The organism is Streptomyces sp. NBC_01515, from assembly GCF_045040345.1.
In the GTDB taxonomy this organism is placed as follows: domain Bacteria; phylum Actinomycetota; class Actinomycetes; order Streptomycetales; family Streptomycetaceae; genus Streptomyces.
Window position 1 is genome coordinate 5,820,875 of the sequence record NZ_CP109416.1, and the last position, 113,634, is coordinate 5,934,508.

A 113,634-nucleotide genomic window follows, 5' to 3' on the forward strand; every position below is an offset into this window, starting at 1 on the left:
GGTGGCGTCCCCGACGACCCCGACGTAGCCCTGACTGCTCGCCGCCTCGATCGCCTTGCCGCTGGGGTCGACCACGACGACCTGTTCCTTCTTCAGCCCGGTCGCGCACACGGTCTGGATCGCGGACCGCCCCTTCGTCCCGAAACCGATGACGACGGTGTGATCCCGCAAGGTGGACCTCCAGCGGTTTCCCGAAAGTACCCTAAGGGCATGGACAACGACCTTGTGCAGCGCGCCCGTTAGGGAGACTTAGAGGGACAGAACTGGGCCGGCCTGGTCCGTCTGTCCTTCGAGGTCGACGAGGGGCCCGCCACCGCTGAGAGCGACGTTACCGGCACCACGGACGCCAAGCCCGCGTTCCGGCCCATGACGGGGCGCGACATCAGGAGCCGCGACGAGCAGGAGAAGGGCGAGGGGTGGTGCCGTCGGGCAGTCGACGGTCCAGTTGTTGCGCCGCGAGAAAGGTGTAGTAGTCCGTCGGGCGCAATCGCAGGTGGACTTCCGGCTGCTCCTCAAGAGCAGTCCGGGAAACATCGAGCGTTTCGACCGCATATCGAGGTCCATTCCACAACGGTGTCCGGCCCTCTGCCCTCAACCGCTCGCTTTCTTCCTCGATCTCGGCCCACCAGCCAGCCATATCGGAAGGCAGCTCGATTCCCTGGTCCAGCACCTGGATGTAGACAGCTTGCGCGGGTATGGGCGACTCCCCGTCTCCTTCGACGATCAGTGCGGAGGTATGAAGAGGGCCCAGGGAGAAGGTTCTCCACGCTGGGCTGGACTCCTCCCGGCGTCGCAGGTTGCGTACCGCGCTCTTCGAGCGAGTGCGCAGTCTGTACCACCTGTTCTGAATCGGGTCCTGGAACAGAACCGCGACCAGCATCCCGAGTACAGCGCCGACGACCCCGTTGGCCAGATCGATCCCACCCATGTCAGGCAGAGTAGAGACCTTGATCGCACCATGCGTGATCTTGTCTCTTCTGTTACGACGCCCAGCAGAGCCGTCCCGCCAAGGAGGCCCCCGGCATTGACCACCGGGAGCCTCGACGGAGGCGTCAGTTCATGGACCGGGCTCAGTCCGCCAACGGCAGATACACCCGGTTCCCGCTCGCGGCGAACTCCTTCGACTTCAGCAGCATCCCCTCAGCGACCTCCTCAGCCGTCGCCCCCGCAGCCGCCGTACCGCCGAACTGCGCTGTGATGCTTTGGCTAATCTTCATCGAGCAGAACTTCGGCTCGCATACAGGGCAAGATGCCCCAGAGGACTGGGGGTCGCCCTCAGCGATCCATGCCGGGTTCAGCGGCATCAGGGATCATGATGCTGAGTACCTGGATCACCGGCGCTGGGGGCACGCGATGAGAAACGACGAGCGACCACCGCTCAAGAGCGGGAAGTTCTCCATCCTTCGGTCCCTCTGGTACCGCTCGCATGCCGAGGCCCGAGACGACGCCGAAGCAGGTCGCTCCATCACGATGCCGGCGCAGAGTGCCGTGCCTCCACTTCAACAAGTGCTGCGGCGCCTGGCTTTGGGTCTCCTGGTGCTCGCCGTAACCACGTTGATCGTCTACGTCGACCGCGACGGCTACAACGACAACTCCGACGGCTCGGTCGACCTCCTCGACTCGGCGTACTACGCCACCGTCACCCTTTCCACCACCGGCTACGGCGACATCACCCCGGTCAGCGACCCAGCCCGGCTCACCAACATCCTCGTCATCACACCGCTGCGAGTGGTCTTCCTGATCATCTTGGTCGGCACCACGCTCGAAGTACTCACCGAGCGCACCCGGCAGCACGTTCGTGTGCACCGTTGGCGCTCCCGTATCCGAGATCACGTCGTCGTTGTCGGCTACGGCACCAAGGGGCGCCACGCTGTTCAATCGCTCTTGGGCCAGGGAGTGCCCAAAGAGCGGATCATCGTCGTAGACCCGGTGCGGAAGGCCGTGGACGCCGCCAACAGTGACGGACTCGTGTCCGTGTGCGGAGACGCGACCCGTGCCGACACGTTGCGGAAAGCCGAGACGCAGAACGCGGCCCGAGTCATCATCGCTCCCCAGCGTGACGACACCGCCGCTCTGGTCACCCTCACAACCCGCCAACTCAACAGGCGTGCATCCATCGCTGTCGCAATCCGCGAGGACGAGAACGTACCGCTGCTGAAGCAGAGCGGCGCCGACACGGTGATCACCAGCTCCAGCGCCGCCGGCCGGCTGCTCGGTGTGGCTACGGCCAGCCCGCACTCAGCCAACACCCTGGAAGAACTCATGACCTACGGCTCCGGCCTTGATCTCATCGAGCGCCCCGCATCCAAAGATGAGGTAGGACGTTCTCCGCGCGAGAGCAAGGACTTGGTCGTGGCCGTCGTCCGCCGTAAAGAGGTTCTGGCCTACTCCGAGCCAGAGGCACAAATCCTCAAGGCCGGAGACCGCCTGATCACAGTCGAGCGGTCCGTACCGAGCATCTGATCAGGCAAAACTCGCTGGAGATTGGTGGCACATCCACCAAACCATTGAGCCTTTTCCAACCTGCGCCGGTGGCTGTGCAGGGCAGCACTCGCCGGGCTGCTCCCGGGCTCAACTTCCCTCGGGGTCCAGCCGCTCGGCGGCTTGGAGCACGTACGCGGGGAGCTTCGAAGTGGCGGCTAGGACCTCGATGCCGATGAGACGGCCCTGCTCGTCGAAGTCGAGGTTGATCATGCCGTCGACGTCGATCGGATCGCAGGGATAGGTATGTGCTGATCTCACGCTGACCTGCGGGTCGGTGAAATATATGTACGCCGCGTTCACGCTCTTGTCGTAGGTGACTTTGACGTCAGGCACGATGCTGGGGTCCCTTCTGTGTTGTTGATCCCGGTCTCGTCAGTGCGCTGCGAGTTGCAGGGCGAGGATGGCCTTGACGATGGTGGTGATGCAGGTCGTACTGCAACGGAGTTTGCGCAGGAGGCGCCAGGTCTTGAGGGTGGCCATGGCCTGCTCGCCGAGCGCGCGGATCTTCGCGTGGGAGACATTGACGGCTCGCTGACCTGTGGAGAGTTTGTCCCAGCGACCGCGGTAGGGGACGCGGACGGTGCCGCCTGCTCCTTGGTACGCCTTGTCCGCCCAGCAACGGACGCCGGCTTGGGCCAAAGCGGCGGGGATGCCGTGGGTGCGGGCGGCCTTGATGTCGTGGACCGCTCCCGGCAGCGCGGGTGATGCCCAGAGCAGGCGGCCGAAGGGGTCAGTGATGACCTGCACGTTCATGCCGTGCTTCCCGTGTTTGCCGGAGTAGAAGGGGCGGTCGGCGGCGATGCGGTCGATCGGCAGCGGGGTGCCGTCCAGGATCACGAACGCTTGTAGCGGTACACGGTGGCGATGCCAACCTTGAACGCGGCGGCGAGCTGGCCGTAAGTGTCGCTGCATCGCAGGTGCGCGAGGGCGAGGAGTGCCTGGCGTCCCGCTGGCAGGCGTCGCCACCGGCTGCCGATCTCACGGCGGCGCTGACGCAGGTGACGGGCGAGGAACCGCAGGGTCGAACTGGACAGGTCGATCCCGGACGGGTAGACAAGCACGGAAGCTCCTGGTGGACATTGGGTGATCTTGGTCGTGAACCCGTCTACCAGGAGCTTCACTTCGTTGTACAGACCTCCGCGACCAACCAGCCACGCTCAACACAGGTTGGAAAAGGCTCATTGACTCCAGCGGTTTAAGACACCCGTAAATCTACGACATGCCAGCGTGCAGTGCTTCTGACCTAACTCGATGTCAGCCAGAAGCACTGCACGCCTAAAACGGGAGCGAGGGATCGGCGCAGCCAACCGTAATGCTCACGGTGAACTGTTTAGTTGCCGGATGGTTGGGTGATGACGATCCGCCAGATCACCGAATTGGCCGCTGAGAACTTCCACGCCAGTTCGTGCATCTTGGCGTGCGGTATCTCGGCAGTGAACACGCCGCTCCCGTCACCGCACTGAGACCCGATGAGGGACTTTCCAGCTGCGATTACGTTGAACTTGGAGGGACCGGCGCATGTCCACATCACCGTGACGGATGAGGCTTTCCCCGCTGATGCCGGAAGCGTGACGCCGCCCGCACCATGCCCCGACCTCGTGTACAGCGTCTTCGACCCGACAGGGAGTGACGACTGGACCGGATTGGGAAGGCGGTCCGGGCTCGTCGGGGTCTGCGCCGGAGAGGGGGTCGCGTCGGACCCCGTCGTCGGTTTGGCCGGTGACGACGTCGACCCGTGGGTGGCGGTCGCCTGGGAGTGAGAGCCGCCGGAACAGGCCGACACCAGGGCCAGGGCCGACAGGGATGCGGCCAGCAGGGAGCGCTTCATCAGGTCGTCCTCAGCTCACGAGTGGGCGATGTAGGGCGAGAGCGCCGGGAGCTTGGCGGTCCCGTGGTTCGAGACGATCCACTTGCAGCCACCGTTGTAAGAACCGCGCTCCCAGTTGAAGGAGTAGCCCTTCGAACCAAGGGCAAGCCATCCATCCGCCTGGTTCGCCGGAACTTTCCACGCCCCACCGAGGGTGACGGTGGTGGTCTTGGCGTAGGAGATCGAGGCGCTGATGGTCTCCTCGGCGGACGCGAAGAGGACTCCCTCGCTGAACTTGGCCGCATACGTGACGGTGCCGGTCCACGTGTGGCCCTGAGCCACCGAGACCGAAAGAAGGATGCCGGACTGTCCATGGACGGTCTTGGTCTTGTCACCGACGAACGTGCTCTTGACTTTGGAGAAGGAGAAGCCCGGGTCGGCCGGGCAGCCGTCCGGGTGGACCGTACTGTCGACGTCGGCGTCGGCCGGCGCCTGAGGGATGGGGTTCCCGTCCTGGTCTGCATTGTCAGGATTGGCCGTCGTCGGGGTGTCCACCGCAAAGGCAGTGCCCGCCCCTCCCCCTCCTACAGCCAGAAAGGCGGTCAGTACAGCGGCTGTGCATGCGCGAGTCAGCGTGGCGTTCATTGGTTCCCTCCGTTTCGCCACCTCCGGGGGAGCGACATGAACAGAACAATCATCGAATGCCTAGGTGATCGTCAAGAAAAATCGAACATTCTGAGCGAGACTTGAGCTTGGCGATTGACTCGGGGCTACTTTTCACGGCACGCCCCCTTGCGGGTAAGTAAGAAAAATCTCCCACACCTTCGGCATAAATCGACCACGCACGCGTGGAGATATCGCCTTTTCTATTCCCTCTTTACCTGATCAAGGAAATCCAAGGATTGATTCTTGGTTATCTGATGATCGCTACACACTCGATCGTGGCCTAGGCCGCGTCCCCAAACTCTGGGAGATACCCGAGGTGGACGTGGCCCATGTGCGCGATCGGGCGGGGCTCGCTGCGGGGACGGTGCCACAGGCAGACTCCGAGCGGAGTGAGGAGCGCTACCGGACGGCCGTAGGTGAACGACGCTTGGAGCTGAGGTACGGGCCGGGCGAGGCCCGCGCGGTCGCGGAGGCGGCAATGCGGGCGGCGGCGCCGGTGAAGGCCCATACCGCTGACCTGGTGAACATGGCGCTGGACAACGTGCTGCTCTTCGGCGACTACGACACCGCCACCCTCCACATCCCGCCCGGCCCGTATGACAGCGAGCTTCGCCGAGGGGGGCCTTTCAGGCTGCGTGGGGGCGCAGGCGTGCGGAACTGCGTCCCAGTCGGATAGCTCCGGCCAGCGGGATCACCATGGCGATCAGGAATATGCCGATGAGTTCCTCGGCACCGAGGCCGCCGGCGAGAACGAACAGTGCGGCAGCCGCGGGGATCACTAGTAGAGGTGAGAAGGCGCAGAGGATGCCCAGGCGCTTGTCCCGCCTGGTCCATGCTGGAGAGCGCCAGATCCGCACGGAGGCAAGGACGGCCACTACGAGGCCGATGCCGAGGACCTCGAAGAACGGGGCAGCCAAAACCATCATGCCCAGGGTCAGAGTGGTGCGCGCGCTGCTCTGCGGCTGCAGCGGGGTGACGCCGGGTTCTTCGGCGATCGCGGCGGCGGCGATCTCCCGCGGGGTGCCGAGCTGGTCCAGAGCCTGCTGGACCGCCGCGTCATCGGCACCCTGCGGCAGCACAGACTCGATGTGCTCGCGCAGGTCCGCCAACAGGTCACGGCGCCGGTCGTCGGACAGCACTGCTGCCTGCGTGTCGACCGAGGCCAGGTAAGCGCGAACCAGCGGGTGGGTCAGGGCGTCGCTCATGATTCAGCTCCAGAAACGAGAAAACGGTCAACAGCATCACGGAAACCGGGCCAGTGCCCGGAGAACTCCGCCAGGGCTTGTCGGCCCTCGTCGGTCAGTTCGTAGTACCTGCGGGACGGGCCGCTGGCCGACTCCACCAGGTACGTGGCCGCCAGGCCACTTCTGCGCAGACGAGACAGCAGCGGATACAACGTCCCCTGGCTGGTCGCCATGACCGGCGTATCCGCAAGAGCCTCCAGCAGCTCCACCCCATAGCGTGGCTTGTCAGACAGCAACGCCAGGACGCAGTACTCCAGCACGCCCTTGCGCAGCTGGCTCACACCGCGGGCCTCCACGTGATTGCTTGCTTTGCCAGCTACCATGCAATGCATACTACGTGGGCGTGTCAACCCCGGTCCAGAACTGGCGACCTCGCGTAATCCGGCCTCGGTCAACTGGCGGACCTGGGGCGTTGGTGTCTTTGTGGCCGCCGAGCATGCCCGGCGGCCGAGGAACAGCCAGCGGGCGTCGGCGTTGGTGGCGGTCATGGTGTTCGGGTGCTGGCCGAGGTGGGCCAGCAGCAGCGAGGCAAGGGGCTCAGGGGCGGGTGAGGGCGGGTCACTGAGGCAGACGAGGGCCTCGCCGTCTTCCTGGAGGACATCGCCGGTGGTGAGCCGGGTGATCCGAGTGAGCGGCTACGCGGCCCATAGTTGCCCACGGTGACAGACCACGAGTATCTGATCCTCGTCGCCCTGCGAAACAGAACCGCCTACGTGACGCACGACCCTGGCCCTTCAACTTTGTTTCGGTCGAAACGAAGTTGGGCGACCTTGGTTCGGTCGAACCAAGGTCATAAGCCGGGCACTTCGCCACGATGCGCCCCCGGGCACGTCTTCCCGTCGGTCGCGGCGGGAAGGACTCTGGGCAGATGGCGGGCATGGAAGACGGCACACCGGTCCCGGTATTGCACACGGATCAGATCCACGGATGCCTGCGGGCCCTGGGGGCGCCCGAGCCGGAAGGGCTGCCCCGGGCAGTGGCGTTGGGGATGCTGCTGATGTTGGTGGAAGCCTTGGCAGCCATCGCCGACCGCTTCGACCAGGAGCAGGTGTACGAGGGCTACACCCAGAGCCTGCACAGTGCGCTCGGCCTGCCCGATGACTGCCCGGACATGGAGGCAGAGCCCTGCCCGGCCGCGATGCCGTGGCTGTGGCTGTGGCTGATGCGCTCTCGCATCACCCGCACGCTGCTCGACATGGACTCCGCCCCGCTATTCGAGGACGCTGCCGGACCCGTCCCCATCCCGTCAGCCCACCACCTGGTCGCCGCGGCGGAGGTAGCGCTAACGATCACGGTGGAGCCGCCCGACCCGTCCCAGCCGCTGGACCAGGCCGCCCGCACCGCACGCGACCGCCTGCGGAGCCTCGTCACCGACAGAACCTAGGAGTGCACTGCTTCCCGCACCATGGCGGCGAAGTCGTGGCAAGGCTCGGGGTCGTCACCGTCGCCGGGCCACCACTCATACGCGGTCCACTCGCCGTTTTCCCCGATGCTGTCGGCGTGCAGCAGCCAGTAGCAGCCGCTGCCGCCGTTGTCGTCGCCGATCAGCAGACAGCGCTTGAGTATGGCGAGATGGTCCACGAAGGAGTCGATGTCCGACCACGCTTCGATGAGGTCGGCGCACAGGTCGGCGAACCAACCGATGTCCCCGACCTGGAACAGGTCGACGAACCCGATATCCTCCCAGCCGTCGCTGACCCGGAGGAAGTTTCGGTACGAGGGAGGAAGCCTCACCCCGAGCCGCTCCTCGGCGGCCACGATCGCTTCCTCGCCAGCCGGTTCGGCACCGGCCCACCCGGCCTCCAGCCGCTCCTCACTGATGACCTGCCGATGCTCCTCGATGGCCTCACGGACCTCGTCCGAGTTGATGTGCCTGGCGTTGTAGTCGCTGAGGAACGCGCGCCATTCCGCGACCGTCACAGGCGAAGGGGTCGTCATACCTGAACTCCGGTGATTCATACGGTGGGTCTCGGACAGCCTCACACGCCCCACTGACAATCGAGGCGTGTGCTGACCCGGCGGCGACCTGGCCCTTGAAACCGCTGCTCGGGACCCGGCACGGCCTCGGCGGATCCTGCGGCGGGTACGGCTTGGCTTGCAGCGATCCCCCCGCACGGGCGCGGCCTTAGCGAACGCCGCAGCCTTGAGCAGCAGTCCCGCAGAATCTTCTATGCAGCGTGGTTCACCGCATCGGCCCGGACCATGCCCCTCCGGCCAGGCGCCTTGTGGTACATCCACCAAACCGTTGACTCCAGCGGTTCAAGCGCCATTCCTCCCGGGTGCGTTCGGTGAGGACTTCGAGGGTGGTGCCGACCAGGACGATCAGGAACAGCACGCGCAGCGGCGTGACGACGAGGATGTTGGTGAGCCGGGCGCCGTCGCTGACCGGGGTGATGTCGCCGTAGCCCGTGGTCGAGAGGGTGACCGTGGCGTAGTAGAAGGCGTCGAGCAGATCGACCGAGCCGTCCGAGTTGTCGTTGTAGCCCTCGTGATCGACATAGACGATCAACGCCGTCGCGACCAGCAGGAACAGCGCGATGGACAGCCGCTTGGCGACCTGTTGAAAGGGGTGCTCGACCACTTTCTTCGGGAGTTCCACCCGATGGGTCACGAGATGTTCGTCCGCCTGGCGGGCGATCGCATCATGGCCCGACTGTTTCACGTGAAACACACCCCGATCCCGGCGGCCGCCCAGGGCAGATCGATGAGTTCCACCGGCTGTCCCTGCCGCGCACCGTCCGGCGGTACGACCGCGAGCGCGTCGGCCGCCGCGATCCCGCGCAGCATGGCCGGGCCGTTGTAGTGCAGCGGCACGGCAGAGTCGCCGCGCAGCACGGCGGGGATGAGCCGGGTGTCGTACGGGTGCCCGTGCACCCCGTCCTGGAGGGGCAGCGCGTACGGCTCCGGGGCGGGGTGTGCGGACAGGGTCCGCAGCAGCGGTTCGGCGAGGGTGAGCAGGCCGGAGATCGCCGCGAGGGGGTTGCCGGGCAGGCCGACGAGGTGCTGGTCGTCCTTGATGCGGGCCAGCAGCATGGGGTGGCCGGGGCGTACCTTCACGCCGTCCACGAGGAGTTCGGCGCCGATGCGGTGCAGGGTGGGGTGGACGTGGTCGACCGGGCCGGAGGCGGTGCCGCCGGTGGTGACGATGAGGTCGGCGGTGCTGCCGGTGATGGCCTTGTGCAGCGCCTTCGCGTCGTCGCCGAGCCGGCGCACCGCGGTGACCTCGGCGCCGAGCGCGCGCAGCCAGGACGGCAGCATCGGCCCGAGCGCGTCCCGGATGAACCCGTCCCGGGGCAACCCCTCGGTGAGCAACTCGTCGCCCAGGATGAGGACTTCGACCCGGGGGCGGGGTACGACGGTGACCGTGTCGTACCCCGCGGCTGCGGCGAGGCCGAGCACCGCAGGGGTCACGAGCGTGCCGCCGGGCAGCAGATGGTCGCCGCTACGGCACTCCTGCCCGCGCGGACGGATGTCCTGGCCGTGTCCGACGTCCCGGGCCGCGTGGAGCCGGCCCTTGTCGTCGGTACGGCCGTGCTCGCTGCGGATGACGGCGGTGGCGTCGGCCGGGACCCGGGCACCGGTCGCGATCCGCACGGCCTCGCCGTCGCTCAGCGGCTCCGACTCCGCGTGCCCGGCGAGCACCCCGTCCTCGCGTACGGCCCAGGGGCCGGGGCCCGCGACCGCCCAGCCGTCCATCGCCGAGGTGTCGAACGAGGGCAGGTCGCTCAGCGCGACGAGCGGCGCGGCCAGGACGAGACCGAGCGCGGAGTCGAGGGCCACGGAGACAGGCGCCCGGCGGGAACCGGTGCGTGCGGCGCGCCCGGCGATCACGCGGGCCTCGGGCCAGGGGGTGGCCTTGTGCTGGTCGGTGCCGGGTTTGCGGGGGGTGCGGGGGGTGCCCTGCGGCGCGTGCGAGGGGGAGGCCGAGGGTGGGGGTACGGCGGGGTCACCGGAACCGGTGCTGCCTTCGTTCACCAGGGCGAGGACCTCCTCGACGTCGAGGAGATCCTCGGCGTCCTGGGCGTGCCCGCCGGCGTGAACATCGCGCGCGCTCATCCGGCGACGTCCGGAGCCGGGGCGGACGCGGGGGTGTCGTCGCGCTTGGCACCGGAGGTGGTGTCGCCCTTGGCGTGGGGCTTGGCGTCGGACGGGGCTTCCGGGGTGTCCTCGTCGGCCCAGCGCAGCGCGAGGGCGGCGGCCTTGCGGGCAGCCTCGGCGACAGCCTCCGGGCCGCCCCTGCCCTGCGCCGCCGCGTAACCGACCAGGAAGGTGGTCAGCGGTGCGGCGGGCCTGGCCACCCCGTGGGCTGCGTCGCGGGCGAGGTCGAGCAGGATGCCGGTGTCGACGTCCAGGTCGATGCCCAGTTCGTCCTTGACTGCGGAAATCCATTCATCCAACACGTGCCCATGCTCCCTGATGCGTGCCCTGGCGGTGGCGAGGTCGTCCCAGGTGTCGCAGTCGAAGGACGCGACGGGGTCGGGGACGCGGGTGAGTTCGAGCGCGCCGGTCAGCCGGCGCAGGGGCAGCCCGGTGAGACTGCCGTGCTCGTCGGTGAGTGCGGCCAGCTCCCGACGGAGCGCCGACGCGCGGTACGCGGCCACGAGCGGCTGATCCCGCCCGTCGGCATCGGTGAGCAGCACCCCTTCGGCACCACTGCTCCGCAGAGCGGTCAACAGCCGCCGTACGGTGGCCACTTCGAGAAACGGTAGGTCGGCGGACAGAACCACGACGGCCTCGGCGGTGGTGCAGCGCAGGCCGGCGTCAAGCGCGGCGACCGGGCCCGCGCCGGGCGGCTCTTCCCGCGCCCAGCGCACCGGCCGGACGGTGGGCCTCGGATCGGCTACGACGACCGTGGTGCCGGCGTCGGCGCAGGCAGTGAGTACCCGGTCGAGCAGGGCGCGTCCGCCCACTCGTAGGCCGGGTTTGTCGGCACCGCCGAGCCGCCGGGCGGCGCCACCGGCTAGGACGATGGCGTCGTGGGGGGTGTCGGGGGAGGTCCTGGGCGAGGTGTCGGGGTCGGCACCCGGCTGGGCGGCTGGCGCCGCGTCGGGCAGGACGGCGTGTGCTTCCCCGGAAGCGGCATCCGGCACCGTGCCGGGCATCTCACCGGGCATGGCCTCGGCGGCACCCGACGCGGACCCGGTGGCGCCCGGCGCGGAGCCGTTGGCAGCGCCGGGGGCGTCGGAGGGCTCGTGCGCGGTCACCCCCCGAGTATGCGTGCCGCCCTGATCACAGGGAACTTGTCCGCGCCGCCGTGATCACAGGGTGCGCACCAGCACCGCCGGCTGTTCCACACAGTCCGCCACATACCGCAGGAAACCGCCCGCCGTACCGCCGTCGCAGACCCGGTGGTCGAAGGTGAGCGAGAGCTGGACGACCTGCCGTACCGCCAACTCGCCCTCGTGCACCCAGGGTTTGGGGACGATACGGCCGACGCCGAGCATGGCCGCCTCGGGGTGATTGATGATCGGTGTGGAACCGTCGACGCCGAACACCCCGTAGTTGTTGAGCGTGAAGGTCCCGCCGGTGAGGTCCCCGGGCGTGAGTGTCCCGGTCCGGGCCGCCTCGGTGAGGCGGGCGAACTCCGCGCTCAGCGCCTCCGTGTTGCGCACGTGTGCGTCCCGTACGACGGGCACGACCAGTCCGCGTTCGGTCTGCGCGGCGAAGCCGAGGTGGATCCGGTCGAACCGGACGATCTCCCTCGCCTCCATGTCCACACTGGAGTTGAGCTCGGGGAACCGGGCCAGCGCGGCCGTGCAGATCCTGGCGAGGAGGGCGAGCACGGAGATCTTGGGGCCACCGGCGGCGTTCATCGCCGCGCGGGCGCGCATCAACTCCGTCGCGTCGGCGTCCACCCAGCAGGTCGCGTCGGGGATCTCCCGGCGGCTGCGGGACAGCTTGTCGGCGACGGCGCCCCGGATGCCGCGGAGGGGGGTGCGGGTGACTCCGTCGGTCGTGGGGGTCGTCACGGCCGCGGGAGTGGAGAGCGCGGCCGGGGGAAGCGTGGTCGAGGGCAGTGCGGCCGGGGGAAGGAGTGTCGCTTCCTGGGCTGTCGCCTCCTGGGTCGCCGCCGCGCGAAGCGCCTGCTCGACGTCCGCCCGCAGGATCAGCCCGTCACGTCCCGAACCCGTCAACTCCCGCAGTTCCAGGCCGTTCTCGCGCGCGAGCCGTCGCACGAGAGGTGAGATCACGGGTACGGGACCGTCGCCACGACCACCGGTCTCAGCCGTGGCGGGAGCCGGAGCGGAGGCAGGGGCAGGGGCAGGGGCGTCCGCCACCGACGTCACGACGTCCGCCGCCATCCGCCGTACTCTCCGCCGCCGCGCCGGAGGCGCCCCCGTGCCGTAGCCCACCAGCACGTTCCCAGAGCCCTCGGTCTCGGTCTCGGTCCCGGCATCGGACGCCGGTGCCCCCACCGCGACCGTCAGCAGCGGGGAGCCGACGGGCAGTTCCGTGCCCTCCTCGCCGAAGCGGGCCGTGACGACACCGCCGTAGGGACACGGCACCTCGACCATCGCCTTGGCCGTCTCGACCTCGACGACCGGCTGGTCGATGGCGACGACGTCGCCGACCTCGACCAGCCAGCGCACGATCTCCGCCTCGGTGAGGCCCTCGCCGAGGTCGGGGAGCTTGAACTCCAGTACCTGTGCCATCAGTTGTCCGCCTCCCACTGGAGCCGGCCCACGGCGTCCAGGATCCGGTCGACGCCGGGCAGATGGTGCCGCTCCAGCATCGGCGGCGGATACGGGATGTCGAACCCGGCGACGCGCAGCACCGGCGCCTCCAGATGGTGGAAGCAGCGCTCGGTGACGCGGGCCGCGATCTCGCCGCCGGGGCCGCCGTAGCCGCCCGACTCGTGCACGACGAGCGCGCGGCCGGTGCGCCGTACGGACGCGCAGACCGTCTCGTCGTCGAACGGGACGAGGGAGCGCAGGTCGACGACTTCGAGGTCCCAGCCCTCGGCCCGGGCCGCCTCGGCGGCTTCGAGGCAGACGGGCAGGGACGGGCCGTAGGTGATGAGCGTGGCGCTGCGGCCGGGGCGGCGTACGACCGCGCGGCCGATCGGGTCGACGGGGGTCGGCTCGTCGGGGTTCCAGGTGTCCTTCGACCAGTAGAGGCGCTTGGGCTCCAGGAAGACGACCGGGTCGTCGGAGGCGATGGAGGCGCGCAGCAGGCCGTAGGCGTCGGCGACCGTCGCGGGGGTGACGACGTGGAGGCCCGGGGTCGCCATGTAGTAGGCCTCGGAGGAGTCGCTGTGGTGCTCGACGCCGCCGATGCCTCCCCCGTAGGGGACGCGGATGGTGATCGGCAGGGGCATCGCGCCGCGGGTGCGGTTGCGCATGCGGGAGACGTGGCTGATCAGTTGCTCGAACGCCGGGTAGGCGAAGGCGTCGAACTGCATCTCCACGACCGGGCGCAGGCCGTACATCGCCATGCCGACGGCCGTGCCGAGGATGCCCGCCTCGGCGAGCGGGGTGTCGGTGCAGCGGTCCTCGCCGAACTCCTTGGCGAGGCCGTCGGTGACCCGGAAGACGCCGCCGAGGGTGCCGACGTCCTCGCCCATGACGTGCACCGCGGGGTCGGCGGCCATGGCATCGCGGAGCGCGCGCGTGAGGGCCTGCGCCATGGTGGCGGGCTTGAGGGCGACGGTGGTCATCAGTGCGTCCCCTCCCGCTCGGCCGCCAGCTCCGCCGCCAACTGTTCGCGCTGCTCACGCAGTTGGGGGGTGAGTTCGGCGTACACGTCGGCGAACAGGTCCATGGGGTCGAGCACCGGGTCCTGGTTCATGTGCGCGCGCAGCTCGGCCGCCATGGTCTCGGCGGCGTCGCGCGCGGCCTTGACGCCGTCCTCGTCGATGAGCCCGCGCTCGGTGAGTTCGTGCTCCAGGAGGGCGATCGGGTCGTGGGCCCGCCAGGCCTCGACCTCGGTGTCGCCGCGGTAGCGGGTCGCGTCGTCGGCGTTGGTGTGGGCCTCGATGCGGTACGTGATGGCCTCGACGAGCGTGGGACCGCCACCCTCGCGCGCGTGCCGTACGGCGTCGGCGAGGACCTCGTACACGGCAACCGCGTCGTTGCCGTCGACCAGGCGGCCGGGCATGCCGTAGCCGACGGCCTTGTGGGCCAGGGAGGGGGCCGCGGTCTGCTTGGCGAGGGGGACGGAGATCGCGAAGCCGTTGTTCTGGACAAGGAAGACGACCGGGGCCTGCCAGACGGCGGCGAAGTTCAGCGCCTCGTGGAAGTCGCCCTCGCTGGTGCCGCCGTCGCCGACCATGGCGAGCGCCACCACGTCGTCGCCCTTGAGGCGGGCCGCGTGGGCGAGGCCGACCGCGTGCGGGAGCTGGGTGGCGAGCGGGGTGCTCAGGGGGGCGATGCGGTGCTCGCGCGGGTCGTAGCCGGTGTGCCAGTCGCCACGCAGCAGGGTGAGGGCCTGCACGGGGTCGAGGCCACGGGCGACGGCGGCGAGCGTGTCGCGGTAGCTGGGGAAGAGCCAGTCCTGCTCCTGGAGGACCAGCGCGGCGGCGACCTCGCAGGCCTCCTGACCGGTGGTGGAGGGGTACACGGCGAGCCGGCCCTGCTTGGTGAGGGCGGTCGCCTGCGCGTTGTACCGGCGGCCGCGCACCAGCTCCGCGTAGAGCCGGCGCAGCAACCCGGGGTCGGCCTGCGCGGCCGCCTCGGTGCCGAGCACGCGGTACGGCGAGGCGTCGGGCAGCAGCGGCGCGGGGTCCGTGCGCGGCTGCCAGGCGGGCGGCGGTGTGGGCCGGTACGCGCCCCGCTGCTCCATGACCGTCATGACGGCACCTCCTCGGGGGAGTGGCTCGAAGAGGCGCGTCGGACGTGCCGCGCCTCCCTACCGATTGTTCGGTCGTCGGCACATTTTGGCTACAGGCACCTCCAGGCTGTGGACAAACGGTTCTCCACAACCTGAAATGAACGCAGTACGTCCATGGTAGGGAGGCGGGGGGACATGGCACCTGAACAAATGGCCGAAGGCCCGGAGGGGGGCAACGCCCTGCCGCCCCCGCGCCCGCTCGACGCCATTGATCAGGACATCCTGCAGATGCTCCAGGCGGACGGCCGCGCGTCGATAAGGTCGGTCGCCGAACGGGTGCACGTCTCCCGCGCCAACGCCTACGCGCGGATCAACCGGCTCATCGAGGACGGCGTCATCCGCGGCTTCGGCGCCCGGGTCAACCATGAACGCGCGGGTCAGGGCACGTCGGCGTACATCACCCTGAAGATCGTGCAGAACTCCTGGCGCACGGTCCGCGAGCAGCTGCGACTGCTCCCGGGGGCCTCGCACATCGCGCAGGTGGGCGGGGACTTCGACGTTCTGCTGCTGGTGCACACCCTGGACAACCGGTCGCTGCGCGAGCTGGTCCTCGACCGGCTCCAGGCGATCCCCGAGGTGCTCAGCACGCGCACCCTGCTGGTCTTCGAGGAGGAGGACCTGGAGCCCCAGGGCTGACCCGGCCCGAGAGCCCGCGGCGGCTCAGTCCTGACTCTGGGCGCGCAGGCCGGAGAACACCAACTGGGCCACCGCGTCGGTCACTTCGCGCTCGCCCATGCCCCGCCCGTCGGGCCGGTACCACTCCACGATGGAGTTGATCATCCCGAAGACGAGCCGGGTCGCGAGCCGTACCTCCACGTCACCGCGCAGATCGCCGTCGGCCGCCGCGGCCTTCAGCAGGTCGGCCACCCGGTGGTCGAAGTCGCGCCGCCGCTCCAGGGCCCACCGCTCGGTGTCGGTGTTGCCGCGCACCCGCAGCAGCAGCGTCACGTACGGCAGCTCGGAGGTCAGCACCTCGACCATCCGCCGCACGACGTACTCCAGCCGCTCGACGGCACGCCCCACGCGCGCGTGCTCCTCGTCGAGGATCCCGAAGAGGCCGTCCAGGGCGCGGCTGACCGCGCGACGGAGCAGCTCCTCCTTGCCGGTGACGTGGTGGTAGATCGACGACTTGGAGATACCGGCCGCCTTGGCGAGGTGCTCCATGGAGGTGCCGTCGTAGCCGCGCTCGATGAAGACCTGGACGGCGACGTTGAGCAGGGTCTCCGGGGTGTACGTGTCGCGCTTGGCGGTGGTCATGGGGTGCCCTCCCGCTTCTCGGTGGCGTACGCGTGGCGGTAGAGCGCCAGGGACGGCGCGTACCGTCCCGACGGATCACGCAGGTGCAGGTCGTCCAGGAGGTCGTAGGCCCAGCTGCGGCCCAGCCTGCGGCTCCATTCGAACGGACCCAGAGGGTAGTTGACACCCAGGCGCATCGCGGTGTCGATGTCCTCCTCGGTGGCGACGCCCTTGGCGACGGCGTCGTGCGCCAGGTCGACGATCCGGGCCACCGTGCGGGCGACGATCATCCCGGGGACGTCCCCTACGACGCTGACGTTCTTGCCGAGCGCCTGGAAGAGGCCGATCGCCTCGGAGAGGGTCCCCGACGCGGTGTCCTGGGAGGCGGACAGGGCGATGCGGCCGGCCCTGCGGTAGTCGAGGGCGAGGTCAAAGTAGACGACGTCCCGGAACTCCACGGAGGTCTGTCCGTCGGCGAGCGCCAGCTGACCGCCGCCGGGCAGCACCATGCGGGTGCCGTGGTCCTCGTCCTCCTCGCGGACGACGATGCCCGCCTCGCGGATCAGCGTGGCCAGCTCGGCCGCGGGGCCCAGGTCGCCCTCCACGACGACGTACGCGGGCGCCTGGGCCGGTTCCGCGGTGTGCGGCTCGGGCTGCTCGGCGTCGTCCCCGTGGTCGTACCAGCCGTGTCCGGTCTTGCGGCCGAGACGGCCGGACTCGACCAGCCGGCGCTGCGCGAGGGAGGGCGTGAAGCGCACGTCCTGGAAGAAGGACTGCCACACGGAGTGGGTGACGGACTCGTTGACGTCCTGCCCGATGAGGTCGGTCAGTTCGAACGCGCCCATCTTGAAGCCGCCGGACTCGCGCAGGACGGCGTCGATGGTGGCCGGGTCGGCGGCCTGTGCCTCGTAGGCCGCGAAGGCCTCGGCGTAGAAGGGCCGGGCGATGCGGTTGACGATGAACCCGGGGGTGTCCGCGCAGGCCACGGGGGTCTTTCCCCAGGCTCGGGACATCTCGTACGCGCGCGTGGCCGACGTGACGTCGGTGGCGAACCCGGAGACGACCTCGACGAGCGGCAGCAGCGGGGCCGGGTTGAAGAAGTGCAGGCCCACGAAGCGGCCGGGGTTGCGCAGGGCGGCGCCGATGGCCGTCACCGACAGGGACGAGGTGTTGGTGGCGAGCAGACAGTCCTCGCCGACGATGTCCTCCAGGTCGCGCATCAGCTGCTGCTTGACGTCCAGCCGCTCCAGGACGGCCTCGACGACCAGGGCGCAGTCCGCGAGGTCGGTGAGGGCCTCGGCGGGCAGCAGCCGGGCGCGCGCGGCGTCCCGGTCGGCGGCGCTGAGCCGGTCCTTCTCGACGAGCCGGTCGAGCCGGGCGCCGATCGCGGCGGTCGCTTCCCCGGCCCGTCCCGGGACGGCGTCGTACAGCCGTACGACGTGGCCCGCGGTCAGCGCGACCTGGGCGATGCCCTGGCCCATGGTGCCGGTGCCGACGACGGCCACGGGGCTGCTGAGGTCCAGTGCTGTCATGTGCGCGATCCTCCCGCACAGGGTTTTCCACAGATGCGGCGGACCCCCTTGTCCCGACCGATCGTTCGGTTACTCTAATTCTGACCGCCTGTTTCCGCCCCTGATCCTTTCCCTGTTCCTGCCCAGGTCATGAACTCGCAGACGAGTTCTTGAAACGAGGAGTTGGTCCCGCATGGCCGCCGAACTGACCGCACCCGAGCTGATCGCCCGGCACCGGCCGACACTCGACCAGGCGCTGGAAGCGATCCGCACGCGCGCGTACTGGTCCCCCCACCCCGAACACCCCAAGGCCTACGGCGAGCACGGCAGCCTGGACGCGGCGGCGGGCAAGGCCGCCTTCGACGCCCTCCTGGGCACCCGCCTCGACCTCGGCCAGCCCGGCACGGACGACTGGGTGGGCGGCGAAGTGTCGCCGTACGGGATCGAGTTGGGCGTGACGTACCCGCACGCGGACCTCGACGTGCTGCTGCCGGCCATGCGCGCCGGGCAGCGGGCGTGGCGGGACGCGGGCGCGGAGACGCGTGCCGTGGTCTCCATCGAGATCCTCAAGCGGATCAGCGACCGGACGCACGAGTTCGCGCACGCGGTCATGCACACCAGTGGCCAGGCCTTCATGATGGCGTTCCAGGCGGGCGGCCCGCACGCCCAGGACCGCGGCCTGGAGGCGGTGGCGTACGCGTACGCCGAACAGGTCCGCACCCCCTCCGCCGCGGAGTGGACCAAGCCCCAGGGCAAGCGCGACCCCCTGGTGATGAACAAGGAGTTCACGCCGGTGCCGCGCGGGACCGCCCTGGTCATCGGCTGCAACACCTTCCCGACGTGGAACGGCTATCCGGGCCTGTTCGCCTCCCTCGCCACCGGCAACGCGGTCCTGGTGAAGGCCCACCCGCGCGCGGTGCTGCCGCTCGCGCTGACCGTGCGGATCGCGCGCGAGGTGCTCACCGAGGCGGGCTTCGACCCGAACCTGGTGGCGCTGGCCGCCGAGCGTCCCGGCGAGGGCATCGCCAAGACCCTCGCCACCCGCCCCGAGATCCGGATCATCGACTACACGGGGTCGACGGGCTTCGGCGACTGGCTGGAGACCAACGCCCGCCAGGCGCAGGTCTACACGGAGAAGGCCGGCGTCAACACGGTCGTCGTGGAGTCGACCGACGACTACAAGGGGATGCTGTCCAACCTGGCGTTCTCCCTGTCGCTGTACAGCGGCCAGATGTGCACGACCCCGCAGAACCTGCTGATCCCCCGGGACGGCATCGGCACCGACCAGGGCCCCAAGTCCTACGACGAGGTCGTCGCCGACCTCGCGCGGTCCGTGGACGGTCTGCTCGGCGACGACGCGCGCGCGAACGGTCTGCTGGGCGCGCTGGTCAACCCGGACGTGAAGGCCCGCCTGGAGGCTGCCGCCGGCCTCGGTGAAGTCGCCCTCGCCTCACGGGAGATCGCCAACCCGGAGTTCCCGGACGCGGTCGTCCGCACGCCGGTGATCGTGAAGCTGGACGGGGCGAAGCCGGATGACGAGGCCGCGTACATGAGTGAGTGCTTCGGGCCCGTTTCCTTCGCCGTCGCGGTCGACTCGGCCTCCGACGCGGTGGAGTTGCTGCGGCGGACGGTGCGGGAGAAGGGGGCGATGACTGTCGGGGCGTACACCACCGACGAGGGGGTTGAGCGGGACGTTGAGGAGGTCTGTCTGGAGGAGGCTGCCCAGTTGTCGCTGAACCTGACGGGTGGGGTGTTCGTCAATCAGACTGCCGCGTTCTCCGACTTCCACGGGTCTGGTGGCAACCCGGCGGCCAATGCGGCTCTGTGTGATGGGGCGTTTGTCGCTAACCGGTTCCGGGTTGTTGAGGTGCGTCGGGACGCCTAGGAGCTCGGGGGGTGCGGTTGTTGTGCGGCTGACGGTTCGTTGTGGCTGGTCGCGCCGTTCCCCGCGCCCCTAAAGGGGCGCTGCAGTGGACGTGCTCCAGTGGTACAGGGTCATCGCCACGCTCGTCGCCAGGTTGTAGCTGGAGACCTGGGGGCGCATCGGGAGGGACACCAAGTGGTCGGTGCGGGCGCGTAGTTCGGCGGACAGGCCGCTGCGCTCGGAGCCGAAGGCCAGGACGGCGCCGTCCGGGAGCTTGAGGCCCCGGATGTCGTCGCCCTCCGGATCGAGTGCGAACACCGGCCCGGGGGGCAGCTCTTCCACGGTCAGCCGCTCCACGGCGGTCGCGTAGTGCAGGCCCGCCCCCGCGCGCACGACCGTCGGATGCCAGGGGTCGAGCGTCCCGGTGGTGACCACCCCGGTCGCTCCGAAACCGGCGGCGAGCCGGATCACGGCTCCGGCGTTGCCCAGGTTGCGCGGGTTGTCGAGGACGACGACGGGCGCGGTGCGGGGCGTGTGCGCGAGCTTCCGGAGATTGCCCTCGCGCGCGGGGCGTACGGCAAGGGCGGCCACGGCGGTGGGGTGGGGGCGCGGCACAAAGGACCGGTACGTGTCCTCCGGGACCTCCGTCAGCAACGCGTCCAGGGTGTCCCGTACATCGGGAGCCAGTTCGTCGGCCAGGGCGAGGGCCGCCTGCCGGTCCGTGGCGACCGCCACCGGCACCTCGGCCCCGAAGCGCAGCGCGTGCTTGAGGGCGTGGAAACCGTCGAGCAGCACGGAGGTCTCGGCAAGCCGGTGCCAGGTGGCTGCGGCGGGGGCGGTCATGGGGTGCAGCCTACGTGGGCGTGCCGCAGCCCTCTGGCCCTACGTAGGCGTGCTCGGGGTCGTCCGGGGCGCGGGGCCGGGGCTCTCCTGGGCGTTGGGGTCCTCCGACGCTACGGCCGACTCCTCGGGGCGCCGACGCGGTGGCGTGGGGACGCCTTCGTGGCCGCCTTCGGGACGCGTCGAGGAACCGGACGCGGAGGCCACCGTAGAACCGCTGTCGGCGAGCGGCGCGGGGGCCGATTCGGAGCGCGACGGCGTAGGACCGCCGGTCGGTGGCGGGGCGGCGGTGGCCCCTTCGGGGAGCAGCACGGGGCCGCGTGCGGAAAACAGCCGTCCACGCGCGCGTGCCGCCCAGCCGCCCAGCCTCCGCAGGAACGACGTCGGCAGGAAGACCGCGTCCGTCGCGATCATCGCCAGGGAGAAGAACGGCAGGCCCAGGAGTACGGCGATCGCGGCGTGTTCGGTCATCATCAGGGCCAGCAGGACGTTCTTGACGCGTCGGTTGAAGAGGGTGAACGGGAAGGCGACCTGGACGATGACGGTCCCGTAGGTGACGAGCATGACCATCGTGCCGTTGCCGGCCAGCACGTTCGCGAGAGCGGGCCAGGGGGAGAAGTAGTCCAGGTGGAGCGGGTAGTAGACGGCGGTGCCGTCCTGCCAGCGGGAACCCTGGATCTTGTACCAGCCGGCCGTCGCGTAGATCAGACAGGCCTCGCTCGCGATCACGAACAGCGCGCCGTTGTGGATCACGTTCGCGACGATGTCGAGCAGCACCCGGGGCTCGTACGACTTCGCGTACCGCCCGATGACCCACCACAGGGCCTGCGCCAGCCAGACGCCCCACAGGAGTGCGGGCACGAACCAGTCGCTGTCGAACCGGCCCCCCGAGGTCACCGCGACGAGCACCGCGCCGAGGACGACCCACAGGACGGGCCCGACCCGGTCGGAAATCCACTCCCCACGCGCGCGTGCCTCCCGCGTACGCGCCGCCCGGCGCGCGTCGAGGGACCAGACCTGGCCGCAGCGGGTGAACACCAGGTACAGGGACATCAGGTGCAGGACGTTGTCGCCGCCGTCGCCCATGAAGACGCTGCGGTTCTGCAGCGAGAGCACGCCGACCATGAAGAGCACGGACATCGTGCGGGTGCGCCAGCCCAGCAGGAGCAGGACGCTCGCCAGCACGGCCAGCGCGTACACCGCCTCGAACCAGAACTGCCCGTCCCACCACATCAGGGCGGTGAACGCGCCGTTGTCGGCGATCAGTTGGCGGGCCAGGTCCCAGCTCCACGGTCCGTCGGGGCCGTAGAGCTCCTGGCGGTGGGGCAGTTCGCGGAGCAGGAACAGCAGCCAGGTGCCGGCGAAGCCGATGCGGATCACGGCGCTCTGGTAGGGGCCCAGGGCCGACTCGGTGACGCGGGCGATGCCTCGGGAGACCGAGAGTGCGAAACCGTTCACCGGACGCCCCCTGCGGCCTCGTCCGCCGGGACCGCCCACCAGGGCAGCAGGCGGTACTGGGGGGTGGTCGACACCTGCTCGTCACTCCACTCGGGCGGGGGCACGTTGGTGGTGCGGGAGCGGACCTGGACGCGCTGGACGAGGCCGCCCTTTCCGGCCGCGTCGTCCCGGTCCAGGCGCAGGACGACGATGCGCCGCAGATACGTCTCCGCGAGCGTGCCGCGCAGGCCGATCGGGCGGTTGGCGTTGTCGTGCGTGGCGGTGAGGAAGTCCCAGGCCCGGCGCAGCTCGTTCTGCTCGGTGTGGCTCGGCAGCGGATTGCCGTCGATGGCCGCGCCGTCCTCGGCCGACAGGTCGTACCAGCCGGTCGTACGGGTCGTGCCGTCCGCGGTACGGACATCCGCGCGCACCTGGACCTCGATGTTCTGCTGGAGCGGGTTCGGCGCGAAGAGCTTCCAGTTCTGCTCGAACTCCGGGTAGATCCACTCGTCGATCGCCTTGCCGTGCTGCTTCGTCACCGTGTTCGACGGCGCGACGTGCAGGAACACCATCCCGAGATGGACGAGCGCGGCCACCGCGACGACCGCGACCGCCAGCGCGGCACCGACCTGATAGCGCAGGGACAGCGCGGCGACGCCGATCCGGGCGTCGGGGTACGCCGGGTCGGCGGTGGGGGCCGTGGAGGCGTCCACGGGGTCGTACGACGGCTGCGGCTGTGCCGGTGGCTGGGGCTCGGGCGGGGATGGGTGAGGGGGCTGCTGGGCGGGCACGTGCGGCCACGCGGAGGCGGCGGGCGGGTGCGGGTCCTCCGGGGCGGCCGGCGGGTGCGGCCCGTCGGAGGAGGCAGGCGTGCGGGGCCCCTCGGGGGAGGCAGGCGTGCGCTCGCCCTCCTCGGGGGCGTTCGAGCCTCCGTCGTTCGCGTCCATTCCGCCCCGTTTCCGAGTCCCGTCCGTCCATCGGCCACCGTCCACCGCGCCCGCCCGGCCGGCCGCGGGGCCGGGCGGCGCTCCACGCCTACCACTCCCCGGCGCCGCACGGAACGGTACTCAGGGGCACGCCCCGGGCACAGTCCCCTGCCTCACCGGCCGCACAGGTTGTCCACAGCGGCTGCCCGCAGGTTATCCACAGCCGTTGACACCTCTCCTCGACGGATCCCACCATGGAATCCCCGAACCGAACGATCGGTCGCCCGCCGACCCCACGGCCGGACACCGAACGACCCCTCGACCGCTACTACATACCCCGGAGGTGCGCCCGTTCCCTTCTTCTAGAACCTGTTCTATCTTGACGCTCCGTCAGATCTGGTCGGACGCCCGGCTGTTGGCCGGTGTGCGCGTGCGGGAGGGCAGGGACCGTGGACTTCACCTTCAGCGAGGAGCAGCAGGCGGCGGCCGAGGCGGCGGCGGGGGTGTTCGCCGATGTCGCGCCGGACGGTGTCCCCAGCCCGGCCGACACGACGGGCGCCGTGGCCGACGACTTCGACCGCGCGCTGTGGGCCAGGCTCGCCGAGGCGGACCTGCTCAGCCTGCTGCTCGACGAGGCGTACGGCGGCGCGGGCCTGGACGCGATCGCGCTGTGCCTGGTGCTCCGGGAGTCGGCGAAGGTGCTGGCCAGGGTGCCGCTCCTGGAGAGCAGCGCGGCCGCGGCGACCGTACAGGCCTACGGCGGCGAGGAGTTGAGGTCCGCCCTGCTCACCCGGGCCGGCCGCGGCGACCTCGTGCTGACCGTCGCCGCGCACGGCCGTACCGGTCACGACCCGGCCGAACTCGCCGTGACGGCACGGCGGGACGGCGACCGGTGGGTGCTGGACGGGGTGCAGACGGCAGTGCCGTGGGCGCACAACGCGGACCTGGTCGTCGTACCGGCGCACACGGATGCCCACCGGACCGTCCTCGCGCTGGTCGCCCCTGACCGCGAGGGCGTCGTCCTCGCCGAGCAGATCTCCACCACGGGCGAGCGGCTCGGCGAACTGCGCCTGGAATCCGTGCCGATCGCGCGGGTCGACGTCATCGACGCCGACGGCGCCTGGGAGTGGCTGCGCGATCTGCTGACCGCCGGCACCTGCGCGCTGGCCCTCGGGCTCGGCACCGCCGTGCTGCGCATGACCGGCGAATACACCAGCAGGCGCGAGCAGTTCGGGTTCCCCGTCGCGACCTTCCAGGCCGTCGCCGTGCAGGCCGCCGACCGCTACATCGACCTGCGCGCGATGGAGGCCACCCTGTGGCAGGCCGCGTGGCGGATCTCCTCGGGAGCATCGGGCACACTGCCCGCCGCCGCGGACCTGGCCGTGGCCAAGATCTGGGCGGCGGAGGGGGTACGACGGGTCGTGCAGACCGCGCAGCATCTGCACGGAGGGTTCGGCGCCGACACCGAATATCCCCTGCACCGGTACCACGCCTGGGCCAAGCACCTGGAGCTGTCGCTCGGCCCGGCGGCGGCACACGAGGAGGCGTTGGGGGATCTGCTGGCGGCCCATCCGCTGGGCTGAACCCCGCCCGCGCCGACCGCAGTTGCAGCTACAGCACGAAGCCCGGTTGGCCCTCGTCCGTGACGACGGGCCGGCCCGCGGCGGCCCACACCTGCATGCCGCCGTCGACGTTCACGGCGTCGATGCCCTGCTGGGCCAGATACATCGTGACCTGGGCCGAACGCCCGCCGGAGCGGCAGATCACATGGACCCTGCCGTCCTGCGGCGCGGCCTCGGTCAACTCGCCGTACCGGGCGACGAATTCACTGATGGGGATGTGCAGCGCCCCCGTGGCGTGACCCGCCTGCCACTCGTCGTCCTCGCGGACGTCCAGCAGGAAGTCGCCGTCCTTGAGGTCTCCGACCTCGACCGTGGGCACACCAGTTCCGAAACTCATGGCCCGACGCTACCCGACGGGCCTTCCGACGCGTGCGGCTGCGCTAGCAGGTTCGCCAGCTCGGCCTCCCGCTCGGAGACCTGGGCGAGCAACTGCTCGGCGATCTCGTCGAGAAGACGATCCGGGTCGTCCGGGGCGATCCGGAGCATGGAGCCGATGGCGCCCTCCTCCAGTTCGCGGGCGACGAGCGTGAGCAGTTCCTTGCGGTGGGCGAGCCATTCGAGGCGGGCGTAGAGCTCCTCGCTGGGGCTCGGGCCGCGCTCCACCGGTGCCGGACCCGCCGCCCATTCCTCGGCCAGTTCGCGCAGCAGCGGGGCGTCGCCGCGGCTGTAGGCGGCGTTGACCCGGGTGATGAACTCCTCACGCCGCTTGCGCTCGTCCTCGTCCTGCGCCAGGTCGGGGTGGGCCTTGCGGGCCAGCTCGCGGTAGAGCTTGCGGGCCTCCTCGCTGGGGCGCACCCGCTGCGGGGGCCGGACCGGCTGGTCCGTGAGCATCGCCGCGGCCTCCGGGAACAGGCCGTCGCCGTCCATCCAGCCGTGGAACAGCTCCTCGACCGCGGGCATCGGCATCACCCGGGCCCGCGCCTCGTCCGCCTTGCGGATGTCCTCGGGGTTGCCGGTGCGTTCGGCCAGGGCCTCGGCGATCCGGGCGTCCAACTCGTCGAGGCGGGTGTACATCGGGCCGAGCTTCTGGTGGTGCAGCCGGGAGAAGTTCTCGACCTCGATGCGGAAGGTGTCCACCGCGATCTCGTACTCGATCAACGCCTGCTCGGCGGCGCGCACGGCCCGCTCCAGCCGCTCCTCGGGCCGGGGGGCGGCACCGTCGGCCGGGGGGGCGGAATCGGCAGGGTGGGCGTCGGACGGGCCGGCGTCGGCGCCACCGACGTCGGCCGCACCGCCCTCGGTGCCCTCGCTCGCGGAACCGTCAGCCGCCACGGCTCCGGCGGAGGACGGCACCTCGGCACCCGTCTGCTCCGGCACCGGTTCACCAACGGGCGCGGACTGGGACTGCTCAGCTTCCGGGGTCGTCACCCGCCCAGCGTAGGCCACGGCTCGACGGGCTATGGGGCATCGGTTGGGCTGGGGCCTTGTGGACCACGGGTGACCTTGCCGAGGGTGGGGCATCGGCTGTGCCGGCAGTGCCATTTGAGCTGCGGGTCATGGCGCCGCCGGTGCGGGTCTCGCCCCGGGGGTAAGTGGTCCGAGGGCAGGTGGTCCGGGGGCAGGTGGTCTGAGGTGCCTCGCCGTGATCAGCTCCCCCCGCCCGCGATCACAGCGGGCATCGGCTCTGCACTCCCGGCTAGCCGCTTCCGTCCCCCGCTTCCTCGCTCCCCGCTTCCCCGCACCCAACCGCCTACACCCCCATCTCCGCCGCGATCCGCCCAGCCCGCACCGCCCCCACCAACTCCGCGTGATCCGCCTCGGTCCGGTCGGCGTAGGCCACGGCGAACGTGGCTATCGCCTCGTCCAGTTCGTCGTTCTTGCCGCAGTACCCGGCGACCAGGCGGGGGTCGGCGCTGTGGGCGTGGGCGCGGGCCAGGAGGGCGCCGGTCATGCGGCCGTAGTCGTCGATCTGGTCGGCGGCGAGGGCGGCGGGGTCGACGCTGCCCTTGCGGTTGCGGAACTGCCGTACCTGGAACGGGAGTCCGTCGACCGTCGTCCAGCCCAGCAGGATGTCGCTGACGACCTGCATCCGCTTCTGCCCGAGCACCACACGCCGGCCCTCGTGCGCGACGGGCGGTGCGGCGAACCCGGCGGTCAGCAGGTGCGGCACCAGCGCCGAGGGGCGGGCTTCCTTCACCTGGAGGACGAGCGGTTCGCCGCGGTGGTCCAGGAGCAGTACGACGTACGACCGCGTGCCGACGCTGCCCGTGCCGACGACGCGGAAGGCGACGTCGTGCACCGTGTGCCGGGCGAGCAGCGGGAGGCGGTCCTCGGAGAGCGTGTCCAGATACTCCTCCAGGGATGCCGCCACCGCCGCGGCCTCCGCGTCCGGGATCCTTCGCAGCACCGGCGAGGCGTCGACGAAGCGGCGCCCACCGTCCTCGGCGGCCTCGGTCGACTTGGCCGCGAACCGTCCGCTGGTGTTACCCCGCGCCTTCTCGGAGACCCGCTCCAGCGTGCCGAGCAGGTCACGGGCGTCGGCGTGGGAGACCAACTCCTCGTCCGCGATGGCGTTCCACGCGTCCAGCACCGGGAGCTTGGCCAGCAGCCGCATGGTGCGGCGGTAGGAACCCACCGCGCCGTGCGCCGCCGTACGGCAGGTGTCCTCGTCGGCGCCGGCCTCCCGGCCCGCGAGCACCAGCGAGGCGGCGAGGCGCTTGAGGTCCCACTCCCAGGGGCCGTGCACGGTCTCGTCGAAGTCGTTCAGGTCGATGACCAGGCCGCCGCGGGCGTCGCCGTACAGGCCGAAGTTGGCCGCGTGGGCGTCGCCGCAGATCTGGGCGCCGATCCCGGTCATGGGGGTGCGGGCGAGGTCGTAGGCCATGAGTCCCGCCGAACCGCGCAGGAACGCGAAGGGCGTGGCCGCCATCCTGCCCACCCGTATCGGCGTGAGCCCGGGGATGCGGCCGCGGCCGGACTCCTCGACCGCGGTCACCGCGTCGGGGCGGGAACCGTCCGGATCGAGAGCGGCGTGCGCGCTGCGTGGAACGCCCGCCCGCAGCGCCTTCCCCTCTTCCTTCGGCGACCCCTCCACGGGCCACGTGGCGAACCCCCGCACCCCGGGCAGCCTGCGCCCCACACCGATACCGGCCTCGGTCATACCGACCGCCTCCCCCGTACACACACCCACGCTCACACGTGCGCTCGTCCGAACATCAACTCGCGACGACCGTACAACCGGCGGCGAAAACACGTCAGACCTTGTGGACAACTCGGCGACTGTGGAAAACCGGTGCGGATCGAGGCCTGACCGGTGTCGAACGACGCCTCACCGGTGCGGATCGAGGCCTTATCGGTGCGGATCGACGCCTCATCGTCGAAGCCGCGGCGATGCCTCCGAAGCCTCAGCGATGCCGGAGAAGTCTCAGCGATCGGCGCCCCTGCCCAACCCGGCACCTGTCCCGCCCACCCCGCCCCGAACCGCCTACCTCGGCCTACTGCGCCCCACCCCGGCCTAGCACCCGCCCGACTGCCACCCCTCGCGCAGATGCACCTGCGCCCACGCGCCGAGTTCCCGAAGTGCCGGTCCCAGCGCCTTCCCCGACTCCGTCAGCCGGTACGAGACGCGCAGCGGCGGGCCCTCGTCGACCTCGCGGACGAGCAGCCCGGCGGCGCCGAGTTCGGTGAGCCGGTCGGAGAGCATGCGTTCGCTGATGCCCGGGATCGCCCGGCGCAGGTCGGCGAAGTGGACGGGCTGCGCCATCAGGACGGCCACGATCGGCCCGGTCCAGCGCTTTCCGAACAGCTGGAAGACACGGGTGATGCCGTCGTCGACCTTCTTGCACTGCTCCGTGCCGTGACTCTGCTCGACCGCCATGCCCTCAGGGTACTGCCCTCCCGTACGGGGATGAAAAAAAGTAAGTACCTGTGTTATTCATAGTCGAGTACGAAAATTCAGCTACTGAACAACGTGACGGGACTGCTGCGCCCAGCACGCGCCAGCACCCGCTCGACACCTCGTTCAGCACCTCGTTCAGCACCTCGTTCAGCACCTCACCCGGCACTTCGCTCGACACCTCTTGGAGACCCCCATGGCCACGCTCCTGCACATCGACTCGTCCGTGTTCCCCGCCGGCGCCAGCGCCTCCCGTGCCGTAGCCGACGCGTTCCGCACGTCCTGGGAGGAACAGCACCCGGAGGGCACGGTGATCTACCGCGACCTCGCCGCGAACCCCGTTCCGCACATCACCGTCGACGCCCACACCGCCGGCTTCGCCGACCCGGCCACGCACACGCCCGAGCAGGCGGCGGCCTTCGCCGAGCGCGTGAAGCTCATAGAGGAACTGGAGCAGGCGGACGCGGTGCTGATCGGTGCCCCGATGTACAACGCCACGATCCCCTCGACCCTGAAGGCGTGGCTGGACAACGTGATCCTCATGGGCCGCACCGCGGGCACCGAGGACTCGAAGGTGAAGGGCATCCCGACCGTCGTGATCGCCAGCCGCGGCGGCGCCTACGGGCCGGGCACCCCGCGCGAGGGCTACGACTACGTCCAGAACTACCTGAAGGCGATCCTCGTCGACGCCCTCGGCCTGGACGCCGAGTTCATCGTCCCGGAGCTGACCATGGCCCCCCAGAACCCGGCGATGGCCGGCCTGGTCCCGCTCTACGAGGCATCCCGCGAGCGCGCCCTCGGCGACGCGGCCACCAAGGCCAAGACCCTGGCGGAACGCCTCGCGGCCTGACCCGCCACCCGGCCTCGACCTCTTCCTCCGCCTCCACCTCGGCCTCCGTCTCCGTCTCAGGTGAGAACAGCGTGTGATTGTCCTCACCTGAGGCGGCGATCACCGGGGCATCAAGGAAGCCAGCGCAGGGATGGTTTCCCGCACTGCCGCGACACTGCGGCACGGGGATACGGAGATACGGAGATACGGAGATACGGGGACGGGGATACGGCGACACCGTGCCGACGCTCACTCGCTTCCCGTGCCCCTCTTCCCCATCCAGGACTGGCAGATCCATCGGGCGAGCGCTCCCACCAGGACGGCGACGACGATCGCCCCCCAGTCGATGACGTGCGGAAGCCCGGGCCAGAAGGCGAAGAAGGCCAGTGTCACCACAAGGCCCGCCACGAATGCGGCGATCCCGGCCCACCGCCGTCGCGCCTCTCCGGACTGTTCCCGCCCTTGCTGCCGATCGATCATGAACGGCTTACTTCGTGACGTGGTGGCACTGACTCACCCGCCGCACTCCGTTGACATGGAGAGGCGCGCACGCCTTCCCATAACGAGGCAACGTCTGGGGGGGAGTTGTTCCTCGAAGGCGCAGTCGACGCCCATGTTCTGGTCCGTGATCCTCTTCCCGCCGCCTCGGACGACGTGCGGGAACAGGCACCCGGTCGGAATCCTCACCGTCATGCCGCCGACGCCGTACTCGAAGGTCCGGACAGGAGCCGACCCGACAACCCACGCCTCCGCCGCCCCCACCCACGCCCCCGCCGACCTGTGATTGTCCTCACCAGGCCCCACCAGACCTCACGGGACCCGGCGCTCACCGAAGCCGTAACAGACACGAAGAAGCCCCCCAGATCTAAGACCTGAGGGGCTTCTGTCTGTGCGCGAGGGGGGAGTTGAACCCCCACGCCCTTTCGGGCACTGGAACCTGAATCCAGCGCGTCTGCCTATTCCGCCACCCGCGCATTGGGTGTGTCCTCAGGCCCTTCCCCCAGGGGGCTGGCGCCTTCCGACATGCAGAAGATTAGCACGGTGCACGGGGTGGATTCACATCCCTTTCCCCTGAGCAGGACCCCGGCAGGACCCCCCGTTCCCCCGAGCGGGACACCCCCCGCGAGGCCCCCATCAGCGGTCACCGGTCCCCACCTGCGCCTCCCACCCGACCCGCTCCCCGCACTCCCCGACCCCGGCCGCCCCCACCGAACACCCCACCCGTCCCCGCCCCCCGCCACGTATCAACGTGGACCGCTTCACGTATCAACCTCGTACCGGTAACGGCCATCTCCCCAGGAGGCGGGCAAGGTCCACAGTCAGGTGCGGGACACTTGTCTGCGGCCCCCTCTACGATCCTGGGCAGGAGTACTGACAGGAGTAGTGGCAGAAGGAGTTCGACCGGGCCGACAAGGGGGAACCAGCCGATTTACCGGCGCGTGGATACGATCAGTAAGCAGTACCAAGGCAGTCAGCACGACAATCGGCCCGACAATCACCACGGCAGCCGGCACGGCGGTCGGTACGACAGCCAGTGCGGCAACGACGGAGGAGGTGCCCCATGGGAGTCCTGAAGAAGTTCGAGCAACGCCTCGAAGGTCTGGTCAACGGCACCTTCGCCAAGGTGTTCAAGTCCGAGGTCCAGCCCGTCGAGATCGCCGGCGCGCTCCAGCGGGAGTGCGACAACAACGCGACGATCTGGAACCGCGACCGGACCGTCGTACCCAACGACTTCATCGTGGAGCTGAGCACGCCGGACTTCGAGCGGCTCAGCCCCTACTCCGGACAGCTCGGTGACGAGCTCGCCGGCATGGTGCGCGACTACGCCAAGCAGCAGCGCTACACCTTCATGGGACCCATCAAGGTCCACCTGGAGAAGGCGGACGACCTCGACACCGGTCTGTACCGGGTGCGCAGCCGTACGCTCGCCTCCTCCACCAACCAGCAGGCTCCCGGCACCCCCGCTCCGGCCGCACCGCCGGCCGCGGGACGGCCCGGCGGCTACGGCTACCCGCCCGCCGCCGCGCCCGCGAGCGCCCCGCCGCCCATGCCGGCCGCACCGCCGCCCGGCGGTCGCGGCTCGGCGCCGTACCTCCAGCCCGCGCCCGCCGCCCCGGCGGCCGGCGCGCGGATGCGGTACTGGGTGGAGATCAACGGCGCCCGCCATCAGATCTCCCGCGCGACGCTGGTGATGGGCCGCAGCACCGAGGCCGACGTGCGGATCGACGACCCCGGCGTATCCCGCCGGCACTGTGAGATCCGGACCGGAACGCCCTCGGTGATCCAGGATCTCGGGTCCACCAACGGCATCGTGGTGGACGGACAGCACACCACCCGCGCTACGCTCCGCGACGGCTCGCGGATCGTCGTGGGCAGCACCACCATCATTTACCGGCAAGCCGAAGGGTGAAGCGGGGGCAATGTCAGAGCTGACCCTCACGGTCATGCGGCTGGGTTTCCTGGCCGTACTGTGGCTGTTCGTGATCGTGGCCGTGCAGGTCATCCGCAGCGACCTGTTCGGAACGCGTGTCACACAGCGCGGCTCGCGACGGGAAGCCGGACGACCGCAGCAGCAGGCCGCCCGGCAGGCGGCGCCTCCGCAGCAGCGCCAGCAACAGCCGAGCGGGGGCGGCCGGCGGGGCCGTAACGCCCCCACCAAACTGGTCGTCAGTGAGGGAATCCTCACCGGCACCACCGTCGCGCTCCAGGGCCAGACCATCACCCTGGGCCGGGCGCACGATTCGACGATCGTGCTGGACGACGACTACGCGTCCAGTCGCCATGCCAGGATCTACCCGGACCGCGACGGCCAGTGGATCGTCGAGGACCTCGGATCCACGAACGGCACGTACCTGGACCGGTCCCGGCTGACGACCCCCACACCGATTCCGCTGGGCGCGCCGATCCGCATCGGCAAGACCGTCATCGAGCTGCGGAAGTAGTACGAAAATGAGCGAGCGGAGCGAGCACGCAACGGCGGACCGCCTGGCGGACCCCGGCGCGCTCCCGACCGGAGGGTGGGCACCGTGCGGATGTACCCGGAGCCGACGGGCGAGGTGCGCATGAGTCTGTCACTGCGCTTCGCCGCCGGATCGCACAAAGGCATGATCCGCGAGGGCAACGAGGACTCCGGCTACGCCGGTCCACGTCTCCTCGCGATCGCCGACGGGATGGGCGGTCAGGCCGCCGGTGAGGTCGCCTCCTCCGAGGTGATCTCGACCATCGTCTCGCTCGACGACGACGTGCCGGGCTCCGACATCCTCACCTCGCTCGGCACCGCCGTGCAGCGGGCCAACGACCAGTTGCGGATGATGGTCGAGGAGGATCCCCAGCTGGAGGGCATGGGCACCACGCTCACCGCCCTGCTGTGGACCGGGCAGCGGCTCGGCCTCGTCCATGTCGGCGACTCCCGCGCGTACCTGCTGCGCGACGGCGTGCTGACCCAGATCACCCAGGACCACACCTGGGTGCAGCGGCTGGTCGACGAGGGCCGGATCACCGAGGAAGAGGCCACCACCCACCCGCAGCGCGCCCTGCTCATGCGCGCGCTCGGCAGTGGCGACCACGTCGAGCCGGACCTGTCGATCCGTGAAGTCCGCGCCGGCGACCGGTACTTGATCTGTTCCGACGGGCTGTCAGGAGTCGTCTCCCACCAGACGATGGAGGACACCCTCGCCAGCTACCAGGGCCCCCAGGAGACCGTGCAGGAGCTGATCCAGCTCGCGCTGCGCGGCGGTGGCCCCGACAACATCACGGTGATCATCGCCGACGTCCTGGACCTCGACACCGGCGACACCCTCGCCGCGCAGCTGTCGGACACCCCGGTGATCGTCGGCGCGGTCGCCGAGAACCAGCTCCACCAGCACGACAACGGCATCATGCAGACCCCGGCCGGCCGCGCCTCCGGGCTCGGCCGCCAGGTGCCCGGACAGAACGGCGGGGGCGGCGAGTTCGGCCCGCCCGGCTCCGGCGACACCACCGGCTACGTCCCCGAGGGCAGCTTCGGCGACTACACCGACGACGACTTCGTGAAGCCCTCCAAGGGCCGCAGGTGGTTCAAGAGATCCTTCTACACCGTGCTCACGCTCGCGGTCATCGGCGGCAGCCTCTACGGCGGCTGGCGCTGGACGCAGACGCAGTACTTCGTCGGCGCCAACGGCGAACACGTGGCGCTGTACCGGGGCATCAGCCAGGACCTCGCCTGGGTCTCGCTGTCGAAGGTGGAGAAGGACCACCCCGACATCGAACTCAAGTACCTGCCGCCCTACCAGCAGAAGCAGGTCAAGGCGACGATCGCCGAGGGCGGTCTCCAGGACGCCCAGAAGAAGATCGTCGACCTCTCCGTGCAGGCCTCCGCGTGCAAGAAGGAGTCCGAGCGCGAGAGTGCCGCCACCAAGCCCACCGGCACCACGGGAACCACCAGCACCTCGCTCACGTCCAAGGCCACGCCGAAGCCGAATCCTTCGAACTCCGCCTCGACTTCGACGTCCCCGTCCCCGACCCCGTCTGCGACTCCCAGCCCCGGTCCCAGTCTTTCGGAGGAAGAGCAGCAGGTCGTCTCGCAGTGCAGCAAGTAATAGGCAAGCCGTGAGAGGCCCCGTCACACGATGAGCAGTTCTACCAACACGCCGTCGCACCACACGTCCACGATCGGCTCCATCGGCGCACCGAGCCGGCGCAACACCGAGCTGGCGCTCCTGGTGTTCGCGGTCGTCATCCCGGTGTTCGCCTACGCCAACGTGGGCCTGGCCATCGACGACAAGGTGCCGACCGGGCTGCTGAGTTACGGCCTGGGCCTCGGCCTGCTGGCCGGCGTCGCGCATCTCGGCGTCCGCAAGTTCGCGCCGTACGCGGACCCGCTGCTGCTGCCGCTGGCCACCCTGCTCAACGGCCTCGGACTCGTCGTCATCTGGCGGCTCGACCAGTCGAAGCTGCTCCAGTCGATCAACCAGGCGGGCAACGCCGCGCCGCGGCAGCTGCTGTACACCGCGCTGGGCATCGCGTTCTTCGTCGTCGTGCTGATCTTCCTCAAGGACCACCGCGTCCTGCAGCGCTACACGTACATCTCGATGTTCGCCGCCCTGGTGCTGCTCCTGCTGCCCCTGGTGCCCGGCCTCGGGGTCAACATCTACGGCGCCAAGATCTGGATCAAGGTCCCCGGCCTGGGCTCCCTCCAGCCCGGTGAGTTCGCGAAGATCGCCCTCGCCGTCTTCTTCGCCGGCTACCTGATGGTGAAGCGCGACGCGCTCGCCCTGGCCAGCCGCCGCTTCATGGGCCTGTACCTGCCCCGTGGCCGCGACCTCGGCCCGATCCTGGTCGTCTGGTTCATCTCGATCCTGATCCTGGTCTTCGAGACGGACCTCGGCACCTCGCTGCTGTTCTTCGGAATGTTCATCATCATGCTGTACGTCGCCACCGAGCGGACCAGCTGGATCGTCTTCGGTCTGCTGATGTCCGCGGCCGGCGCGGTCGGTGTGGCCACGTTCGAGCCGCACGTCCAGCAGCGTGTCCAGGCCTGGCTGGACCCGATGAAGGAGTACAAGCTCAGCCAGGCGGGCGCGGCCGGCCACTCCGAGCAGTCGATGCAGGCCCTGTGGGCCTTCGGCTCCGGCGGCACCCTCGGCAGCGGCCTCGGCCAGGGCCACTCCGACCTGATCCGGTTCGCCGCCAACTCCGACTTCATCCTCGCCACCTTCGGCGAGGAGCTGGGCCTGGCCGGCATCATGGCGATCCTGCTGATCTACGGCCTGATCGTGGAGCGCGGTGTCCGCACCGCCCTCGCCGCCCGCGACCCGTTCGGCAAGCTGCTCGCCGTCGGCCTGTCCGGCGCCTTCGCCCTCCAGGTCTTCGTGGTGGCCGGCGGAGTCATGGGCCTCATCCCGCTGACCGGTATGACCATGCCGTTCATGGCCTACGGCGGTTCCTCCGTGCTGGCCAACTGGGCCCTCATCGGCATCCTGATCCGCATCAGCGACACCGCCCGCCGGCCGGCCCCCGCGCCCGCCCCCAGTCCCGACGCCGAGATGACCCAGGTGGTCCGCCCGTCATGAACAAGCCCCTGCGCCGGATCGCGCTCTTCTGCGGCCTCCTGGTCCTCACCCTGCTGCTGCGCGACAACTGGCTCCAGTACGTCAAGGCCGACAGCCTCAAGGACGACCCGAAGAACCGCCGGGTCACCATCGCGCGCTATGCCACCCCGCGCGGCGACATCATCGTCGACGGCGACCCGATCACCGGTTCCACCCAGACCAGCACCTCCGGGCTGAACGACCTGAAGTACAAGCGCACCTACAAGAACGGCGCGATGTGGGCGCCGGTCACCGGATACGCCTCGCAGGCCTTCGGCGCCAACCAGCTGGAGTCCATCGAGGACGGCATCCTCTCCGGCACCGACGACCGGCTCTTCTTCCGCAACACCCTGGACATGATCACGGGCAAGCAGAAGTCGGGCGGCAATGTCGTCACCACCCTGAACGAGGCCGCGCAGAAGGCCGCGTGGAGCGGGCTCAAGAATCAGGGCGGCAAGGGTGCCGTCGTCGCCCTCGACCCGTCCACAGGCAAGATCCTGGCGCTGGCGTCCTACCCGTCGTACGACCCCTCGTCGTTCGCCGGGAACTCCACCTCCACGGACTCCAAGGCCTGGCAGAACCTCCAGAAGAAGTACGACCCGAACGACCCGATGCTCAACCGCGCGCTGCGCGAGACCTACCCGCCGGGCTCCACCTTCAAGGTGGTCACCGCGTCCGCCGCCCTGGAGAACAACCTGTACTCGTCGGCCGACGAGGCCACGAACTCGCCGCTGCCGTGGATCATGCCGGGCACCACGACCCCGCTGAAGAACGAGGGCAACCTGCCCTGCAAGAACGCCACCCTGCGCGAGGCCCTCCGCGTCTCCTGCAACAGCGTCTTCGGCAAGATCGGCGCCGACCTCGGCAACGACAAGATGCTGGCCGAGGCGAAGAAGTTCGGCTTCGACGCCGAGCAGTTCACGCCGATCCGCTCCAGCTCCTCGGTCTTCTCCGACAACATGAACCAGTCGCAGACCGCGCTGTCCTCGATCGGCCAGTACAACACCGCCGCGACCCCGCTGCAGATGGCCATGGTCGCCTCCGCGGTCGCCAACGACGGCAAGCTGATGAAGCCGTACATGGTCGACAAGCTCCAGTCGTCGAACCTCGACACCATCGCGCAGACCGAGCCGGAAGAGCTCAGCCAGCCGCTGTCGTCGAAGAACGCGCAGATCCTGCAGTCGATGATGGAGACGGTCGTCGAGAAGGGCACCGGCACCAGCGCCAAGATCCCCGGCGTGACCGTCGGCGGCAAGACCGGTACCGCCCAGCACGGCGAGAACAACAGCGAGAACCCGTACGCCTGGTTCCTCTCCTACGCCAAGAACGCCGACGGCAGTTCGCCGGTCGCCGTGGCCGTGGTCATCGAGGACGACAAGGCCAACCGTGACGACATCTCCGGCGGCGGCCTCGCGGCCCCGATCGCGAAGAGCGTTATGGAGGCGGTCATCGACAGCAAGAAGTGACTCCGCTCACGTCCCCTTCACATCGGTGCACGTTGCGATACCGGTCCTGTATCGGGTGACGGGCTTGGCCAGGTCACACAAAGCCAGCCGGGTACGGTAGGCCCGGACGGCTAGCCTCCGACCGCACACCCGTGCGGATCGGGACCGACGGAGAGGGCTGGTAGGGAACTATGGAAGAGCCGCGTCGCCTCGGCGGCCGGTACGAGCTGGCCCACGTGCTCGGCCGCGGTGGCATGGCGGAGGTCTACCTCGCCCATGACACACGCCTCGGCCGCACGGTGGCGGTGAAGACGCTGCGCGTCGACCTTGCGCGCGACCCTTCCTTCCAGGCCCGGTTCCGCCGGGAGGCCCAGTCGGCCGCCTCGCTCAACCATCCCGCGATCGTCGCGGTCTACGACACGGGCGAGGACTACGTCGACGGGGTCTCGATCCCGTACATCGTCATGGAGTACGTCGACGGTTCCACCCTCCGTGAGCTCCTCCACAGCGGCCGCAAGCTGCTGCCGGAGCGCTCCATGGAGATGACCATCGGCATCCTCCAGGCCCTGGAGTACTCGCACCGCAACGGCATCGTCCACCGCGACATCAAGCCGGCCAACGTCATGCTGACGCGCACCGGCCAGGTCAAGGTGATGGACTTCGGCATCGCCCGCGCGATGGGCGACTCCGGCATGACGATGACCCAGACGTCCGCGGTGATCGGCACCGCCCAGTACCTCTCCCCGGAGCAGGCCAAGGGCGAGCAGGTCGACGCCCGCTCGGACCTCTACTCGACGGGCTGCCTCCTCTACGAACTGCTGACGGTACGGCCGCCTTTCGTGGGCGACTCCCCGGTCGCGGTCGCGTACCAGCACGTACGCGAGGAGCCGCAGCCACCGTCCGTGTTCGACCCCGAGATCACGCCCGAGATGGACGCGATCGTCCTGCGGGCCCTGGTCAAGGACCCCAACTACCGCTACCAGTCCGCCGACGACATGCGCATCGACATCGAGGCCTGCCTCGACGGCCAGCCGGTCGCGGCGACGGCGGCGCTGGGTTCGGTCGGCTACGGCGGCTACGGCGACGACCAGCAGACGACGGCCCTGCGCTCCGACGCGGGCGCCGGCGCCACGACGATGCTGCCCCCCATGAACCCGGACGACGGCGGCTTCGGCTACGACGACCGCCCGGACCGGCGCCGCCAGCAGAAGAAGAAGTCGAACACCTCGACGATCCTGCTGGTCGTGGCGGCGGTACTGGTACTGGTGGGCGCGATCCTGATCGGGAAGTGGGCGTTCAGCGGGAACGGGGGCGCGGACAAACCGTTCGCGGCCCCGAACTTCGTCGGCCAGACCTACGCCAGCGCGCAGAGCATGGCCGTCAACTCCGGCCTGAAGCTGGCCGAGCCCACCCGCAAGGCCTGCGAGAACGCGCCGAAGGGCAGCGTCTGCTCACAGGACCCGGCGGCGAACACCAACGTCAACAAGGGCGACACCATCAACCTGGTCGTCTCGACCGGGGCGCCGAAGGTCGTCGTACCGAGTGTCGTGGGCCAGAGTGTCGACGACGCCACCTCGACGCTCACTGGCGACAAGTACCAGTTCAAGGTGGAGACGAAGCAGAAGGTGTCCGGCGAGGACCCGGGAACAGTCCTGGAGCAGAACCCGGTACTCGGCGCGGAGGTCCAGAAGGGCACCACGATCACCCTGACCGTGGCCAAGGCCCAGGCGAAGTCCACGGTCCCGGACGTCAGCGGCAAGACCTGTGACGAGGCCAAGGCGCAGATGACCGCCAACAACCTCGTCGGCAACTGCAGCGAGGTGGACACCAACGACTCCAACCTCGTGGGCAAGGTCGTCTCGACCGACCCGCAGGCCAACACCCAGGTCGACAAGAACTCCACGGTCAACATCCAGATCGGGAAGTCGACGCAGACGCAGGTACCGAACGTCGTCACCCAGACAGTGAAGAACGCCAAGCAGATCCTGCAGCAGAACGGCTTCAACAACATCCAGTTCGCCGACGGCAGCGATCAGGGCGACAACGCGATCGTGACCGGGATCGACCCGGGCGCGGGCAACACGGTCGACCCGAGCAACACGACGATCACCCTCACCACCGTGGGCACCGGCAACGGCAACGGCAACAACAACGGTGGCGGCGGCTTCTTCGGGGGCAACTCCGGATAGGCGGCACCCCGTTACGACATGACGGAGCCCCGGCACCCTTCTCAGGGTGCCGGGGCTCTTTCGTACGTCCGGTGCGCTACGACGCCGTCAGCGAAGCTCCTTCGGCGGTGTCCGCGCACCGTCCACCTTCTCGACGCGGACCAGCTCCCCCCACACCACATACCGGTACCGGGACGTGTACACCGGCGTGCAGGTGGTCAGCGTGATGTAGTGGCCGGCCTTCTTCTTGCCGGACTCCGTGGGGATCTGGGCGAGGGTCTTGACGTTGTACTTCGAGGTCTCGGGGAGGATGTCGTAGACCTTGTAGACGTACCAGTCGTCCTTCGTCTCGAAGACGATCGGGTCGCCCTTCTTGAGCTTGTCGATGTTGTGGAACTTGGCGCCGTGGCCGTCGCGGTGGGCGGCGAGGGTGAAGTTGCCCTTCTTGCCGGTGGTCGGGAGGGCGGCCTTGACGGGGTCCGTGTAATAGCCGGCGACGCCGTCGTTGAGGACGCTCGTCTCGGTGCCCTTCTCGACCAGTACCTCGCCGTTCTTCATGGCGGGCACGTGCAGGAAGCCGATGCCGTCCTTGGTGTCGAGGGCGCCGGGACCGGTGTCCTTGTCCTTGGACCAGCTGTTCCGGACCTTGTCGCCCTGTTTGTCGGCCGTGCGGTCGGCGACGACGTTCGTCCACCACAGGGAGTAGACGACGAACAGGCCGAGGATCAGGCCCGCCGTGATGAGGAGTTCACCGAAGAGGCTGACCGCCGTCGCGACCGGGCCGGTACCGCGGGGGCGGTCCGGCGGGGAGGCGGGCGTGTCGGTCTGCTCTTCGGTGTCGTCGGTGGTCGCTGCCACGTTCATCTGCCCTTACTCGATGAGCGCATCCGGCTTGCCCTTGCTGCGCGGCCGTACCTCGACCATCTTGCCCCAGACGATCAGCCGGTACTTGCTGGTGAACTCCGGCGTACAGGTCGTCAGCGTGATGTAGCGGCCGGGCTTGGTGAAGCCCGAGCCCTTGGGGATGGGGTCGATGACACTGGTGTTGCTCGGCGCCGTCACGGGCAGCGTCTTCGTCATCTTGTAGACGTAGTAGGTGTCCTGGGTCTCCACCACGACCTCGTCGCCCGGCTTGAGCTGGTTGATGTACCGGAACGGTTCGCCATGGGTGTTGCGGTGCGCGGCGAGCGCGAAGTTGCCGGTCTTCGCGTCCGGCATCGCGGTCTTGAGGGTGCCCTCGCTGTAGTGCCCGACCATCCCCTTGTCGAGCACCTTCTTGTTGCTGACGCCCTCGGCGATCGGCGCCACCACGTCCAGCTTGGGGATGTGCAGGATGGCGAAGCCCTGCCCAGGCGAGAACTCTCCCGGGGCGCGCTTGCCGCTCGCCCAGTCGTTCTGCAGCTGGCTCGCCTCGCTGCCGGCCTGCGCGTGCGCCCGTACGTTCGTCCACCACAGCTGGTAGGTGACGAACAGCAGCATCAGCACGCCGGTGGTGATGAACACCTCGCCGATGGCCCGGCTCGCGAGGACCGCGGCACCCGGCTTGTTCGCCCGCTGCCGCCGCCGCGCCTCGACCCGCGAGAGGGACGCGCCGGCACCGGACGAGGCCGCTGCCGACGAGGCCTCGGTGGTCTCCTCCGCCGCCCCGCCGGCCCCATGACGCCCGTGCCGCCCCTTGGCGGCCTTTCTGCGGGCCGCACGGCCACCCGTGGGGGTTCCTGTGGCGGAGGAGGCGGATGAGGCGTCAGACGGCGATATGGACCGGCCATGCCCCGTCCGCTCCTGCGGGAGGTCCGCTATCCGCAGCGCGACGGTCTCTTCGTCGATCGGTCCGTACGGCACCCCGGGCGCGCCCTGAGCCTGCGCGCCGTGCCACTGGTCGAACCCGCCCTGTTCCCCGTACGACGGCTCCGCGTACGGCTGCTCCCCGTACGCGGCCTCGGACTCGCGCTCGGGGCGCAGCGCGGTCACGCCGTGGCCCTGCCCACCACCGGGGCGAGCCCCACCGACCTCGCCACGGCACCCTGGTCGCCGCACTCCACCAGCCAGTTGGCCAGCATCCGGTGGCCGTGCTCGGTGAGCACCGACTCCGGGTGGAACTGGACGCCCTCGACGGGCAGTTCGCGGTGGCGCAGGCCCATGATGATGCCGTCGTGCGTTCTGGCGGTGACTTCCAGCTCGGCCGGGACCGTCCCCGGCTCGGCCGCCAGCGAGTGGTAGCGGGTCGCCGTGAAGGGCGAGGGCAGTCCGGCGAAGACGCCCCTGCCCTCGTGCTCGACGAGCGAGGTCTTGCCGTGCAGCAGTTCGGGGGCGCGGTCCACGACGCCGCCGTAGGCCACCTGCATCGACTGCATGCCGAGGCAGACGCCGAAGACGGGGACCCCGGTCGAGGCGCAGTGCCGCACCATCTCGATGCAGACGCCGGCCTCCTCGGGGGTGCCGGGGCCGGGCGAGAGGAGGACGCCGTCGAAGCCGTCCTGGGCGTGCGCCGTCGACACCTCGTCGTTGCGCAGCACCTCGCACTCGGCGCCCAGCTGGTACAGGTACTGGACCAGGTTGAAGACGAAGCTGTCGTAGTTGTCGACGACGAGAATCCGTGCACTCACTGGTTGTCCACCGTCACATCGTTGAAGGGCAGCAGCGGTTCGGCCCACGGGAAGACGTACTGGAACAGGATGTAGACCACGGCCAGGGCAAGGACGAGCGAGATGAGCGCCTTGACCCACACGTTGCCCGGCAGATGCCGCCAGATCCAGCCGTACATGCCGTCCCTTCCGTCGCGCCACGGCACCAGACTCACGCCGTACGTCACCAGACTAACGGCGCAGCGCGTCCGGCTTCCCGGCCTCCACAGGCTGTGTGGAGTCGAGATGGGCCCAGACGATCAGCCGGTGGCTGTGCCCCCACTCCGGATCGCACGTGGTCAGCGTGAGATAGCGGCCCGAGGCCGTGTACCCGGACTTACGTGGCACAGGATCGATCACCTCAATGTCGGTGGGAACGGTTTTGTAAGGCCCTTTGTCGATCCGATACGTGAACCAGGTGGTCCCGTCCGTCAGCACCACCGCGTCCCCCACACGCAGCTTCGGAAAGTTCACGAAGGGGTTGCCGTACGTCCGCCGGTGCCCCGCCACCGCGAAGTTGCCGACCTGCCCCAGCCGCGCGGTGCCGGCGTAGTGCCCGAGCCCCTTCTTCAGGGTGCTCACGGCGGTGTCCTCAAGGACCGGCTTGTTCCACGTGAAACCAAGCCGTGGGATGTACATGATCGCGAAAGGCCTGCCGTCCTTGTACGCGGCCGGTCTCGCCGGAGCGGGCGAGGCGGCGGGCGCCGGCGCGGGGGATGCCTTCGGGTGCGCGGTCTGCTGCGACCACTGGTCCTGCAGCTGGTGGATCTGGTCGCTCATCGTGCGATCGGCCTTCACACCGGTCCAGAACAGCACATAGACCACGAAGAGGACGATCAAGGTGCCTACGGTGATGAAGAGTTCGCTGACGCTCCTGACGATCACGCGCACCGGCAGCTCCCGTACGGCCGCTTACTCCACTGGCTTCTACTCCACTGGCTTCGCGTAGTGCAGATCCACTGTGCCCGAGTACCCGGGAAGAGTCACCGTCCCGTCGTCGGTCACTTTCCAGCCGAGCCCGTAGACGTCGACGTACACCTTGTAGTTCTGGATCGCCTTGGACGCCGTCAGCGCCGCCTGGAGCTTCCCGGGGTCCCCGACCGCCGTGATCTTGTACGGCGGTGAGTAGACCCGGCCCTGGAGGATCAGGGTGTTGCCCACGCAGCGCACGGCGCTGGTCGCGATCAGCCGCTGGTCCATGACCTTGATGCCCTTGGCGCCGCCCTGCCACAGGGCGTTCACCACGGCCTGGAGGTCCTGCTGGTGGATGACCAGGTAGTCGGGCTGCGGCTCGGGGTAGCCGGGGAGCTTGGCGGTGGCGTTGGGCGGGGCGTCGTTCAGGGTGACGGTGACGGCCTTGCCCTTGAGCTGCTGCGCGCCCGCGGTCCGCTCCAGTGCCGTGAGCTTCTTGTCGTCGGCGCCGGTGCTGCCGTCGTCCTCCTTACGGAGGGCGTCGACCTCGTCACGCAGGACCCCGTTGGCGTCGTTCAGCCGGCCGTTCTTCTGGCTGCGGGTCTGGATCAGGTCGGACAGCTTCAGCAAGGAGGCGTCCGTACGGATGTTGGTGCCCTTGGCCGTGTTGAAACTGGTGAAGAAGATGAGCCCCGCGAGGGCGAAGACGGCCACCGTGAGAATCCGCACGGGACGGAAACGGCGGATACGGGCGGGACTGGTACCCGTCCCGGGGGAGTCGGCAGAATTGCTCAACGTACCCTTATCTCCTTCGGCGCCGCGGAAGCACTACGCTAACGGACGCCCGGGGGAGCACTCAGTGTCCCCTTGTACGCTGCCCCGGAGCCCGCCCCAGTTCCCTGCGCGGCCACGCAGCGCATCGACAGGAGAGACCCTCGTGCCGAAGTCACGTATCCGCAAGAAGGCCGACTACACGCCGCCGCCGGCGAAAGCGGCGACCGCCATCAAGTTGAACAGCCGTGCCTGGGTCGCTCCGGTCATGCTGGCCATGTTCGTCATCGGGCTGGCATGGATCGTCGTCTTCTATGTCACCGACGGCTCCATGCCCATCGACAGCCTCGACAACTGGAACATCGTGGTGGGCTTCGGCTTCATCGCCGCCGGGTTCGGCGTCTCCACCCAGTGGAAGTAGCGGCACGAGCAGCGGTCGAAGCTGCGGCCACCACCCGGTGAACGCAGCTCTGCCCACGACTTTCCGCTGAGTTATCCACAGGCCAGAGAAGTATCCACAGCGGGCCTGGGGAAAAAGAACGACGATCTGTGGATAACCCACTGGGTGTTGACGCTGGTGTGACTGACACACCGGCAACCGCAAGCCTGTTCGCCCCCTGCCTGACCTGCATAAACACGGGTCAGTGACAGGGGGCACAGCTGTTCTCCACGGTATGCACAAGATCCGCCACGCACTGTGGACAACGGTTTGATATCAGCTGAGCTGAGCCGTCCTGATCAGCGTCAACACCACGACGACGACCAGTACGACCGCACAGGTGCCGTACTGGATCAGGGCCCGCCGCTCACGCGGGGCGTGCACCATCGCGTACCCGGTGATCACACCGGCGACCAGACCGCCGATGTGGGCCTGCCAGGCGATGTTGGCCCAGCCGAAGGTGAAGATCAGGTTGATCACCAGCAGGGCGATGACCGGCCGCATGTCGTACCGGAGCCGGCGCATCAGGACGGCGGTCGCGCCGAAGAGCCCGAAGATGGCGCCGGAGGCACCGAGCGAGGGCTGGTTCGGGGCGGCGATCAGATAGGTGAGCGCGCTGCCCGCGAGGCCCGAGACGAAGTACAGGGCGAGATAGCGGGCCCGGCCGAGGGCCGCCTCCAGAGGCCCGCCGATCCACCACAGGCTCATCATGTTGAAGATGATGTGGATCGGGCTGGCGTGCAGGAACATCGCGGTCAGGAGTCGGTACGGCTGGCCCTCGGCAACGCCCTCGACGGAGCCGAAGAGCGGGACGTACGCCTGGCCGAGGAGTTCGAAGTGCTCGGTAAAGCGGTCGCCCACCACCCGCTGCACCAGATACGCGGCGACGCAGAGACCGATCAGGATCTTGGTCACGAGCCGCGGGTCCGCCACCACCGTGCCCCCGGCGATCGTGCGCGGCTGGGCCGCCGTCGGGGCATGCCCCGTGCCGGAGCCACCGCGGACGCACTCGGGGCACTGGAAACCGACGGAGGCGCTCACCATGCACTCGGGGCAGATCGGGCGCTCGCAGCGGGTGCAGCGGACGCCGGTCTCGCGGTCCGGGTGCCGGTAGCAGACCGGCAGACTCTGGGCATCCTGGGGCCGCTGTTCCTCCGGGCCCTGCGGGCTGCCTGGCGCCTGGTCCATGGGGTCCCCTCAATCCTTCGTACGCAATGCACCGCCCCGCCCATCCTTACGGACGAGCGGGGCGTTTGGTTCCCGGCGGTAAGTACTGGTGTCAACCCTGGGACCCGGGGCCGTCCAGCCCTGGGACCTGTCGGCCCTAGCGGGTCTCGACGACGACCGACTCGATGACGACGTCGTTGACCGGGCGGTCGGTGCGCGCAATGGTGTCGGCGGCCGCGATGGCGTCCACGACCTTCTGGCTCGCCGCGTCGGTGACCTCACCGAAGATGGTGTGCTTGCGGGTCAGCCAGGCCGTCGGGGAGACGGTGACGAAGAACTGCGAGCCGTTGGTGCCCGGTCCGGCGTTGGCCATGGCCAGCAGGTAGGGCTTGTCGAACCGCAGGTCCGGGTGGAACTCGTCCTCGAACTGGTAACCCGGGCCACCCGTGCCGTTGCCCAGCGGGTCCCCGCCCTGAATCATGAAACCCTTGATCACCCGGTGGAAGACCGTACCGTCGTAGAGCTTGGCCGCAGCCTTCTCGCCGGTCGTGGGGTTGGTCCACTCCCGCTCGCCCGTGGCGAGTTCGACGAAGTTCTTGACCGTCTTGGGCGCGTGGTTCGGCAGCAGCCGGACTTCGATGTCGCCGAGGCTGGTCCTGAGGGTGGCGTAGAGCTGCTCGGCCACGGTCTGCCTTCCGTTGTCTTCCCTGTGACCCCCAGATCCTCGCACGCTCGCCGCACCCCGTCGCCCGACGGCCATCTCTCGGGGCATTTCCACAGGATCCGCTTGCGGAAAACCGGTCGAGTGGGTCCGGGACAGGGGCACAGGGCGGGGATCCGTGACATTGTCGATGACAAGCTCCCGTTCCCCCGGATTCATCCGTTATTGCACGTGATCGTGACCCGGATGCCCGCCCTCTACATGCCCCGTAGCCCGTTGGCAGGCATGATCCGTAAATGGGTGGATAGACGAAATACCGTACCGCCACCGAGGAGGAGGAACCCCGTGACCCGCATCGACAGCGTGCGCTCCGCGACCGGTTCGGCGAAGGACAGCGTGCTGCACGCCGCGGAAGTGGTGGCGCCCTACGCCGACACGGCCAAGGACAGGGCCTCGTACTACGCCCATGAGGCACGCGTACGTCTCGCGCCCAAGGTGTCGCTGGCCGCAGACCAGGCCCGCGTCCAGTACGGCGCCCATGTCGTGCCGCGCCTGGAACAGGCCCGCACCCATGTACCGCCGAAGGTCGACCAGGCCGCCCAGGAGGCCGCCGTCCGTACCCGCAAGGCTGCCCAGCAGGCCGCCGAGTACTCACGGCCGAGGATCGAGCAGGCGGTCGCCGCCGCGGGCCCGGTCAAGGACGAGGCCGCCGCCCGCGGTGCGGCCGCGTTCGCCGCGCTGCGCGGCCAGGTCTCGCCCAAGGAGATCCAGAAGCTGGTCCGCAAGCACGAGCGGCGGGCGAGGGCCGGCCGGCTCGCGAAGGGGCTGGCGGTTGTGGGCATCCTGGCGGGCGGCGCTTTCGCCGCCTGGAAGTGGTGGGACAAGCAGGCCAACCCCGACTGGCTGGTCGAACCGCCCGCCGCGACCGAGGTGCCCGAGACGGGACACCTCACCTCGGTGGACGGCAGCCCCGAGGCCGTACTCGACCCCGAGGTCGAGGCCAAGCAGGCCGAGGACGAGGCCGCCGAGAGCGACGAACACCGCTGACGTCCGACGCACTGTCAACATCGCCGCGGGGCAGGAGACTTGAGGGTCTCCTGCCCCGCGGCGATGTTTCACGTGGAACAGTCCCGGGCCCAGGCGAACGCCCTTGACTTCTTGATTTACGCAAGTTGCCGCGATGACGTTTGCAACGCCTTAGGTGTACAAGCGGCGCACAGACTCCCTTAACGGACCGCACACCCCTGATTACACGTCCGTATTCACACCAGCTCACACACCTCCCGCACACACGGGCACGCCATCCCCACATCACGCCGACGGCCGGCCCGAGTCCCCACCGACTCTGCCCGGCACCGATATTTGCGCAAACAACTGCAACGAATGATCACCCTTTACGTGACGCACGTCACTTCCTGGGCACAAAGAAACACCGGCCGGGCGCCACTGAGGGCGACCGGCCGGTGCGGAATGTGGAGCCTAGGGGAGTCGAACCCCTGACATCTGCCATGCAAAGACAGCGCTCTACCAACTGAGCTAAGGCCCCGCTAGAGAAGCGTCCGACCGGCAGAACCACACACCGGCGGGCTTCGGAGACCAGCGTACCGGGTCACCCCGGGTATCTCGCAAAAATTTGGGGGTCCCGGTGAACGACCACTCTCCGTAAGATGCTCGGCGTGGTTCGCTAGAGCGAACCGCGGTTTTGGGGAAGCGATGGGGAGACGCAATGGACGCCGCACAGCAGGAAGCCACCGCCAGAGCGCGGGAGCTGCAGCGGAATTGGTACGGGGAGCCTTTGGGGGCGCTCTTCCGTAAGCTCATCGACGATCTTGGGCTCAACCAGGCTCGTCTCGCGGGGGTGTTGGGACTGTCCGCGCCGATGTTGTCCCAGCTGATGAGCGGTCAGCGGGCGAAGATCGGCAATCCCGCGGTGGTCCAGCGGGTGCAGTTGCTGCAGGACCTGGCGGGACAGGTCGCGGACGGCAGCGTGAGCGCGGCCGAGGCGACCGAGCGCATGGACGAGATCAAGAAGTCCCAGGGGGGCTCGGTGCTCAGCAACACCACGACCACGACGAGCAGTTCGGGAGCGCCCACGGTCAAGCGGGTCGTCCGCGAGATCCAGTCGCTGTTGCGCTCGGTGGCCGCCGCGGGCGACATCATCGACGCGGCGGACACCCTCGCCCCGACCCACCCCGAACTGGCAGAGTTCCTCCGGGTGTACGGCGCCGGCCGCACCTCGGACGCCGTCGCGCACTACCAGTCCCACCAGAGCTGAGCCCACGGCCCGGCCGCCGATCGGGGGTTCGGCAGCCGGGCACGCGGCCGGTGGGGTGCACGAGGGGGTCGTGCCGCTCACCGGGAGCACGTGCGGAACAGCCGCGAGGGAGTCACATGAGGAACTGCCGTGAGGGGGAGTCGTATCGCTCGTCCCGGGGGAAGCAACGGGGGTAGCCGAAGGGGGAGGAGCGACGCACAGCCATGGGTGAGGTCTTCGCCGGCCGGTACGAACTGGTCGACCCGATCGGACGCGGTGGTGTCGGCGCGGTCTGGCGCGCCTGGGACCACCGGCGTCGCCGCTATGTGGCCGCCAAGGTCCTGCAGCAGAGCGACGCGCACTCCCTGCTGCGCTTCGTCCGGGAACAGGCACTGCGCATCGACCACCCCCATGTCCTCGCACCGGCCAGCTGGGCCGCCGACGACGACAAGGTCCTGTTCACCATGGACCTGGTGGCCGGCGGCTCGCTCGTCCATCTCATCGGGGACTACGGCCCCCTGCCCCCCGCGTTCGTCTGCACGCTGCTCGACCAGCTCCTCTCCGGTCTCGCCGCGGTGCACGCGGAAGGTGTCGTGCACCGTGACGTCAAGCCCGCCAACCTGCTCCTCGAAGCCACCGGCACGGCCCGCCCGCGCCTGCGTCTGTCCGACTTCGGCATCGCGATGCGGCTGGGCGAGGCACGCCTGACGGAGACCAACCTCGTGGTGGGGACGCCGGGTTACCTCGCGCCCGAGCAGATGATGGGCGCGGAGCCGGACTTCCCCGCCGACCTGTTCGCCGTAGGACTGGTGGCGCTGTATCTGCTGGAGGGGGCCAAGCCGGACTCCAAGGCGCTGGTGCAGTACTTCGCGGAGCATGGGACTCCGGGGGCGCCCAAGGGCATTCCCGAGCCGCTGTGGCAGGTCGTGGCGATGCTGTTGCAGCCCGATCCGCAGGCTCGCTTCCGGACGGCCACGGGGGCGCGCAAGGCGCTTGCCGCAGCCGCGGAGCTGTTGCCCGAGCCCGGCCCCGATGACGAGTTGATCGAGATCTTCGACCAAATCGGGCCGCTGCCTTCGGAGTTCGCACCCGAGGGTCCGCTGAAGCGGGCTTCCGGGGTGGACACGGGGTCGACGACGACTCCCTCGTCGGCCGGGTCTCCCGAACCCGAGAACGACCTGGGTGCCAGGGTCAGAGGTGTCGGCGATGCCGGCGTCGAAGGCCGTGAATCGGCCTGGCCCGGCACGGACTCCGTACCCGTGGATCCACGCCAGGGCATCGCCTCCCAGCCGACCCCGCCCCCAACTCCCACCCCGACTCCGGCCCGGCCGACTTCCCCGCCCCCTTCCCTGTCCTCGCCCCCGTCCCCGATGTCGGACACCGGCAGCTTCCATCTGCCGCCCCCGCAGGCCCCGTACGGACAACGGACGGACCAGGCACAGGCGGAGCAGGAACGTCAGGCGGCACATCAGACAGCCCAGCCCCACCAGGGCGGCCAGTACCAGCCGCCCATGTCCCCCTCGCCCCCGTACTCCTCCCCTCATGACCTGACGCATGTCCTGTCCTCCCCCCAGCCGCGTGCTGATCCCTCTACTGCTTCATACACCGCTCAGGTCCCGCGGGTTCCACCGTCGGCGCCGCCGGTTCCGCAGCACCGCGGCAGGCGGGCCCGCCGGCGTCCCGGGCCGCCCGCGAGGGTGACGATCCCGGTCCTGCTGCTCGCGCTGGCCTGCTACGCGGTGGGGTTCTGGGCGCTGACCCGCATCTGAACCTGAACCGTGGAATCCGAACCGGGAAAAGGTGGGGCGGTTACAGGGCCGCCGTCGAAGCCCGGCCCCGGCGCCGGGCCGACACCGTCCACACGCCGAGCGTGGCCAGCAGCACGGTGCCCGCGCCGATCCCGGCCACCGCGAGCACCTTCATCGCGGTGTCGCCGCCGCCCACGCCTCCCCCGGCGCTCCCTGTCACACCCGCAGCGCGGTCCTGTGCGGTGACGTCGAAGACGTTCCGGGGCTCGGGCCGGCCCGCGTACCCGGGACCGGCATGCGCCGTACCGGCGACGCGCACGCGCAGGGTCACCGGGAACGGTCCCTGGCCGAAGTCGTCGGCCAGTTGGGCGTCGAGGTGCACGACGAGGTAGTACGACCCGGCGAAGCGCATCCCGTTCTCGTGGTCGACGACGGAGTAGCGGTTGCGGTACTCGACGGGCGGCAGGGGCTCCAGCGCCACCGACCTCTCACTGCCCCGGTAACCGAGGCCGGCCTGGTCGACGGAGGCGCGTACGGGGTTGTAGAGCGCCAGGTCCAGCGCACGGTTCACATAACCGCTGCCGCCGTCGGAAGCACCCAACTCGGCGGTGACGGACAGCTGTTGGCCCCAGTCGACCGGCACCTTGTAGAAGAGGGTCCGGCCGGGTCCTATGTCGTCCCGCCACGCGCCCTGCCCGACGGCGACCGCCCCGGCGAAGCCCGATCCGCCCGCACGGCGCCGGGCCTCCCCCGTGACGGCTTCGGGTGACGTGGAGTCCCAGACCTGGGGCGCGTCGGTCGCGCCGGCCTGGGCCAGTGCGGGTTCCGACACCGCGGTGAGTTCCAGCCCCCAGGTGTCCGACGAGGAATCCGACGCGTCGACGCGTTCGACGAGCACGTAGTACTTGCCGCTCCCCTTGCACAGCGCCTTGCCCGCCTCCCGTACGGCCCAGGCGGTCACGGGGTGGGGACTCCGGCCGGCCCCGAAGGTGGCGCTCCGGTACGTGCAGCCGGAGCCCTTGGCGTTCCGCATCGACACCTTGATGCCGTCGGTGGCGGCGACGGTGGTGCCCGCCGGAGGCACGGCGGTCACGGAGACATAGGCGTTCGACGTGGCGTCGAGATCAAGGCCGTAGTAGACGCCGGCCCCCTTCGAGAGGGAACTCCTGTACGTCCCACCGGGTTTCAGTTCTTCGGCGTCCGCGGTGCCGCTCGTTCCGTCGACAACCCGGTCGCCCTTGTCGTAGCCGTAGGAGCTGGACGACCCGGCCGCCACGGCGGGCCGGTCCGTGAGGGCGGCCGTCGCGCACAGGACCGCGGCGAGGACCACGACACGTCGTACGGCCCCGGCGACGGGCGTACGGCCGCCCTGTGCCCGCGTCGTCCGCCACCACGCCGTACGCCGCCCCATCACACGCCACCCCTCGTCGTTGCTCCGGACGTGGCCCATCCTGCCCCGCACGCGCGCGTGGCATCCCGGCAACGCGGACGAGTGTCCGAAACGCCGGGGTCGTGGCGGCCGTACCCGCACCGGGGCAGGGGCGCAACACAAAGCCCCGACCGCCAGGCGGTCGGGGCGTGCTCAGAACTGGATCTCGGTACTCACGAACCCGTGGGCACGGAGTCGGTCGCCTCCGTCCACAGATCCTGCTCGGCGCGATCCGCCTGGATCTGGCGGTACACGAGGAGCCCGCCGATGGCGGCCAGTGCGACCAGGAGAAGCTTCTTCACCGCGCGACCTCGTCTTTCCTTGACGTAGGGGACCTCTGTCGCCCGACTATACACACCGACCGAGACCGATCAGTGACCTGCGTCCGGGGTCAACTCCCGCCCGGGACAGCGCAGTAGGAGCGGACGCGACCGCTCCGATCTGAGGGTGATCACATCCCCACGGACGGTTACTTCGCCCTCCTTTCGCGTATCTTCGGCCGTTTTATGGCTCATTGCACCCATTCGAGTGGTGTTCATCAGAACATCGACGCGCCAGGGGCGTCGGTCCACCACTTCGCGACCCCCATACACATCATGAGGAAAGTACGCAAATCGCCCAACCTGAAAGTGAGGGGCCATGGCCCAGATCAAGGTCCAGAAGTTGTGGAACGCCTTCGTCACCGGCTTCCTGGCACTGTGCACGGCGCTCGGACTCATCACGGTCACCGCGACGGTCGCCGCCGCGACTCCGCGGACCGAGGCGGCGAGCACCAGCGCGGTCGCCGAGCAGACGACACCGGCGGTCTCCCCCTGGTCCTTCACCAGGTCACTGCCCCCCACGATGAAGCAGCGCATCCGCGCCGAGGCCCACGGCAAGTCCCCCAGCTGCCGCCACCGCCCGCCGACGGACACGGACGAGACGACGGAGACGGCCGACGCGCTGGAGCCGGACCACGCCGAGCCGGGAGCCCCGCTCCAGCGCTGACCGAAGTCGCTCCAGCACTGCCTCGGGCCCCCTCCAGCACTGCATCAGGCCGAGCCCCTCAGCACTGCCCTCAGGCCCGTCCAGCGCTGCCTCCGGCCCCTCCAGCACTGATCTGCGCGCCGACACCCCGGCCCGCGAGTCTCCCTGGCCTTACCTGACTTGCTCGACCTGCCCAACCTGCCCAACCGACCGCCCTCTCTGACACAGCGGCGAACTTGCGTACAAAGCTCCAGAGACAACACAGAGGACCCCGAGAACCCCTGGCCCACCGTGGCCGGGGGTCTTCCGGCGTGCGCGCGACTCAGCCTTCCCCGGCCCCACCGAACGGCCCGTCCGTGCGGACCAGAATCCCGGGGCAATCCGGATCGACCACGCCTGTGTAGGGGCTGGTCCAGAAGTCGCGCCGGGTGCGCGGCAACGGCACTTCCGCAAGCCGGCCGTCATGGATCATCCACACGCCGAAGCAGTCGTCCTCCTCGTCGTGGATCAGCACCTGAACGGTGTGCGGCGACGGCCAGGGCAGCGACTCAAGGTGCCCCAGCAGCCCTGCCCATCGGCTCCGTCGCACGAACTCGATGGCCCAGCCCCCGAACATGCCGTGGGCGATGTCGACGAACTGACCTGTCCACGGGCGGCTTTCGTCCCGCTCGGTCATCACCGGCCACCAGGAGGGCGCGGCAACCGAAATTCCCCGGGCTTGATCCGTCCTGCCCGTAGACGCCAAAGACCCCCAACCGCAACCGGTTGGGGGTCTTCGTGCTGGTGGGGCTAACAGGATTTGAACCTGTGGCCTCATCCTTATCAGGGATGCGCTCTAACCAACTGAGCTATAGCCCCGCCGCGCTGTGCGGAGTGTGTCCCGCGCGCTGACTCCTGAAGATTAGCGCACGACATGGGCAGTCCCAAAATCGATAGTCACAGGACCGTCGGCAGGGGTTTCAACCCGCGTTCACCCTGCTTCTCGCCCGTCGTGTCGTCCGCCTTCTCACTCGTCCTCGGCGAGCGTCAGCTCGATGCCGCCGACGAAGCCGGCGGAGAGGTTGTAGATGAACGCGCCGAGCGTCGCGAGGGCCGTGGCCAGGACGACGTCGATGACCGCGATGATCCCGGAGAACGTCAGGACGTGCGGGAGGGACAGGAAGGACTGCAGGTCGAAGCCGTTCGACTCGTTCGAGCCGGTCGCCTCCGAGATCGTGCCGCCGACCGTCGAGAAGACCCCCATCGCGTCCATGACCATCCACAGCACCGCGGACGCCACGACCGTGCAGATGCCCAGCGCGATGGAGAGCAGGAAGCTGACCTTCATCACCGACCACGGGTCGGCCTTGGCCACCCGCAGCCGCGCCTTGCGGGTACGCGGCGCGGTACGCGCGCCCGTACGCGGCCGCCGTACGGCACCGCTCTGGGCGGCGGCCGGCGACTGCGTGGGATAGGCCTGCGGCGGGTGGTACGGCCCCGCCGCCTGCTGCGGCTGACGCTCACCCGGCAAAGGGGAACCCGGCGGCGCGGCCGGTGCGGCGGGCTGGGCCGGCGCCTTGGCGCCCGGCGCGGCCGGGCCCGCCCCAGCAGACTGCTGCTGGGTCCCCGGACCTCGGGTGTCCGTCACAGTTCCCCCCTGGGATCCATGCGAGTCGGGCGAGTGCGCGTCCGTCTTCTTCACGTCGATCGCCCGCAGTTGGGTCGTGTGCGGATCTGTCGCGTTCGCGGCGGAGCCACGGCCGCCGCCGTCCGTGTCCGTACCGGTCGATCCGGCGCCCGTGGCTCCGCTCACGATGACTCTCTCCTCGTGCTACTCGTCCGAGGGTGCGTCACCCTCGTCCGTGCCGGTGGTCGCGACATCCTCGGTGGTCTCGTCGACGGCTTCGTCGCCGACGACTTCCTCCGCCTCGGGTCCCGCCTCGGCGTTACGAGCGATACCGACGACGGCATCGCGCTTGCCCAGGTTGATCAGTTGGACGCCCATGGTGTCACGGCCCGTCTCCCTGACCTCGTTGACTCGCGTACGAATCACACCGCCGGACAGCGTGATGGCGAGGATCTCGTCGGTCTCCTCGACCACCAGCGCGCCGACGAGAGAACCGCGGTCCTCGACGATCTTGGCGGCCTTGATACCCAGGCCGCCGCGACCCTGGACGCGGTACTCGTCGACGGCGGTCCGCTTCGCGTACCCGCCGTCTGTGGCAGTGAACACGAACGTACCGGGTCGAACAACATTCATCGAGAGAAGTTGGTCGCCCTCACGGAAACTCATGCCCTTGACACCGGAGGTGGCACGCCCCATGGGGCGCAGCGCGTCGTCCGTGGCGGTGAACCGGATCGACTGTGCCTTCTTGCTGATCAGCAGCAGATCGTCCTCGGACGAGACGAGTTCGGCACCGATCAGTTCGTCGTCGGAACCGTCCTCCGTCTCACGGAGGTTGATCGCGATGACACCACCGGAGCGGGGCGAATCGTAATCCTTCAGAGGCGTCTTCTTCACCAAGCCTCCCTTGGTGGCGAGGACCAGGTAGGGCGCCGCTTCGTAGTCGCGGATCGCGAGGATCTCCGCGATCGCCTCGTCCGGCTGGAAGGCCAGCAGGTTCGCGACGTGCTGCCCGCGCGCGTCCCGTCCGGCGTCCGGGAGTTCGTACGCCTTCGCGCGGTAGACGCGGCCCTTGTTGGTGAAGAACAGCAGCCAGTGGTGGGTCGTCGACACGAAGAAGTGGTCGACGATGTCGTCTTCCTTGAGCTTCGTGCCGCGGACGCCCTTGCCGCCGCGCTTCTGGGAGCGGTAGTCGTCCGCCTTGGTGCGCTTGACGTAGCCGCCGCGCGAGATGGTGACGACGATGTCCTCTTCGGCGATCAGGTCCTCCATGGACATGTCGCCGTCGAAGGGCACCAGCATCGTCTTGCGGTCGTCGCCGAACTTCTCGACGATCGCGGCGAGTTCCTCGCTGACGATGCCGCGCTGGCGGACCGGGGAGGCGAGGATCGCGTTGTACTCGGTGATCTTCGCCTGGAGTTCGTCGTGCTCCTGGATGATCTTCTGGCGCTCCAGGGCGGCCAGTCGGCGGAGCTGCATCTCCAGGATGGCGTTCGCCTGGATCTCGTCGATCTCCAGGAGGCCCATCAGGCCCGTGCGCGCGATGTCGACGGTGTCGCTGCGCCGGATCAGCGCGATGACCTCGTCGATGGCGTCCAGGGCCTTCAGGAGGCCGCGCAGGATGTGCGCCCGCTCCTCGGCCTTGCGCAGCCGGAACTTCGTACGGCGGACAACGACCTCGATCTGGTGCGCCACCCAGTGCCGGATGAACGCGTCCAGGGAGAGGGTCCTCGGCACGCCGTCGACCAGGGCCAGCATGTTGGCGCTGAAGTTCGACTGCAGATCGGTGTGCTTGTAGAGGTTGTTCAGTACGACCTTGGCGACCGCGTCCCTCTTCAGGACGATGACGAGGCGCTGGCCGGTACGGGACGACGTCTCGTCGCGGACGTCCGCGATGCCGCCGACCTTGCCGTCCTTCACCAGGTCGGCGATCTTCTGCGCGAGGTTGTCGGGGTTGGTCTGGTAGGGGAGTTCGGTGACCACCAGGCACTGGCGGTTCTGGATCTCCTCGACCTCGACGACCGCGCGCATCGTGATGGAGCCGCGCCCGGTGCGGTACGCCTCCTCGATGCCCTTGCGGCCGACGACGAGCGCGCCGGTCGGGAAGTCGGGGCCCTTGATGCGCTCGATCAGCGCGTCCAGCAGCTCCTCGTGGGAGGCCTCGGGGTTCTCCAGGCACCACTGGGCGCCCGCCGCGACCTCACGGAGGTTGTGCGGCGGGATGTTGGTGGCCATGCCGACCGCGATGCCCGCCGAGCCGTTGATCAGCAGGTTCGGGAAGCGGGCCGGCAGGACGGTCGGCTCCTGGGAGCGGCCGTCGTAGTTGTCCGTGAAGTCGACGGTCTCCTCGTCGATGTCACGGACCATCTCCATGGACAGCGGCGCCAGCTTGCACTCTGTGTAGCGCATGGCGGCGGCGGGGTCGTTGCCCGGGGAGCCGAAGTTGCCGTTGGAGTCCACCAGCGGCATCCGCATCGACCACGGTTGCGCGAGGCGGACCAGCGCGTCGTAGATCGAGGAGTCGCCGTGCGGGTGGTAGTTGCCCATGACGTCGCCGACGACACGGGCGCACTTGTAGAAGCCCTTCTCGGGCCGGTAGCCGCCGTCGTACATGGCGTACAGGACGCGGCGGTGGACGGGCTTGAGGCCGTCACGGACGTCGGGCAGGGCTCGCGACACGATGACGGACATCGCGTAGTCGAGGTACGAGCGCTGCATCTCCGTCTCAAGCCCTACGGGCTCTACGCGCTGGGTGATGACGCCCTCTTCAGGCGTACTGGGAGTGTTCTCGTCGGCCATTGCTGGTGAAGATCCTTCCTGATGCGGTCAGCTGAGACCGACTCAGATGTCGAGGAAGCGGACGTCCTTGGCGTTGCGCTGGATGAACTGGCGGCGCGCCTCGACGTCCTCGCCCATGAGGACCGAGAACAGGTCGTCGGCCTGCGCGGCGTCGTCCAGGGTGACCTGGCCGAGGACGCGGTGCTCCTGGTCCATCGTGGTGATGCGCAGCTCCTCGGCGTTCATCTCGCCGAGACCCTTGAAGCGCTGGATCGAGTCTTCCCTGATGCGCTTGCCGCTCTGCCGTCCCAGCTCGATCAGGGCGTCGCGCTCACGGTCCGAGTACGCGTACTCGAAGTCGTCACGGCCCCACTTGATCTTGTACAGCGGGGGACGCGACAGGAACACGTGCCCGGCCTCGACCAGCGGCCGCATGAAGCGGAACAGGAAGGTCAGCAGCAGGGTGCTGATGTGCTGACCGTCGACGTCGGCGTCCGCCATCAGGATGATCTTGTGATAGCGCAGCCTGGCGATGTCGAAGTCCTCGTGGACTCCGGTGCCGAAGGCGGAGATCAGTGCCTGGATCTCCTGGTTCTGCAGGATCTTGTCGATCCTGGCCTTCTCGACGTTGAGGATCTTTCCTCGGATCGGGAGGATCGCCTGGTACTGCGGGTTCCGGCCGGACTTGGCCGAGCCGCCGGCGGAGTCACCCTCGACGATGAAGATCTCGCACTTGGTGGGGTCGTTCGACTGGCAGTCGGACAGCTTGCCCGGCAGGGACGCCGTCTCCAGGAGGCCCTTGCGACGGGTGAGGTCACGGGCCTTGCGGGCCGCCACGCGCGCGGTGGCCGCCTGGATGCCCTTGCGGATGATGTCCGAGGCCTCGTTCGGGTTGCGGTCCAGCCAGTCGTTGAGGTGCTCGTAGACCGCCTTCTGTACGAAGGTCTTCGCTTCGGTGTTGCCAAGCTTGGTCTTCGTCTGGCCCTCGAACTGCGGCTCGGCCAGCTTCACCGAGATGATCGCGGTCAGACCCTCGCGGATGTCGTCGCCCGTGAGGTTGTCGTCCTTCTCGCGGAGCAGCTTCTTGTCGCGCGCGTACTTGTTGATCAGCGACGTCAGCGCGGCCCGGAAGCCCTCTTCGTGCGTGCCGCCCTCATGCGTGTGGATGATGTTGGCGAAGGAGTACACACCCTCGCTGTAACCACTGTTCCACTGCATCGCGACCTCAAGGGACAGGCTCTTGTCCTTGTCCTCCGCCTCCAGGTCGATGACGGTCGGGTGCACCACGTCCCCCTTGCGGGAGTTGAGGTACGTCACGTAGTCGACGATGCCGCCCTCGTAGTGGTACGTGACGGTCTTGACGTCGTCCTTCTCGTCCGCACCCGCCTCGTCGGCACCGGCCGTGGCCTTCGCCAGCTCGCGCTCGTCAGTGAGTTTGATCGTCAAACCCTTGTTGAGGAACGCCATCTCCTGGAAGCGCCGCGACAGCGTCTCGAAGGAGTACTCGGTGGTCTCGAAGACGTCCGGGTCGGCCCAGAAGGTGACCGACGTACCGGTCTCGTCCGTGGCCTCGTGCTGCGCGAGCGGGGCGGTCGGAACGCCCAGCTTGTAGTCCTGCGTCCAGCGGTAGCCGTCGGTCCTGACCTCGACCGCGACCCTGCTGGACAGCGCGTTCACCACGGACACGCCCACGCCGTGCAGACCGCCGGAGACCGCGTAACCGCCGCCCCCGAACTTGCCGCCCGCGTGCAGCACCGTCAGCACGACCTCGATGGCCGGCTTGCCCTCGGACGGGACGATGCCCACCGGGATGCCGCGGCCGTTGTCGATGACGCGCACGCCACCGTCGTGAAGGATCGTGACGTCGATGGTGTCCGCGTGCCCGGCCAGCGCCTCGTCGACGGAGTTGTCGACGACTTCCTGCACGAGGTGGTGCAGGCCGCGCTCGCCGGTCGATCCGATGTACATACCGGGTCGCTTGCGGACCGCGTCCAGCCCTTCGAGGACGGTGATCGCGCTGGCGTCGTACGAGGCGGTGACCTCGCCGTTCGAGGTGTGAGCCCCGCCGTTGGCGCCGGCGTCGGTGGAGGGGATGTTCTCGTTGGGGTTGCCGGAATCGGCCACGAAGCGCCCTTTCTGGCACAGCACAAGCCAGGCTCAGGCTGGTGGCCGGAGCGGCTGCGGCGTGTTGCGTTGGTAAGCCTTAGTCAGCGTTGCTCGGTGTCTGTCCCACAAGTGGGGCGGGATTGCTCCCAGTCTACCGGTAGCGCCGACATGGATGGGGGTTTGCCGGTACCTGAGTCCTCATGTGCCGCCCTCAACCGGTCTCTCCCGACTCCCCATATACGGAACGGGGCTCAAAGAGGCTCACGGAGGCACTCAGCGCTTCCGGGTGTCAACCCGTTGCTACTCCGGGGTCAGGTCGGTATTCGCAACCGCGTCCGTTCACCCGCCGGAGCCCGCGCTGTGATGTCAGTCACCCATAGGTGTCGCCGGGACCCGTGCTGCCGGGAGCGCGCAGGGGACCGTAGCGGCGGGGCGGCCCACCTGGGCCGTTCACCTTGAGGAGCTTCACCGTGCCGTGCCCCAGGTCCTCGTTCAGCCGGGCCACCAGCTGCGGGGCGAGAAGGCGCAGGTTCGTCGCCCAGGCCGTCGAATCGCAGCGCACGATCAGGACCCGCTCGTCCTCGTCGTACTTCTCCGGGACGCAGTGATTGGCCAGGTCCTCACCGACGATCTGCGGCCAGCGGCCCATCACTCCGCCCACCGCGGCCGGCGTCTCCCAGCCGCGCTCGTTCAGCAGCCGGTTGATCGCAGCACCGAGTGCCATCGGGTCGCGGCCGTCGGCGCGCGCGCCGGAGCGCAGGCCGCCGCGCCGCGCCTGCTTCTTCTGCTGCGCCGCGTCCCCACGCGCGCGTGCCTGTTCCTTCGCGGCACGCAGCGCCACGCGCGCGAGGTCGACGCCGGAGGGCTCGGGAGCCTTCTTGGGGGCGGGTTCCCCGCCCGCGGGCTGATCCGTCGTCATACGCGCTCCACCGCCCCCTCCGCAACGCTGTACCGCGTCCCCGCCAGGACATGCGGTACGTCGTCGTCGACCGCGGCCGTCACCAGCACCTGCTCGCCGGGCGCCACCAGCTCGGCCAGCCGCTCCCGACGGCGCGTGTCCAGCTCCGCGAACACGTCGTCGAGCACGAGCACCGGCTCATTGCCCTCACCCCGGAGCAGGTCGTACGACGCGAGCCGCAACGCCAGGGCGTACGACCAGGACTCCCCGTGCGAGGCGTACCCCTTGGCGGGCAACTGACCGAGTTTGAGAACCAGATCGTCCCGATGCGGTCCTACGAGGGTGACGCCTCGCTCGATCTCCTGCTTGCGCGCCTCCGCGATCGCCGCCATCAGCTGCTCGTAGAGGTCCTCACGCGTGTGTGCCTCACCCGGAGCCGACGGCTTGTACTCCAGGGCCACCGGGCCGCCCCCGGGGGCGAGTTGCTCGTACGCCTTGTCGGCGAGGGGCTGGACCGCGGCGATCAGATCGAGCCGCTGGGCGAGCAACTCGGCGCCCACGCGCGCGAGATGCTGATCCCACACGTCGAGCGTGGACAGGTCCATCGACCGCCCACCGTGCCGCCGCGCCAACGCGGCCGACTTCAACAGGGTGTTGCGCTGCTTGAGCACCCGCTCGTAGTCGGAACGGACCCCGGCCATACGCGGGGACCGCGCGGTGATCAGCTCGTCCAGAAAACGCCGCCGCTCCCCGGGATCACCCTTCACCAGGGCGAGATCCTCGGGCGCGAACAGCACGGTCCGTACGATGCCCAGCACGTCACGGGGCCTGACCTGCGAGGACCGGTTGATGCGGGCGCGGTTGGCGCGGCCGGGGTTCAGCTCCAGCTCGACCAGCTGCTGCCGCTCGCCCTGTCTCACCTGCGCCCGGATGATCGCCCGGTCGGCACCCATGCGGACCAGCGGGGCGTCGGAGGAGACGCGGTGACTGCCCAGGGTGGCGAGGTAGCCGATCGCCTCGACGAGGTTGGTCTTGCCCTGCCCGTTGGGTCCCACGAACGCGGTGACGCCGGGGTCGAGCGGGACGTCGACCCCGGCGTACGAGCGGAAGTCGGCCAGCGACAGATGCGTGACGTGCATGGTCGTTCGCCGACCTCCCCCAGGTTGTGGATCCACGGGCCGAGGCCTGTGGATCTGTGGATTACTTCGTCGTTGTGGACTACTTCGTCTCGACCGCGTGGCCGCCGAACTGATTGCGCAGCGCCGCGATCATCTTCATCTGCGGGGAGTCGTCCTGGCGGGACGCGAACCGCGCGAAGAGGGAGGCCGTGATCGCGGGGAGCGGCACGGCGTTGTCGATGGCCGCCTCGACGGTCCAGCGGCCCTCACCGGAGTCCTCGGCGTAGCCCTTGAGCTTGTCGAGGTGCTCGTCGCCGTCCAGGGCGTTGACGGCCAGGTCGAGCAGCCAGGAGCGGATGACCGTGCCCTCCTGCCAGGAGCGGAAGACCTCGCGGGCGTCGGTCACCGAGTCGACCTTCTCCAGCAGCTCCCAGCCCTCGGCATAAGCCTGCATCATGGCGTACTCGATGCCGTTGTGAACCATCTTGGAGAAGTGCCCGGCGCCGACCTTGCCGGCGTGCACGAAGCCGAACTCACCCTCGGGCTTGAGGGCGTCGAAGACGGGCTGGACCTTGGCGATGTTCTCGGCGTCGCCGCCGACCATCAGGGCATAGCCGTTCTTCAGGCCCCAGACGCCGCCTGAGACGCCGGCGTCGACGAAGCCGATGCCCTTGGCCCCGAACTCCTCGGCGTGCTTCTCGTCGTCCGTCCAGCGGGAGTTGCCGCCATCCACGACGACGTCTCCGGGCTCCAGGAGCCCGGCCAGCTCGTCGACGGTCGCCTGGGTCGGGGCACCGGCCGGAACCATCACCCAGACCACGCGCGGGCCCTTGAGCTTGCCCACAAGCTCTTCCAGGCTGTGGACATCGGCGAGGTCCGGGTTGCGGTCGTATCCGATGACGGTGTGGCCTGCGCGGCGGATGCGCTCGCGCATGTTGCCGCCCATCTTGCCGAGGCCGACGAGACCGAGCTCCATCAGTTGTTCCTTAGGGTGCGACGTGGCATGAAGGCACTTGCGTACCTGTGTCCGAGCCTAGACCCGGACGGTCATGCACACCTGTGGGCATACGCGCTCAGAAGTACCGAACCGTATGCCCCGACCTGCGGTGTTCTCGTCGACGCCGATCAGCCGCTGAGGCGGACCGGCATACTGCGACCTTGTGGGGGATAACCCCCACACCCCCAGCAGTCCTCCAGGGCGAGCCGACTCAGATTCTCAGCCGCTGAGGCGGACCGGCATGATCAGGTACTTGTAGGCCTCGTCCGCCTCGGCGTCCAGGGCCGGCTTGCCGCTGAGCAGCGCGGGCTTGGTGGACGTCGTGAACGACAGCTGGGCCACCGGGGAGTCGATGGCGCTCAGGCCGTCCAGCAGGAACGTCGGGTTGAAGGCGATCGACACGTCGTCGCCCTCAAGGTTCGCGTCGACGCGCTCCACAGCCTGTGCGTCGTCGCTGGAACCGGCCTCCAGGATCAGCACGCCCTGCTCGAAACTCAGCCGCACCGGCGTGTTCCGCTCGGCGACCAGGGCAACGCGCTTGACGGCCTCCACGAAGGGGGCGGTCTCGATCACCGCGATGGAGTTGAACTCCGTCGGGAACAGCGAGCGGTACTTCGGGAGGTCGCCCTCCAGGAGGCGGGTCGTCGTACGGCGACCGGCGCCCTCGAAGCCGATGAGGCCTTCTCCCGCGCCGGAGCCGGACAGCGCCAGGATGACGCTGTCGCCGCTCGTGAGGGCCTTGGCGGTGTCCAGGAGCGTCTTGGCGGGCACCAGGGCGACCGCGGACGCCTCCGGGTCCTCCGGCTTCCACAGGAACTCACGGACCGCGAAGCGGTAGCGGTCGGTCGACGCCAGCGTCACCGTGTCGCCCTCGATCTCGATGCGCACACCGGTGAGGACGGGCAGCGTGTCGTCACGCCCGGCGGCAATGGCCACCTGGGCGGCCGCCGAGGCGAACACCTCACCGGGGACGGTGCCGGTCGCGCCCGGCATCTGCGGCAGCGCCGGGTACTCCTCCACAGGCAGTGTGTGCAGCGTGAAGCGGGAGGAGCCGCAGACCACCGTCGCCCGTACACCGTCTGTGGAAATCTCCACCGGCCGGTTGGGAAGAGCGCGGCAGATGTCGGCCAGCAGTCGGCCGGAGACGAGGACCGTGCCCTCCTCCTCGACCTCCGCGTCGACCGACACGCGCGCGGAGACCTCGTAGTCGAAGCTGGACAGGCTCAGCTGCCCCTCCTCGGACTTCAGCAGGAGGCCGGCGAGGACCGGCGCCGGCGGACGGGCCGGGAGGCTGCGTGCCGCCCAGGCCACTGCCTCCGCGAGTACGTCGCGTTCCACCCGGATCTTCACTGTTGCCGCCTCCTGCTGTTGCCGGCGCTTCTCGGCCTGCCTGGCTTCGTCGTCTGTCTCGGTGTTGTCGGTCCCTGTGAGGGGAAGGACATCGGGGAACAGTCTGACGCACGGCACTGACAGTAGGTGCCTATCGGGGTCAAGTCGTGACGAGGGGCTGTCGGGCGACGAAGCGAGAGTTGTGCACAGGCCCCGCTTCGAAACGGTTTCCCAGCTCTCTCTAGTTGCTAGTAGTAGTAGGGGCTGTGGATACCGTGGATAACCGCGTTTTCGCAGCTCAGGGCGGGAATTTTGTCCACCGACCCTGTGGGCGACGGCGGTGGACAACCTCGGGTTTCTGTGGAGAACGGAAAGTTCTGCACACCCCATGCACAGCCGAGGGCCACTTCTCCCCAGCGCCGTCCCCAGCTTTACCCGCCTTTCCCACAGCCCAACCCGGCACCTTCGTGTGACGCCTTTCACTCGACACGGTGAGATGGCGCGTTGCGTTGCCGAACAGTGGACAGCGGTGTGGAGAAGCTGGTGATCGCTGGGGACAACCAGGCCCAGCCTGTGGGTTGTCGGTGGACAACTTGATCCACAGGCTGGGGATCAAAGATCTGTCCACAGCCTGTGGATATCTTTTGTCCACGAATCCACAAGCACCTGACCTGGTCTGATCGTCCCTCACCTCTGGCGCCTGTGGACACGATCTGGACAACTTCGCAGTCCCCAGGATGTGGACGGAAGAAAGTCGCCGAATCTGTGGAGGACGGCCGTAACCCGGCGGGTATTCGAACAGCGGGCACTCGGTCCGCGGGTTTGAAACGACGGCGAGCGGCTGCCGGATCGGCTCCGGACGGGCTCCGGAGGGGCTGAGGATCGGCCGCGAACCGCGTCGGAGCACCTTCGGAGAGGCTTCAAAGAGGCTCCGGAAGGGGGCCGGAAACGGCTGCGGATCGTCTCCGGACGCCTCTGACACCTCCGCCCACCCTCGGGACGCTCACCTTCGACGCCCCTCCGACGCCTCTTCTCCGTCCTCTCCGCCCGCTCCCGGCGTTCGCCGAAGCGCCGTCCGGCCCCCTTCGTGCGCGCCGTACCGACCGCCTCCCGGCAAGCCGAAGGGCGCCCCGGGAGAGATCCCGGGGCGCCCTTCGGTGTCGTAGCTCTGGTGTCGTAACTCCTCGGCGGTCAGCCGTTCTTGATGCGGTTGGTCAGTTCGGTGACCTGGTTGTAGATCGAGCGGCGCTCGGCCATCAGGGCGCGGATCTTGCGGTCGGCGTGCATGACCGTCGTGTGGTCACGGCCGCCGAACTGCGCGCCGATCTTCGGCAGGGAGAGGTCGGTCAGTTCGCGGCACACGTACATCGCGATCTGCCGGGCCGTGACCAGCTGCCGGCCGCGCGAACTGCCGCACAGGTCCTCGACCGTGATGCCGAAGTAGTCGGCGGTCGCGCCCATGATCGCCGTCGCGGTGATCTCCGGTGTGGAGTCCTCGCCGCCCGGGATGAGGTCCTTGAGGACGATTTCGGTGAGACCGAGGTCGACCGGCTGCCGGTTGAGCGACGCGAACGCCGTCACCCGGATCAGCGCCCCCTCCAGCTCGCGGATGTTGCGCGAGATGCGGGAGGCGATGAACTCCAGGACCTCCGGCGGGGCGTTGAGCTGTTCCTGCACCGCCTTCTTACGAAGGATGGCGATACGGGTCTCCAGCTCGGGCGGCTGGACATCGGTGATCAGTCCCCACTCGAAACGGTTCCGCAGCCGGTCCTCCAGCGTGACCAGCTGCTTGGGCGGCCGGTCGCTGGAGAGCACGATCTGCTTGTTCGCGTTGTGGAGCGTGTTGAACGTGTGGAAGAACTCCTCCTGCGTCGACTCCTTGTCCGCGAGGAACTGGATGTCGTCGACCAGAAGGATGTCCATCTCGCGGTACCGCTTGCGGAAGCTGTCGCCCTTGCCGTCGCGGATCGAGTTGATGAACTCGTTGGTGAACTCCTCGGAGCTGACGTACCGCACGCGCGTGCCGGGGTACAGGCTCCGCGCGTAGTGCCCGATCGCGTGCAGCAGGTGCGTCTTGCCGAGCCCCGACTCCCCATAGATGAAAAGGGGGTTGTACGCCTTCGCGGGCGCCTCGGCGACGGCGACCGCAGCCGCGTGCGCGAAGCGGTTCGAGGCACCGATGACGAACGTGTCGAAGAGGTACTTCGGGTTCAGGCGTGCGGTCGGCTCACCCGGGCCCGCCGCCGGAGCGGGCTTCGAGCCCAGCGGTCCGGGCGACCCCGGACCACCGCGGTGCACATGGCCGGAGTTGGAGTGCGAGTCGGACAGGTCGCGGCGTGCGTCGCGCTGGTTGTAGTGCTCGCGGGACTTCTCGTACTCGGCCCGCGACTGTTCGTACTCGGCGCGCTGCTGCTCGTACGACGGACGCTCCATCGACTGCGGGCGGTACTCCTGAGCCGGTGGCGCGTACTGGTCCTGCTGCGACTGGTACGCGTCCTGCGGCGGGCCGTACTTGTCCTTCGGCGGTGCCCCGTACTGGTCCTGGGGCGGAGGGCCGTACTGGTCCTGCGACGGTGACGCGTACGGGTCCCGCTCCGGGAAGCCGAGCCGCTGCTGCTGCCAGCCGTAGTCATCCTGCGACGGACGCGGCCAGGCGCCCGGCTCGGGGCGCTGGTACTCCGAGGGATAGGCGGGGCGGGCGGTGGGCAGCTGGTCGCCGGGGCCGCCGGGGAGCGGCTCGGCGCGATGACGGCCGTAGCCGCCCTCGTAGGGGTCCCGGCTCTGCTCGGGTTCCTCGTAGCGCCGCTGGGGCTGGGCGGGGGGTGCCGGCGGGCCGGGGGGATCGCCGGCGGAGTCGTCGACGGTGATCGCGATGCGGATCGGCCGGCCGCACTCGCGGCTCAGCGTCTCGCTGACGATCGGGGCGAGGCGGCCTTCGAGCACGCCTTTCGCAAATTCGTTCGGTACGGCGAGCAAGGCGGTGTCGGCGACGAGTGCCAGGGGTTGGCAGCGCCGGATCCAGTGCTCGTCCTTGGTCTCGACACCCTGCCCACGCCCCTCACCGAGAAGTTGCTCCAGCACTCGTGGCCACACTGCGGCAAGATCGGCAGGTACGTCAGCCACAGGGCACGCTCTCTCACGGGTCCCACGAACGTGTGGTTCGCGGACGGGACGGGATGTACATCGGGTGGGGCGCTCGGGAAAAAGGTGTGGGGCGGGGGACAAAGGAACGAATCGGAGTCCAGCCACGGTAGTCAGGGCGACGGGTGCGGTTCAAGTTGTTGTCCCCAGCCTGTGGATAGTGTCTCCTCGTGACCGCTGGTTTGACCGGATGGCGTAGCCCCGCGTACCGTGACCAGGTCGAGTTGTCGATGGCTGCTGCCGCCTGCCTCCGATGGGCACAGATCGCTTCGAGGTGATCGGGAAGCGGTGCACTCGGGCGTAACTGCGAGCTACTCGTGGGCGCACGGTGACAGCCAGGACGGCACCCGCCACCACCGATTTATTTCTGGAGCCCCCTCGTGAGCAAGCGCACCTTCCAGCCGAACAACCGTCGTCGTGCCAAGACCCACGGCTTCCGCCTGCGGATGCGTACCCGTGCCGGTCGCGCGATTCTCGCGAACCGTCGTGGCAAGGGTCGCGCAAGCCTGTCCGCCTGATCCCGATCAGGTCATGACGTCGTGCTGCCTACCGAGCATCGGCTGAGGCGGCGCGAAGACTTCGCGACCGCGGTACGACGGGGTCGCCGGGCCGGCCGCCCGCTTCTCGTCGTCCACTTTCGTAGCGGTGCCACGGACCCGCACGCGCCAGGGGAGAGCGCTCCCCCGACGCGTGCGGGTTTCGTCGTCAGCAAGGCGGTGGGCGGCGCCGTGGTGCGCAACAAGGTGAAGCGCAGACTCCGTCATCTGATGCGCGAGCGAGTCGCCCTGTTTCCCCCCGGTAGCCTGGTAGTCGTACGAGCGCTGCCCGGAGCGGGCGACGCCGACCATGCACAGCTGGCCCAAGACCTGGATGCCGCCGTTCAGCGGCTGCTGGGAGGGGGCGCGCGATGAAGTACCCACTACTGGCGCTGATCAAGCTCTACCAGTGGACGATCAGTCCCTTGCTCGGGCCGGTCTGCAAGTACTACCCGTCGTGCTCCCACTACGGCTACACGGCTATAGACCGGCACGGCGCGATCAAGGGCACAGCGCTCACGGCCTGGCGCATCCTGCGCTGCAATCCGTGGTCGCTCGGCGGTGTGGACCATGTCCCACCGCGCAAGCGCCCGCGGTGGCACGAGATGCTGCGGGGTGCACGGCGCGCAGACAAGGGCGGGACCTCCGCCGCCGAAACGGCCACTGAAGGGCTGAGTCCTTCGAGCCCGGCCGCAGAGACACCGTCCCATGCCCAAGGAGCATGATTAGTGGACACGATTGCCAGTCTTTTCAGCTTCATCACGACACCCGTTTCTTGGGTCATCGTCCAGTTCCACTCGGTGTACGGGAAGGTTTTCGGTCCCGACACGGGCTGGGCCTGGGGCCTGTCCATCGTGTCCCTGGTGATCCTGATCCGCATCTGTCTGATCCCGCTCTTCGTGAAGCAGATCAAGGCGACCCGGGCCATGCAGACCCTGCAGCCCGAGATGAAGAAGATCCAGGAACGCTACAAGAACGACAAGCAGCGTCAGTCCGAAGAGATGATGAAGCTGTACAAGGAGTCGGGTACCAACCCGCTCTCCTCGTGCCTTCCCATCCTGGCGCAGTCCCCGTTCTTCTTCGCGCTGTACCACGTGCTCAACGGCATCGCGACGGGCTCGACGATCGGCGTCATCAACGACTCGCTGCTCGCCAGTGCGCGTAAGGCGCACATCTTCGGCGCCCCGCTCGCCGCGAAGTTCACCGACGGCAGCAGCAAGGTCGAGGCGCTCGGTGCCACGCTGACCGACGTCCGGGTCGTCACCGCGATCATGATCGTGATGATGTCGGCGTCGCAGTTCTACACGCAGCGCCAGCTGATGACGAAGAACGTCGACACCACGGTGAAGACGCCGTTCATGCAGCAGCAGAAGATGCTGATGTACGTCTTCCCGGTCATGTTCGCCATCTTCGGCATCAACTTCCCCGTCGGCGTCCTCGTCTACTGGCTGACCACCAACGTGTGGACCATGGGCCAGCAGATGTACGTCATCCACAACAACCCGACCCCGGGTTCCAAGGCTCAGGCCGCTTACCTGGAGCGCCTCACCAAGCACGTCTCGCACCACGAGAAGACGCGCAGCCGGGGTGAGAAGGCCATCGTCAAGGCGATCGTCTCCAAGGGCCGTGACCGCAACGAGTTCGAGCGCAAGTTCATCAACAGCCTCACGAAGGTGGGCCTCGTGGCCCAGCCGGACGGCACCGTGGTCAAGGGCGAGAGCGCGGCTGTGGAGTCCGAGGACGGTACGCCGACCCCGGCCGCCACTCCCCGGCGGCAGCAGCCCAAGCGGCAGACCAAGGCCCAGCGCCAGTCCGCCGCCGCGAAGGCTGCCGACGACAACGCCGAGCACGAGGCAGACGACGCCGACGAGCCGAAGACCTCGCTGACCAAGTCGGCCGAGCCCGAGGACGCCAAGCCCGCCACCGCCGCGAAGAAGCCCACCCCGAAGCCCGCCGGCGGCACCCGCAGCAAGGCCCAGTCCGGACAGCGCAAGGGCCCGCAGCGGCCCAAGTCCCCGTCCAAGAAGTAAAGAAGGAGTCCATCCCGTGACGGAAGGCACCACCTCCGCCGCTGCCGAGGGTGCAGACACCCTGTCCCGCCTGGAGCAGGAGGGCGAGATCGCGGCGGACTACCTTGAGGGTCTGCTGGACATCGCCGATCTCGACGGCGACATCGACATGGATGTCGAGGCCGACCGCGCCGCTGTCTCGATCATCAGCGACAGCAGCGGCCGTGATCTCCAGAAGCTCGTCGGCCGTGACGGTGAGGTGCTGGAAGCACTCCAGGAGCTCACCCGCCTGGCCGTGCACCGGGAGACCGGGGACCGCAGCCGGCTGATGCTGGACATCGCGGGCTACCGCGCCAAGAAGCGCACCGAGCTCTCCGAGCTGGGCGCCAAGGCCGCGGCCGACGTGAAGAACACCGGCGAGCCGGTGAAGCTGAACCCGATGACCCCGTTCGAGCGCAAGGTCGTGCACGACGCGGTCAAGGCCGCGGGACTGCGCAGCGAGTCGGAGGGCGAGGAGCCGCAGCGCTTCGTCGTCGTGCTTCCCGCCTGATCGGCCCCCGCGTTGTACCGGCCCCGTCTGTTGAGCAGACGGGGCCGAACTTTGTCAGCCTGATAGTCCTGTAGTTCTGGTGGTCCTGGTGGTCAGCGCCCAATGCGCTTTTGCGGTACGGAAGGACGGTCCCCCGTGACGGAGGCAGCGGAGCTTCCCCCCGCGCCCGAGCAGGCGCGCGAGGTGTTCGGCGATCGCTTCGAGGATGCGGTCCGGTACGCCGAGCTGCTCGCCGACGCGGGTGTGCAGCGCGGCCTGATCGGCCCGCGGGAGGTGCCCCGCCTGTGGGAGCGGCACCTGCTGAACTGCGCGGTCCTCTCGGAGGTCGTGCCGGACGGAGTGACGGTCTGCGACGTCGGCTCCGGCGCCGGTCTCCCGGGCATTCCCCTGGCCCTGGTTCGCGAGGACATCAAGATCACCCTCCTCGAACCGCTCCTCCGCCGTACGACCTTCCTCACCGAGGTCGTCGAACTCCTGGGCCTCGACCACGTCACCGTCGTCCGCGGGCGCGCAGAGGAGGTCATGGGCACCCTGCAGCCGGTCCACGTGGTGACGGCCCGGGCGGTGGCTCCGCTGGAGCGACTGGCCACCTGGGGCATCCCGCTGCTGCGTCCCTACGGCGAGATGCTCGCCCTCAAGGGGGACACGGCCGAGGAGGAGCTCAAGAGTGCGGGGACGGTGCTCAGCAAGCTCGGAGCCGTGGAGACGTCCATCCTGCATGTCGGCGAAGGCATCGTCGATCCGCTGTCCACGGTGGTGCGTGTCGAGGTCGGAGAGAGCCCCGGCGGGGTTCGTTTCGCGGCGAAGCGGGCCAAGGCGGCTCGTACGGGCCGTACACGTCGGCGTCGCTGAGGCTGTGTCAGCGCTGGGGCGGGTCGGTCCCAGCGCTTGAGGTACGTCGGTGTCAGCACTTGAAGCGCGTCGCTGATCCGTCCTGACGACGAGACTTACTCCACACAAGCTGCCAAACCTACTCATGCCGGAGTGTCGTCGACAGTTCGGCCTCGGCGGCTGTGCATCGTGTTTCACGTGAAACGTCGCTCACTGCTACACGGCATCATCGGTCGCACCCGCGCCGCGGCCGAACCCCGCGACCGGAAGCCTCTCGGATCACTCGGAGAGGGCACGGAGTTGTCCACAGAGGTGGAATTCTCCACAGAACAACAGGCCTCACTGGTTCACGACCCTGAAGACATGGGAGGCTCTGTTCATTGCGAGCCTGAAGTCGAGGAGAGTGAATCCTTGCGGTCCGACGCCAACATCGCGGGACCGATGACCGATCCGGTCCCCGGTCCCCGTACCGAGTCGATGGGGGAGGATGTTTCACGTGAAACACCGCCCCCTATGGACGACACTCCCATCGGTCGTGCTGCCCAACTGGCGGTGGAAGCCCTAGGCCGTGCCGGCGAGGGTCTGCCGCGTCCTGAGCAGACCCGCATCATGGTCGTCGCCAACCAGAAGGGCGGGGTGGGCAAGACGACGACGACCGTCAATCTTGCCGCTTCGCTGGCACTGCACGGTGCCCGCGTTCTGGTGGTCGACCTCGACCCACAGGGCAACGCGTCCACGGCACTGGGGATCGACCACCACGCGGAAGTTCCTTCCATCTATGACGTGTTGGTCGACAGCAGGCCTCTCTCCGAGGTCGTGCAGCCGGTCGCCGATGTCGAGGGCCTCTTCTGTGCTCCCGCCACGATCGATCTCGCCGGTGCGGAGATCGAGCTGGTGTCCCTGGTGGCGCGTGAGAGCAGACTGCAGCGGGCGATTCAGGCCTACGAGCAGCCGCTGGACTACATCCTCATCGACTGTCCGCCCTCGCTCGGCCTGCTGACGGTCAACGCGTTGGTCGCCGGCGCGGAGGTTCTCATCCCGATCCAGTGCGAGTACTACGCACTGGAAGGCCTCGGACAGTTGCTCCGCAACGTCGACCTGGTTCGGGGGCACCTCAACCCCAACCTGCATGTGTCGACCATCCTGCTCACCATGTACGACGGCCGGACGCGTCTCGCGTCCCAGGTCGCGGACGAGGTGCGCAGTCACTTCGGCGACGAGGTGCTGCGGACGAGCATTCCCCGCTCGGTCCGTATCTCCGAGGCGCCGAGTTATGGGCAGACGGTACTGACCTACGATCCCGGATCGAGCGGTGCCCTCTCCTACTTTGAGGCAGCAAGGGAAATCGCGCTGAAGGGTGTGGGCGTCAGCTACGACGCACCGCATGCGCACATCGGCGCTCAGAGCGACCAGAGCATGGTGGAGGGCATCCAGTGAGCGAGCGACGGAGGGGTTTGGGCCGTGGGCTCGGCGCACTGATCCCCGCAGCCCCGACCGGGGAGAAGACGGTGGCTCCGGCTGCCATGGGTTCCGCGTCCCCGACGGCTGTTCCGGTCATCACCGGCGACCGGGGGGTGGCCGCGGCGAAGGTCACCACGCTGCCGCCGGTCTCCTACGAGACAGAGGACCCGTCGTACGGCGTCCTGCAGACGCCGGCGCCGCCCGTTGGTGCCTACTTTGCCGAGCTGCCCCTCGACGACATCACGCCGAACTCACGTCAGCCGCGTGAGGTCTTCGACGAGGACGCGCTGCAAGAGCTCGTCACCTCCATCAAGGAGGTCGGCCTCCTCCAGCCCGTCGTCGTACGGCAGATCGGCCCGACGAGCTACGAGCTCATCATGGGCGAGCGGCGCTGGCGGGCCTGCCGTGAGGCCGGCCTGGAGGCGATCCCGGCGATCGTGCGGGCCACGGACGACGAGAAGCTTCTCCTGGACGCCCTCCTGGAGAACCTGCACCGCGCCCAGCTGAACCCACTCGAAGAGGCAGCTGCCTACGACCAGTTGCTCAAGGACTTCAACTGCACGCACGACCAGTTGGCGGACCGCATCGGGCGTTCGCGTCCGCAGGTCTCCAACACCCTGCGTCTGCTGAAGCTCTCGCCGTCGGTCCAGCGCCGTGTCGCCGCCGGGGTCCTCTCCGCCGGTCACGCCCGGGCGCTGCTCTCCGTGGACGACTCGGAGGAGCAGGAGCGGCTGGCCCATCGGATCGTGGCCGAGGGGCTCTCGGTGCGGGCTGTCGAGGAGATCGTGCACCTCATGGATTCGCGGCCCCAGACGGCTCAGCGCTCCAAGGGACCGCGGGCCGGCGCTCTGGTCTCCCCGGCGCTGTCCGATCTCGCCACGCGTCTCTCGGATCGCTTCGAGACCCGGGTGAAGGTCGACCTGGGTCAGAAGAAGGGCAAGATCACTGTCGAGTTCGCCTCGATGGAGGACCTTGAGCGGATCCTCGGTTCGCTGGCTCCGGGTGAGGGGCCGGTCCTGCAGCGGAGTCTGCTGGACGACGACTCGGAGGACGAGGCCTGAGCCGTCCTGCCGACGGCAGGACGGCCTGTCCGTCCGACCAGCAGAGCGGGCCGTGTCCGGTGTGTACCGGAACGCGGCCCGCTCTTTGCTTTCTGTCGGTATCGATGCAATCGCATCATCGATACGATGCGTTCGGGTATGGCGCATCCACCTGGCAGCACCTCTTAGGGGAGGCGGGGGCCATGCGAACGGTGAGCCGCACCGGACTGGTGAGCGCGGGTCTGGGCCTGGGGGCGGTCGGCGGGTTCGTCGGCAGTCTGCTCAGGGAACGCAGCGCTCTGACAGCCGCCCGCGGCGCTGCGGGCGAAGGAAGCGAGGATCAGCCTTCATGGGGCGTCGGCTCGTACCGCTCACGCTGGACAACCTCCCGGACATTCCCAACCGTTGTCAGTCGTGCGTCTTCTGGGAGCTGGACCCCGTCAGAGGGCAAGCCGCGGTAAAGGCGGGCACAGCGGCCGTGGAGAAGGAAGCCTGGATCTCCGCCGTCCTCCTGGACTGGGGCTCCTGCGGGCGGGTCGTCTACGTCGATGACGTGCCGGTGGGCTTCGTCCTCTACGCGCCTCCCGCCTACGTCCCCCGCTCGACGGCGTTTCCCACGAGTCCCGTCTCACCGGACGCCGTACAGTTGATGACGTCGTTCATCATGCCGGGCTACCAGGGGCAGGGGCTGGGCCGGGTGATGGTGCAGACGGTGGCCAAGGATCTGCTGCGGCGAGGCTTCAAGGCGATTGAGGCCTTCGGCGATGCCCGCGCGAAAGAGGCCGCCTGCGTCCTGCCCGCCGACCATCTGCTCGCCGTGGGCTTCAAGACGGTCCGTCAGCATCCCGCCTACCCACGGCTGAGGCTGGAGCTGCGTACGACGCTCTCCTGGAAGGAAGACGTGGAGATGGCGCTCGACCGGTTGCTGGGAGCCGTACAGAAGGAACCAGCGCTTCGACCGCTCTAAAGCGAAGGGGCCGACTCCGGAGAGTCGGCCCCTTCATGTTTCACGTGAAACACGGTTTCACGTGAAACATCACTTGCTGGCGATGAACTCGTCGAGGTCGCGAAGGATCGCGGCCTTCGGCTTGGCGCCGACGATGGTCTTGGCGACCTCGCCACCCTGGTAGACGTTCAGGGTCGGGATGGACATGACGCCGTACCGGGCGGCCGTCGCCGGGTTCTCGTCGATGTTGAGCTTGACGATCTCGATCGCGTCGCCGTGCTCGGCGGCGATGGCTTCGAGAGACGGAGCGATCTGGCGGCACGGGCCGCACCAGGAAGCCCAGAAGTCCACCAGGACGGGCTTGTCGCTCTTGAGGACGTCCTCGTCGAAGGAATCGTCGGTCACATTCTTCAGAGTGCCGGCCACGGCGGGCTCCTTAACTTGATCGTGCGGTGGGGAGGATGGGGATCAGACGGTGGTCTTCGCGGGCTCCGCCTTCTCCTCGTCCGCGAGAGCGGCGAGGAAACGCTCGGCGTCCAGAGCGGCGGAGCATCCGGTACCGGCAGCGGTGATCGCCTGGCGGTAGGTGTGGTCGACGACGTCACCGGCGCCGAAGACACCGGTCAGGTTGGTGCGGGTCGAGGGCGCCTCGACCTTCAGGTAGCCCTCCCCATCCAGGTCCAGCTGGCCCTTGAAGAGCTCCGTGCGGGGGTCGTGGCCGATCGCGATGAACAGGCCCGTCACCGCCAGGTCCGAGAGTTCCCCGGTCTTCAGGTTGCGCAGCTTGAGGCCGGCGAGCTTGGGGTCGCCCTCGATCTCGGCGACTTCACTGTCCCAGACGAACTTGATCTTCGGGTCGGCGTAGGCGCGCTCCTGCATCGCCTTGGAGGCGCGCAGGCTGTCCCGGCGGTGGACGATGGTCACGGACTTGGCGAAGCGGGAGAGGAAGGTCGCCTCTTCCATCGCCGTGTCGCCGCCACCGATGACGGCGATGTCCTGGTCCTTGAAGAAGAACCCGTCACAGGTGGCACACCAGGAGACACCGCGGCCGGAGAGCGCGTCCTCGTTCGGCAGGCCCAGCTTGCGGTGCTGCGAGCCGGTGGTGACGATGACGGCCTTCGCCTGGTGGACGGTGCCCGAGGTGTCCGTGACGGTCTTGATCTCACCGGTCAGGTCGACGGAGACCACATCGTCCGGGATCAGCTCGGCACCGAAGCGCTCGGCCTGGGCGCGCATGTTGTCCATGAGCTCGGGGCCCATGACGCCGTCCTGGAAGCCCGGGAAGTTCTCCACCTCGGTGGTGTTCATCAGTGCGCCACCGGCGGTGACGGCACCCTCGAACACCAGCGGCTTCAGCGACGCGCGCGCGGTGTAGAGCGCCGCCGTGTAGCCGGCGGGCCCGGAGCCGATGATGATCACGTTTCGGACGTCGCTCACGGCTTGGTTCCTCGTCTCTGGACTGCGTCAGTACGACCGGCGGGAGTCCCCTGTCGGAGCCTCCACACCACCCAACGGATCCTACGGGGCCCGCATTCCCGCTGTGTCCGGGCACACGGAGACGGCATGGGCCAGGGAATCGTCACGACGGGCGGAGAGGAGAAGTCCGCAGTCAGGAATGCGGGAACGAGCGCGTCAGAAGGACCTTGCCAGGAGTGGATGTCTGGCTGCTCACGCAGGCCGCGTCGACGACGTAGGCGGTGACCCGGCTGTTGTCGGAAGCGTCGGGCAGTACCACGAGATAGGCGGAGGTCCCGTTGTAGGTGCCCTTCTTGAAACCGAGGACATCCGTGTTGCCGCGGTCGACGCCCTGCCGGATGCAGTCCGGGATGGACCCGGACGGTTCGATCAGGGTTTTGGGAGTCTTGGTGGAAGACTCCGCGCCGCCGGGATCGGACGCGACGTTCCAGGGCTTCTTACTGTTGGCGCCCTGACTCGTGGACGACTTGGTGGAGAGGAGATTCGAGACCTCGGTCTCCAGCTTCCCCTTGGAGAAGGTGTCCGCGGAGCTGGTCGAGTTCCCCTGAGCCGTGTCGGACGACGTGTGGTCGCCCAGCGACTGGATGAACAGAGAGCCGGCTCCCAGAACGGCCGCGGTGAACACGGCTCCCAGGACGATCCTCCCGCGGCGTCCGCTGCGGGTCTGCTTCTTGTGTTCCTTACGATCCTTGCGTCCGGGACCGGTTGCCGCGTGTGCGTGTCCTGACGGGCGGGCTGCCGTGGGCGATGTTTCACGTGAAACATGCGCCTCGGTGGGCTCGCTGTCCTCGCCGTTCTCGCCCGATGTGGCCCGGGACGCGCTCACCAACGTTGGCGCGGCCAGGGAATCGGGGGCGGTGGAGCCCAGCAGGGCCTCCGCGGCGAGGGCTGCGTCGATACGCCCCGCGACCTCGGCGGGCATGCGCGGTGGGCCGGGCATGCTGCCCAGCAGACCCCGGATCTCCTCCAGCGAGTCGTGGACGTCCGCACAGAGTTCGCACGCGTCCAGATGCCGTCGTACCTCGGCTCCCCTGGACGGGGGGAGAAGGCCCTCGGTGAGGTCGGAGATCTCCGCGACGTCCGGGTGCCCGGCCGTGTCTGTCGTGGATGTCACGCTCGCCCACCTCCGCCCTTCACAGCAGTTGAATCGCTCGGCCCTGCATCCTTGGGACCTCCGTCGCGAGGTCCCGCTGCCGGTGGGACGGATGTCCCCTGCGCCCGGTTCCGTCCAGCGCCCGGTTCCCTGCCGTCACCGGCTCTTTCCGGCCGTAGATGGGTGAGCAGCGGCAGCAGTCTGGCTCTTCCTCGGGCGCAGCGGCTCTTCACCGTGCCGGTCGGCACATCGAGCATGCGGGCGGCCTCCGCGACGGGGTAGCCCTGCATGTCCACGAGGACGAGGGCGGCGCGCTGGTCGGGCGGGAGGGTGCCCAGGGCTTCCAGCAGCTGGCGGTGCAGGTCGTTGCGTTCCGCGGGAGCCGAGGCCGACTCGTGCGGTTCCAGGAGCTGTTCCAGGCGCTCGGTGTCGTCGACCGGGGACGTCTTCCTGGAGGCGGCCTTGCGGGCGCGGTCCAGGCAGGCGTTCACCGTGATGCGGTGCAACCAGGTCGTGACGGCCGACTGGCCGCGGAAGGTGTGGGCGGCCCGGTAGGCGGAGACGAGGGCGTCCTGGACCGCGTCAGCGGCCTCCTCGCGGTCTCCCAGCGTGCGCAGGGCGACGGCCCAGAGCCGGTCCCGGTGCCGCCGTACGAGCTCACCGAAGGCGTCCGGGTCACCTTCGACATGGCGGGCGAGCAGATTCTGATCGCTCGTCTCGTCGTATCCGGCGCCTTCCGCCATCGGACCCCCTCCCCCTCCGGTGAGACGTCAGCCCATGAACTTCACGTCGGTGATGGCCTGCTTGTAGCCGGCGTCGCTGTACTGGTCGCTGTCCGCGTGCGGCAGAGCGGTGAGCCAGACAAGAACGTACCGGCTCTTCACATGCTTGGTGACCTTCACCGTGGCACTGGTCCCGGTCGTCGTGACGGTGCCGAGCTGAGTCATGGAGTCCAGCGAGGAGGGCGACAGCGAGTTGGTCGCGTAGAGCTGCACCGTCGTGTGATCGCCGCTGTAGTAGAGCCCTATGGTCGCCGTGGAGACGTCCTGGACCGAACCGAGGTCGTAGACGATGCCCACGCCCGGCTTGTACGGCGCGAGCACCGGGCCCCCTATGAAGCTGGAGGTCCGCCAGTACGTTGACTTGTTGCCGTCGTAGGTCTTGTCGACGTCGTTCGGATGCTGCGGGTCGCCCTTCGCCACGAACTCCTTGGCGCCCTGGATCGCGAACGTCTTGACCGGCTTGGTCTTGTCGCCGGTCTTGTCGTTCCCGTCCGTCGTCTGCGTCTGCTTCGTGTCCTCGGACTTGTTGCCCTGGTCCATGAGCGCGTCCGCGAGCTGCCAACTGCCCAGTCCCAGCGCGGCGATCAGCAGCGCGGACACGGCCCACTTGAGGGCCTTGCCGGTGCGGCTCTGCAGCGGGGGCGGCGGGGTCGGGAGAACCTGGGTGGCACCGGGCGGCGACGGGCGGCCGTACGTGCCCTGTTGGTACGTCGTGCGCTGGTACTCGGGCGGCGCGGTGAACGCGGGCTCCGGCGGGCGGATGCGGGGCATCTCGCCGATCGCCTTCACCAGCTCCTCCGGCGTGGTGCACGCCGACTCGTGCCGGGAGGCCGTGGCACCGTCGTTGGCGAGCGCGCGCATGGCGAGCTCCGACAGACCGCGGTGGACACCGGCGCGTACCTGGTCGGGGGCGATGAGACCGACGCCCTTGGGCAGCCCGGACAGGCCGAAGGCGTCGCTCTCGTACGGCCAGCGCTGGGTGAGCGCCGCGTACAGCAGGGCGCCGATCGCCTCCGTGTCCGTGCGCTGCGGGGTGTCCGAACTGATGCCGCGCAGCGCGGCGTTGACGGCCAGACCGCGGATGCGCCACTGGCCGGACGAGGTGCGCAGCACCGCGTTCGGGTTCAGGCGCAGATGGGCGAGGCCCTCGCGGTGTGCGGCGGCCATGGCCGAGGCGATCTGACTGACCATCTGGTAGGCGTCGTGCACCTCCAGCGGGCCGGGTGCCAGAAGCGCCGTCAGTTCCGTGGCGTCGGGCAGCCATTCGTGGACGACGTAGACGAGGTCGTTCTCCTCCACGGCGTCCAGGACCTGGACGAAGCGGGGATCACCCAGCAGCGCCGAGGAACGGGCCGCTGCCAGTACCGAGCGGGCCCGCGCATGGTCCGCGGGCAGGATGTGGACGCCGACGGCACGGCGGAGTTTCTCGTCCACCGCGCGCCAACTGCTGAAGCCGTCCAGACGGGTGACGCACTCTTCGAGGCGATAGCGTCTGGCGAGCTTGTGACCGCTGTGCAGTTCGGGAGGCGAGGCCTTCTCGGTTTCCTCGATCCCGCCGCTCCCCTGTGCCTTGTCGCTCTCCGTGTCCCGCTCCGGGTTCTGGGCCACCCCGTCGGCCGTGGACTGGTCCGCCTTGGCGGTCAGCGGCTCGTCGCCGCTGTTGTCTGCCACGTCGACGGCAGCCGTGCTCCGTTCCGCCACCGTCGCTCCTGCCTCCCCATCCGTTGCACGCTGTTCGACGCCGAAACCAATTGTGCCCACAGTCTGCCGCTATGCACGACACACAGCGGCGGACGATGGTTGTGCGTGTGCCCCCGCCTCAGCGCCCCAAGCGCCCGCGCACCATGCCCACGAGGGAGTTGAGCTCCTCGATGCGCATGCGGCGGGCCGCGACGTAGAAGATTCCGAGCAGTACGGCACCGCCCACCAGGAGGGCGGCGAACGAGCCGACGACCCCCTGGCCGAGCGTATGACCGATCCCGTAGCAAGCCGCACCACTGAGCAGTGCGGCCGGCACGGAGGCGATGCTGAGCCGAGCGTACGTCCGCATGACGCGAGCGCCGTCCAGGTCGCCGTTCAGCCGCTTGCGCAGCCGGTTCCAGGCGACGCCGACACCGGTCGCGTACGCGAGGCCGTACGAGGCCGCCATGCCCACCACGGCCCAGCGGGCCGGGAGCACGAAGTAACAGACCGCCGAGGCACCCGCGTTGACCGCGGCCACGATGACGGTGTTGTAGAAGGGCGTCCGGGTGTCCTCGTAGGCGTAGAAGGCACGCAGGACGACGTACTGCACCGAGTACGGGATCAGGCCGAGGGCGAAGGCCATCAGCATGAAACCCATGTTGGTGGCCGCGCCGGTGCCCGAGGAGCCGAAGATCAGGGTGCACATCGGGATGCCGAGAGCGAGCAGGCCGAAGGCGATCGGCACGATCGCGACCGCGGTCGTCCGCAGACCCTGGGAGATGTCGTCGCGGACGGCCCCGCCGTCGCCCTCGGCGGCCGAACGGGAGATGCGCGGCAGCAGGGCGGCCATGAGGGACACCGTGATGATGGCCTGGGGCAGACCCCAGATGAGCTGGGCGTTGGCGTAGGCGCTGAATCCGGTTCCGGCGATGTTCGTGTCCGCGACCGACGCGGTGGCGAGCTGGGTGACCACGAGGGCACCCGCCTGGTTCGCGAGGACGAAGAGGACGGTCCACTTGGCGAGCATCGCGGCCTTGCCGAGACCGTGGCCCTTCCAGTCGAACCGCAGCCGCAGCCTGAACCCCGTCTCGCGCAGGTACGGGATCATCGCCAGCGCCTGGACGACCAGGCCGAGCAGAACACCGATGCCCAGGAGGCGTTGGGCCTCCGGCGGGATGTTCTGGACGCCCATACCGGAGTCCGCCGAGGTGCCGTACACCCAGAGGAACATGCCGAGCGTCACGATGATGACGACGTTGTTGAGGACCGGGGTCCACATCATCGCGCCGAACTTGCCGCGGGCGTTGAGGATCTGGCCCATCACCACGTGGATGCCCATGAAGAAGATCGAGGGCAGGAAGTAGCGGGTGAAGGTGATGGCGACGCTGTCGGCCGCGGGGTCGTTCGCGACCTTCACCGACAGCAGGCGGACCAGGAGAGGCGCCGCGAACATCGCCAGCGCGGTCAGTGCTCCGAGCGCCACGATCACCAGGGTCAGCAGACGGTTGGCGAACGCCTCGCCTCCGTCGTCGTCCTCCTTCATGGCGCGCACGAGCTGCGGCACGAAGACGGAGTTGAGTCCGCCGCCGACGGTCAGGATGTAGATCATCGTCGGCAGTTGGTAGGCGACCTGGAAGGTGTCGCCGAGGAGAGCCGTGCCCAGCGCCGCGACGATCAGCGCGGAGCGGACGAAGCCGGTCAGGCGGGAGACCATCGTGCCCGCCGCCATCACGGCACTCGACTTCAGCAGGCCGGAGGCCTTCCCGCTCTTCTTGGGAGCGGCCGCGGGCGCAGGTGCCGTAGGAGTGAGCTGCATCGTGGCGTCGGACATCGGCGCCGGGGGCGCCTGGCCCGAGGGCGGGGCAGGGGACGGGCCGGGGACCGCCGGGGAGTCCGTCTGCGGACGTCCGCCGCCCTGGCCCTGGTCCCGGAAGAGATGCGCGAAGGCGTCCGGCTCGTGGTGCTCCTCGCCGGCCCCGGTCACCAGGTCGTCCACGCCCACGAACTGGGTCGTCCGGGCGTCGTCGCCGTAGGGCAGGTACTGGGTCGGGCCCTCCGGCTCGGGTGCCGGGGTCTGCGCCCACACGCGGGGGTCGGGGGCGTACGGGGACTGGGGCGGCTGGGCGTAGAGCGGGGGCTGCGGCTGGTACGTGCCCGGAGGCGGCGGGGGGTGGGCGGCACGGTCGTAGAGCGCCTCGGCGACCGGGTCCTGGGCGGAGAGATCCTGCGCCCGGTAGGGGTCCTGGTCGTAGGCGTCCTGGAGGTACATGTCCGCGGGGGGCTGCGGCGGCACCTGGCCGTGTTCGGGCGGCGGGCCCTCGGGGTAGCCCGAGCCGCCCGCGCCCTGACCGCGGTCACCGTCGTACGGCGCGTTCATGGTTACCCCACCTCATCGTCCCCGGGCCCACCGGCCACGACATCGCTCAACGGTCCACTCTCTCACCCGTGCCGGACGGGTCGGCGCTTTCCGGTGCGGTGTCCGGTGTCGGGTCACTCGGGTGCTCCGGGTCGTCTGCCCGGGACGGAGTGCCGGACTCCTCCTTGAGACGGTCCTGGGGGCCTTCGGGGTTCTCCGGGCCGTCGGGCTCCGCCGCCGCTTCGTCGTCGGGTCCGTCGGGACCCTCCTCGGCCTGGCGGGCGACGGCGCGCTTGCGGTGCGTGTACATCCGGAAGCCGGCGAGGACGAGCAGCAGGACACCGCCGCCGATGACCAGCATGACGGTGGCCGTGACCTCGGTGACCTTCACATCGAAGTTGACGGCCTGCCCGTACTCCTGGCCGTCCTCCGTGTACAGCTGCGCGATCACGCCCACCTTGCCGTTGGCATTCGCCGACGTGCTGAACTTCACGGACTGGCTGTGCCCGCCGTTGACCGTGACCCGTTGCTCCCAGTAGGCCTTGCCGCCGATCTTCAGCCGCGTGGGACTCGTCGAGGTGAGGCGCAGCACCAGGTGCTCGACGCCCTGCACCAGGTTGTTCTGCACGGTCACGGGGATCGTGGCGCTGCGGCCCGAGAGCTTGGTCTCGGACTTGTCGATCAGCTTCACCTGGTCGGTGAGGTCTTCGAGGTAATTCAGCACGCTCTGGCGGAAGTTCGCCGCCTCGCCCGCCTGCCCCCGCCACGACGTGGACATCTCACGGTTCATGGCCCGCCCGAACGGGGTCACGACCCGGGACTCGTCGGTGAGGATCACCCGGAAGTTGTCGAGCCTGTCCTGGGTGGCCGCGATCTGCTCGAACGCCGACTTCGGCAGCTCCTGCCTGCGCAGCGAGGAGGGGTACGAGGAGGACGACGGAACCTTCGTGGTGGCGCTCGGGTCGGGCTTGGCCTTGGCCGCCGCGGCGAGCCCCTGCGACTCGTTCCAGGTGCTGCCCTGGAGGGTCGTCAGTGCCTCGGCCATCGTCTGGGCCTGGCTCCCGGTCGGCATGCGCTGCGGGGCGACGACGACGCTGCGCTGCTTGTCCGTCTGCAGGTCGAGCGCCAGGCTCTGGGCCAGGAACTGCTGCTCGGCGAGCGTGGCGTCCCCGGCCTTCGCCAGATCGCCCTCGAACGCCGTGGAGAGCCGTGCGTCCGCGACCACCGCCGTCGTACCGCCGCCGATGGGGCGGGCCGCGGAGGGCGTGTACGACAGGCCGCCGGTCTCCTGGAGGCTGTCGCTGCGGGCGATCACCTTGTCGGCGCCGGCCGAGGTGGCGACCTTGATGATCGACGGGTCCACGGCGCCGTTCACCGGCCACGCGAAGTCCGTGTTCGGCGTCACGTGCAGCACCGTCTCCACGGTGCTCGCGGCGACGTCCGTGGCGTCCTTGAGGTGGCTCAGCGAGCCGGTGACGCTGGTGCCGTTGTGGGCGAGGGACGCCAGATCCGGGTCGGCGAAGGGGAGGGCCACGACCTCCTTGTCAGCCACCGCGGACTGCAACTCGGCGAGCCACGCCTTGGCGACCGCCTGGTGGGTGCCCGTCGTCGTGGTGCCGCCGGCCCCCTGGATCTTGTAGCTGCGGGTCATCGCGTCGACGGAGGCCAGCAGGTCCGGGTCGATCACCCAGGTGACGTCGAGATCCTTGCCCAGCGACAGCATCTGGTCGAGGCGACCGCCCGGAGCGATCTCCTTGGCGAGGTCGTCGTTGCGGAAGACCGGCGTCTGCTGCTCGTTCGAACCCGTCTGCGCCGTCATGTGGACACCGGAGACGAGCGGCCACAGATACGTCGTCTTCGTCTTCGTGTCCGCCTCGTCGGGCTGCCACGGCAGGAACGTCCGCTGGATGCCCAGCACCTGCTCCCACGGCTGCGCCGAGGTCTGGCCGGACAGCGAGACACCGAGCGGGTAGACGCCGTCGTCACCGAGATCCAGCTTGTCGACCGGCACGGAGAGGGTGAAGGGTTCGGCGACGCCCGGAGTGAGCTTGGCGAACTGCTCGATGTACTTGTCGCCCACCTCCGAGCCGTCGACGCCCTGGATGAAGTCGGTGCGCTTGGCGACGGTGTCGATCGCCGAACGGGTGCTCAGCGCCTGGCCCAGGCGCAGGCCCACATGGGCGTCGGTGACCGCCTGCTTGCCGTTGTTGGTCACCGTCCCGGAGACGGTCAGGGTGTCCCCGTCCGTGGGGATGCTGGGGCTGAGCGTGTCCAGGGAGATGGACACCGTCCGAGAGCCGGAGGCGGCCTTCGCGGACGTCTGCTCGGCCGCACCGGCGGGTGCGACGGCGGACAGCTGGAGGAGGCCGGCCAGCAGAGGCGCCCCGGCGAGCAGTGCGCCGGTGCGCCGCAGCCACCGGCGGGCAGGTGAGGGACTCGTCCCCTGGAAGTCTGCCGCCTCGGCCACGCGCTCGCCCGTCCCTCGTCATTGTCAGTGGTCGTCGCAATGTGCGTCCACGCATGGTAACGATGCGCGCTGAGGGGAAGTGCCGCGGACTGGTCCACAAGATCGGAGAACAGCGGCGGACCGTCCCGTATGCGCCTATATAAAAGGGAGCGATCGGGTACGTCGCAAGGGCAGCGCTTGCGCGGGTATCGGCTGACGTGTCCGTGCACATTTAATGGAGGCGCTCGCGGTGGCCGGGGCCACGTACCCTTTTCTGTTGTGCCGAACGCCAACGAAGACAACCCCAGTGCCCTGAGCCAGGTGCAGCACCGCGCGGTGAGCGAGCTGCTGCGGGTGGCTCCCGTCGCCGACGACCTCGCCCGCCGTTTCCAGGAGGCCGGGTTCTCCCTCGCTCTGGTCGGCGGCTCGGTCCGGGACGCGCTGCTCGAACGGCTCGGCAACGACCTGGACTTCACGACGGACGCCCGCCCCGAGGACGTACTGAAGATCGTCCGGCCGTGGGCGGACGCCGTGTGGGAGGTCGGGATCGCCTTCGGCACGGTCGGGGTGCAGAAGGACGCCCGCGTCGGAGACGCTGATCGACGCTTTCAGATCGAGGTGACCACCTACCGGTCCGAGGCGTACGACCGCACCTCGCGCAAGCCCGAGGTGTCGTACGGCGACTCGATCGAGGAGGACCTAGTCCGGCGCGACTTCACGGTGAACGCGATGGCTGTCGCGCTCCCGGAGAAGGAGTTCATCGACCCGCACGGCGGCCTCGCCGACCTCGCGGCCCGGGTGCTGCGGACCCCGGGCACTCCCGAGGCGTCTTTCTCGGACGATCCCCTGCGGATGATGCGGGCGGCACGCTTCGCCGCGCAGCTCGACTTCGAGGTCGCTCCCGAGGTCGTCGCGGCGATGACGGAGATGTCCGGGCGGATCGAGATCGTCTCGGCCGAGCGGGTGCGGGACGAGCTGAACAAGCTGATCCTCTCCGCGCACCCCCGCAAGGGGCTGGCCCTGCTGGTCGACACCGGACTCGCCGACCACGTCCTGCCCGAGCTTCCCGCCCTCCGGCTGGAGAGCGACGAGCACCACCGGCACAAGGACGTCTACGAACACACGCTGATCGTTCTGGAGCAGGCGATCGAACTGGAGGAGAACGGCCCCGACCTCACCCTCCGCCTGGCCGCCCTGCTGCACGACATCGGAAAGCCGCGCACCCGCCGCTTCGAGAACGACGGCCGGGTCTCGTTCCACCACCACGAGGTGGTCGGCGCGAAGATGACCAAGAAACGCATGCTGGCGCTCAAGTACTCCAACGACCTCGTGAAGGACGTCTCACGGCTCGTCGAACTCCACCTGCGCTTCCACGGCTACGGCACCGGCGAGTGGACCGACTCGGCCGTCCGCCGCTACGTCCGTGACGCCGGCCCGCTCCTCGGCCGCCTCCACAAGCTGACCCGCTCGGACTGCACCACCCGGAACAAGCGCAGGGCCGCCGCCCTGTCCCGGGCGTACGACGGCTTGGAGGAGCGCATCGCCCAGCTGGAGGAGCAGGAGGAGCTGGACTCGATCCGTCCCGACCTCGACGGCAACCAGATCATGGAGATTCTGGGCGTCACACCCGGGCCGGTCATCGGCCGGGCGTACAAGTTCCTGCTGGAACTGCGGCTGGAGAACGGGCCGATGGAGCATGAGGCGGCGGTGGCCGCGCTCAAGGAGTGGTGGGCCTCGGAGAACTGAGGCCGTGAAACGGGGTCATGTTTCACGTGAAACATGACCCCGGACAGCAGCAGGGGCGGTGTTTCACGTGAAACATGAGACACCGCCCCTCGCCATATCTGCCTTACTTCGAGTAGTCCTTCAGGCAGAGCAGGAAGTTACTGCCGTCACCGCTCTCGGTGTACGAGTACTGGAAGTCCTTCGCGGCCGCTGTGCACTTGGCGTTGGCCTCCGACTCGGAGTACTTGCCGCTGATCTTGGCGAGCACCGTGTACTCGGCCTTCGAGTCGCTGCACTTCACGACCTCAAGGTCAGGGTTGGTGTCACTGGTGCTGCCGCGGTGCATGCAGTCGCCGACCTTTGCGGTGTCGGCGTCGTCCTGGCTCGATATGAAGCTGAAGATGGCCGCGCCGGCAGCGATCAGGACGATGACGCCGAGCCGGATCATCTTGGGGCTGAACTTGCGCTTCGGCTGCGGGGGGACCGGGGCGTACGGGCCGCCCTGGGGAGGAAAGCCGGGCTGGCCGGGCTGCTGCGGGTAGCCGCCCTGCGGCGGATACGGAGCCTGGGCCTGCGGCGGGTAGGGAGCTTGCGCCTGGGCCGGGTACGGGGCCGGAGTCTGAGCCTGCGGCGGGTACGGCGCCGGAGTCTGCGGCTGGCCGTAGGGCTGCTGGTCCTGGGTGTACGGGTTCGGGTCCTGGGCGTATGGGTTCGGGCTCTGAGGCGGCGGAGTAGTCACTGGGGTCCCCCCTGGAACGTGGACGCATGGCACACGGCATGACCCATGGTCTGGCGTGCGGCATGATGCGAAATAAGACGCCCGTAAGCTACCTGCCCGCACTGACACCGCCGCGGCCCGGAGCGGCTCCGTATCAGTGATGTGACACTGTCCGGCGCTCAAAGTGGGCCATAGTCACAGCAACTGCTCCGTAGACGACGGCCACGGTGAGCACCAGCACCGCCGAGCGGCCGTCAGGGGGCAGCATCAGCGCGGCCATCGCGGCGGCGCCGACGAAAGCGACGTTGAACAGCACGTCGTAGACGGAGAAGATGCGGCCGCGGAAACCGTCGTCGACCGAGAACTGCACGATCGTGTCCGTGGCGATCTTCGCGCCCTGTGTGGTCAGGCCCAGGACGAAGGCCGCCGCCAGCATGGGGGCGGTGGTGAACGGGAGGCCGAGGGCCGGTTCCAGAAGGGCGGCGCCCGCGGCGCACACGGCGATCCAGCGGCCGGGGCCGAGTCGTCCAGCGGCCCAGGGCGTCACCACGGCCGCAACGAAGAAGCCGGCGCCGGACACCCCCAACGCCAGCCCCAGCAGGCGCAGTCCGTCGTCCGGGGTCGATGAGAGGGCGTAGCGGCAGAGCATGAGCAGAAGGACGGTCAGGGCGCCGTAGCAGAAGCGCATCAGCGTCATCGCTGCGAGAGCCCAGACCGCTTCCCGGCGTTGCGGGGCGGCGAGATGCCGTACGGCCGCTGTCAGGTCCCGGGCGGTGCCGGCGAGCGCTGTGGCGAGTCGGGGGTGGGTCAACGCGCGGTCGGGGCCGAGGAGTTCGGGGGCCATGCGCAAGGACGTGAGGGCCGCGCAGAGGTACAGGGCTGCTCCCAGCAGTACCACCGCGGCGTCGGTGTCCGCGACCAGCAGCCGTACGAGGAAGGCGAGGCCGCCGCCCAGCGTCGCCGCCAGTGTTCCGGCCGTGGGGGAAAGGGAGTTGGCGACGACCAGGCGCTCGTCGTCGACCACGCGTGGGAGTGCGGCGGACAGGTCGGCGAGGACGAAGCGGTTGACGGCGGTGACGCACAGGGCGGAGACGTAGAAGAGCCAGTCCGGGACGTGACTCAGCATCAGGACGGCGGTGGCCGCGGCCAGCAGGGCGCGCAGCAGGTTGCCGTAGAGGAAGACCTGGCGGCGGGGCCAGCGGTCCAGGAGGACGCCGGCGAAGGGGCCGATGAGGGAGTACGGGAGGAGCAGGACCGCCATCGCGGAGGCGATGGCGGCGGCCGAGGTCTGTTTCTCCGGGGAGAAGACGACGTAGGCGGCGAGTGCGACCTGGTAGACGCCGTCCGCGCCCTGGGAGAGCAGGCGTACGGCGAGCAGGCGCCGGAAGCCCTGGAAGCGCAGGAGGATGCGCAGGTCACGGACGACGGCCATGGGCACAGCCTCACATACGAGGAGGGTCCCCGGGCGCAATGCCCGGGGACCCTCGACGAACGGACCGGTGGCGGGCTTTAGCGCTCGACCTCGCCCTTGATGAACTTCTCGACGTTCGCGTAGGCCTCGTCGTCGAAGTACTGCACCGGCGGGGACTTCATGAAGTAGCTCGACGCGGAGAGGATCGGGCCGCCGATGCCGCGGTCCTTGGCGATCTTCGCGGCGCGCAGGGCGTCGATGATGACACCCGCGGAGTTCGGGGAGTCCCAGACCTCCAGCTTGTACTCCAGGTTCAGCGGGACGTCGCCGAAGGCGCGGCCTTCGAGGCGGACGTAGGCCCACTTGCGGTCGTCGAGCCACTGGACGTAGTCCGACGGGCCGATGTGGACGTTCTTCTCGCCCAGGTCGCGGTCCGGGATCTGCGAGGTGACGGCCTGCGTCTTCGAGATCTTCTTGGACTCCAGGCGGTCGCGCTCCAGCATGTTCTTGAAGTCCATGTTGCCGCCGACGTTGAGCTGCATCGTGCGCTCAAGGCGGACACCGCGGTCCTCGAACAGCTTCGCCATCACACGGTGCGTGATGGTGGCGCCGACCTGCGACTTGATGTCGTCGCCGACGATCGGGACGCCGGCCTCGGTGAACTTGTCCGCCCACTCCTTGGTGCCGGCGATGAAGACCGGGAGGGCGTTGACGAAGGCGACCTTGGCGTCGATGGCGCACTGGGCGTAGAACTTCGCCGCGTCCTCGGAACCGACGGGCAGGTAGCAGATCAGGACGTCGACCTGCTTGTCCTTGAGGATCTGGACGACGTCGACCGGGGTCTCGTCGGACTCCTCGATCGTCATGCGGTAGTACTTGCCCAGGCCGTCGAGGGTGTGACCGCGCTGGACCGTGATGCCCTTGTTCGGGACGTCGCAGATCTTGATGGTGTTGTTCTCACTGGCACCGATGGCGTCGGAGAGGTCGAGGCCGACCTTCTTCGCGTCGACGTCGAACGCCGCGACGAACTCGACGTCACCGACGTGGTACTCGCCGAACTGGACGTGCATCAGGCCGGGCACCTTGGCCGCCGGGTCGGCGTCCTTGTAGTACTCGACGCCCTGTACCAGTGAGGCGGCGCAGTTGCCCACGCCGACGATGGCTACGCGAACCGAACCCATTCCGGTTGCTCCCTGTGTGTGCGAGGTGAGGCCCTGACTGGACCTCATGTGGTGGTTTCGTCGGACGGATCCGGCCCGGGGGTGGCGCCCCCGAGCCGGGGCAGGCCGCCCGACTCCCCAGATGTGCTGTCCTGCTGAGCGGAGCCTCCGGAGGCGGGACCCTTCAGGTCCCGTCCGGCTCGCTCGCTCTCGATGAGCTCGTTCAGCCAGCGCACTTCGCGCTCCACGGACTCCATTCCGTGGCGCTGCAGCTCAAGCGTGTAGTCGTCGAGGCGCTCCCGGGTCCGCGCCAGGGAGGTGCGCATCTTGTCGAGACGCTCCTCCAGCCGGCTGCGGCGACCCTCCAGTACGCGCATGCGTACGTCGCGTGACGTCTGCCCGAAGAAGGCGAAACGAGCGGCGAAATGTTCGTCCTCGTACGCGTCGGGCCCCGTCTGCGAGAGCAGTTCCTCGAAGTGCTCCTTACCTTCCGCCGTCAACCGGTAGACGATCTTGGCGCGACGTCCGGCGAGGGTGGCGGTGAGGGCGTCCTCGGGGGTGTTCCCTGTCTCCTCGATCAACCAGCCGTTGGCGACCAGCGTCTTGAGGCAGGGGTAGAGCGTCCCGTAGCTGAACGCACGGAACACACCGAGTGACGTATTGAGTCGTTTGCGCAGCTCATAGCCGTGCATCGGGGATTCGCGGAGCAGGCCGAGGATGGCGAACTCAAGGATGCCGGAGCGTCTGCTCATCGTCGCCTCCCTCCTGTCCGCGGTCCGGCCGTGACGGCCTTTATGCCGAGCTGATGTATCGACTCGATACATCCAGACGATAGAACGGCCTTCCGGATGCGACAAGTGGGGAGATGGTGAGCGGCGTCACATCACTGATTCGTTGGAATCAAGTTGCCTGATTTGGGGTGAACTTCGGGGCTAAGCAGGTTTTGACGGTGCGTAGTCTGTGCGGCATGCACACCACCGGGAACCAAGTGACGCGTGGGGGCGTCGACGTCCTCGGTGCGGTACGGATGAATGCAGAACCGACCACATCCGTACTTCGGGGGGACCGGAAACCAGCCGCCGTTTCCAGGCGCGCACGGATGCGCCTGCCCGAGGAGTAATCGTTCGATGAGCGAGCACCGTCGCAAACCGCCGCAGCCGCAGGGAGGCGGACGTGCCGCGGCCCGACGCGGCCAGTCCGGACCGACCTCCGGCCGCCGCGCGGCACCGCGAGGCGCCACCACCGGGTCTCCCTCCGACTCCTATGGGTCGAACCCCGCAGAGCCGGGGGATGAGGAGCGCCAGTACGGCAGCCGCGCCGAAGCACGCAAGGCTGCCCAGAGAGGCGGCGGCCGTCGCAGAGAGCCCGCCGGCCAAGGTCCCGGCGGCCCGAACGGGCCCGGCCGGGGCAGAGGCCGCGCTCCCGCGTCCGGCAAGAAGAGGTTCATCGACTATCCGCGCTTCGACAAGTACGGATGGCGTCGCTGGATGCCCTCCTGGAAGCTTGTCTCCGGCCTGTGCCTGTTCTTCTTCGGCAGCCTGGTGGCCGCGGTCGGCGTCGGCTACGCGATGGTCGGCATCCCCAGCGAGAACGACGCGGCCAAGTCGCAGAACAACGTCTACTACTGGTCCAACGGCGATCAGATGGTCGCCACGGGCACCGGGGCCAACCGCCAGAACATCACCATCGCCCAGATTCCCCAGGCCATGCAGTGGTCGGTGATCTCGGCCGAGAACAAGAGCTTCTACACGGACTCGGGCGTCGACCCCATGGGCATCGCCCGGGCCCTGGCCAACATGGCCAAGGGCGGTGAGACGCAGGGTGGTTCGACGATCACCCAGCAGTTCGTCAAGAACACCTACCTGAGCCAGGAACAGACGGTCACCCGGAAGCTCAGGGAGATGTTCATCTCCATCAAGGTGGGCACTGAGCTCAGCAAGCAGCAGGTCTTGCAGGGCTACCTGAACACCTCGTACTACGGCCGCGGTGCCTACGGCATACAGGCCGCCGCGCAGACCTACTACGGCGTGGACGCGGTCAAGCTGACGCCGAGCCAGTGCGCCTTCCTGGCGGCCCTGTTGAAGGGCCCGACGTACTACGACCCCATCGGTGCCACGAACATCGATCCTGCGGCGACTTCCGATGCCAACCGCAAGCGCTCCGAGGCTCGTTGGGCCTGGATCCTGGAGCAGATGCACAACGACAAGCGCATCACGGACACCGAGTACCAGACGGCCATCAAGAAGTACCCCATGCCTCAGGGGCTCAAGGCGACCAAGGGCATGACCGGCCAGATCAGCTACCTGGTGGACACAGCCAAGAAGTACGTCCTGAGCCACTCGAACATCTCGCAGACCGCGTTCGACCAGGGCGGCTTCCAGATCTACACGACCTTCCAGAAGGACAAGGTCAACGAGCTGAGCGCGGCCGTGAAGAAGGTCCAGAAGGAGCGCATCGATCCGAAGAAGCGCAATCTGGACAAGTACGTCCAGTTCGGCGCGGCGTCGGTGGTGCCCAAGGACGGAGCGATCGTCGCCCTCTACGGCGGTGACGGTTACGAGAACGGCCACTTCACCAACAACGCCGACACCTCGGGTGTCCCCGTGGGTTCGACCTGGAAGCCGTTCGTGCTCGCCGCCGCCATGGAGTACGGCACGTACAAGACCGACGGCGTCGGTATCTCGCCGCTCAGCAAGTACAACGGCGACGACCATCTCAAGGTCCAGAACCAGGACGGCTCGTACGTCCTGAACAAGGACAACTCGATCTTCTACCAGAACAACGAGAGCAACTATCCCTGGGGTTACATCACGCTGCGCAAGGCGATGGAGCAGTCCATCAACACGCCGTACGTGCAGCTCGGTATGGACGTCGGGATGACGAAGGTGCGGGATGTCGCCAAGTCTGCGGGCATCCTGAGTGACAGCATGGCGAGAGATCTCAACGCGTCCTTCGCCATCGGTACGTCGACTCCCAGTGCGATCCGTATGGCCGACGCCTACGCGACGTTCGCCGCCTCGGGAAAGCAGGCGGACCCGTACTCGGTGACCGCCGTCAAGCAGGACGGACAGCCGGTGTCCGGCTTCACCAAGCCGGTCGCGAAGCAGGCGATTCCGGAGAACGTGGCGAACAACGTCACGAACACACTGGAGAACGTCATCCAGAACGGTACGGCCGAGAACGCGAAGGCTCTGGGCCGTGACGCGGCCGGCAAGACCGGTACCACCGACAGCAACAAGTCGGCCTGGTTCGTCGGCTACACCCAGCAGCTCTCGACATCGATCGCGATGTTCAGGGAGAACCCCAAGGACGCCGAGCTGCTCTCCATGAACGGCACGGCAGGGGTTGCGTCCATCCACGGTGGTGACATTCCGACGTCGATCTGGACCGAGTACATGGAGGGCGCGCTGAAGGGCAAGTCCGACCCCGGCTTCCCGGACGCCACCAAGATCGACAAGGTGTCGAACGAAGACGGTGCTCCGACTCCCACTCCGACGCCTGTCGTGACGCCGAGTGAGACGCCCAGCGAGACGCCGAGTGAGACGCCCAGTGAGACGCCGAGCTCGACACCTTCGGCCACCGAGTCCTGCAAGTTCAGCTGGCAGTGCAGCGACGACGGTGGCACCGACGGAGGGGTGACGTCGACGCCGACGGACACGGCCACTGCCACGGAATCTAGTGGCACCAGTAGAGGTGGCGACAACGGGGGCATCTTCGGAGGCGCAACCGGTTAGCTGCCATATCGCTCATGGAGGGTGTTTCACGTGAAACACCCTTCACCGGATGTTTCACGTGAAACGAGGGCCGCCGCATCCACGAGGTGCGGCGGCCCTCGGCGTACACCTAGGTCCGTACGGCAGGATGTCCCCCATGCCCAGTGCAGAACTGACGCCCACGAGCGTGCACGAGCCGGATCCGGTACGGCCGACCAAGGACGACGAGGTCGCCGCCGCCGGGAGTGAACTGATCGGTGGCCCCATCGGCCGGCGGGCTCTCCTGGGGACGTCCTGGTGGACTCCCGTACGGGTCGTCGCGCTGGTGGCGATCGGCATGTTCGCCCTCGGTCTGGTCCAGAAGGCGCCCTGCTACACCAGCGGTTGGTTCTTCGGGGCCAGCTCGCAGTACACGCACGCGTGCTACTCGGACATCCCGCACCTGTATCAGGGGCGCGGTTTCGCCGACGGCCTCGTGCCGTACTTCGACAAGCTGCCCGGTGACATGCAGTACCTCGAATACCCGGTGCTGACCGGCGTGTTCATGGAGGTGGCCGCCTGGCTCACACCCGGCAGCGGCACCATCCAGCACCAGGAACAGTGGTACTGGATGGTCAACGCCGGGATGCTGATGGTGTGCGCGGCCATCATCGTCGTCTGCGTCAGCCGCACGCACGCCCGTCGGCCCTGGGACGGCCTGCTGGTCGCCCTGGCACCCGCCTTCGCGCTGACCGCCACCATCAACTGGGACCTCCTGGCGGTCGCTCTGACGGCCGCGGCGATGCTGATGTGGTCGCGGGGCCGTTCCCTCGCGTTCGGCGTCCTGTTGGGCCTTGCCACGGCCGCCAAGCTGTATCCCGTCTTCCTCCTCGGCCCGCTGTTCCTGCTGTGCTGGCGCGCGGGCAAGTGGCGGGACTTCGGGAAGGCGGTCGGAGGAACTGCCGTCGCCTGGCTGGCGGTCAACCTGCCGGTGATGCTCTTCGCCTTCGACGGCTGGTCGAAGTTCTACACGTTCAGTCAGGAACGGGGCGTCGACTTCGGGTCCTTCTGGCTGATCTTCGCCCAGAACTCCAGCGACCCGCTCAGCACCGACACCGTCAACACGTTCGCCACGCTGCTGATGCTGCTCTGCTGCGCGGGCATCGCGGCGCTCACGATGACCGCTCCGCGCCGGCCGCGCTTCGCCCAGCTGGCCTTCCTGATCGTCGCGGCGTTCATCGTGACCAACAAGGTCTACTCGCCGCAGTACGTACTGTGGCTGGTCCCCCTGGCGGTGCTGGCCCGGCCGAAGTGGCGGGACTTCCTGATCTGGCAGGCGTGCGAGGTGGCGTACTTCCTGGGGATCTGGTTCTACCTCGCGTACACGACCAGCGGAGACGCTCACAAGGGCCTGCCGACCGACGGCTACCACTGGGCCATCGGCCTGCACATCCTGGGCACGCTCTATCTGTGCGCCGTGATCGTGCGCGACATCCTCATGCCGGAGCGGGACGTGGTGCGCCTGGCGGGCGACGACGACCCCTCGGGCGGGGTGCTCGACAGGGCGGAGGACGTCTTCGTCTTCGGGGCCGCGGCCCGTCCCGGGCGGCACGCGGCCCCCTTCGACGGACCGCAGGTGGAGTGGGGCGGCGAGGGGCCGGCCGACCGTTCGCTCTGAGCGAACAGTCGCCGACCGGGCACGGGGCGACCACGCGAAAGGCCGTACACGGAAGGTTCCGTGTACGGCCTTTCGGCTGTTCAGAAGGGCTCAGCGATCCACGATGCGGTCGAACTGCGTGGTGGTGTGCCGCAGATGGGCCACCAGTTCCTCGCCCACCTTCGGCTCGGCCGCCTCCACCGGTACGAACAGGATCGAGACCTGCATGTGCGGCGGCTCGGCGAACCAGCGCTGCTTGCCGTCCCAGACGAACGGAGAAAGGTTCCGGTTGACCGTGGCGAGGCCGGCGCGGGCGACGCCCTTGGCGCGCGGCATGACGCCGTGCAGCGCCTTGGGGGCCTCCAGGCCCACCCCGTGCGACGTACCGCCCGCCACGACCACCAGATAGCCGTCCGAGGCCGCCTTCTGCTGCCGGTAGCCGAAGCGGTCGCCCTTGGAGACCCGGGTGACGTCCAGGACCGCACCGCGGTACTGAGTCGCCTCGTGGTCCCCCAGCCACAGCCGGGTGCCGATCCGGGCCCGGAAGCGGGTCTGCGGGAACTGCTGCTGCAGCCGGGCCAGTTCCTCGGCCTTGAGGTGGCTGACGAACATCGTGTGCAACGGCAGCCGGGCGGCCCGCAGGCGGTCCATCCAGCCGATGACCTCCTCGACGGCGTCCGAGCCGTCGGTGCGGTCCAGCGGGAGGTGGATGGCGAAGCCCTCCAGGCGCACGTTCTCTATGGCGGAGTGCAGCTGCGGCAGTTCCTGCTCGCTCACGCCGTGACGCTTCATCGAGGACATCACCTCGATGACCACGCGGGCGCCCACGAGGCCGTACACGCCGTCGATGGACGACACCGAGCGGATGACCCGGTCCGGCAGCGGAACGGGCTCCTCGCCGCGGCGGTACGGCGTCAGCACCAGCAGGTCACCGCCGAACCAGTCCTTGATCCGGGCGGCCTCGTACGTCGTGCCGACGGCGAGAACGTCCGCGCCGAGCCGCGTCGCCTCCTCCGCCAGCCGCTCGTGCCCGAAGCCGTAGCCGTTGCCCTTGCAGACCGGGACGAGCCCCGGGAACTGCCCGGCAACGTGCTTGTGATGCGCCCGCCAGCGCGCGGTGTCGACGTAGAGCGTGAGCGCCATGGCCGGACCTGGAACCTTTCGGGTGGCTGCGGTGTATCAGAAGTATGGAAGCTGTCGACGTTATCGAAGCGAGGACCGTGAGGTCAGCGGCGCGACATGTAGATGTCGAGCGCCTTGTGGAGCAGCTTGTTGAGCGGGAAGTCCCACTCGCCGAGGTACTCGGCGGCCTGCCCGCCGGTGCCCACCTTGAACTGGATCAGACCGAAGAGGTGGTCGGTCTCGTCCAGCGAGTCGGAGATGCCGCGCAGGTCGTAGACGGTGGCGCCGAGCGCGTAGGCGTCGCGCAGCATCCGCCACTGCATCGCGTTCGAGGGCCGGACCTCACGCCCGATGTTGTCGGAGGCGCCGTAGGAGTACCAGACGTGTCCGCCGACCACGAGCATCGTCGCCGCCGACAGGTTCACCCCGTCGTGCCGGGCGAAGTACAGCCGCATCCGGTTGGGGTCCTCGGTGTTGAGGGCCGTCCACATGCGCTGGAAGTACGACAGTGGGCGGGGCCGGAAGTGGTCGCGCACCGCCGTGATCTCGTACAGCCGCTGCCATTCCTCAAGGTCGTGGTAACCGCCCTGGACGACCTCGACACCGGCCTTCTCGGCCTTCTTGATGTTGCGGCGCCACAGCTGGTTGAAGTTCTTGTGGACCTCTTCGAGAGAGCGGTTCGCCAGCGGCACCTGGTAGACGTAGCGCGGCTGGACGTCGCCGAAGCCCGCGCCGCCGTCCTCACCCTGCTGCCAGCCCATGCGGCGCAGCTTGTCGGCCACCTCGAAGGCGCGCGGTTCGATGAAGTCGGCCTCGATGTCCCGCAGTCGCTTCACATCGGGGTTCTGGATGCCGGCCTTGATGGAGACGGCCTCCCAGCGCCGGATGATGACCGGCGGGCCCATCTTCACCGAGAAGGCGCCCTGGTGCTTGAGGTGGGCCAGCATCGGCTGGAGCCAGTCGTCCAGATTCGGCGCGAACCAGTTGATGACCGGGCCCTCGGGCAGATAGGCCAAGTACCGCTTGATCTTGGGGAGTTGGCGGTAGAGGACCAGGCCCACGCCGACCAGCTCGCCGGTCTTCTCGTCGATCCAGCCGAGGCTCTCGGAGCGCCACTCCGCCTTCACGTCAGCCCAGGCCGGGACCTGCATGTGGCTCGCCGAGGGCAGGCTCTGGATGAATGCCAGATGCTGCTCACGGCTGATGGTCCTCAGGGTCAGGCTCATTCGGGGCGCTCCTCGGGCTGGGGTGTCCCCATGGGTACAGGGGCTCCGGCTCTCGCGCCGAAGCCTACTGCGCCTTACGAGCGCCCCGACTGGGCGTATGCAACCTTCGCCTCGGCCTGTTGGCCGCCAAGGCGTTCCGTGCTGTTTTACCCGGAGTTCGGACTGCGGAGTCCGGCTCCTCAGTTGATGACGCCGCCGAACAGGCCGCCGTGCGCCATGCCGAGGAAGAATCCGACACCAGCGGCACCGAGACCCAGGATCAGGCCGAAGCGCTCCCTCGTCGTCTCGGAGATCCACTGCCCGTATGCGCCGGTGAGGATCCCCACCAGACCGGCCCAGGAGCTGAGCAGATGCAGGTTGTGGAAGAAGCCCGTGATGAACGCGGTCAGCCCGAGCACCAGGGTCACCGCGAGCAGCGTGTCCTGGAGCGGATGAGGCTTGCCGTCGGTGGCGAAGAGAGAACCGGCGGTGTTGGGTCGCAATGCCTGTGCCATGTGGCACCTCCTGCGGAAGGCGGCGCATCGTCGCGCCGGACGCACCCGATGTGTACAGATTGACGCTCTCCGCCACCGGATTTCAACCGGAAGCCGGTGTGCGGGTACTCTGTACCCTCTGCACTGGTGTCTGCCCATGTCACGACCCGGAATCCCCACAAGGGGCATCCGATGTCAGTGGCGGCTGTTTTACTGGCACACACTGTTGCTTACGCATCACAACCCTCCTGCCACGGATCGACCGTGGCCGCTGAGTCCAAAGGAGGTGGGTTCCACATGCGTCACTACGAGGTGATGGTCATCCTCGACCCCGATCTGGAGGAGCGCGCTGTCTCCCCCCTGATCGAGAACTTCCTCTCCGTCGTCCGTGAGGGCAACGGAAAGGTCGAGAAGGTCGACACCTGGGGCCGTCGTCGTCTCTCGTACGAGATCAAGAAGAAGCCCGAGGGCATCTACTCGGTCATCGACCTGCAGGCCGAGCCTGCGGTCGTCAAGGAGCTCGACCGCCAGATGAACCTGAACGAGTCGGTCCTCCGGACCAAGGTCCTCCGCCCCGAGACCCACTGAGCATCCAGCTCAGCTGATCTCGGGATTCGAGTAGCAGCACCAAGCAGCCAGCAGCAAACCCGCCGAGAGGTTCCCCCATGGCAGGCGAGACCGTCATCACGGTCGTCGGCAATCTTGTCGACGACCCCGAGCTGCGCTTCACCCCGTCCGGTGCGGCGGTCGCGAAGTTCCGTGTCGCGTCCACTCCCCGCACCTTCGACCGCCAGACGAACGAGTGGAAGGACGGCGAAAGCCTCTTCCTCACCTGCTCGGTCTGGCGTCAGGCGGCGGAGAACGTCGCCGAATCGCTCCAGCGAGGCATGCGCGTCATCGTGCAGGGCCGGCTGAAGCAGCGGTCCTACGAGGACCGTGAGGGCGTCAAGCGCACGGTCTACGAACTGGACGTCGAAGAAGTCGGCGCCAGCCTGCGCAGTGCCACGGCCAAGGTCACCAAGACCGCCGGTGGCGCTCGCGGTGGCCAGGGCGGCGGTTTCGGCGGTGGCGGTGGCGGTGGCCAGGGTGGCGGCGGCTGGGGTGGAAACTCCGGCGGCGGTCAGCCGGCCGGCGGCGCTCCCGCCGAGGACCCGTGGGCCACCAGCGCTCCTGCCGGTGGAAACGCGGGCGGCGGCGGTGGCGGCGGCTGGGGTGGAAACTCCGGCGGCGGTCAGCCGGCCGGCGGTGGCGGCGGCTACTCGGACGAACCCCCCTTCTAGGCCTTCGGGCCGAGGGTGGGTCGTACCCACACTTCTTGATCACACAGGAGATACACCATGGCGAAGCCGCCTGTGCGCAAGCCGAAGAAGAAGGTCTGCGCATTCTGCAAGGACAAGGTCCAGTACGTGGACTACAAGGACACGAACATGCTGCGGAAGTTCATTTCCGACCGCGGCAAGATCCGTGCCCGCCGCGTGACCGGCAACTGCACGCAGCACCAGCGTGACGTCGCCACGGCTGTGAAGAACAGCCGTGAGATGGCGCTGCTGCCCTACACGTCCACCGCGCGATAAGGGAAGGGTGACTGACTAATGAAGATCATCCTCACCCACGAGGTCTCCGGCCTCGGTGCCGCGGGCGACGTCGTCGACGTCAAGGACGGTTACGCTCGCAACTACCTGATCCCGCGGAAGTTCGCTATCCGCTGGACCAAGGGTGGCGAGAAGGACGTCGAGCAGATCCGTCGTGCTCGCAAGATCCACGAGATCCAGACCATCGAGCAGGCCAACTCCGTAAAGGCCCGGCTCGAAGGCGTCAAGGTCCGTCTGGCCGTCCGCTCCGGCGACGCCGGTCGTCTCTTCGGTTCCGTCACCCCGGCCGACATCGCTTCCGCGATCAAGGCTTCCGGTGGCCCCGAGGTCGACAAGCGTCGTATCGAGCTGTCTGCCCCGATCAAGACCCTGGGCGCCCACGAGACGTCCGTGCGTCTGCACCCCGAGGTTGCCGCCAAGGTCAACATCGAGGTCATCGCAGCCTGATCGCTGCACTCGGCACAGCTGAGAGAGGGGCCGCACCCGTTGGGGTGCGGCCCCTCTGCTGTTTCCGGGACGGCGGGATGCCGGGTGGCGTGCCGGATTGGGGGACGCTGCTCCGTCGCCCATGTTTCACGTGAAACGTGACGGTGGGGCGGGCGGTGTTTCACGTGAAACCGGTGTTTCACGTGAAACGGTCAGCGGGTCGCGCCCGTGACGACCCAGCGCCCCGAGCGGGCCCGCAGCAGGAGCGTCAGCATCCGCACCGCCATCATCAGGGTCATCGCTCCCCAGAGCGCGGTCAGTCCGGCGCCGAGGGTCGGTACGAGCAGGGCCACTGGAGCGAAGACCGCCAGGGTCACCACCATCGCCCCTGCGAGATACGGCCCGTCTCCCGCGCCCATCAGTACCCCGTCCAGGACGAAGACGACACCGCAGATCGGCTGGGAGAGCGCCACCATCAGCAGGGCGGGCAGGGCGGTGTCCTTGACGGTGGGGTTGCTGGTGAACAGGGGGAGGAAGAGCGGACGGGACAGGATCACCAGGAGACCGAGTACGACTCCGACGGCGATCCCCCACTGGACCATGCGGCGGCATGCGGCGCGGGCGCCCGCGGGATCGTCCGCGCCGAGGTAGCGGCCGATGATGGCCTGGCCCGCGATCGCGATGGCGTCGAGTGCGAAGGCCAGCAGAGACCACAGGGACAGGATGATCTGGTGGGCGGCGATGTCGGCGTCCCCCAGGCGGGCCGCGACGGCCGTGGCGATCAGGAGAATCGCTCTCAGGGAGAGCGTGCGTACGAGGAGAGGTGCGCCGGCCTGGGCCGAGGCTCGTATCCCTGCGGCGTCCGGGCTGAGGGAGGCGCCGTGTCGGCGGGCTCCGCGGACGACCACGACGAGATACACGGCCGCCATGCCCCATTGGGCGATGACGGTGCCCCAGGCGGAACCGGCGATGCCGAGGTCGGCGCCGTAGACGAGTCCTACGTTGAGGACGCCGTTGGCGACGAAGCCTGAGACGGCGACGTAGAGCGGTGTCTTGGTGTTCTGCAGTCCGCGGAGGACTCCGGTGGCGGCGAGGACGATCAGCATGGCCGGGATGCCGAGGGAGGAGATCCGCAGATAGGTCGTCGCGTAGGGGGCGGCGGTGTCCGAGGCGCCGAAGAGGCCGACGAGGGCGGGCGCCGAGGGGAGGACGACGGCTATGACGGTGGCGCCGATCAGCAGGGCGAGCCAGATGCCGTCCATGCCCTGGCGGATGGCGGCCTGGAGATCACCGGCGCCGACGCGTCGGGCGACGGACGCGGTGGTGGCGTAGGCGAGGAAGACGAAGACACTCACGGCTGTCGTCAGGAGGGCGGATGCGACTCCGAGTCCGGCGAGTTGTGCCGTGCCGAGATGGCCGACGATCGCGCTGTCGGCCATGACGAAGAGGGGCTCGGCGACGAGTGCGCCGAAGGCCGGGACGGCCAGCATGACGATCTCTCGGTCGTGCTGTCGTCGGGTGGCCCTGGTGGCCGCGGGAGCCTGTGTCATGAGCACTAATCTAATCGTCCACAGGTAAGAGATGCAATTGCTTTGTGACCCTTACCTCTGATCTCGCCTCGTGTCCTCTCGTGCACTGTTCGAAGCGATCTTGGTCCGATGTGGAAAGTTTTTCTTCTGCACAGCCGGTGGATGGGAAATGCGCAGGTCAGATTGGTTACGGCGGAAGTGGCGAGGGCTTGTTCACAGGGCTGTCCACCGGGTCGTGCACAGGTTTTGGCAGGTTCTCCACAGCATCAGGGCCGTCGTCCACATGGCCTGTGGATAACCAGATTGGCTGACGGTGCCCACAGGCCTACGGTGGACCGGTACCCGCCCCGTCCGTCGGACCGAGAACCATCACAAAACCGACGCGCCCGTACCGGAGTTGGGCGCTTCATTTGTCAGTGCCGTGCCGTAGAAATAAGGGGCACGGCGAGGTCCGCTCGACGGACGGGAGGAGGTGGCTCGGTGAGTATTTCCGAGCCCTTGGACGACCCGTGGGCCGAGAGCGGTCCCAGTGATCGTCTGCCCGCTTCCCGACGACGAGGTGACGGAGGCCGCGGCCGGGACGAACAGCACGACCGCGGCAGGGAGGGCGGCGAGTGGGAAGGCGCGGGTTCGGCCTTCGAACGCGTGCCGCCGCAGGATCTCGATGCCGAGCAGTCCGTGCTCGGCGGCATGCTCCTGTCCAAAGACGCCATCGCCGACGTCGTCGAGGTTCTCAAGGGCCACGACTTCTACAAGCCCGCGCACGAGACGATCTACCAGGCGATCCTCGACGTCTACGCCAAGGGCGAGCCGGCCGACCCGATCACCATCGCCGCCGAACTCACCAAGCGCGGTGAGATCAACAAGGTTGGCGGCGCATCGTATCTGCACACGCTCGTCCAGACCGTTCCGACGGCGGCGAACGCGGAGTACTACGCGGAGATCGTCCATGAGCGCGCCGTCCTGCGCCGCCTGGTCGAGGCCGGCACCCGCATCACCCAGATGGGATACGCGGCCGACGACGACGTCGACGAGATCGTCAACCGGGCCCAGGCCGAGATCTACGCGGTCACCGAGCAGCGGACCAGCGAGGACTACCTTCCGCTCGGCGACATCATGGAGGGCGCGCTCGACGAGATCGAGGCGATCGGCTCACGCAGCGGCGAGATGACCGGCGTGCCCACCGGGTTCACCGACCTCGACTCGCTCACCAACGGTCTGCACCCGGGCCAGATGATCGTCATCGCGGCCCGTCCCGCCATGGGCAAGTCCACACTCGCGCTCGACTTCGCTCGCGCGGCGTCGATCAAGAACAACCTCCCGAGCGTCATCTTCTCCCTCGAAATGGGGCGCAACGAGATCGCGATGCGCCTGCTGTCCGCCGAGGCGCGGGTCGCCCTGCACCACATGCGCTCCGGCACCATGACCGACGAGGACTGGACGCGTCTGGCGCGCCGGATGCCCGAGGTGTCGTCCGCGCCGCTCTACATCGACGACTCCCCGAACCTGTCGATGATGGAGATCCGCGCGAAGTGCCGTCGGCTCAAGCAGCGCAGCGACATCAAGCTGGTGATCATCGACTATCTGCAGCTGATGCAGGCCGGTGGCTCCAAGCGACAGGAGAGCCGTCAGCAGGAGGTCTCGGACATGTCCCGAAACCTCAAGCTGCTGGCGAAGGAGCTGGAGGTCCCGGTGATCGCGCTCTCGCAGCTCAACCGTGGTCCCGAGCAGCGCACGGACAAGAAGCCGATGGTGTCCGACCTGCGTGAGTCGGGCTCCATCGAGCAGGACGCCGACATGGTCATCCTGCTGCACCGCGAGGACGCGTACGAGAAGGAGTCCCCGCGCGCGGGCGAGGCCGACATCATCGTGGGCAAGCACCGTAACGGCCCGACGGCGACGATCACGGTCGCCTTCCAGGGTCACTACTCGCGCTTCGTGGACATGGCGCAGACCTGACCGGGCGGCTGTAGGCGGCAGACCCGGTGCCGTGTCCCGAGAAATGTGCTCGACGTACGGCCGTCCCGCCGGATGGACTGGAGGCATGACGACATCTCAGGACGACTTGCTTCCCGGTACCCGCCGGGCTCTGCTGCATCGGATCGCCGTGGCCCAGGCCGAGGGGCGGGCGCCTTCGTTGGTCGCTGCGGTCGTGCGGGGCGGCCGGGCGGTGTGGCACGGCGCGCGGACCTCGGTGGACGGGCACGGGCCGGACGAGAACGTGCAGTACCGGATCGGCTCGATCACCAAGACCTTCACCGCCGTCCTGGTCCTGCGGCTGCGCGACGAGGGCGTCCTCGACCTCGGTGACCCGCTGGAGAAGCATCTGCCCGGCACCGGCGCGGGGGAGGCGACCATCGCCCAACTCCTCGCACACACGGGCGGGTTGGCGGCCGAGTCCCCCGCGCCCTGGTGGGAGCGGACGCTGGGTTCCCTGCGTCCGGAGCTCCGCGATGTGCTGGGCGAACAGCCGCTACTGCATCCGGTCGGCCGCCGCTTCCACTATTCGAACCCGGGCTATTCGGTGTTGGGCGCGCTCGTCGAGGAGTTGCGGGGCGCTCCGTGGGAGGACGTACTCCGGCGGGAAGTGCTCGAACCCCTGGGCCTCGACCGTACGAGTGCTCAGCCGCAGGCACCGCACGCGGGCGGCTGGGCGGTGCATCCGTGGGCCGACGTGCTGTTGCCGGAACCCTCCGAGGACCTCGGTCTCATGGCGTCGGCCGGTCAACTCTGGTCCACCACCGGGGACTTGGCGCGGTTCGCGGTGTTCCTGGCCCACGGGGACGACCGGGTGCTGAGCGCGGAGTCCGTACGGGAGATGCGGACTCCAGCGGCACCGGCCGAGGCCGCCGATGTGGTGGACGGTTCCGCCTACGGTCTCGGTCTCCAGGTCCAGCACCGCGACGGTCGGCTGCTCGTCGGCCATTCCGGATCGCTGCCCGGCTTCCTGGCGAACCTCACCATCAGTCTGGCAGACGGCGTCTCGGCGGTAGTGCTGGCCAACTGCACCTCGGGACCGCTGCTGTCGTCGGTGGGCGCCGATCTCGTCCGCATCGTCGCCGAGGCCGAGCCGAGGATTCCCGAGCCATGGCGCCCGATGCCCGAAGTCGACGCCGCCGCGCTGGAGTTGGCGGGGCAGTGGTACTGGGGGACACACGGCTTCGCCCTGCGGCTGACGGCCGACGGAGGGGCCTCGCTGGAGCCGCTGGCCGGCAACGGCCGCCGCTCGCGGTTCCGGACCAACGGCGACGGCACCTGGACCGGGCTGGAGGGTTACTACGCCGGAGAGCTCCTGCGGCCCGTACGACGCCCGGACGGGTCCCTGGGTCACCTGGACCTCGGATCGTTCGTCTTCACGCGTCAGCCGTACGACGGGAGCGCTTCTGTACCGGGTGGGGTGGACCCGGAGGGATGGCGGGGGATCCGCTAGCCGCCGTAGTCGGGGAGGCGTCGTGTTTCACGTGAAACACGACGCCTCCCGCTGTCGGCCGGGGCGGATCCTTCGCTCTCACTTCGGAGGAGAGGTCGATTCCAGAGGAGAGGTCTCTTCAGAGGGGGAGCTTGAAGCCCACGTGGGAGGCGGTGAAGCCGAGGCGGTCGTAGAACCGGTGGGCGTCGGTGCGGGTGACATCGGAAGTCAGCTGGACCAACTGGCAGCCCTGGTGGCGTGATTCGGCGATCGCCCACTCGATGAGCTGTGTGCCCAGGCCGCTGCCCCGCTCGTCCGCGTGGATGCGTACGGCCTCGATGATCGAGCGGGTGGCGCCCTTGCGGGACAGCCCCGGAATGACCGTGAGCTGGAGAGTGCCGACGACGCGGCCCCCGCGGACGGCGACGACCAGGTGCTGGTTCGGGTCGGCGGTCAGACGGTCCAGCGCGGCCAGGTAGGGCGTCAGGTCGTCCGGGGACTCGCGTTGGGAACCCAGGGGGTCGTCGGCGAGCATGCCGACGATGGCGGGGACGTCCTCGGTGACCGCGGCTCGTATCTCAAGATCTCCCATGACCACACCTTAGGCAGAGGTGTACGAGTGGGGGACGGACCTATGCGGGGACGTTCATCGACTCCACGACCCGGACCAGTGGCGCCAGTTCGGGGTTCGTGGCCGCCGCGTCGAGTGCCTCGCGCAGGGCGGTGTCGTTGGTCGGGCGGGCCTCTTCGAGCAGGGCGAGGCCGGCCTCGGAGACGTTCGTGTAGATGCCCCGGCGGTCGGTCGGGCACAGGTACCGCGCGAGCAGGCCGCGGTCCTCCAGCCGGGTGACCAGGCGGGTGGTGGCGCTCTGGCTGAGGACGACCGCGTCGGCGACCTGCCGCATCTGCAGATGGCCCCCGTCGCCGTCGTGCTGCCGGCTGAGCACGTCGAGCAGCGAGTACTCGCGCATGCTCAGGTCGTGCTTGGCCTGCAGGGCGCGCTCGATGTGCGCCTCGATCCTCCCGTGCAGCAAGGAGAGGGCGCACCAGCCCTGGGCGAGGGCGGTGAGTGCGGGGTCCGTCGCTGTCATTGGCGTTTCCTCCGTCCCGGAGCGGCTGAACCCAGGATAGAGCACAGATGGAATAGTCCGCGCTTGCATATAGCCCGCGCCTGCAACTATTGTGAACGCAGGCAAGGCGCTCCTGCAATTTTCTGGGAAGGGTACCTCCACATGCCTCTCGCGCTTCTGGCCCTCGCGATCGGGGCCTTCGGAATCGGCACGACCGAGTTCGTGATCATGGGCCTGCTGCCCCAGGTCGCGGGTGACTTCGGGGTCTCCATCCCCACCGCAGGACTGCTGGTCACCGGCTACGCGCTGGGTGTGGTGATCGGCGCCCCGCTGATGACCGTGCTCGGCACCAAGGTCCCCCGCAAGCGGATGCTGATGCTGCTGATGGGCCTGTTCATCGTCGGCAACCTGCTTTCCGCCGTCGCCCCCAGCTTCTCGGTGATGCTGATCGGCCGCGTGGTCGCCTCGCTCGCCCACGGTGCGTTCTTCGGCATCGGCTCGGTCGTCGCGGCCGAACTGGTCGCCCCGGACAAGAAGGCCGGAGCCATCGCCATGATGTTCACGGGGCTGACCGTCGCCAACGTCGTCGGCGTCCCGCTGGGCACCCTCGTCGGGCAGTCCGTCGGCTGGCGCGTCACCTTCGCCCTCGTCGCGGGCCTCGGCGTGATCGGCCTGGCCGGTATCGCCAAGCTCGTGCCCGACCTGCCCAAGCCCGAGGGCGTACGACTGCGGCACGAACTGGCCGCCTTCAAGAACACCCAGGTCCTGCTCGCCATGGCGATGACCGTCCTCGGCTTCGGCGGTGTCTTCGCGGCCATCACCTACATCGCGCCGATGATGACCCACGTCGCCGGCTTCGCCGACGGCTCCGTCACCTGGCTGCTCGTCCTCTTCGGCCTCGGCATGGTCGGCGGCAACCTCGTCGGCGGCAAGTTCGCCGACCGCGCCCTGATGCCCATGCTGTACGTCTCGCTGGGCTCCCTGGCCGTCGTGCTCGCGCTCTTCACGGTCACCGCGCACAACAAGATCGCGGCCGCCGTCACCATCGCCCTTATCGGAGCCCTGGGCTTCGCCACCGTGCCGCCGCTGCAGAAGCGGGTCCTCGACCAGGCACACGGCGCCCCGACGCTGGCCTCGGCCGTGAACATCGGCGCCTTCAACCTCGGCAACGCGCTGTCCGCCTGGCTCGGCGGCATCGTCATCGCGGCCGGCTTCGGCTACACCGCCCCGAACTGGGTCGGCGCCGTCCTCGCCGCGGCCGCCCTGGTCCTCGCGATCCTCTCGGCCGTCCTGGAGCGCCGCACCAGCGCCCGCGGCGCCGTCGTCGCGGCCGGTACGCCGAGCGGGCAGCGGGCCGCCGTCCACCACTGACCCGCCGGGCCGGAGCGGGGAGACGCGGGACCAGGGCCGTCCCCGTGCATCCCCGCCGGCCTCGCCCCCCGACCAACAGACGACCTCGCCGCCCAGACCACCAGCCGACCTCGGCTGTCCGACCACCATCAGAAACAGCAACACCCGCAAGGAGAAACCCTGATGAGCACCACCACCGCCGTAGCCCCGCTGACCATCCAGGACGCCGAAGCCCTGGTCGCCGCGGCCCGCCGGGCCGCGGAGGCCGCCGGGGTCACCGTGAGTATCACCGTGCTGGACGCGGGCGGCCATCTGCTTGCCTTCCGGCGGGACGACCGGGCCGTGCTGATCTCCGGTGAGACCAGCACCCGCAAGGCGTACACAGCGCTTCAACTGAACGCGCCCACCGCCGACCTCGTCGACGCCGTCCAGCCCGGAGGCCTCTTCCACACCCTGCCCACCGCGCTCGACCGGCCGCTGCTGTTCATCGCGGGCGGCATCCCGGTGCACCGTGACGGCCGGCTGATCGGAGCGGTCGGGGTCGGTGGCGGTGCGCCCGCGCAGGACCACGGCTTCGCCCAGGCCGCCGTAGAGGCGCTTGTCTGACGTCTGTTGGTGACGGAGACGCCGGTTCTCGACGAGGTAGGTCGGGAACCGGCGTTGTGTGTGTCCGGAGACCGTCAGCCGGCTGCGACCGTCAGGGGGGCGAAGCGTCGTGTCCAGTCGCCGGGAAGTTCCGCGATGCCGTACGTCATCACGGAGTTGAAGGCGGAGGAGGCGAGGCCGTGTTCCTTCGCCCAGGACAGCAGGTCTTCGTGGCGTACGTCGATGTCGGTGCGCAGGGGACGGTCTGTGCGGGCGGCGAGGGAGGCGAGGAGGGCCTTCGCTGTCTCCGTGTCCTGTGCGATCAGCGGGCCCACGACCTGGGTGTCCATGTTGGGCCAGGCGGCCGCGTAGCCGATGATCCGGCCGTTCTCCTCCGCGACCCTCAACTGGTCGGAGAAGGCGGGCAGTCGCGTGATCAGGGGCGTGCGATCGGTGCCGAAGACCGCCTCGTCGAGGCGCAGGATGCCGGTGAGGTCCTCGGCCGTGGCCGCACGGGTGGCGATCTGGGACTCGGGCCCGGCCGGCGTGAAGTGACCGCGCAGCGTTTCGGCCCGGCCGGTCGCCTTGAAGCCGAGTTCTTCGTAGAGCGGGCGGCCGTACGGGGTCGCGTACAGGGTCAGTGGTGTGGTGCCCATCTCTGACACCAGGTGGCGCATCAGGTGGCGTCCCACGCCCTGACGGGCGTACCGCTCGGCGACCAGGACCATGCCGATGGCAACCAGGTCCGGGCGGTCCTGCGGGCCGTACTCCGTGGTGACGCATGCCGCGAGGAGACCGCCCTCGGGGGCGTCGATGCCGTAGCCCTTCCCGGCGCTCAGGAGAAAGCCCCACTTGTGTTCCTCGCGTGGCCACCCCCGGTCCTCGGACAAGTCGGCGCAGGCGAGGCGATCGCGGAGCGTCAGTCGGCGGATGGGCAGAGCGGCGAGGGAAGGAGTCGGCACGCAGGTCAGGCTGTCTGACGTGCGTTGTCGGCGTCCACCTGTTTCCGGTGAGACGTACGTGCTTTTGGCCATGTCGTGATCAGCGGCACAACGCACCCCCTGAAGCCGGATGTTTCACGTGAAACACCGGCGAACGGCGAGCGTCCGGCAGCCTCGCGGAAGGGGCCACAGTTCCGCCTACTAACCTCGTGGTTCATGGCGAGACTTCATCTCTTCGACCTCGACGGCACTTTGCTGCACGGAACCAGCGCGCCCCTGGAGATCTCCCGTCAGCTCGGCCTGGAATCCGAGACGGTGGAACTTGAGCAGGCGATCTCGACCGGGCTGATCGGGCCGCCGGAGTATGCGACCCGCGTGTACACGCTGTGGGCGGATCTCACCGAGGCGCATGTGGCGGCGGCCTTCGAAGGGGCCCCTTGGCTGGCACGGATCCGTGAGGTCTGGGCCGAGATCAGGAACGCCGGCGAATACTGCGCCGTCGTATCGCTCTCGCCTTCCTTCTTTGTGGAACGGCTCACGGGCTGGGGTGCTCACGCGGCACACGGATCGCTGTTTCCCGCCGTGCCGTTCACAGCGCCGTCCATGGACCTGGCCGGAGTCCTCAACTCCGCTGCCAAGGTGGTGATCGCGGACCGGCTGTGTGAGGAATTCGGGGTGACGCGGGCGGACTGCGTCGCGTACGGCGACTCGATGTCGGACAAGGACCTGTTCGGTGCCGTGCCCCTCTCCGTCGCGGTCAACGCGGATCAGCATTTGTCGGGCCTCGCGACCCACTCCTATGAGGGGCTGGATCTGTGGGATGCCTACGAATTGGTGCGCGGCGCCCGGTAGTTGAGGGAACCGATGGTTCGCCCGTCCCTCTGTTCGCAGGGGAGCGAGGCGACATTTGTGTGCGGAGCACGGACCGGTAGGGTCGACTCCGGTTCCTGTCCGGAGCTGGGCGCCGCGTGTGAGTACTGCGGGCAATGTCACACTCTCGCCTTACTTGTCCGTACGCAGTGGGAATGTGGGTTGGATGTGGCTGTATCGGCAGCTTGACCGAACGGGGAGAAGCAAGCCGTCCGCGCGGAAGCGGGAAGCTTCCGGCTGAGGAAGCGCGCAGACCGACCGAAAGATGTTCGAGGCGAGGCACACCATGGACGCTCCGACCACCCCGTCGGCCGACAACGGCACGTCCGGCGGCAGCGGCGGAGGCGGCTGGTTCACTCCGCGCAAGCAGCCGGAGGTGCCTCCGGGCGAAGAGCGTGGGACGAGGGAGGGACGGCGTCCGGCCGTGCTGCGTCCGGTCCGCAGGGGCGCGGCGGCGGGGAGCAAAGAGCCTCCGCCCACGGCGAGTTCGGCCCCATCGACTCCACCAGCGGTGTCGGCTTCGGCGGCCTCATCGACTCAACCGGCCCCGGCGGCCCCACCCGCCCCACCGGCTTCGAGCGGTGAAGGTGCCGCGTCTCATCCGGACGGGTACGCCGCTCAGCGGGACGTGCCACCCGCACAGCAGCGAATACCGGCGGCCGTGACCGCCCCGCAGTCCTCGCCCTCTGCCCAGCGCTCAACTCCCGCCCAGCCCATGGCTCCCGCGCCGGCAGCACCCCCGCCTCCCGCTCCGCAGCCCGCCGCACCCGCTCCGGCCGTCGCCGAGGCTGGCCCGGCCGCCTCCACCCCCGCCCCTGTGCGGGTGCCCGCTCAGCGTTCGTCCGGCCCCGCCGCCGAGAAGGCCTCACCGGACGCCGTCCTCATCCGCCGGACGATGGCCGAAGTCGGCGCCGTGGCCGACAAGGTCACCTCGTACTTCTACGCGCTGCTCTTCGTACGTCACCCCGAGCTGCGGTCGCTGTTCCCGGCGGCGATGGACACCCAGCGGGACCGGTTGCTCAAGGCGCTGCTGACAGCCGCCGAGCACATCGACAACACCGAGGTCCTCGTCGCGTATCTGCAGAATCTCGGCCGCGGCCACCGCAAGTACGGCACCCGGCCCGAGCATTACCCGGCTGTCGGTGAGTGCCTCATCGGTGCCCTGAACAAGTACGCCTCCGCCGTCTGGGACGCCGAGATGGAGGCGGCCTGGGTGCGGGCTTACACGACGATCTCGCAGGTCATGATCGACGCTGCCGCCGCGGACGAACTGCGGGCTCCGGCCTGGTGGCACGCGGAGGTCGTCACCCATGACCTCAGGACCCGGGACGTCGCCGTCGTGACCCTCCGCCCGGATCAGCCCTATCCCTTCCTCGCCGGGCAGTACACGAGCCTGGAGACGCCCTGGTGGCCGCGGATCTGGCGGCACTACTCGTTTGCCTCGGCGCCCCGCTCGGACGGGCTGCTGACCTTCCACGTGAAGGCCGTTCCGGCGGGCTGGGTCTCGAACGCGCTGGTGCACCGCGCCCGGCCCGGCGACGTCATCCGGCTCGGACCGCCGACCGGCTCGATGACCGTGGACCACACCACCGACAGCGGACTGCTCTGTGTCGGCGGCGGCACCGGCATAGCGCCGATCAAGGCACTGGTCGAGGACGTCGCCGAACGCGGCGAGCGGCGCCCGGTGGAGGTGTTCTACGGCGCCCGTACCGACCACGACCTCTATGACATCGACACGATGCTCCGGCTCCAGCAGTCGCATCCGTGGCTCGCGGTCCGGCCGGTCGTCGACCGGCAGGGGAACCTCCAACTCCCGGACGCCATACGCACGTACGGGCCCTGGAACGAGTACGACGCCTACGTCTCGGGCCCGCCCGGAATGATCCGCAGCGGTGTCCACGCCCTGCGGGACGCCGGCATCCCGACGGAGCGCATACGGCACGACTCGGTCGAGGAACTGGTGGCCGCCGGGGACTGACCGGGTGCCGGAGGCCTCAGCCCAGGTCGGGCGCGTGCATCGCGAGGACTCCTTCGATGTTGCCGTCCAGGTAGTGCCGTAGGGACAGGGGCACGAGGTGGACGGACGCGATGCCTACCCGGGTGAACGGCACTCTGACGATCTCGTATTCGCCGAGGGGTTCGTCCACTTCGGGGCCGTGGCGTAGCGCCGGGTCCATGGACTCCAGGTGGCAGACGAAGAAGTGCTGCACCTTCACGCCGGTCGAGGCCGCGTCCGCGCCGATGTGCTCGACGGTGTCCACGAAGCAGGGCACCACGTCGGTGATCTTGGCGCCGAGCTCCTCGTACACCTCCCGATGCAGGGCGTCGACGACGGTGGTGTCCTCGGGTTCGACCCCTCCACCGGGCGTGACCCAGTAGGGATCGACACCTGGTTTGGTGCGCTTGATCAGGATCAGGGCGTCGCCGTCGAGGAGAACGGCACGTGCGGTGCGCTTGACCACGGGTCGGACGGTCATGGGAGAAATGTGGCCCGGCTGGTTCCACGTGAAACATCGCGGGACGTGACCTTGACGGTTCGGAGCGTGATGTTTCACGTGAAACCGGCGGGTTCGCCGCGGAACCGCGGCAAAGTGCCTGGTCAGCCCCAGTGGGCGGCGGCGCGATGGAGCCACTCGTGGGCGCGGGCGATGTGCGGCATCGCGAGAGTGCCGGTGCGGACCACGAGGAAATACGTCCGCAGCGGCGGAATCGCGGGTTCGTGGAGCGGGACGACCTCGCCGCGTTTCAGCGCCAAGGCGCACAGATAGCGGGGCAGCACCGCGAGCCCGGCGCCCGCGATCGCGCACGCGAGGACCGCGCGGAGGTCCGGCACGATCACGGTGCCCGGGGCGGCCGGGCGGGAGTCGAAAACGGAGGCCCAGTACCGGGAGACGAACGGCAGTGACTCGTGGACCTCGATCACGGGGAGGTCGTCCGGGACGGGCGTGTCCTTGGGGCCGAGTTTCGCGGAGCCGATCTGCTCGGCCCGGTGCGGGGCGGCGACCAGGACGTGCTCCTCGTCGCAGAGCGTTGTCGCGGTGAGCAGAGCACCGCGCGGACGGGCCGTGCTGATGGCCAGATCATGATGTCCGGCCGCCAGTCCCTCCAGGGTCTCCTCGGCGTTCCCGAAGGACGCCCGCAGTGCGAAGCCCTGGCCGTCGTCCCCGGTCAGCTCCGTGAGTGCGGGCAGGGCCCGTTCGGCGGTGAACTCGGGGGGACCGGCGAGATGCAGGGTGCGCAGCGAGGCGTCGTTGTCGGGACCCGTCTCGGCTATCTCCACGAGGGCGTCGAGATGAGGCGCGGCCTTGTGTGCGAGTTCGTCGCCCATGGTCGTGGGGGTGACCCCACGGGCCTGGCGCAGGAACAGGGGGCGGCCCAACTGCCGTTCCAGGGTGCGGATCTGGGACGTCACCGCCGGCTGTGAGAGGCCGAGCAGGGCCGCGGCGCGGGTGAAGGAGCCGGCCCGGTGCACGGTCACGAAGGTGCGCAGCAAGGCCAGGTCCATGGCTCGCACTCTCCTTTCCCCGCCCTTCCTCCGGCCCTGGGCAGGGCCCAACTATAAATAAGTCGATAGGCCTCTGTCGCTACTGTGATTGGACACTGACACAGAGTCAACTAGCCTTGTGCGCGCGGTTCTTCGCGCGGAGAACCGAGGACGGTCCGAGCCACGAGGGGGGAGGCTCGGACCGTCCGCTGTGCGTAGCCGGACACCGGCCGGCGGTACGTAAAGCGGTCACCGTGCCGACTCGTCCAGCGCACGCAGCACATCGGCCACCAGGTCCTCGGGGTCCTCGGCACCGACCGAGAGGCGAACGAAGCCCTCCGGTACCGCGTCCCCTCCCCAGCGGCCCCGCCGCTCGGCGGTGGACCGCACTCCGCCGAAGCTCGTCGCGTCGTCCACGAGCCGCAGCGCGTCGAGAAAACGCTCGGCACGCGCGCGCGTGGGCAGCGTGAACGAAACCACACACCCGTAGCGCCGCATCTGCTGCGAGGCGATCTTGTACGAGGGGTCGTCGGGCAGCCCCGGATAGCGCAGGCCCGACACGTCGGCCCGTTCGCGCAGGGTCTGGGCGAGGATCAGCGCGGTGGCGTTCTGCCGGTCGACCCGCAGCTGGAGGGTGGCGATCGAGCGGTGCGCGAGCCAGGCCTCCATGGGCCCGGGAATCGCGCCGACGACCTTGCGCCAGCGCCGTACGGCGGCCATCGCGGCGGCGTCGGTCCCGGCGACGTACCCGAGGAGGACGTCCCCGTGCCCGGTGAGCTGCTTCGTACCGCTCGCCACGGCGAAGTCGGCGCCGAGTTCCAGCGGACGCTGCCCCAGGGGCGAGGCGAGCGTGTTGTCCACGGCCACGAGGGCGCCACGCGCGTGTGCCGCCTCCGCGAGCCGTCGTACGTCGCACACGTCGAGCCCGGGGTTCGACGGGGTCTCCAGCCACAGCAGCTTGGCGCCGTCGAGGAGGTCGAGCTGGGCGTCCCCGCCGGTCGGCGCGGTGCGCACCTCGATGCCGTACGCCTCCAACTGCTCGCGCACCAGGGGCAGTACCTGATAGCCGTCGTCGGGCAGCACGACCGCGTCGCCCGCGCGCAGCTGCGAGAAGAGCACCGACGAGATGGCGGCCATGCCGGAGGCGAACACGAGCGTCTCGACGCCGTCCTGCCCGGGCGCCTCCAGCTCGCCGATCGCGTGCTCCAGGTGGGTCCAGGTGGGGTTCTCGTCGCGGCCGTACTTGTACGGGCCCGTCGCCTCGCCCGGGAGGTGGAAGTGCGCGGCGAACACCGGCCCGGGGAGCGTCGGTTCGTACTTGACCGGCTCGGGCAGCCCGGCCCGCACCGCACGGGTGCCGTCTCCTACGTCGCTCCTGATGCCTCCGTCTGCAGCGGAATCACTCATACCGCTCGTCCTTCCACTTCGTCCCGCACCGCGGCGAGCAGACCCTCGCTCGCCGCCTCCACCATCTCAAGACACCCTTCGAAGCCGTCCAGGCCCCCGTAGTACGGATCCGGGACGTCGAGGTCGTCCTCGTCGGCGCCCGGGTCGTAGGAGCGGAGCAGGTGGACCTTCTGGGCGTCCTGCTCGGTGGGGGCGAGGCGGCGCAGGGTCTTGCGGTGGCCGGAGTCGAGGGCGATGACGAGGTCCAGGCGGGCGAACCAGGAGGCCTGGAAGCGGCGGGCGACGTGGTCGGTGCCGTAGCCGTGCTCCTCCAGGACGGCGACGGCGCGCGGGTCGGCGCCGTCGCCCTCGTGCCAGCCGTCCGTGCCCGCGCTGTCGACCTCGACCAGGCCGTCGAGCCCGGCCTCCGCCACCCGCGCGCGGAAGACCGATTCGGCCATCGGCGAACGGCAGATGTTGCCGGTGCAGACGAAGCTGACGCGGTACGTCATCGCGCGCTCAGTCCCCTTCGGGCAGGACGACGTTGAGCGCCCAGGAGACGACCGAGATGATGAGGCCGCCCAGGACGGCGGTCCAGAAGCCCTCGACATGGAAACTCAGGTCGAACTTGTCGGCCAGCCATGAAGTGAGCATCAGCATCAGCGCGTTGACCACCAGGGTGATCAGGCCGAGGGTCAGGATGAACAGCGGGAAGGTCAGCACCTTGACGATCGGCTTGACCAGGAAGTTCACCAGGCCGAAGACCAGGGCGACGAGGAGCAGTGTCCAGACCTTCTTGAAGGTGCTGTCACCGGTCAGGGTGATCTTGTCGAGCAGCCATACGGCG

General features: G+C 68.8%; 103 protein-coding genes, 3 tRNA genes and 3 pseudogenes (2 of these 109 only partly in view). 39 read left to right on the forward strand and 70 right to left on the reverse strand.

Translation table 11 applies throughout. The features are described 5' to 3' along the window. Positions 1-189: pseudogene (locus OG407_RS26130) on the reverse strand (potassium channel family protein) (its annotated part extends 504 nt beyond the left edge of the window); the annotation flags it as partial. A gap of 193 nt (positions 190-382) precedes the next feature. Then, the gene (locus tag OG407_RS26135) at positions 383-928 is read right to left on the reverse strand and encodes a hypothetical protein (RefSeq protein ID WP_405861698.1); all 546 of its coding nucleotides are present in this window, start codon (positions 926-928) and stop codon (positions 383-385) included. A 425-nt stretch (positions 929-1,353) separates the two neighbouring features. Between OG407_RS26135 and OG407_RS26140 the strand changes: the two genes are divergently transcribed. Continuing rightward, positions 1,354-2,463, forward strand: coding sequence for a potassium channel family protein (locus OG407_RS26140; protein ID WP_405861700.1), 1,110 nt, complete (start codon positions 1,354-1,356; stop codon positions 2,461-2,463). 108 nt (positions 2,464-2,571) lie between these two features. On the opposite strand, the gene OG407_RS26145 is transcribed toward OG407_RS26140, so the two are convergent. The 6 genes and pseudogenes from OG407_RS26145 to OG407_RS26170 form a co-directional block, all read right to left on the reverse strand. Next, positions 2,572-2,817, reverse strand: a complete 246-nt coding sequence (locus OG407_RS26145) for a DUF2283 domain-containing protein (protein ID WP_405861702.1) — start codon at positions 2,815-2,817, stop codon at positions 2,572-2,574. 39 nt (positions 2,818-2,856) lie between these two features. Further along, positions 2,857-3,545 (reverse strand): annotated as a pseudogene (locus OG407_RS26150) (transposase family protein). A 269-nt stretch (positions 3,546-3,814) separates the two neighbouring features. After that, positions 3,815-4,312, reverse strand: a complete 498-nt coding sequence (locus OG407_RS26155) for a hypothetical protein (protein ID WP_405861704.1) — start codon at positions 4,310-4,312, stop codon at positions 3,815-3,817. A 15-nt stretch (positions 4,313-4,327) separates the two neighbouring features. Then, entirely contained in the window at positions 4,328-4,936 is a 609-nt protein-coding gene (locus OG407_RS26160; protein ID WP_405861706.1) for a hypothetical protein, read from the reverse strand. Positions 4,937-5,583: 647 nt separating this feature from the next. Further along, positions 5,584-6,162, reverse strand: a complete 579-nt coding sequence (locus OG407_RS26165; protein ID WP_405861707.1) for an HAAS signaling domain-containing protein — start codon at positions 6,160-6,162, stop codon at positions 5,584-5,586. Beyond that, a complete protein-coding gene (locus OG407_RS26170; protein ID WP_405868603.1) occupies positions 6,159-6,524 on the reverse strand; it encodes a PadR family transcriptional regulator in 366 nt (121 codons plus the stop codon). Before OG407_RS26170 ends, OG407_RS26165 begins: the two co-directional genes overlap by 4 nt. Before the next feature lie 545 nt (positions 6,525-7,069). On the opposite strand from OG407_RS26170, the gene OG407_RS26175 reads away from it, so the two are divergent. Then, positions 7,070-7,585: a hypothetical protein gene (locus tag OG407_RS26175; RefSeq protein WP_405861709.1), complete on the forward strand. Its 516-nt coding sequence runs from the start codon at positions 7,070-7,072 to the stop codon at positions 7,583-7,585. Here OG407_RS26175 and OG407_RS26180 read toward each other — a convergent pair. The 7 genes and pseudogenes from OG407_RS26180 to pdhA all read right to left on the reverse strand — a co-directional run bounded on the left by OG407_RS26180 (position 7,582) and on the right by pdhA (position 14,991). Continuing rightward, positions 7,582-8,139, reverse strand: coding sequence for an SMI1/KNR4 family protein (locus OG407_RS26180; protein ID WP_405861711.1), 558 nt, complete (start codon positions 8,137-8,139; stop codon positions 7,582-7,584). The genes OG407_RS26175 and OG407_RS26180 overlap by 4 nt on opposite strands. A 313-nt stretch (positions 8,140-8,452) precedes the next feature. Then, positions 8,453-8,863, reverse strand: a pseudogene (locus OG407_RS26185) (potassium channel family protein); the annotation flags it as partial. Continuing rightward, positions 8,860-10,257 carry a molybdopterin molybdotransferase MoeA gene (locus OG407_RS26190; protein ID WP_405861713.1) on the reverse strand — a complete coding sequence of 466 codons (1,398 nt, stop codon included), beginning with the start codon at positions 10,255-10,257 and terminating at the stop codon, positions 8,860-8,862. The gene OG407_RS26190 and the pseudogene OG407_RS26185, both read right to left, overlap by 4 nt. After that, positions 10,254-11,255, reverse strand: a complete 1,002-nt coding sequence (locus OG407_RS26195; protein WP_405868605.1) for an NTP transferase domain-containing protein — start codon at positions 11,253-11,255, stop codon at positions 10,254-10,256. Before OG407_RS26195 ends, OG407_RS26190 begins: the two co-directional genes overlap by 4 nt. 204 nt (positions 11,256-11,459) lie before the next feature. Next, positions 11,460-12,854, reverse strand: a complete 1,395-nt coding sequence (locus tag OG407_RS26200; protein ID WP_405861715.1) for a dihydrolipoamide acetyltransferase family protein — start codon at positions 12,852-12,854, stop codon at positions 11,460-11,462. Beyond that, a complete protein-coding gene (locus OG407_RS26205; RefSeq protein ID WP_360078723.1) occupies positions 12,854-13,858 on the reverse strand; it encodes an alpha-ketoacid dehydrogenase subunit beta in 1,005 nt (334 codons plus the stop codon). The genes OG407_RS26200 and OG407_RS26205 overlap by 1 nt, the downstream gene beginning before the upstream one ends. Further along, on the reverse strand, positions 13,858-14,991 hold the full coding sequence (gene pdhA, locus OG407_RS26210) for a pyruvate dehydrogenase (acetyl-transferring) E1 component subunit alpha (protein ID WP_405861717.1): 1,134 nt from the start codon (positions 14,989-14,991) through the stop codon (positions 13,858-13,860). The genes OG407_RS26205 and pdhA overlap by 1 nt, the downstream gene beginning before the upstream one ends. 189 nt (positions 14,992-15,180) lie before the next feature. Between pdhA and OG407_RS26215 the strand changes: the two genes are divergently transcribed. Beyond that, positions 15,181-15,666, forward strand: a complete 486-nt coding sequence (locus OG407_RS26215) for an Lrp/AsnC family transcriptional regulator (RefSeq protein WP_405868607.1) — start codon at positions 15,181-15,183, stop codon at positions 15,664-15,666. A gap of 24 nt (positions 15,667-15,690) precedes the next feature. Here OG407_RS26215 and OG407_RS26220 read toward each other — a convergent pair whose 3' ends face one another. Beyond that, a complete protein-coding gene (locus OG407_RS26220; protein ID WP_403589428.1) occupies positions 15,691-16,287 on the reverse strand; it encodes a TetR/AcrR family transcriptional regulator in 597 nt (198 codons plus the stop codon). Next, a complete protein-coding gene (locus tag OG407_RS26225; RefSeq protein WP_405861719.1) occupies positions 16,284-17,798 on the reverse strand; it encodes a 3-hydroxyacyl-CoA dehydrogenase in 1,515 nt (504 codons plus the stop codon). The genes OG407_RS26220 and OG407_RS26225 overlap by 4 nt, the downstream gene beginning before the upstream one ends. Positions 17,799-17,970: 172 nt before the next feature. On the opposite strand from OG407_RS26225, the gene paaN reads away from it, so the two are divergent. Further along, complete coding sequence (gene paaN / locus OG407_RS26230; RefSeq protein WP_405861721.1) at positions 17,971-19,662, forward strand: phenylacetic acid degradation protein PaaN; 1,692 nt, start codon at positions 17,971-17,973, stop codon at positions 19,660-19,662. Positions 19,663-19,731: 69 nt separating this feature from the next. Here the strand turns inward: paaN and OG407_RS26235 are convergent, their stop codons facing one another. Genes OG407_RS26235 through OG407_RS26245 form a run of 3 tightly spaced genes read right to left on the reverse strand, consistent with a single transcriptional unit; the run spans position 19,732 to position 22,865 of the window. Further along, positions 19,732-20,484, reverse strand: a complete 753-nt coding sequence (locus tag OG407_RS26235; RefSeq protein WP_405861723.1) for a TrmH family RNA methyltransferase — start codon at positions 20,482-20,484, stop codon at positions 19,732-19,734. Positions 20,485-20,523: 39 nt separating this feature from the next. After that, positions 20,524-21,939 (reverse strand): HTTM domain-containing protein, encoded by a 1,416-nt coding sequence (locus OG407_RS26240; protein WP_405861725.1) that lies wholly within the window; start codon positions 21,937-21,939, stop codon positions 20,524-20,526. Continuing rightward, positions 21,936-22,865, reverse strand: a complete 930-nt coding sequence (locus tag OG407_RS26245) for a DUF5819 family protein (protein ID WP_405861727.1) — start codon at positions 22,863-22,865, stop codon at positions 21,936-21,938. The genes OG407_RS26240 and OG407_RS26245 overlap by 4 nt, the downstream gene beginning before the upstream one ends. A gap of 428 nt (positions 22,866-23,293) precedes the next feature. On the opposite strand from OG407_RS26245, the gene OG407_RS26250 reads away from it, so the two are divergent. Next, on the forward strand, positions 23,294-24,427 hold the full coding sequence (locus tag OG407_RS26250; protein ID WP_405861729.1) for an acyl-CoA dehydrogenase family protein: 1,134 nt from the start codon (positions 23,294-23,296) through the stop codon (positions 24,425-24,427). Positions 24,428-24,455: 28 nt separating this feature from the next. Here OG407_RS26250 and OG407_RS26255 read toward each other — a convergent pair whose 3' ends face one another. The 4 genes from OG407_RS26255 to OG407_RS26270 form a co-directional block, all read right to left on the reverse strand. Further along, on the reverse strand, positions 24,456-24,785 hold the full coding sequence (locus OG407_RS26255) for a rhodanese-like domain-containing protein (protein ID WP_043675918.1): 330 nt from the start codon (positions 24,783-24,785) through the stop codon (positions 24,456-24,458). 14 nt (positions 24,786-24,799) lie between these two features. Continuing rightward, positions 24,800-25,834: a hypothetical protein gene (locus tag OG407_RS26260; protein WP_405861731.1), complete on the reverse strand. Its 1,035-nt coding sequence runs from the start codon at positions 25,832-25,834 to the stop codon at positions 24,800-24,802. Positions 25,835-26,156: 322 nt separating this feature from the next. Beyond that, a complete protein-coding gene (locus OG407_RS26265; RefSeq protein WP_405861733.1) occupies positions 26,157-27,566 on the reverse strand; it encodes a DUF2252 domain-containing protein in 1,410 nt (469 codons plus the stop codon). 354 nt (positions 27,567-27,920) lie between these two features. Further along, a complete protein-coding gene (locus OG407_RS26270) occupies positions 27,921-28,283 on the reverse strand; it encodes a helix-turn-helix domain-containing protein (protein ID WP_327402763.1) in 363 nt (120 codons plus the stop codon). Positions 28,284-28,497: 214 nt separating this feature from the next. Here OG407_RS26270 and OG407_RS26275 point away from each other — a divergent pair, with 214 nt between their 5' ends. Further along, positions 28,498-29,151, forward strand: a complete 654-nt coding sequence (locus OG407_RS26275; protein ID WP_405861735.1) for an FMN-dependent NADH-azoreductase — start codon at positions 28,498-28,500, stop codon at positions 29,149-29,151. A 228-nt stretch (positions 29,152-29,379) separates the two neighbouring features. Here the strand turns inward: OG407_RS26275 and OG407_RS26280 are convergent, their stop codons facing one another. Together OG407_RS26280 and OG407_RS26285 are read right to left on the reverse strand one after the other, a co-directional pair. Further along, entirely contained in the window at positions 29,380-29,610 is a 231-nt protein-coding gene (locus tag OG407_RS26280; RefSeq protein ID WP_405861737.1) for a hypothetical protein, read from the reverse strand. A 410-nt stretch (positions 29,611-30,020) separates the two neighbouring features. Next, positions 30,021-30,104, reverse strand: a tRNA-Leu gene (locus OG407_RS26285). A 587-nt stretch (positions 30,105-30,691) separates the two neighbouring features. On the opposite strand from OG407_RS26285, the gene OG407_RS26290 reads away from it, so the two are divergent. From OG407_RS26290 to pknB, 6 genes are all read left to right on the forward strand, one after another. Continuing rightward, positions 30,692-31,540, forward strand: coding sequence for a DUF3662 and FHA domain-containing protein (locus OG407_RS26290; RefSeq protein WP_365301246.1), 849 nt, complete (start codon positions 30,692-30,694; stop codon positions 31,538-31,540). 10 nt (positions 31,541-31,550) lie between these two features. Next, the gene (locus OG407_RS26295; protein ID WP_019055182.1) at positions 31,551-32,072 is read left to right on the forward strand and encodes an FHA domain-containing protein; all 522 of its coding nucleotides are present in this window, start codon (positions 31,551-31,553) and stop codon (positions 32,070-32,072) included. A gap of 90 nt (positions 32,073-32,162) precedes the next feature. After that, positions 32,163-33,707 carry a Stp1/IreP family PP2C-type Ser/Thr phosphatase gene (locus tag OG407_RS26300; protein WP_405868609.1) on the forward strand — a complete coding sequence of 515 codons (1,545 nt, stop codon included), beginning with the start codon at positions 32,163-32,165 and terminating at the stop codon, positions 33,705-33,707. A gap of 30 nt (positions 33,708-33,737) precedes the next feature. After that, a complete protein-coding gene (locus OG407_RS26305; RefSeq protein WP_403589488.1) occupies positions 33,738-35,180 on the forward strand; it encodes an FtsW/RodA/SpoVE family cell cycle protein in 1,443 nt (480 codons plus the stop codon). Continuing rightward, positions 35,177-36,664, forward strand: coding sequence for a peptidoglycan D,D-transpeptidase FtsI family protein (locus OG407_RS26310; protein WP_405861740.1), 1,488 nt, complete (start codon positions 35,177-35,179; stop codon positions 36,662-36,664). The genes OG407_RS26305 and OG407_RS26310 overlap by 4 nt, the downstream gene beginning before the upstream one ends. A gap of 170 nt (positions 36,665-36,834) precedes the next feature. Continuing rightward, positions 36,835-38,832, forward strand: a complete 1,998-nt coding sequence (pknB, locus tag OG407_RS26315; protein ID WP_405861742.1) for a Stk1 family PASTA domain-containing Ser/Thr kinase — start codon at positions 36,835-36,837, stop codon at positions 38,830-38,832. An 87-nt stretch (positions 38,833-38,919) separates the two neighbouring features. Here pknB and OG407_RS26320 read toward each other — a convergent pair whose 3' ends face one another. The 6 genes from OG407_RS26320 to OG407_RS26345 are packed head-to-tail and all read right to left on the reverse strand — an operon-like array spanning position 38,920 to position 43,142. Next, positions 38,920-39,675, reverse strand: a complete 756-nt coding sequence (locus OG407_RS26320) for a class E sortase (RefSeq protein WP_405861744.1) — start codon at positions 39,673-39,675, stop codon at positions 38,920-38,922. 6 nt (positions 39,676-39,681) lie between these two features. Continuing rightward, complete coding sequence (locus tag OG407_RS26325) at positions 39,682-40,782, reverse strand: class E sortase (RefSeq protein ID WP_405861746.1); 1,101 nt, start codon at positions 40,780-40,782, stop codon at positions 39,682-39,684. Beyond that, the gene (locus tag OG407_RS26330) at positions 40,779-41,417 is read right to left on the reverse strand and encodes an aminodeoxychorismate/anthranilate synthase component II (protein WP_328681339.1); all 639 of its coding nucleotides are present in this window, start codon (positions 41,415-41,417) and stop codon (positions 40,779-40,781) included. The genes OG407_RS26325 and OG407_RS26330 overlap by 4 nt, the downstream gene beginning before the upstream one ends. Next, positions 41,414-41,611, reverse strand: a complete 198-nt coding sequence (locus OG407_RS26335) for a hypothetical protein (protein WP_026150117.1) — start codon at positions 41,609-41,611, stop codon at positions 41,414-41,416. Before OG407_RS26335 ends, OG407_RS26330 begins: the two co-directional genes overlap by 4 nt. Before the next feature lie 16 nt (positions 41,612-41,627). Next, positions 41,628-42,326 (reverse strand): class E sortase, encoded by a 699-nt coding sequence (locus OG407_RS26340; protein WP_405861748.1) that lies wholly within the window; start codon positions 42,324-42,326, stop codon positions 41,628-41,630. A 36-nt stretch (positions 42,327-42,362) separates the two neighbouring features. Further along, on the reverse strand, positions 42,363-43,142 hold the full coding sequence (locus tag OG407_RS26345; RefSeq protein ID WP_365301231.1) for a DUF881 domain-containing protein: 780 nt from the start codon (positions 43,140-43,142) through the stop codon (positions 42,363-42,365). A 142-nt stretch (positions 43,143-43,284) separates the two neighbouring features. Between OG407_RS26345 and crgA the strand changes: the two genes are divergently transcribed. Then, positions 43,285-43,539 carry a cell division protein CrgA gene (gene crgA / locus OG407_RS26350; RefSeq protein WP_033285718.1) on the forward strand — a complete coding sequence of 85 codons (255 nt, stop codon included), beginning with the start codon at positions 43,285-43,287 and terminating at the stop codon, positions 43,537-43,539. 294 nt (positions 43,540-43,833) lie between these two features. On the opposite strand, the gene OG407_RS26355 is transcribed toward crgA, so the two are convergent. Then, positions 43,834-44,745, reverse strand: a complete 912-nt coding sequence (locus OG407_RS26355; protein WP_405861750.1) for a rhomboid family intramembrane serine protease — start codon at positions 44,743-44,745, stop codon at positions 43,834-43,836. Positions 44,746-44,881: 136 nt separating this feature from the next. Beyond that, positions 44,882-45,409 carry a peptidylprolyl isomerase gene (locus tag OG407_RS26360; protein ID WP_405861752.1) on the reverse strand — a complete coding sequence of 176 codons (528 nt, stop codon included), beginning with the start codon at positions 45,407-45,409 and terminating at the stop codon, positions 44,882-44,884. Positions 45,410-45,730: 321 nt separating this feature from the next. Between OG407_RS26360 and OG407_RS26365 the strand changes: the two genes are divergently transcribed. After that, entirely contained in the window at positions 45,731-46,432 is a 702-nt protein-coding gene (locus tag OG407_RS26365; RefSeq protein ID WP_405861754.1) for a DUF5324 family protein, read from the forward strand. 426 nt (positions 46,433-46,858) lie between these two features. Here the strand turns inward: OG407_RS26365 and OG407_RS26370 are convergent. Beyond that, positions 46,859-46,931: transfer RNA gene (locus tag OG407_RS26370), tRNA-Ala, on the reverse strand. A gap of 180 nt (positions 46,932-47,111) precedes the next feature. On the opposite strand from OG407_RS26370, the gene OG407_RS26375 reads away from it, so the two are divergent. After that, positions 47,112-47,660, forward strand: a complete 549-nt coding sequence (locus tag OG407_RS26375; protein WP_019055167.1) for a DNA-binding protein — start codon at positions 47,112-47,114, stop codon at positions 47,658-47,660. A 203-nt stretch (positions 47,661-47,863) separates the two neighbouring features. Continuing rightward, positions 47,864-49,408, forward strand: coding sequence for a serine/threonine-protein kinase (locus tag OG407_RS26380; RefSeq protein ID WP_405861756.1), 1,545 nt, complete (start codon positions 47,864-47,866; stop codon positions 49,406-49,408). Positions 49,409-49,448: 40 nt separating this feature from the next. Here OG407_RS26380 and OG407_RS26385 read toward each other — a convergent pair whose 3' ends face one another. Together OG407_RS26385 and OG407_RS26390 are read right to left on the reverse strand one after the other, a co-directional pair. Continuing rightward, positions 49,449-50,798, reverse strand: a complete 1,350-nt coding sequence (locus tag OG407_RS26385) for a hypothetical protein (protein WP_405861758.1) — start codon at positions 50,796-50,798, stop codon at positions 49,449-49,451. Positions 50,799-50,989: 191 nt separating this feature from the next. Continuing rightward, the gene (locus OG407_RS26390; RefSeq protein ID WP_003999697.1) at positions 50,990-51,118 is read right to left on the reverse strand and encodes a DLW-39 family protein; all 129 of its coding nucleotides are present in this window, start codon (positions 51,116-51,118) and stop codon (positions 50,990-50,992) included. A 337-nt stretch (positions 51,119-51,455) separates the two neighbouring features. On the opposite strand from OG407_RS26390, the gene OG407_RS26395 reads away from it, so the two are divergent. Continuing rightward, complete coding sequence (locus tag OG407_RS26395) at positions 51,456-51,803, forward strand: DUF6344 domain-containing protein (RefSeq protein ID WP_405861760.1); 348 nt, start codon at positions 51,456-51,458, stop codon at positions 51,801-51,803. A 301-nt stretch (positions 51,804-52,104) separates the two neighbouring features. On the opposite strand, the gene OG407_RS26400 is transcribed toward OG407_RS26395, so the two are convergent. The 10 genes from OG407_RS26400 to dnaA all read right to left on the reverse strand — a co-directional run bounded on the left by OG407_RS26400 (position 52,105) and on the right by dnaA (position 65,734). Further along, the gene (locus OG407_RS26400; RefSeq protein ID WP_405861762.1) at positions 52,105-52,458 is read right to left on the reverse strand and encodes a hypothetical protein; all 354 of its coding nucleotides are present in this window, start codon (positions 52,456-52,458) and stop codon (positions 52,105-52,107) included. A gap of 105 nt (positions 52,459-52,563) precedes the next feature. After that, positions 52,564-52,640 (reverse strand) — tRNA-Ile (locus tag OG407_RS26405). A 148-nt stretch (positions 52,641-52,788) separates the two neighbouring features. Then, positions 52,789-53,574, reverse strand: a complete 786-nt coding sequence (locus tag OG407_RS26410; RefSeq protein WP_405861764.1) for a DUF3566 domain-containing protein — start codon at positions 53,572-53,574, stop codon at positions 52,789-52,791. An 18-nt stretch (positions 53,575-53,592) separates the two neighbouring features. Beyond that, positions 53,593-56,184, reverse strand: a complete 2,592-nt coding sequence (gene gyrA, locus OG407_RS26415) for a DNA gyrase subunit A (RefSeq protein WP_405861766.1) — start codon at positions 56,182-56,184, stop codon at positions 53,593-53,595. 42 nt (positions 56,185-56,226) lie between these two features. Beyond that, on the reverse strand, positions 56,227-58,287 hold the full coding sequence (gene gyrB, locus OG407_RS26420; RefSeq protein WP_405861768.1) for a DNA topoisomerase (ATP-hydrolyzing) subunit B: 2,061 nt from the start codon (positions 58,285-58,287) through the stop codon (positions 56,227-56,229). A gap of 352 nt (positions 58,288-58,639) precedes the next feature. Then, on the reverse strand, positions 58,640-59,188 hold the full coding sequence (locus tag OG407_RS26425; RefSeq protein ID WP_405861770.1) for a DUF721 domain-containing protein: 549 nt from the start codon (positions 59,186-59,188) through the stop codon (positions 58,640-58,642). Beyond that, entirely contained in the window at positions 59,185-60,306 is a 1,122-nt protein-coding gene (gene recF, locus OG407_RS26430; protein ID WP_405861771.1) for a DNA replication/repair protein RecF, read from the reverse strand. Before recF ends, OG407_RS26425 begins: the two co-directional genes overlap by 4 nt. A gap of 79 nt (positions 60,307-60,385) precedes the next feature. Continuing rightward, positions 60,386-61,261, reverse strand: coding sequence for a phosphogluconate dehydrogenase (NAD(+)-dependent, decarboxylating) (gene gnd, locus OG407_RS26435; protein ID WP_405861773.1), 876 nt, complete (start codon positions 61,259-61,261; stop codon positions 60,386-60,388). Between the two features lie 240 nt (positions 61,262-61,501). After that, positions 61,502-62,632 carry a DNA polymerase III subunit beta gene (gene dnaN / locus OG407_RS26440; RefSeq protein ID WP_043676006.1) on the reverse strand — a complete coding sequence of 377 codons (1,131 nt, stop codon included), beginning with the start codon at positions 62,630-62,632 and terminating at the stop codon, positions 61,502-61,504. Positions 62,633-63,802: 1,170 nt separating this feature from the next. Beyond that, positions 63,803-65,734: a chromosomal replication initiator protein DnaA gene (gene dnaA / locus OG407_RS26445; protein ID WP_405861776.1), complete on the reverse strand. Its 1,932-nt coding sequence runs from the start codon at positions 65,732-65,734 to the stop codon at positions 63,803-63,805. Between the two features lie 398 nt (positions 65,735-66,132). On the opposite strand from dnaA, the gene rpmH reads away from it, so the two are divergent. The 9 genes from rpmH to OG407_RS26490 all read left to right on the forward strand — a co-directional run bounded on the left by rpmH (position 66,133) and on the right by OG407_RS26490 (position 73,146). Then, a complete protein-coding gene (gene rpmH, locus OG407_RS26450) occupies positions 66,133-66,270 on the forward strand; it encodes a 50S ribosomal protein L34 (protein ID WP_006381191.1) in 138 nt (45 codons plus the stop codon). A gap of 21 nt (positions 66,271-66,291) precedes the next feature. Next, a complete protein-coding gene (gene rnpA, locus OG407_RS26455; RefSeq protein WP_078532680.1) occupies positions 66,292-66,663 on the forward strand; it encodes a ribonuclease P protein component in 372 nt (123 codons plus the stop codon). Continuing rightward, positions 66,660-67,013 carry a membrane protein insertion efficiency factor YidD gene (gene yidD, locus OG407_RS26460; RefSeq protein ID WP_019073355.1) on the forward strand — a complete coding sequence of 118 codons (354 nt, stop codon included), beginning with the start codon at positions 66,660-66,662 and terminating at the stop codon, positions 67,011-67,013. The genes rnpA and yidD overlap by 4 nt, the downstream gene beginning before the upstream one ends. 3 nt (positions 67,014-67,016) lie before the next feature. Continuing rightward, complete coding sequence (gene yidC, locus OG407_RS26465; protein ID WP_405861778.1) at positions 67,017-68,318, forward strand: membrane protein insertase YidC; 1,302 nt, start codon at positions 67,017-67,019, stop codon at positions 68,316-68,318. A gap of 16 nt (positions 68,319-68,334) precedes the next feature. Then, the gene (locus OG407_RS26470; protein ID WP_019055151.1) at positions 68,335-68,847 is read left to right on the forward strand and encodes a R3H domain-containing nucleic acid-binding protein; all 513 of its coding nucleotides are present in this window, start codon (positions 68,335-68,337) and stop codon (positions 68,845-68,847) included. Between the two features lie 135 nt (positions 68,848-68,982). Next, positions 68,983-69,699: a 16S rRNA (guanine(527)-N(7))-methyltransferase RsmG gene (gene rsmG / locus OG407_RS26475; RefSeq protein ID WP_019055150.1), complete on the forward strand. Its 717-nt coding sequence runs from the start codon at positions 68,983-68,985 to the stop codon at positions 69,697-69,699. A 342-nt stretch (positions 69,700-70,041) separates the two neighbouring features. Further along, entirely contained in the window at positions 70,042-71,115 is a 1,074-nt protein-coding gene (locus tag OG407_RS26480; protein WP_366433287.1) for a ParA family protein, read from the forward strand. After that, positions 71,112-72,200: a ParB/RepB/Spo0J family partition protein gene (locus OG407_RS26485; RefSeq protein ID WP_365608878.1), complete on the forward strand. Its 1,089-nt coding sequence runs from the start codon at positions 71,112-71,114 to the stop codon at positions 72,198-72,200. Before OG407_RS26480 ends, OG407_RS26485 begins: the two co-directional genes overlap by 4 nt. 328 nt (positions 72,201-72,528) lie before the next feature. Next, positions 72,529-73,146 (forward strand): GNAT family N-acetyltransferase, encoded by a 618-nt coding sequence (locus tag OG407_RS26490; protein ID WP_403589537.1) that lies wholly within the window; start codon positions 72,529-72,531, stop codon positions 73,144-73,146. Positions 73,147-73,215: 69 nt separating this feature from the next. Here the strand turns inward: OG407_RS26490 and trxA are convergent, their stop codons facing one another. The 7 genes from trxA to OG407_RS26525 form a co-directional block, all read right to left on the reverse strand. Next, the gene (gene trxA / locus OG407_RS26495; RefSeq protein ID WP_366494796.1) at positions 73,216-73,551 is read right to left on the reverse strand and encodes a thioredoxin; all 336 of its coding nucleotides are present in this window, start codon (positions 73,549-73,551) and stop codon (positions 73,216-73,218) included. Between the two features lie 42 nt (positions 73,552-73,593). Then, positions 73,594-74,562 carry a thioredoxin-disulfide reductase gene (gene trxB / locus OG407_RS26500; protein WP_405861782.1) on the reverse strand — a complete coding sequence of 323 codons (969 nt, stop codon included), beginning with the start codon at positions 74,560-74,562 and terminating at the stop codon, positions 73,594-73,596. A gap of 172 nt (positions 74,563-74,734) precedes the next feature. Then, the gene (locus tag OG407_RS26505; protein WP_405861784.1) at positions 74,735-75,715 is read right to left on the reverse strand and encodes an anti-sigma factor family protein; all 981 of its coding nucleotides are present in this window, start codon (positions 75,713-75,715) and stop codon (positions 74,735-74,737) included. Continuing rightward, positions 75,712-76,437, reverse strand: a complete 726-nt coding sequence (gene sigM / locus OG407_RS26510; RefSeq protein ID WP_405861786.1) for an RNA polymerase sigma factor SigM — start codon at positions 76,435-76,437, stop codon at positions 75,712-75,714. Before sigM ends, OG407_RS26505 begins: the two co-directional genes overlap by 4 nt. 27 nt (positions 76,438-76,464) lie before the next feature. Continuing rightward, positions 76,465-78,177, reverse strand: coding sequence for a serine/threonine protein kinase (locus OG407_RS26515; protein WP_405861788.1), 1,713 nt, complete (start codon positions 78,175-78,177; stop codon positions 76,465-76,467). Between the two features lie 118 nt (positions 78,178-78,295). Beyond that, complete coding sequence (gene murJ / locus OG407_RS26520) at positions 78,296-80,536, reverse strand: murein biosynthesis integral membrane protein MurJ (RefSeq protein WP_405861790.1); 2,241 nt, start codon at positions 80,534-80,536, stop codon at positions 78,296-78,298. A 46-nt stretch (positions 80,537-80,582) separates the two neighbouring features. Next, positions 80,583-82,982, reverse strand: a complete 2,400-nt coding sequence (locus tag OG407_RS26525) for a DUF6049 family protein (RefSeq protein ID WP_405861792.1) — start codon at positions 82,980-82,982, stop codon at positions 80,583-80,585. Between the two features lie 258 nt (positions 82,983-83,240). On the opposite strand from OG407_RS26525, the gene OG407_RS26530 reads away from it, so the two are divergent. After that, on the forward strand, positions 83,241-84,707 hold the full coding sequence (locus tag OG407_RS26530; RefSeq protein WP_405861794.1) for a CCA tRNA nucleotidyltransferase: 1,467 nt from the start codon (positions 83,241-83,243) through the stop codon (positions 84,705-84,707). 103 nt (positions 84,708-84,810) lie between these two features. Here the strand turns inward: OG407_RS26530 and OG407_RS26535 are convergent, their stop codons facing one another. From OG407_RS26535 to OG407_RS26550, 4 genes are all read right to left on the reverse strand, one after another. After that, positions 84,811-85,425: a hypothetical protein gene (locus tag OG407_RS26535; protein WP_405861795.1), complete on the reverse strand. Its 615-nt coding sequence runs from the start codon at positions 85,423-85,425 to the stop codon at positions 84,811-84,813. Between the two features lie 133 nt (positions 85,426-85,558). Further along, the gene (locus OG407_RS26540) at positions 85,559-86,836 is read right to left on the reverse strand and encodes an MFS transporter (protein WP_405861797.1); all 1,278 of its coding nucleotides are present in this window, start codon (positions 86,834-86,836) and stop codon (positions 85,559-85,561) included. Between the two features lie 77 nt (positions 86,837-86,913). After that, positions 86,914-87,996: an inositol-3-phosphate synthase gene (locus OG407_RS26545; RefSeq protein WP_327402805.1), complete on the reverse strand. Its 1,083-nt coding sequence runs from the start codon at positions 87,994-87,996 to the stop codon at positions 86,914-86,916. A gap of 44 nt (positions 87,997-88,040) precedes the next feature. Further along, entirely contained in the window at positions 88,041-88,727 is a 687-nt protein-coding gene (locus tag OG407_RS26550; RefSeq protein WP_033285749.1) for a PadR family transcriptional regulator, read from the reverse strand. A 735-nt stretch (positions 88,728-89,462) separates the two neighbouring features. On the opposite strand from OG407_RS26550, the gene OG407_RS26555 reads away from it, so the two are divergent. Beyond that, positions 89,463-91,709, forward strand: a complete 2,247-nt coding sequence (locus OG407_RS26555; RefSeq protein ID WP_405868612.1) for a transglycosylase domain-containing protein — start codon at positions 89,463-89,465, stop codon at positions 91,707-91,709. Positions 91,710-91,845: 136 nt separating this feature from the next. Continuing rightward, a complete protein-coding gene (locus OG407_RS26560; RefSeq protein WP_405861799.1) occupies positions 91,846-93,345 on the forward strand; it encodes a glycosyltransferase family 87 protein in 1,500 nt (499 codons plus the stop codon). A gap of 90 nt (positions 93,346-93,435) precedes the next feature. On the opposite strand, the gene OG407_RS26565 is transcribed toward OG407_RS26560, so the two are convergent. From OG407_RS26565 to OG407_RS26575, 3 genes are all read right to left on the reverse strand, one after another. Next, positions 93,436-94,467 carry an alanine racemase gene (locus tag OG407_RS26565; RefSeq protein ID WP_365301175.1) on the reverse strand — a complete coding sequence of 344 codons (1,032 nt, stop codon included), beginning with the start codon at positions 94,465-94,467 and terminating at the stop codon, positions 93,436-93,438. An 83-nt stretch (positions 94,468-94,550) separates the two neighbouring features. After that, a complete protein-coding gene (locus OG407_RS26570; protein WP_405861802.1) occupies positions 94,551-95,672 on the reverse strand; it encodes a lipid II:glycine glycyltransferase FemX in 1,122 nt (373 codons plus the stop codon). A gap of 179 nt (positions 95,673-95,851) precedes the next feature. Continuing rightward, on the reverse strand, positions 95,852-96,166 hold the full coding sequence (locus OG407_RS26575; RefSeq protein ID WP_328681447.1) for a hypothetical protein: 315 nt from the start codon (positions 96,164-96,166) through the stop codon (positions 95,852-95,854). A gap of 276 nt (positions 96,167-96,442) precedes the next feature. Here OG407_RS26575 and rpsF point away from each other — a divergent pair, with 276 nt between their 5' ends. The 4 genes from rpsF (at position 96,443) to rplI (ending at position 98,184) form a co-directional block, all read left to right on the forward strand. Beyond that, positions 96,443-96,733 (forward strand): 30S ribosomal protein S6, encoded by a 291-nt coding sequence (rpsF, locus tag OG407_RS26580; protein WP_006604399.1) that lies wholly within the window; start codon positions 96,443-96,445, stop codon positions 96,731-96,733. Positions 96,734-96,810: 77 nt separating this feature from the next. Then, positions 96,811-97,425: a single-stranded DNA-binding protein gene (locus OG407_RS26585; RefSeq protein WP_405861804.1), complete on the forward strand. Its 615-nt coding sequence runs from the start codon at positions 96,811-96,813 to the stop codon at positions 97,423-97,425. A gap of 57 nt (positions 97,426-97,482) precedes the next feature. Then, positions 97,483-97,719 carry a 30S ribosomal protein S18 gene (gene rpsR / locus OG407_RS26590; protein ID WP_006381652.1) on the forward strand — a complete coding sequence of 79 codons (237 nt, stop codon included), beginning with the start codon at positions 97,483-97,485 and terminating at the stop codon, positions 97,717-97,719. A gap of 18 nt (positions 97,720-97,737) precedes the next feature. Beyond that, the gene (rplI, locus tag OG407_RS26595) at positions 97,738-98,184 is read left to right on the forward strand and encodes a 50S ribosomal protein L9 (RefSeq protein ID WP_327402812.1); all 447 of its coding nucleotides are present in this window, start codon (positions 97,738-97,740) and stop codon (positions 98,182-98,184) included. A gap of 191 nt (positions 98,185-98,375) precedes the next feature. Here rplI and OG407_RS26600 read toward each other — a convergent pair whose 3' ends face one another. Further along, positions 98,376-99,713, reverse strand: coding sequence for an MATE family efflux transporter (locus OG407_RS26600; RefSeq protein WP_405861806.1), 1,338 nt, complete (start codon positions 99,711-99,713; stop codon positions 98,376-98,378). A 459-nt stretch (positions 99,714-100,172) separates the two neighbouring features. Here OG407_RS26600 and dnaB point away from each other — a divergent pair, with 459 nt between their 5' ends. Together dnaB and OG407_RS26610 are read left to right on the forward strand one after the other, a co-directional pair. Next, on the forward strand, positions 100,173-101,651 hold the full coding sequence (gene dnaB, locus OG407_RS26605) for a replicative DNA helicase (RefSeq protein WP_026150108.1): 1,479 nt from the start codon (positions 100,173-100,175) through the stop codon (positions 101,649-101,651). Positions 101,652-101,736: 85 nt separating this feature from the next. Then, positions 101,737-103,122 carry a serine hydrolase domain-containing protein gene (locus OG407_RS26610; protein WP_405861808.1) on the forward strand — a complete coding sequence of 462 codons (1,386 nt, stop codon included), beginning with the start codon at positions 101,737-101,739 and terminating at the stop codon, positions 103,120-103,122. A 118-nt stretch (positions 103,123-103,240) separates the two neighbouring features. Here the strand turns inward: OG407_RS26610 and OG407_RS26615 are convergent, their stop codons facing one another. After that, positions 103,241-103,693 (reverse strand): GNAT family N-acetyltransferase, encoded by a 453-nt coding sequence (locus tag OG407_RS26615; RefSeq protein ID WP_405861810.1) that lies wholly within the window; start codon positions 103,691-103,693, stop codon positions 103,241-103,243. 40 nt (positions 103,694-103,733) lie between these two features. Continuing rightward, positions 103,734-104,192, reverse strand: a complete 459-nt coding sequence (locus OG407_RS26620) for a MarR family winged helix-turn-helix transcriptional regulator (RefSeq protein WP_033285758.1) — start codon at positions 104,190-104,192, stop codon at positions 103,734-103,736. 141 nt (positions 104,193-104,333) lie between these two features. Between OG407_RS26620 and OG407_RS26625 the strand changes: the two genes are divergently transcribed. Next, positions 104,334-105,542 carry an MFS transporter gene (locus tag OG407_RS26625; RefSeq protein ID WP_405861815.1) on the forward strand — a complete coding sequence of 403 codons (1,209 nt, stop codon included), beginning with the start codon at positions 104,334-104,336 and terminating at the stop codon, positions 105,540-105,542. 162 nt (positions 105,543-105,704) lie between these two features. Continuing rightward, entirely contained in the window at positions 105,705-106,127 is a 423-nt protein-coding gene (locus tag OG407_RS26630; protein ID WP_405861817.1) for a heme-binding protein, read from the forward strand. A 74-nt stretch (positions 106,128-106,201) separates the two neighbouring features. Here OG407_RS26630 and OG407_RS26635 read toward each other — a convergent pair whose 3' ends face one another. Further along, a complete protein-coding gene (locus tag OG407_RS26635) occupies positions 106,202-107,068 on the reverse strand; it encodes a GNAT family N-acetyltransferase (RefSeq protein ID WP_405861819.1) in 867 nt (288 codons plus the stop codon). A 195-nt stretch (positions 107,069-107,263) separates the two neighbouring features. On the opposite strand from OG407_RS26635, the gene OG407_RS26640 reads away from it, so the two are divergent. Beyond that, positions 107,264-107,899 carry an HAD family hydrolase gene (locus tag OG407_RS26640; RefSeq protein ID WP_403589862.1) on the forward strand — a complete coding sequence of 212 codons (636 nt, stop codon included), beginning with the start codon at positions 107,264-107,266 and terminating at the stop codon, positions 107,897-107,899. A gap of 304 nt (positions 107,900-108,203) precedes the next feature. After that, positions 108,204-109,895: a globin domain-containing protein gene (locus OG407_RS26645; protein WP_405861821.1), complete on the forward strand. Its 1,692-nt coding sequence runs from the start codon at positions 108,204-108,206 to the stop codon at positions 109,893-109,895. 16 nt (positions 109,896-109,911) lie between these two features. On the opposite strand, the gene OG407_RS26650 is transcribed toward OG407_RS26645, so the two are convergent. The 5 genes from OG407_RS26650 to OG407_RS26670 all read right to left on the reverse strand — a co-directional run. Next, positions 109,912-110,394, reverse strand: a complete 483-nt coding sequence (locus OG407_RS26650) for an NUDIX domain-containing protein (protein ID WP_033285763.1) — start codon at positions 110,392-110,394, stop codon at positions 109,912-109,914. A gap of 122 nt (positions 110,395-110,516) precedes the next feature. Further along, entirely contained in the window at positions 110,517-111,422 is a 906-nt protein-coding gene (locus tag OG407_RS26655) for a LysR family transcriptional regulator (protein ID WP_365301147.1), read from the reverse strand. A gap of 228 nt (positions 111,423-111,650) precedes the next feature. After that, complete coding sequence (locus OG407_RS26660; RefSeq protein WP_405861823.1) at positions 111,651-112,808, reverse strand: cystathionine gamma-lyase; 1,158 nt, start codon at positions 112,806-112,808, stop codon at positions 111,651-111,653. After that, complete coding sequence (locus OG407_RS26665; RefSeq protein WP_405861825.1) at positions 112,805-113,299, reverse strand: low molecular weight protein-tyrosine-phosphatase; 495 nt, start codon at positions 113,297-113,299, stop codon at positions 112,805-112,807. The genes OG407_RS26660 and OG407_RS26665 overlap by 4 nt, the downstream gene beginning before the upstream one ends. A 7-nt stretch (positions 113,300-113,306) precedes the next feature. Further along, positions 113,307-113,634: the 3' portion of a phage holin family protein gene (locus OG407_RS26670; RefSeq protein ID WP_327402826.1), read on the reverse strand. It continues 50 nt past the right edge of the window; the window shows 328 of its 378 coding nt (coding positions 51-378); its start codon lies beyond the right edge, outside the window; it ends in the stop codon at positions 113,307-113,309.

Excerpts from the sequence above, each read along its gene's own strand:
- OG407_RS26175 (WP_405861709.1), top strand. The coding sequence starts at position 7,070 with ATGGCGGGCATGGAAGACGGCACACCGGTCCCGGTATTGCACACGGAT.
- OG407_RS26190 (WP_405861713.1), bottom strand. The coding sequence starts at position 10,257 with ATGAGCGCGCGCGATGTTCACGCCGGCGGGCACGCCCAGGACGCCGAG.
- recF (WP_405861771.1), bottom strand. The coding sequence starts at position 60,306 with ATGCACGTCACGCATCTGTCGCTGGCCGACTTCCGCTCGTACGCCGGG.
- OG407_RS26625 (WP_405861815.1), top strand. The coding sequence starts at position 104,334 with ATGCCTCTCGCGCTTCTGGCCCTCGCGATCGGGGCCTTCGGAATCGGC.
- OG407_RS26375 (WP_019055167.1), top strand. The coding sequence starts at position 47,112 with ATGGACGCCGCACAGCAGGAAGCCACCGCCAGAGCGCGGGAGCTGCAG.
- OG407_RS26650 (WP_033285763.1), bottom strand. The coding sequence starts at position 110,394 with ATGACCGTCCGACCCGTGGTCAAGCGCACCGCACGTGCCGTTCTCCTC.
- OG407_RS26310 (WP_405861740.1), top strand. The coding sequence starts at position 35,177 with ATGAACAAGCCCCTGCGCCGGATCGCGCTCTTCTGCGGCCTCCTGGTC.
- OG407_RS26600 (WP_405861806.1), bottom strand. The coding sequence starts at position 99,713 with ATGACACAGGCTCCCGCGGCCACCAGGGCCACCCGACGACAGCACGAC.
- OG407_RS26385 (WP_405861758.1), bottom strand. The coding sequence starts at position 50,798 with ATGGGGCGGCGTACGGCGTGGTGGCGGACGACGCGGGCACAGGGCGGC.
- OG407_RS26155 (WP_405861704.1), bottom strand. The coding sequence starts at position 4,312 with ATGAAGCGCTCCCTGCTGGCCGCATCCCTGTCGGCCCTGGCCCTGGTG.
- OG407_RS26620 (WP_033285758.1), bottom strand. The coding sequence starts at position 104,192 with ATGACAGCGACGGACCCCGCACTCACCGCCCTCGCCCAGGGCTGGTGC.
- sigM (WP_405861786.1), bottom strand. The coding sequence starts at position 76,437 with ATGGCGGAAGGCGCCGGATACGACGAGACGAGCGATCAGAATCTGCTC.
- OG407_RS26615 (WP_405861810.1), bottom strand. The coding sequence starts at position 103,693 with ATGGGAGATCTTGAGATACGAGCCGCGGTCACCGAGGACGTCCCCGCC.
- OG407_RS26180 (WP_405861711.1), bottom strand. The coding sequence starts at position 8,139 with ATGACGACCCCTTCGCCTGTGACGGTCGCGGAATGGCGCGCGTTCCTC.
- OG407_RS26660 (WP_405861823.1), bottom strand. The coding sequence starts at position 112,808 with ATGAGTGATTCCGCTGCAGACGGAGGCATCAGGAGCGACGTAGGAGAC.
- OG407_RS26555 (WP_405868612.1), top strand. The coding sequence starts at position 89,463 with ATGCCCTCCTGGAAGCTTGTCTCCGGCCTGTGCCTGTTCTTCTTCGGC.
- OG407_RS26290 (WP_365301246.1), top strand. The coding sequence starts at position 30,692 with ATGGGAGTCCTGAAGAAGTTCGAGCAACGCCTCGAAGGTCTGGTCAAC.
- OG407_RS26425 (WP_405861770.1), bottom strand. The coding sequence starts at position 59,188 with ATGACGACGGATCAGCCCGCGGGCGGGGAACCCGCCCCCAAGAAGGCT.
- OG407_RS26400 (WP_405861762.1), bottom strand. The coding sequence starts at position 52,458 with ATGACCGAGCGGGACGAAAGCCGCCCGTGGACAGGTCAGTTCGTCGAC.
- OG407_RS26640 (WP_403589862.1), top strand. The coding sequence starts at position 107,264 with ATGGCGAGACTTCATCTCTTCGACCTCGACGGCACTTTGCTGCACGGA.
- OG407_RS26540 (WP_405861797.1), bottom strand. The coding sequence starts at position 86,836 with ATGGCCGTCGTCCGTGACCTGCGCATCCTCCTGCGCTTCCAGGGCTTC.
- pdhA (WP_405861717.1), bottom strand. The coding sequence starts at position 14,991 with ATGACGGTCATGGAGCAGCGGGGCGCGTACCGGCCCACACCGCCGCCC.
- OG407_RS26565 (WP_365301175.1), bottom strand. The coding sequence starts at position 94,467 with ATGGCGCTCACGCTCTACGTCGACACCGCGCGCTGGCGGGCGCATCAC.
- OG407_RS26140 (WP_405861700.1), top strand. The coding sequence starts at position 1,354 with ATGAGAAACGACGAGCGACCACCGCTCAAGAGCGGGAAGTTCTCCATC.
- yidD (WP_019073355.1), top strand. The coding sequence starts at position 66,660 with ATGAAGTACCCACTACTGGCGCTGATCAAGCTCTACCAGTGGACGATC.
- OG407_RS26275 (WP_405861735.1), top strand. The coding sequence starts at position 28,498 with ATGGCCACGCTCCTGCACATCGACTCGTCCGTGTTCCCCGCCGGCGCC.
- OG407_RS26560 (WP_405861799.1), top strand. The coding sequence starts at position 91,846 with ATGCCCAGTGCAGAACTGACGCCCACGAGCGTGCACGAGCCGGATCCG.
- OG407_RS26135 (WP_405861698.1), bottom strand. The coding sequence starts at position 928 with ATGGGTGGGATCGATCTGGCCAACGGGGTCGTCGGCGCTGTACTCGGG.
- OG407_RS26570 (WP_405861802.1), bottom strand. The coding sequence starts at position 95,672 with ATGAGCCTGACCCTGAGGACCATCAGCCGTGAGCAGCATCTGGCATTC.
- OG407_RS26550 (WP_033285749.1), bottom strand. The coding sequence starts at position 88,727 with ATGAGCAGACGCTCCGGCATCCTTGAGTTCGCCATCCTCGGCCTGCTC.
- paaN (WP_405861721.1), top strand. The coding sequence starts at position 17,971 with ATGGCCGCCGAACTGACCGCACCCGAGCTGATCGCCCGGCACCGGCCG.
- OG407_RS26610 (WP_405861808.1), top strand. The coding sequence starts at position 101,737 with ATGACGACATCTCAGGACGACTTGCTTCCCGGTACCCGCCGGGCTCTG.
- OG407_RS26200 (WP_405861715.1), bottom strand. The coding sequence starts at position 12,854 with ATGGCACAGGTACTGGAGTTCAAGCTCCCCGACCTCGGCGAGGGCCTC.
- OG407_RS26490 (WP_403589537.1), top strand. The coding sequence starts at position 72,529 with ATGGGGCGTCGGCTCGTACCGCTCACGCTGGACAACCTCCCGGACATT.
- rpsR (WP_006381652.1), top strand. The coding sequence starts at position 97,483 with ATGGCGAAGCCGCCTGTGCGCAAGCCGAAGAAGAAGGTCTGCGCATTC.
- OG407_RS26160 (WP_405861706.1), bottom strand. The coding sequence starts at position 4,936 with ATGAACGCCACGCTGACTCGCGCATGCACAGCCGCTGTACTGACCGCC.
- OG407_RS26355 (WP_405861750.1), bottom strand. The coding sequence starts at position 44,745 with ATGGACCAGGCGCCAGGCAGCCCGCAGGGCCCGGAGGAACAGCGGCCC.
- OG407_RS26235 (WP_405861723.1), bottom strand. The coding sequence starts at position 20,484 with ATGACCGCCCCCGCCGCAGCCACCTGGCACCGGCTTGCCGAGACCTCC.
- rplI (WP_327402812.1), top strand. The coding sequence starts at position 97,738 with ATGAAGATCATCCTCACCCACGAGGTCTCCGGCCTCGGTGCCGCGGGC.
- OG407_RS26300 (WP_405868609.1), top strand. The coding sequence starts at position 32,163 with ATGTACCCGGAGCCGACGGGCGAGGTGCGCATGAGTCTGTCACTGCGC.
- OG407_RS26380 (WP_405861756.1), top strand. The coding sequence starts at position 47,864 with ATGGGTGAGGTCTTCGCCGGCCGGTACGAACTGGTCGACCCGATCGGA.
- pknB (WP_405861742.1), top strand. The coding sequence starts at position 36,835 with ATGGAAGAGCCGCGTCGCCTCGGCGGCCGGTACGAGCTGGCCCACGTG.
- OG407_RS26645 (WP_405861821.1), top strand. The coding sequence starts at position 108,204 with ATGGACGCTCCGACCACCCCGTCGGCCGACAACGGCACGTCCGGCGGC.
- OG407_RS26655 (WP_365301147.1), bottom strand. The coding sequence starts at position 111,422 with ATGGACCTGGCCTTGCTGCGCACCTTCGTGACCGTGCACCGGGCCGGC.
- OG407_RS26215 (WP_405868607.1), top strand. The coding sequence starts at position 15,181 with ATGGCCGAAGGCCCGGAGGGGGGCAACGCCCTGCCGCCCCCGCGCCCG.
- OG407_RS26245 (WP_405861727.1), bottom strand. The coding sequence starts at position 22,865 with ATGGACGCGAACGACGGAGGCTCGAACGCCCCCGAGGAGGGCGAGCGC.
- OG407_RS26575 (WP_328681447.1), bottom strand. The coding sequence starts at position 96,166 with ATGGCACAGGCATTGCGACCCAACACCGCCGGTTCTCTCTTCGCCACC.
- OG407_RS26225 (WP_405861719.1), bottom strand. The coding sequence starts at position 17,798 with ATGACAGCACTGGACCTCAGCAGCCCCGTGGCCGTCGTCGGCACCGGC.
- OG407_RS26320 (WP_405861744.1), bottom strand. The coding sequence starts at position 39,675 with ATGAACGTGGCAGCGACCACCGACGACACCGAAGAGCAGACCGACACG.
- OG407_RS26630 (WP_405861817.1), top strand. The coding sequence starts at position 105,705 with ATGAGCACCACCACCGCCGTAGCCCCGCTGACCATCCAGGACGCCGAA.
- OG407_RS26265 (WP_405861733.1), bottom strand. The coding sequence starts at position 27,566 with ATGACCGAGGCCGGTATCGGTGTGGGGCGCAGGCTGCCCGGGGTGCGG.
- OG407_RS26480 (WP_366433287.1), top strand. The coding sequence starts at position 70,042 with ATGGGAGGCTCTGTTCATTGCGAGCCTGAAGTCGAGGAGAGTGAATCC.
- OG407_RS26295 (WP_019055182.1), top strand. The coding sequence starts at position 31,551 with ATGTCAGAGCTGACCCTCACGGTCATGCGGCTGGGTTTCCTGGCCGTA.
- OG407_RS26170 (WP_405868603.1), bottom strand. The coding sequence starts at position 6,524 with ATGGTAGCTGGCAAAGCAAGCAATCACGTGGAGGCCCGCGGTGTGAGC.
- OG407_RS26205 (WP_360078723.1), bottom strand. The coding sequence starts at position 13,858 with ATGACCACCGTCGCCCTCAAGCCCGCCACCATGGCGCAGGCCCTCACG.
- OG407_RS26545 (WP_327402805.1), bottom strand. The coding sequence starts at position 87,996 with ATGGGTTCGGTTCGCGTAGCCATCGTCGGCGTGGGCAACTGCGCCGCC.
- gnd (WP_405861773.1), bottom strand. The coding sequence starts at position 61,261 with ATGGAGCTCGGTCTCGTCGGCCTCGGCAAGATGGGCGGCAACATGCGC.
- OG407_RS26305 (WP_403589488.1), top strand. The coding sequence starts at position 33,738 with ATGAGCAGTTCTACCAACACGCCGTCGCACCACACGTCCACGATCGGC.
- OG407_RS26585 (WP_405861804.1), top strand. The coding sequence starts at position 96,811 with ATGGCAGGCGAGACCGTCATCACGGTCGTCGGCAATCTTGTCGACGAC.
- OG407_RS26165 (WP_405861707.1), bottom strand. The coding sequence starts at position 6,162 with ATGAGCGACGCCCTGACCCACCCGCTGGTTCGCGCTTACCTGGCCTCG.
- rpsF (WP_006604399.1), top strand. The coding sequence starts at position 96,443 with ATGCGTCACTACGAGGTGATGGTCATCCTCGACCCCGATCTGGAGGAG.
- OG407_RS26270 (WP_327402763.1), bottom strand. The coding sequence starts at position 28,283 with ATGGCGGTCGAGCAGAGTCACGGCACGGAGCAGTGCAAGAAGGTCGAC.
- OG407_RS26220 (WP_403589428.1), bottom strand. The coding sequence starts at position 16,287 with ATGACCACCGCCAAGCGCGACACGTACACCCCGGAGACCCTGCTCAAC.
- gyrA (WP_405861766.1), bottom strand. The coding sequence starts at position 56,184 with ATGGCCGACGAGAACACTCCCAGTACGCCTGAAGAGGGCGTCATCACC.
- murJ (WP_405861790.1), bottom strand. The coding sequence starts at position 80,536 with ATGAACGCGCCGTACGACGGTGACCGCGGTCAGGGCGCGGGCGGCTCG.
- OG407_RS26665 (WP_405861825.1), bottom strand. The coding sequence starts at position 113,299 with ATGACGTACCGCGTCAGCTTCGTCTGCACCGGCAACATCTGCCGTTCG.
- OG407_RS26395 (WP_405861760.1), top strand. The coding sequence starts at position 51,456 with ATGGCCCAGATCAAGGTCCAGAAGTTGTGGAACGCCTTCGTCACCGGC.
- OG407_RS26280 (WP_405861737.1), bottom strand. The coding sequence starts at position 29,610 with ATGATCGATCGGCAGCAAGGGCGGGAACAGTCCGGAGAGGCGCGACGG.